We start from the raw sequence: 113,224 nt of genomic DNA, 5'->3' as shown, positions 1-113,224 counted from the left end.
CGTTGCCTGGTCCGGTGCAGGCGGGCTGGCCTGCGGCTCGTTCTTGGACGGCTCCCGCGGTGGAGGCGTCTGTCCCTGCTCGCTCATGTCCTCAACGATGCGCCGTTCGGCTGAGCTGGGGCTGACAGCCACCTGTTCGTTTCCTGAAGTCCTCCAGGATCGCGCAGCGAGTTCATGACAGGCCTGGAACCAGCGAAAACGTGCCGCTGGTCGGCGTAGGTCGCGCCGAAGAGCTCGTCGTCCAGGACGCCGGTCCACAGGAAGTGCAACGTCGTGCGGGTGCCGTTGCGGGCGTCGCGTCGGGCGTAGTGGTCGCGCAGATCGGCGTAGAGCAGGCGCAGTTCGTCCCGGTTGGACTCGGTGAGGCGGACCGGGCATTCGACGACCAGGTCGGACATGATCGATGCTCCATTCGGCGGGCCGGGAGACAACAGCGTGCTCGCCCCGGGTGCTCGGCCGCATCCGAAAAACCACTCAGAAGCGCGTACGTAGGTAACGCGGCCGGAATCCTGTTGCGCGCACCCGCTTCAATCGGTGCATGGAACTCGTACCCCTGCGCAAGGAGTTCGCCGCCGAGATGGCCGCGACCCGGCCGAACGACGACGAGGTCAACCGCCTGACCGGTACTCACGCGACGTTCACGCTGGAGGATTACGAGGCGTACATCGAGCGGACGTTGAACGATCCGGACCGCTACACCCGCGCGATCACCGAGGACGGGAAGTTCCTCGGCGAGGTCGTTCTCACCATCAATCCGCACAACCGCTCGGCGGGCATGCGGATCGCGTTGTGGGACGGCTTCGGCAAGGGGTACGGCTCGATCGCGATCAAGCACGTCCTCGACCACGCGTTTCACGAGCGCGGGCTGCACCGGGTCGATCTGGAGGTGTACGACTTCAACGAGCGGGCCATCCACGTCTACGAGAAGCTCGGCTTCCGCGAGGAGGGCCGGTTGAGGGACGCCCTGCTCTGGGACGGCGTCTTCCACGACGCGATCGTCATGTCCGTCTTGAGCACCGATAACATCTGATCCGTTCACCCCATTGCATCGATCGTAGGAGTCACCGTGTCCGAGTCGCGCCCAGCAGTCGCCCAGAACCCGCCGCGCGTGGTGGTTCCGGCTGGGACGACGGCGGGCACGGCCGTGCGCGAAGCCGGTCTGCCGGGCAAGGGCTCCGACGCGATCGTCGTCGTGAAGGACGCCGAGGGCCACCTGCGCGACCTGTCGTGGACCCCGCAGGTCGACGTCGAGGTCGAGGCCGTCGCCGCGGACACCGAGGACGGCCGCAGCGTCATCCGCCACTCCGCCGCGCACGTGCTGGCACAGGCCGTGCAGCAGCAGTTCCCCGAGGCCAAGCTCGGCATCGGCCCGCCCGTGAAGGACGGCTTCTACTACGACTTCCAGGTCGAGAAGCCCTTCACGCCCGAGGACCTGCAGGCGCTCGAGAAGCGCATGAAGCAGATCATCAAGTCCTCGCAGCGGTTCTCCCGCCGCGTCGTCGAGTCGATCGACTCCGCGAAGGCCGAGCTGGCGAAAGAGCCGTTCAAGCTGGAGCTCGTCGACATCAAGAGCGACGTCGACACCAGCGAGATCATGGAGGTCGGCGGCGGCGAGCTGACGATCTACGACAACCTCGACCCGCGCTCCGGTGAGCAGGTCTGGGGCGACCTGTGCCGCGGCCCGCACGTGCCGACCACCAAGCACATCCCGGCGTTCAAGCTGACCCGCGTGGCCGCCGCGTACTGGCGCGGCAACGAGAACAACCCGCAGCTGCAGCGCATCTACGGCACCGCGTGGGAGTCGCAGGAGGCTCAGGACCTCTACCTGGAGCGCCTGGCCGAGGCCGAGCGCCGCGACCACCGCAAGCTCGGTGTCGAGCTCGACCTGTTCTCGTTCCCGGACGAGATCGGCTCCGGCCTCGTGGTGTTCCACCCCAAGGGCGGCATCATCCGCAAGGCGATGGAGGACTACTCCCGCCAGCGCCACACCGAGGCGGGCTACGAGTTCGTCTACTCGCCGCACATCACCAAGGGCAAGCTGTTCGAGGTCTCCGGTCACCTGGACTGGTACAAGGACGGCATGTACCCGGCGATGCACCTCGACGCCGAGTACAACGAGGACGGCACGGTCCGCAAGCCCGGCCAGGACTACTACCTCAAGCCGATGAACTGCCCGTTCCACGACCTGATCTTCAAGGCGCGCGGCCGGTCCTACCGCGAGCTGCCGCTGCGCATGTTCGAGTTCGGCTCGGTCTACCGCTACGAGAAGTCCGGCGTGGTGCACGGCCTGACTCGCGTGCGCGGCATGACGCAGGACGACGCGCACATCTTCTGCTCGCGCGACCAGGTCCGCGACGAGCTGAAGTCGCTGCTGAACTTCGTGCTGGACCTGCTGCGCGACTACGGTCTGGACGACTTCTACCTGGAGCTCTCGACCAAGAACCCGGAGAAGTTCGTCGGCCCGGACGACATCTGGGAGGAGGCGACCGCGACGCTCGCCTCGGTCGCCGAGGAGTCCGGTCTCGAGCTCGTGCCCGACCCCGGTGGCGCCGCGTTCTACGGCCCCAAGATCTCCGTGCAGGCGCGGGACGCGCTCGGCCGCACCTGGCAGATGTCGACCATCCAGCTCGACTTCATGCTGCCCGAGAAGTTCGAACTGGAGTACACCGGCCCGGACGGCTCCCGCCAGCGCCCGGTCATGATCCACCGCGCGCTGTTCGGCTCGGTGGAGCGCTTCTTCGGCGTGCTGACGGAGCACTACGCGGGCGCGTTCCCGGCGTGGCTCGCGCCGGTGCAGGTCATGGGCATCCCGGTGACGTCCGAGAACGCCGACCACCTGTTCGCGGTGCGCGACGTGCTGCGCAAGGCCGGCATCCGGGTCGACGTGGACGCCTCGGACGACCGCATGCAGAAGAAGATCCGCAACCACACCATGCAGAAGGTGCCGTTCATGCTCCTGGCCGGTGCCAAGGACGTGGAGGCGAACGCGGTGTCGTTCCGGTTCCGCGACGGCACGCAGATCAACGGCGTGCCGGTGGAGCGGGCGGTCGAGCAGATCGTCGAGTGGGTCGGCCGTCGCGAGAACGCCTCGCCCACGGCGGAACTGCTCTCGTGACGCCTGAGTACTCCGAGCAGGCCGGTGTGGGGGTCCACGACGCGTTGCAGCGTCTGTGGACCCCGCACCGCCTGTCGTACGTGCAGGGCGCGGGCAAGGCCGAAGGCGACGAGCCCGCGGGCTGCCCGTTCTGCCGCGTGGTGGAACTGTCCGACTCCGACGGTCTGATCATCGCGCGCGGGGCCGAGGTCTTCGCGTTGCTGAACCTGTACCCGTACAACCCCGGTCACCTGATGGTGTTGCCGTACCGGCACGTGGCGGACTACCCGGAGCTGACGGTCACGGAGACCGCCGAGCTCGCCGCGTTCACCCAGAAGGCCATGACGGTCGCGCGGCACGTGGCGGCACCGCACGGGTTCAACATCGGCATGAACCAGGGCGTCGTCGCCGGCGCCGGGATCGCCGCCCACCTGCACCAGCACGTGGTGCCGCGGTGGGGCGGCGACGCGAACTTCATGCCGGTCATCGGGCACACCAAGGTGCTCCCGCAGCTGCTGGGGGAGACCCGTCAGCTGCTGGCGGACGGCTGGAAGACGGTCGACTGATCGTTTCGCGGTGTCTATCTGTTGACTTTCGATAGATCGCGCGCGATAGTCGATCTATGCCTCGACTGTTGCTGCCCCTGGTGGGCTGCGTCCTGCTCGTCGCGCTCGGTGTCAGCGCGCTCCTGTACGCCCAGCACGACGATGCTCCGGGCCTCGGGCTCATCGCGTTCGTGCTGATTTTCGGCGGCATCGGCCTTGGTGTTCGCGCGGTATTGCGGACTAAACGAGGCGTTTAGTCGGCGTGACCGTGATTGAAAGCCGTACTAATTGTTGGACAAAAGAGTGACAAAAACCACTCATGTTGTCCGCACTGGACAATCGAGGCTGTTTCCACGCGGAACGGAATAGGTTTCGATTACAACTTTCGGGTGCTTTTCTCCAGTCGATCGAGACGTAACGCCAGCACAAAGCGATTCCAGGTAGGTGAGATCACCCACCTGGAGGTGTCAACTGCGAGTCAAGTCCCCGCCTATGGCCGATCGTCTCACCGTGTGCGAATGGTTACGGTGCGAACATGACCGCACCTGAGCGTTCGCGATTAGCGAGAGAGCGGCTTTCGCGTGAACTACGCCGGTTGCGCACCGAGGCGAAGATGACCGGCACGGCCACCGCCCGTGCCACCGGGATGAGCCAGTCCAAGCTGTCGAAGATCGAGAACGGCATGCTGCTCCCGTCCGTGACGGATGTGGAGCGTCTTGTGGCGGAATTGGCTGCCGCGAGAGAGACGCGCATCGAACTGGTCGAACTCGCCAGGTCGCTGCACGCGGAGGCGGAAACCCGCCGCGTCGTGCTGCACCGTGGAGCGCACCGCCACCAGCAGACGATCAGCCGCGTGGAGGCGCGGGCGGCGACATCGAGGTTCTTCCAGGTCAACCTGGTGCCCGCGTTGTTGCAGTCCGAGTCCTACCTGCGGATCGTGCTGGGGACGATGCCGCATTCGGAGCAGGAGGCCGCGGTGGCCGCCCTGCGCACCCGCCGTTCCCGGATGGACGACCTGGCGAAGCAGTTCGTGTTCGTCCTCTCCGAAAGCGCGCTGCGCTGGCGGATGGGTTCGGCGGAGCTGATGGCGGAACAGGTGGAGCACCTGGCCGCGATCCAGCGCCGCCCGAACGTCCGGCTCGGCGTCGTGCCGTGGTCCGCGGACGCGAACGTGGTCGCTTTGCACGGTTTCCACATCTACGACGAGCGTGTCGTCACGGTCAGCGTGCTGACCGGCAACGCCACCATCACCGACCCGCTGGACGTGCGCGAGTACCTCGCGTTGTTCGGGCGGCTGGAGCGGCTGGCGGTGCGAGGGGAGGAGTTGCAGGCGTTGCTCAAACGCATCGCCGAGGACCACCGCCGCCTCGGGTAGCCCGCCTCGGATAGCCCGGCTCGGGCAGACGCTGATCGCACGCGGGGACCTTTCGTACTCTCCATGCGCACGAAAGGTCCCCGCGTGCGATCAGGCAAGGGGCGCGAGGGGTGTGTTTCACCAGTCCAGCTAGGCTGCGACCTGCCATGCTGAACATCTTCGCTCGCGCGTCCGTCTCGCGCGTCACCGATCCGATCGGGGCGTGGCTGCTGGCGCGTGGCCTCACGCCCAACGCCGTGACCGTCGCAGGCACGATCGGCGCCGTCGCGAGCGCGCTGTGGTTCATCCCCCGCGGTCAGCTGTTCCTGGGCTGCGCGCTGGTGGCGTTCTTCGTGCTGCTCGACCTGATCGACGGTGCCATGGCCCGCGCGCAGGGGCCCACGAAGTTCGGTGCCGTGCTCGACGCCACCTGCGACCGCATCGCGGACGGGGCGTTGTTCGCGGCGCTCACCTGGTACGCGTTCGACACCGGCGACCGGTGGACGGCCGCGGCCGGGTTCATCTGCCTGGTGGCCTCGCAGGTCATCTCGTACGTCAAGGCGCGCGCCGACGCGACCGGCCTCTCCGCCGACGGCGGGCTGGCCGAGCGGGCCGAGCGGTTCATCATCGCGCTGATCGGTGCCGGGGTGCAGGGGCTGGGCGTGCCGCACCTGATGGCCATCTCGCTGTGGCTGCTCGCGGCGATGACGGTCGCGACGGTGCTGCAGCGGATCTTCGCGGTCGCGAAGTCGGCGCGGGAGGCCGCGTGAACCTCGCGACCCTCGGGTACACCGCCGGGTGGCGGCTGGTCCGCCTGCTGCCGGAGTCGTGGGCGCGCGGGTTGTTCCGCGCGGGCGCCGACTACGCGGCTCGTCGCGGTGGCGGCAGCGTCGAGCAGCTGCGCCGGAACCTGAGCCGGGTCGTGCCGCAGGCGGGCGAGGACGAGCTCGACGACCTGGTGCGCGACTCGCTGCGCTCGTACGCGCGCTACTGGTGCGAGGCGTTCCGGCTGCCGTCGATGGACCTGCGCGCCGCCCACGAGCAGCACCGGTTCCAGGTGTCCGGCCAGGAGAACCTCGACGCGGCGCTGGCGAACGGCACCGGTGCGATCGCCGCCCTGCCGCACAGCGGCAACTGGGACATGGCGGGCGTCTGGCTCGTCGGCCACTCCGGCACGTTCACGACGGTGGCCGAACGGCTGAAGCCCGAGTCGCTGTACCGCAAGTTCGTGGAGTTCCGCGAGACGCTGGGCTTCGAGGTGCTGCCGCTGCACGGCGGCGACCGTCCACCCGCGACGGTGCTGGCCGAACGCCTGCGCGCCAACAAGGTCGTCTGCCTGCTGGCGGACCGCGACCTGACGTCGACCGGCGTGCCCGTGACGTTCTTCGGCGAGCAGACCCTGATGCCCGCGGGACCCGCGCACCTGGCCTCGACGACGGGCGCCGCGCTGCTGCCGGTCGGGTGCTGGTTCACCGCGGACGGCTGGCACTTCCGCATCCACCCGCCGATCAAGGTCAGCACCGTCCAGGCCGCCACGCAGGCCGTCGCGGACGTGTTCGCCGCCGACATCGCCGCGCACCCGGCCGACTGGCACATGCTGCAGCAGCTCTGGCTCGCCGACCTGCCCGAGAAGCGCCGCGCCGCCCTTGCTCGGAGGCTTTCGCGGTGAAGGTCGGCATCGTCTGCCCGTACTCCTTGGACGTGCCCGGAGGAGTGCAGGCGCACGTCGTCGATCTCGCGCGCGCCCTGATCGGCCTCGGGCACGAGGTGAACGTCCTCGCGCCCGCCGACGACGACCAGGCGCTGCCGCCCTTCGTCACGTCCGCCGGTCGCGCGGTCGGCATCCCGTACAACGGTTCGGTGGCACGTCTGAGCTTCGGTCCCGTGTCGTACGCGCGGGTCCGCCGCTGGATCGACGAGCACGAGTTCGACGTCCTGCACCTGCACGAGCCCACCGCGCCGTCGCTGTCGTTCCTGGCGCTGGTGGTCGCGGACGGCCCGATCGTCGCCACCTTCCACACCTCGACGCCGCGTTCCAAGATGCTGTCGGCGTTCCAGGGCGTGCTGCAGCCGTTCCTGGAGAAGGTCACCGCCCGCATCGCCGTCTCGGCGCTGGCCCGCCGCGTGCAGGTCGAGCACCTCGGCGGTGACGCGGTGGAGATCCCGAACGGCGTCGACGTCGACTTCTTCGCCTCCGCGTCCACTCTGGACGGCTACCCGCGCGCCGGTGGCACGCTCGGCTTCGTCGGCCGCTACGACGAACCGCGCAAGGGCATGCCGATCCTGTGGGAGGCGTTCGGCCTGATCGCCGACGAGTTCCCCGACCTGCGCCTGCTCGTCGTGGGCCGCGGCGAGAACCCGTTCGACGGCCCGTTCTCCGACCGGGTCGACCTGCTGGGCCAGGTCAGCGACGAGGACAAGGCCCGGATGCTGCGTTCCGTGGACGTCTACGTCGCCCCGAACACGGGCGGCGAGTCGTTCGGCATCATCCTGACCGAGGCCATGTCGGCCGGCACCGCGGTCGTGGCCTCAGACCTCGACGCGTTCCGGCGCGTGCTGGACGACGGCAAGGCCGGCGTGCTGTTCCCGGTGGGCGACGCGCACGCGCTGGCCGACGCGCTGCGCCCGGTGCTGCGGGACTCGGCACTGCGCGCGGAGTACATCGACCTCGCCTCCCAGCGGGTGCAGGCCTTCGACTGGTCCGTCGTCGCCTCGCAGGTGCTGCGCGTCTACGAGACGGCCATCGCCGCCGACCCGCGCCGGGTGAGCGAGGCATGATCACCGCACTCGTCATCGTCCTGGTGACCCTGCTGCTGGCCACCTGGATCCTGCGCATCGCGAACCGCCTCGACCGCCTGCACGTCCGCACCGACGCCGCCTGGGCCGCCGTCGACGCCGCCCTGGCCCGGCGGGCGGTCGTGGTCCGCGCGCTGCTGGACCCCGAACTCTCCGCCGCCGCGTCCAGGGCCGAGGCCGCCTCCCGCGCCGACCGCGAACTCCTCGAGAACGAACTTTCCGCCCTGCTGGGCGCTCTCGACCGGTCCGTTCTTCCCACCGCGCTCGCCGCCGAGCTGTCCGACGCCGAGGAACGCGTCATGCTCGCCCGCCGCGTGCACAACGACGCCGTGCGCGACACGTTGTTGCTACGCCGCCGCCGCGTCGTGCGCTGGCTGCGCCTGGCCGGCACGGCGCCGCAGCCGTCGTACTTCGAGATCGCCGAACCGCCTGCCCCGTCGGACGCCGTGCTGCTCACGCCCCGGCCGTCCGCGCGCGTGGTCCTCACGGACGCCCAAGGCCGTGTGCTGCTCTTCCACGGCTTTGATCCCGCCCGCCCCCAGGAGCTCTTCTGGTTCACCGTCGGCGGCGGCGTCGAGAAGGGCGAGGAACTGCGGGACGCGGCCGTGCGGGAAACCTTCGAGGAGACGGGCCTCAAGCTCGCGCCGGAGCAGCTGACCGGCCCGATCTGGCGCCGTCGCGCGGTGTTCAGCTTCGACGGCGAGACGTTCGACGCCGAGGAGTGGTTCTTCCACGCCACCGTCGACGGCGACCTGAGCGTCGACACCTCGGGCTTCAACGACGTCGAGGAGACCAGCATCTCCGGCTACCGCTGGTGGAGCGCGCAGGAGCTGGAGTCCACAGAGGACACCGTGTACCCGGTGCAGCTGGCCGAACTGCTGCCCGGGCTCACCCGGGGCTGGGACGGCCGGACTCGCCCGGTTCGCTGACCCCGCGCCAGTGCTCCAGCTTCTCGCGGGTCGCGCGGAGGTCGGGGTGGTGCTCGCCGAGCACCCTGATCTGGTGCTCCAGCAGCTCTTCGAACTCCTCCACCGCACCGGCCGGATCACCGGTCAGCCCCCGCCACTGGGCGAGGCTCCACCGGGTCGACATCGTGCGCGGGTGGTCCGCGCCCAGTACCCGGAGCTGGTCCTCCAGGAGGTCTTCCAGTTCGTCGGCCGCGTCGTCCAGGTCTCCGGCCTCGGCCAGGACGGCGGCGAGACCGGAGCGTGCTTCCAGCGCACCGGGATCGTCCGGGCCCGCGATGCGCTCCAGATCCCGCACCAGCGTCTCGAACGACTTCACCGCGCGGCCGGGGTTCCCCGACTTCGCCTGCGCGAAAGCGAGGTTGTGGCGGGTGGTCAGCGTCATCGGGTGATCGGGGCCGAGCACCCGCATCTGGTCGAAAAAGAGGTCGCGGAACGCGGTGACCGCCCCAACCCTGTCACCCGAGGCACCGAGCCAGTGGGCGTGGTTGTTGCGGACTCTCAGCGTCTCGACGTGGTCCGGCCCGAACAGCCGTGTCACGTCGGTGAGCAGGTCCCGCAACCCCTCGACCGCTCCGGCCGCGTCGCCTCCGCTGCCACGCCAGCCGGCGGCGTTGAAGCGGCAGAGCAGGGTGTCGAGGTGATCAGGGCCCAGGTACCTGGTGGCGGCGGCCTGGAGATCGTCGAAGTGGCGGACGGCGTCCGCGTGGTACCCGGCCTCGCCGAGGCTCCTGCCCGCGAGGAACAGCAGGACATGACCTTCCGGGCGCCACAGGTGAGCGCCACCGGCATCGGCGAGCGCCTGGGCGTTGGCCCGCAACACCTGACCCAGCAGCGGATCCGTCACGACGCCCGGCCACACCTGCGCCAGCGCGTCCGCGGCGGCCCTGACCACCACCCCGGCCCGCTCGTCGGACCACGCCGCGCGGGTGGCGCGCTGCACGAGCGAGTGCACCCGCACCTCGCGGGACACCGCCCCCTCGCTGAAGGTGAAGAGACTCAGCCGGTGCAGGCATCCGAGCCCGTCCCGCGCATCGGCCTCGTCCACACCGAGGAAGTCGAGCATCGCCCGCGTCGTGAAGACGGCCAGGGGAATCCCGTTGGCGTCCAGCACACTCGCGACGTCGAGCAGCGGCAGCACCACCCCGGTGCGCGCGAGCCGGCCGGCCTGCTCGACCGCCAGCGACCAGGTGGCCGCACTGGGATCGAGCCGCTCCGGCAGGAGAGCGCGGTACTCCGCGCACGACAGGTGGTTGTCCAGCATGTTCGCCGCGGCCTGGGCCAGCGCCACCGGCAACCCGCCGAGCTCGCGCACCAGCCCGTCGTCGTCGAGCAGCGCGGGCTGATCGGCCAGCGCCGTTCGCAGGTAGGCGATTCCCTCGTCCTCGGTGAACGCCTCGACGGCGACCAGGCGCCGTTGGTGCCCGCGCAGCACGGCGTCCCGGCGCAGCGTGGTCACCACCACCTGGCCACCGGCCGGCGGCCACAGCCCGTCGAGGTCGGCAGGAGCCCGCAGGTCGTCCAGCACCACGAGCCACGGCTCGTGCGTGCCCGCCAGCCACTCCAGGAACGTGCGCGCGCCCCGCTCCGGATCGGGATCGTCGACGCCGAGCAGTTTCGCGGCCACGTCGGCGTAACTGGAGACGATCGACTCGCGCGAGGTCGCCGTGACCCACACCAGCAGGTCGACCTCACCGGCGGCCCACAGCCGTTCGGCGTGACCGGCGGCCAGCTGGCTCTTGCCCACCCCCGGCAGTCCGGACAGCACCGTCACCGGAGCGTCGAGGTCGACCGGCCGTTCCTGGAACGCGGCCGCGCGGGGTGGCACCAGGCCGCACCGCAGCGGGAGGGTGGCCCGAGCGGGACCGGGGTGCTGGTGGTGGTGGAAGTCGCCGGTGACCGCGCCGACCTGCAGGACCATCCCGTGCACGTCTCCGTGCACGGTGTTCTCCACGGACTGGGTGGGCGGCTCGTCAGGCATCAAGACCATTATCACCGTGCGACGCGCACCGGACGTGCCCTCCGCGGATTCGAGCACGTCCGGCACGCCGCTACACCGCCGGGATGACCGCCGATCCGTACGCGTCGCGCGTCTTGTCCTTCTCGTCGTGCATCAGGTACAGCGCGAAGTTGTCGACACCGATCTCCTTGAGCTCCTGCAACCGCTCGACGTGCGCCGACTCCGGCCCGACGAGGCAGAAGCGGTCCACGATCGCGTCCGGCACGAAGTCGGTGGAACGGTTGCCCGCCTTGCCGTGGTGGGAGTAGTCGTAGCCCTCGCGGTCCTTGATGTAGTCGGTCAGGGCCTTGGGCACGACGCCCGAGTCCCCGTACCGCGACACGAGGTCCGCGACGTGGTTGCCCACCATGCCGCCGAACCACCGCAGCTGGTCGCGCTGGTGGCCGAGGTCTGTGCCCACGTAGGCCGGTGCCGCCACGCACATCGTGATCGCCGACGGGTCACGCCCGGCGGCCGCCGCGGCCTCGCGGACCGACCCGATCGTCCAGCGGGCGATGTCCGGGTCGGCGGTCTGCAGGATGAAGCCGTCGGCCTGCTCGCCGACCATCTTCAACGCGCGCGGACCGTACGCGGCCATCCAGATCTCGAGCTTTCCGTTGCGCACCCACGGGATCTGCACCGGCGTGCCGTGGTGCTCGACCTCCCGTCCCTCCGCCAGCTCCTTGATCACGTGCATCGCGTCGCCCAGGGTCGCGAGCGTCGCGGGCTTCTGGCCGATCACGCGGCGGGCCGAGTCGCCGCGGCCGATGCCGCAGACCGTGCGGTTGCCGAACATGTCGTTCAGCGTCGCGAACAGCGAGGCGGTCACCGACCAGTCGCGGGTCGACGGGTTGGTGACCATCGGCCCGACGACGAGGTCGCGGGTGGCCGCCAGCACCTGCGAGTAGATGACGAACGGTTCCTGCCACAGCACGCAGGAGTCGAACGTCCAGCCGTAGCGGAAGCCGCAGTCCTCGGCCGCGCGGAGGCCTTCCACCACGTCCCGCGCCGGCGGGTCGGTCTGCAGCACTACACCGAAGTCCACGGGTGACCGCCTTTCTCAGACGAGGTACTGGTTGAGGTCGCGGGTGACGAAGCGGCCGTGGCCCGTCGAGCCGTGGTACGCGCCGTCCGCGATCACCTTGCGACCGCGGGAGAACACGGTGTCGACCTTGCCGGTGACCTCGAAGCCCTCGTAGGCCGAGTAGTCCACGGCCATGTGGTGGGTGTCGGCGGAGATCGTCTGGGAGGCCTTGGGGTCGTAGACCACCACGTCCGCGTCGGCTCCCGGTGCGATCACGCCCTTGCGCGGGTACATGCCGAACATGCGCGCGGGCGTGGTGGAGACGATCTCGACCCAGCGTTCGCGGGTGATCTCGCCCTTCACGACGCCCTGGTGCAGCAGGTCGACGCGGTGCTCGACGCCGGGCATGCCGTTGGGGATCTTGGAGAAGTCGCCGACGCCCAGCTGCTTCTGGTCCTTGAAGCAGAACGGGCAGTGGTCGGTGCTCACCACCGAGAGGTCGTTGGTGCGCAGCCCGCGCCACAGCGACGACTGGTGCTCCTTGGGCCGCAACGGAGGTGACGCCACGTACTTCGCGCCCTCGAAGCCCGGCCGGGCCAGGTCCTCCAGCGACAGGTACAGGTACTGCGGGCACGTCTCGGCGAACACGTTCTGGCCCGTGTCCCGCGCCGCCGTCACGGCGTCGAGTGCCTGCGAGGCCGACAGGTGCACGATGTACAGCGGGGAACCGGTCACCTTCGCGAGCTGGATCGCGCGTGAGGTGGCCTCACCCTCCAGCTCCGGCGGCCGGGTCAGGCCGTGCTGCACCGGGTCGCCGAGCCCCGAGGCCAGTGCCTGCGCGACGAGCTGGTCGATCGCGATGCCGTTCTCCGCGTGCATCATGATCGTGGCGCCGGTCTCGCGCGCCTTCTGCATGGCGCGCAGGATCTCGCCGTCCGTCGCGTAGAAGACGCCGGGGTAGGCCATGAACATCTTGAAGCTGTTCACGCCCGCCGCGATGCACGACTCCATCTCCTTGAGCGACTCGTCGGTCACGTCGGAGATGATCATGTGGAAGCCGTAGTCGACCGCGCAGTTGCCGTCCGCCTTGCTGTGCCACTTGTCCAACGTGGACAGCAGGCTGCTTCCCTTGGGCTGCACGGCGAAGTCGACGATCGTGGTGGTGCCGCCCCACGCCGCCGCGGTCGTGCCGGTCTCGAAGGTGTCCGCGGACTGGGTGCCGCCGAACGGCATCTCCATGTGCGTGTGCGCGTCGATGCCACCGGGGATGACGTACTTCCCGGCCGCGTCGACGACTTCGTCTGCCTGAACGGAGAATCCGGGGGTGACGAGCGCGGCGATGTGCTCACCGTCGATCAGCACGTCGGCGGCGTGCGAGCCTGTCGCGTTGATGACCAGGCCGTTGCGGATCAGAGTGCTCACGGGGTCACCAGGCCCTCGTAGGTGTCGGGGCGGCGGTCGCGGTAGAACGCCCACGTGTCCCTGACCTCGGTCAGCAGGTCCAGGTCGAGGTCGCGCACGACGAGCTCTTCCTCGGTGTCGGACGCCGCGTCGCCGATGAGCTGGCCTCGTGGCGAGACGAAGTACGTCTGGCCGTAGAACTCGTTGTCACCCAGCGGTTCCACGCCCACCCGGTTGATCGCGCCGACGAAGTACTCGTTCGCGACGGCCGCGGCGGGCTGCTCCAGCCTCCACAGGTACTCGCTCAGCGAGCGCGAGGTCGCGGACGGGTTGAACACGATCTTCGCGCCCGCGAGTCCCAGAGCGCGCCAGCCCTCGGGGAAGTGGCGTTCGTAGCAGATGTAGACGCCGATCCGCCCGACCGCCGTGTCGAACACGGGGTAACCGAGGTTGCCGGGCTTGAAGTAGAACTTCTCCCAGAAGCCCTTCACCTGCGGGATGTGGTTCTTGCGGTACTTGCCGAGGTACGTGCCGTCCGCGTCGATCACGGCGGCGGTGTTGTAGTAGACGCCCGGCTGTTCCACCTCGTACATCGGCACGATCAGCACGATGTTGTTCTGCGCGGCGACTTCCTGCATCAGCGCCGTCGTCGGGCCGTCCGGGATCGTCTCGGTGTAGGAGTAGTAGTCCGCGTCCTGGATCTGGCAGAAGTACGGGCCGTAGAAGAGCTCCTGCAGGCACAGCACCTGCGCGCCCTGGGAGGCGGCGGCGCGGATGTGCTCGACCGCGTTCGCGATCATCGACTCCTTGTCGCCCGTCCACTTCTGCTGGACGAGCGCCGCCCGGATGATGTTGCTCACCTGGTCGTCTCCTTTGCCGTGTTGTCCTTCAGAGCGAGGAAGACCAGGAAGCCGGCCGCGAAGCCGACGACCCAGTTGTAGTCGTAGAGCGGCTTGAGGAGCGGGATCAGCCCGTCCGCCGGGAACGGCCCGCCGTGGGCGCCGCCGACCGCGAGCACCGAGCCCACGAGCGTCGCCAGCACGGCACGCCAGTTCCAGCCGCCGTTGAACCAGTAAGCGCCCCTGCCGTCGAGGTAGAGGTCGGTGAGTTCCAGGTGCGTCTTCTTGATCACCCAGTACCCGGCGACGAACACACCGGCCACCGAGGCCAGCAGGCCGCCGTAGAACCCGAGCCACGCGAAGATGTAGATGTTCGGGTCGGAGATGAGCCGCCACGGTTGGATCACGATGCCGATGACACCGGTGATCAGGCCGCCGATCGCGAACGTGATCTTGCGCGGGAAGGCGTTGGAGAAGTCGTACGACGGGCTGACCACGTTCGCCGCGAGGTTCGCCGAGATCGTGGCCAGCACCAGCGACACCAGCGCGATGATCACCAGGAACGTGTTGTCGAAGCGGGACGCGAGGTCCGCCGGGTCCCAGATCGCCTCGCCGTAGAGGGCCTGCGCGCCCGACGTCGTCAGGATCGCGACGATGGCGATGAACGACATGGTGGTCGGCAGGCCGAGGATCTGCCCGATCGCCTGCTTGCGCTGGGAACCACCGAACCGCGTGAAGTCCGGCATGTTCAGCGACAGCGTCGACCAGAACGCGATCATGCCCATCAGCGCGGGGAAGAAGACCTTCCAGAAGTCCGGGCCCCAGCCGAGCTTGCTGGGCGCCTCGAGGATCGGCCCGAAGCCGCCGGCCTTCACCAGCACGTAGCCCAGCAGGATCAGGAACCCGATGCTGACCAGCGGCGCCGTCCAGTTCTCGAACCGCCGGATCGCCTCCATGCCGCGCCAGATCACCAGCATCTGCACGACCCAGAAACCGAAGAAGCACAACCACAACGTCCACGGCTGCCCGCCGATCTGCGACGCCTTGGTCCAGCCCTCGCCGGTCAGCCGCCCGATGATCACGTGCAGCGCCTTGCCGCCGACCCACGTCTGGATGCCGAACCAGGCGCAGGCGATGAACGCGCGCAGCAACGCCACCAGGTTCGCGCCGCGGATGCCGTAGAAGGCGCGGGCGAACACGGGGAACGGGATGCCGTACTTCGTGCCCGCGTGGCTGTTGAGCAGCATGGGGACCAGCACGATCAGGTTGCCGAGGGTGATCGTGACGAAGGCCTGCACCCAGTCCATGCCGATCGCGATCAACGACGCCGCGAGCGTGTAACTGGGGATGTTGTGCGCCATGCCCATCCACAGCGCGAAGAAGTTGTACGTCGTCCACGTCCGCTGCTCGACGGGCACGGGCGCGAGTTCGGGGTTGAAGAACCTGCTGTCCTTGATGGGACCTGCGTCGCTCAGTTCGACTCGGCCATCAGGTGTGACCTGGGGCGGTGAGGACTCGACTGCCATCGTTCAACCCCCTGTTACGCTGCTGAAACAACGCCGATCCGGTCGGATTCCATCCCGGAATCCTGGGTCCGGCGCCGCAGGTGTGGCAGTGTCAGAGTGTCCACGCTTGTCATGATCGGCGCACATTGTGTTTCACTGGCGGGAATGGGGATCTCTCGGCGAGCCGTCCTGCTCGGTGGCGCGGGCCTGCTGGGAGCAGCCGGGGCGTACGGCGCGCTGACCCCGCGCGGCCGCCGGCTGCTCGGCTGGACGGGCCCCGACGGCGTGGTGCCCTCCGCGGCACCTGTACCCGTTCAGCCCACGCCGTGGGGTGCGTGGATGGGTGCGGCCGGACCGGCGGTGCTCGTGCTGCACGGCCGCGGCGGCAGCGTCGCGTGGTGGGAGGAACTCGGGCTGCCCCGGTTCCTGCACGGGTGCGGGTTCCGGTGCGCGGTGGTCGACGGCGGCGAGGACTACTGGGTGGACTTCGACCCGCCGGTGCCGTTCGAGGCCGCTCTCGGTGTGTCGATGGGCGGGTTCGGGGTGCTCGACATCGCCTCCCGGCGGTCTGTGAAGGCCGTGGCGGCGATCAGCCCCGCGCTGTTTCGGAGCTGGGAGGACGCCCAGCGGATCGGCGGGTTCGCGTCGCGTGAGGTGTGGGAGGCGCACGAACCGTTGCGGCACAAGGTGAGGATCACGTCACCGGTCGGCGTGTGGTGCGGGCGGGAGGATCCGTTCCACGACCCCGCGCGGGAGCTGGCGGACGCTGTGGGCGCCGTGGGGTCGTTCGAGCACGGTGAGCACGACGTCGGTTATTGGCGCCGCGTGCTGCCGGACGCGTTCGAGTTCATCGGGCAGCGACTTTGAGCCGCACTACGGCCGTGCCCGCCTTGCGGTCGTGCCAGGTCCGCGTGCCGCGGAGGTCGAGCGCCTCCACGACCGACAGCACCAGCAGCACGAACCCGCTCACCAGCAGCAACGACGAGAGCCAGCCCGCCGACCCCGAGCCGACGTGCTCGCCGACGACGACCCACGGCTGCTGCCAGCCGACGTTCGCCATCAACGCCGGCTCCCGCCACCCCAACCCGGTCAGCACGAGCACCACGCCCGCACCCGGCAGCGCGGTCGTGACGAGCGTGCGGGCCAGCACCCGTCTGAGGCTCAGACCGGACGCCGGGCCCACCACCCGCAGCCCCGTGAGGGCCTTGCCGAGGGTGTTCAGCCGGAGCAGCAGGGCGTCGTACACCGCCGCGCAGAGCACCACCAGCACGGGTTCGTGGACCAACGGCCAGGCCACGACCAGCACGAGGAGCCAGTCGAGCAGGCGGGCGATCAGCCGACGAACGAGCATGATTCACGCTAAGCGGCGGACGTCCGTCATAAGTGGTCAGTTCATGGCCAGTTGCCGCACGAACTCCGCGACCCACCTGCCGTTGTCACGCCGGGTGGAACGCGCCGTCAGACCGTCGGCCGCGAACGCCTCGATCTCCGCGGCGGTGAGCGGCCACGGCGGACCGTCCGGCTCGGGACCCTCGTCGCGCGCCACGGCGAGGACCAGCAGGGTCGAGCCGGTCAGCGACGAGACCCGCGCGGCCGCCTCGGCGTGCAGGGCGACGGGCAGTGCCTGCACCGTCATGTTCTCCACGACGAGGTCGAACGCGCGGTGCCACTCGGCGGGCGGGTCCAGCAGGTCGGCGACCACGTAGGAGACGGAGGACTCCGGGTAGCGCTTCCGGACCGCGGCCACGGCGGTGGGGGAGATGTCGAACGCGGTCACCTCGAAGCCCAGCGATGCCAGGAACTCCGAGTCGCGGCCGTAACCGCAGCCCACGACCAGCGCGCGGCGGCCGGTGCCGTCCACGCCGCCGGCCCACTCGACGAGGTGTGGTTGCGGGTTCGGGATGTCCCACGGGACGGAGGCCGTGCCGGCTTCGGCCTCCGCGTAGAGGTCCTCGAACCATCCGGTCGGGTTGGCGGCTTGCAGGCGTCGGTCGTCGGGAAGCATGACCAACTTCTACCGAACTACCTCGCCGCGCGCGCCCGAGTTGCGAAATCCGCCAGGCGGTCACCCGCCGGCCACGTGCTCCCGCGGCGGCCGCCAGTCCGAATGGGACGGTGCCGATCGGAGCTCCTCCAGCGACAGACGGACGTGACACAGTGGTCTCACCTGATAGAGGTGTCGGATTCCGTCCGATGTGTACCGACCGTGACCGGATGGCGTGTGGTCGGAGGCGACGACCAATCAGATCTCGTCGTGCTGGTGCAGCGTGCGGACGGTCAGCCCGCTCGCTTTGGCCAGGTCACCGATGCTCCCACGGGTCGCATCGAGACCGCAGGACCTCCCGTGGGCGTGAGGTTCAAACCGTGAACACCCGATCGAGCGGGTTAATTCGCGAACCTGACGCGCCGATGAAATCGTAGATCGGTCCCCAATCCAGATTGAGGAAAACTGTGTCTCGTACCGGACTGTTCCGCGCCGCCGCCCTGCTCGCCGCCAGCGCCGCCCCGCTCCTCGCGGGCTCGGCCAGCGCCGCCGAGCTGCCGCAGCTGAACACCGGCGTTCCCGAGGTGGGCGCGGACAAGCTGGTCAGCGGCCTCACCCAGCTCGCCAACCCGCTCGACGCCGCCAGCGCGGTCCAGCTGCCGCACGTCGGCGCGCCCGTGGCCTCCGACCTGCCGGTTCCCGCTTTCCCGGCCGTCGGGCAGGAGCGTTCGGTTCCCCACCCCGTCGCGGCCGAGGTCGGCCAGATCGCCGGGCTGCCGGACCCGCAGGACCTGCCGGGCACCGCGAGCTTCGGCAACCTGCCGTCGCCGTCGCTGTCCGACCTGCCGACGAACAACGTCGTGCCGAACCCGGCCGTTCTCTCGGGCACCCTCCCGACCATCAACGGCTGAGTTCACACGTCGAAAATGGGCCCGTGCGCGCTCACGGGCCCATTTCGTGCACCAGCAGGGCGACGTACAGGGACAGCACGGACTCCGGGTCCTCCAGCGAGACGCCGAGAACCTGCTCGATCCGTGCCAGCTGCTGGTAGTACGCCGTCCGGGACAGGTGGGCCGCCGCCGCGGCCGCCGACTTGTTGCCGCCGTTCTCGCACAGGCACCGCAGCAGCTCCACGAGCCGGGAGCCCTGCGCGGAGTCCCGTGCCAGCAACGGCCCCAGCTCGCGGTCCGCGAACGCCCGGACGCGTTCGTCCTCGCGCAGCAGGTGCAGGAGTCCGCGCAGCCGCACGTCGTCGAGCCGGTGGTAGAGCTGGGATCCCGGCGCTCGCAGCGCGGCCCCGGCCACGTGCGCGGCCTCGCCGAGGGAGCGGCGAACGTCCGTTGTGGACGTCACGGTCGTGCCGACGGCGATGACCACGGAGGACGCCGCCGTCCGGTGGATCTCGCGCGCGACCTTGCGCAGCACCCCTTCCACGCCGATGGTCAGCGGCACCGACAGCAGCGCGCGCACCGAGGTGTCGTCCACGACGCCGACCAGCGTGGCGACCGTGACCCGCCGTGCCGCCAGCGCCGTCGCCTCCGCGAGATCGCGCAGGACCTCCTGGGTGGCCAGCGTCTGCCCCTGCAGCACGGACACCGGCCGGACCGCGACGCCGATCAGCTGCCGCCGTTCCAGCGGCACGCCCAGCGCCGCCGCCCGCGCGCCCAGGTCCGGTGACTGCGGTGCCTGGCCGAGCAGCTGGGCCAGCAACGTCCGGTGCGTCTGCCGTTCCAGCGACTCCCGGTCGCGTGCCACGAGCCGATGCACCGCCAACGCCGACGCGGCGCGTTCGGCGACCACGACGTGCCGGTGCGGTGGTGGCTCGGGCGAGACCATCACGAGCCTGCCCCAGTCCGCGCCGCGCGCCCCGACGATCGTGATCAGCCAGCCCGACTCGGTGTCGTAGGCGGTCCGCTCGGTGACCGTGACGGCCCGCGAGCGCGCCGCCCAGTCGTCCAGCAGGGTCACGGGGTCGTGCCCGGCGGCGTCGTAGGCGAGCACGTCGTGGCCGAGCGTCTCCAGCACGACCGCCAGCCCGGACGTCCGCGCCACCTCGCGCAGCACCTCGGAGGGTTCGGCGCCCGCGACCGTCAGCGCCGTGAACGTCTCGTGCACCTGCTCCGCGGCCCGCAGCTCGGCCAGCTGGGCGTCCACGATCAACCCCACGACGGCCTCGGTCACGGCCACGTACTTGGTCTCCTCGGTCAGCGTGACCAGCGGTAACCCGTGCCGTTCCGCCGCCGTGACGAGCGCGCCCGGCACGTCGTCGCGCCACCGACGCCCCAGCTCTACGACGAGGCCCGCGCACCCGACGGCGGCCAGTTCCTCGACGTAGCGGGCGAGGCCGGACTCGGGCAGCATCACGCCGGTGGTGAGCACCAGCTCACCGCCGCGCAGCAGCGGCGCGATGTCTGCGATCTCCGCCACGTGCACCCACCGCACGCGACGGCTGAGACCGGCCGATCCGGCCACCAGACGCGGCTTTCCCTGCCGGATCACCGGCAGAGCGACGACTTCGGCGACCGTCGGGTACATGGACACAACGTAATGCCAACCAGCCGATCCGGGTACAGGTTGTGCATGGCGGCGCACCCGGCGCGCCAGCAGACTCCGAGGCAGGCGTCAGACCCCTGGAGGACGAGATGGCCCACAAGGAGCTGCTGGCACGACACCGCGCGGTCATGCCGAAGTGGCTGGCCCTCTACTACGACGAGCCCATCGAGATCGCGAGCGCCAGCGGGCGTCGCGTGACCGACCGCGAGGGCACGACCTACCTGGACTTCTTCGCCGGCATCCTGACCAACGCCATCGGCTACGACGTCGCGGAGATCAGCGACGCGATCCGGTCGCAGCTCGACACCGGCGTCCTGCACAGCTCCACGCTCTACCTGATCAGGTCCCAGGTCGAGCTGGCCGAGAAGATCGCGGAACTGAGCGGCATCCCGGACGCCAAGGTGTTCTTCACCAACTCCGGCACCGAGGCCAACGAGACGGCGCTGATGCTCGCCACCCAGGCGCGCCGCAGCGAACAGGTCCTGGCGCTGCGCAACAGCTACCACGGCCGTGCGTTCGCCACGGTCGCCATCACGGGCAACCGCGGCTGGTCGGCGTCCGCGCTGTCGCCGATCAAGGTCAGCTGGGTGCACGGCGGCTACCGCTACCGCTCGCCGTTCAAGGCGATGGACGACAAGGACTACGTCAAGGCCTGCGTCGACGACCTGCGCGAGATCATCGAGACCACCACCTCCGGCGACGTCGCGTGCATGATCGCCGAGCCGATCCAGGGCGTCGGCGGCTTCACGTCCCCGCCCGACGGCCTGTTCCGCGCGTTCAAGGACGTGCTGGACGAGTACGGGATCCTGTTCGTCTCCGACGAGGTGCAGACGGGCTGGGGCCGCACCGGCGAGCACTTCTGGGGCATCCAGGCGCACGACGTGGTGCCGGACGCGATGACGTTCGCCAAGGGCCTCGGCAACGGCCTGGCGATCGGTGGCGTCGTCGCGCGGGGCGACCTGATGGACACGATCACCGCCAACTCGATCTCCACGTTCGGCGGCAACCCGGTCTCCACGGCCGGCGCGCTCGCCACCCTCGACTACCTGCTGAGCCACGACCTGCAGGCCAACGCGGCCAAGCTCGGCTCGCGGCTGCTCGGCGGCCTGCGCGAACTGGCCGAGAAGCACCCGGTGATCGGTGACGTGCGCGGCAAGGGCCTGATGGTCGGCGTCGAGTTCGTCGGGCCCGAGGGCGAACCGAACGCCGCTGCCGCCGGTGTCGTCCTCGCCGAGGCGAAGGCGCGCGGGCTGCTCGTCGGCAAGGGCGGCCTGTACGGCAACGTGATCCGCCTGGCCCCGCCGATGACCCTGACCGAGGACGAACTCGAAGAGGCTCTCGGCATCCTGGCTCAGGCGGTGGAGCTCGCGTGATCAACGCCCAGAAGTGGATCAAACACCGCATCAACGGCAAGCCCTGGGACGACGCCCCGGAACGGCTCGGCGACGTCTACGACCCGACGACCGGCAAGGTGGCCCAGCAGGTCGCCTACGCCTCGGTGTCCGAAGTGGACGCCGCGGTCGACGCCGCCGCGGAAGCGTTTGCGTCCTGGCGCAACGCGTCCCTGGCGCAGCGCTCGACGGTGATGTTCAAGTTCCGCGAGCTGCTGAACGACCGCAAGGGCGACCTCGCGCGGATCGTCTCGGCGGAGCACGGCAAGGTCGTGTCCGACGCGGCCGGCGAGGTCCAGCGGGCGCTGGAGTCCGTCGAGTACGCGTGCGGCATCCCGACGTTGCTGAAGGGCGGGTTCAGCGAGAACGCGTCGACCCGCGTCGACGTCTACTCGATCCAGCAGCCCGTCGGCGTGGTCGGCGTGATCTCGCCGTTCAACTTCCCCGCGATGGTCCCGCTCTGGTTCGTGCCGACCGCAATCGCTTGCGGCAACACCGTGGTGCTGAAACCGTCCGAAAAGGACCCGTCTGCGGCGAACTTCATCGCCGAGATGTTCGCCGAGGCAGGGCTCCCGGACGGCGTCCTGAACGTCGTGCACGGCGACAAGGTGGCGGTCGACCGCCTGCTCGAGCATCCGGCGGTGAAGGCGATCTCGTTCGTCGGCTCCACCCCGATCGCCCGCTACGTCTACGAGACCGGCACCGCGCACGGCAAGCGCGTGCAGGCGCTCGGCGGCGCCAAGAACCACATGGTCGTCCTGCCCGACGCCGACCTCGACCTGGCCGCGGACGCCGCCGTCTCCGCGGGCTTCGGCTCGGCAGGCGAGCGGTGCATGGCGATTTCGGTCGTGGTGGCCGTCGGCGAGGTGGGTGACGCGCTGGTCGACAGGATCAGGTCGCGGATCGCCGACGTGAAGGTCGGTTCCGGTGCCTCGTGCGAGATGGGGCCGCTCGTCACCGGCGTGCACCGGGACAAGGTCACGTCCTATCTGGACGCCGGTGTCTCCCAGGGCGCGGTGCTCGCGGTCGACGGCCGCGACCACCCGATCGACGGCGACGAGGCCGGGTTCTGGCTCGGCCCGACGCTGTTCGACCACGTCGGCACGGACATGACGATCTACACCGACGAGATCTTCGGCCCGGTCCTCTCGGTCGTCCGCTGCGACACCTACGAGGAAGCCGTCGAGATGGTGAACTCCAACCGGTACGGCAACGGCACCGCGATCTTCACCAACGACGGTGGCGCGGCCCGCCGGTTCCAGAACGAGATCGAGGTCGGCATGGTCGGCGTGAACGTGCCGATCCCCGTGCCGGTGGCCTACTACTCGTTCGGCGGCTGGAAGGAGTCGCTGTTCGGTGACGCACACGCGTACGGCCCGCACGGCGTGCACTTCTTCACACGCTCGAAGGTCGTCACGTCGCGCTGGCTCGACCCGTCGCACGGTGGCGTGAACCTGGGCTTCCCGCAGAACACGTAGCGCGCCCAGCCGGGTGCCCACGTTCGTTCCGCGGACGTGGGCACCCGAGCCTGTTTGCCGGGAGGCCCGATCCCTGGTTCCTTCTCCTCGCACACGAGAAGAACTCGGGAAGAGGGATGAAGTTGACTTTCGTGGAGAGGGTCCAGCGGGCGATCCGGCTGACCGAGGAGCTCAACGCGCTGCGGTACGCCGACCAGGAGGCGATCCGCGCAGCCTGGAGCGACCTCACCGGACAAGCCGTCGACGAGACGTTCCACCTCATCCCGCCCGTCTACTCCGACCACGGCGTCAACATCCGGATCGGGCGGAACGTCTTCGTCAACCAGGGGTGTCGCTTCAACGACATCGGCGGGATCGAGATCGGTGACGACGTGATGATCGGTCCCGCTGTCAGCCTGATCAGCTCCGGCCACCCGGTGGATCCGGACGAGCGCCGCAGGGGCGTCACCGCGGCGCCGATCCGGATCGGGCGCAACGTCTGGATCGGCGCTTCCGCTTTGGTCCTGCAGGGCGTGACGATCGGCGAGGACGCCGTCGTCGCGGCCGGGGCCGTGGTCACCCGCGACGTGCCCGCCCGGACCCTCGTGGCCGGCGTACCGGCTGTGGTCATCCGTGAGATCTAGTCTGGTGCGGTGAGCACTCGCCGCTCGTACGACCGCGTGGCCGCGCGCTACGCGGTCGAACTGAGCGGCGAGCTCGCGGGGAAGCCGCTGGACCGCGCTCTGCTCGACGCCGTCGCGGAGTCGGCGGACGGCCTGGTGCTGGACGTCGGCTGCGGACCGGGTCACGTCGCGGCCTACCTGGCCGGACGAGTGCCCGTCGTCGGCGTCGACCTGTCACCGCAGATGTGCGCGCACGCCGACGTGCCCGCCTGCGCCGGCGACATGACAGCGCTGCCCATCCGGACCCGTTCGGTCTCCGCACTCGTCTGCCTGTACGCGGTCATCCACCTCGATGCGGGGCAACGCGCCCAGGCCTACGCCGAGTTCGCACGGGTGCTACGCCCTGGCGGGCAGGCGCTGGTCGCGTTCCACGTGCGGGACGCGGAAACGCGGACGGGCCAGGAGAAGACCCTGACGCGGTGGTGGGACAGCGAGGTCGACCTGACTTTCCACTTCCTCGACCCCGACGAGGAGACGCGTGCGCTGGCGGAGGCGGGCCTCACGGTGACGGCCCGCCTCGATCGCACTCCCGATCCGCGTGTCGAGCACGCGAGCGACCGGGCCTACCTGCTGGCGCGCGCCGCCAGCGCCTCCGGCAGCGGGTCGTAGCGGGAGAAGCGGCGGGTGAACGTGCCGGTCCCGGACGTCAGCGACCGCAGCTCGATCGCGTACCTCAGCAACTCCGACGACGGCACCTCGGCGCGGATCACCGTGCGCCCGCCCTCGTCCGACTCTGTGCCGAGCACCCGCCCGCGCCGTCCGGACAGGTCGCCGAGCACGGTGCCCAGGTGCTCGTCGGGCAGCCGGATCGTCACCTCGTCCATGGGCTCCAGCAACTGGGTGCGCGCGGCGGACGCGGCCTCCTTCAGCGCGAGCGCGCCCGCCGTCTGGAAGGCGGCGTCCGACGAGTCGACGGAATGCGCCTTGCCGTCCACGAGCGTCACCCGGACGTCGACGACAGGGGTGCCGTCGTGCAGGCCTCGCTCCAGCTGTGCGCGCACACCCTTCTCGACGGACGGGATGAACTGGTGGGGGACCGAACCGCCGACGATCTTGTCGACGAACTCGAAGCCGGCGCCGCGGGGGAGCGGTTCGACCACGATGTCGCACACCGCGTACTGGCCGTGGCCCCCGGACTGCTTCACGTGCCGGCCGTGGCCTTTCGCGGGCCCGGCGAAGGTTTCGCGGAACGCGACGCGCACCGGTTCGGTGTCGATCTCCGCGCCGCCGGCCCGCAGCCGGGCCAGCACGACGTCGGCGTGCGCCTCGCCCATGCACCACAGGACCATCTGGTGCGTCTCGGGGTTGCGGTCCAGGCGCAGTGTCGGGTCGCTCGCGACCAGGCGGTTCATGTTCCGGGCCAGGTTGTCCTCGTCGCTGCGGGTGCGCGGCACGACAGCGATGGGCAGCAACGGTTCCGGCATGTCCCACGGCGCCATGAGCAGCGGCTGTTCGGGCGCGGACACGGTGTCACCGGTCTCGGCGGTCGTCAGCTTCGTCAACGCGCACAGGTCGCCGGCGACGCAGTAGGGGACCTCGCGCAGCGACGAGCCGAGCGGCGAGTAGATGTGGGCCACGCGTTCGTCGGCGTCGTGGTCCTCGTGACCGCGGTCGGCCATGCCGTGACCGGAGACGTGCACGGGGCGTTCGGGGCGCAGGGTGCCGGAGAAGACGCGGACCAGCGACACGCGGCCGACGTAGGAGTCCACCGCGGTGCGGACCACCTCGGCGACGAGTGGCCCGTCCGGGTCGGCGGCCATGCGGGGCTGCGGAATGCCGTCCACCGACGTCACGGACGGAAGCTCGTGCTCCAGCGGTGACGGGAACGCGCGCGCGATGCCGTCCATCAGCTCCACCAGGCCCATGCCGGTTGCGGCGCACACGGGCATCACGGGGTGGAACGAGCCGCGCGAGACGGCGGTCTCCAGATCGGCGATCAGCGTGTCCTGGTCGATCTCCTCGCCCGCCAGGTAGCGGTCCATGAGGGTCTCGTCCTCGCTCTCCGCGATGATCCCCTCGATCAACGCCGCGCGTTCCTCCGGGTAGTTCTCACCGGACGTCAGCAGCCCGACGAGCGAGTCCCCCTCCTGCATGTACAACGGCACGACGCCCGCGCCGAAGGCGGCCTGGCACTCGATGACCGCGTTGCCGAAGTTCGCACGGTGGTGGTCGGTGCGTGTGATGACGACGGCGCGAGGCATGCCGACGAGAGCGCACTCCTCCCACAGCGAGATGGTGGCCGCGTCGACGCCTTCGAAAGCGTTGACAACAAAAAGGGCCGCGTCCGCGGCCCGAAGTCCTGCCCTGAGCTCACCCACGAAGTCGACGTATCCGGGGGTGTCGATCAGGTTGATCTTGATGTCCCCGTGCTGGATCGGAGCCACGGCGAGGCCTACCGATCGTTGTTGTCGCACGGCCGCCGGGTCGTGGTCGCAGACCGTGGTGCCCTCGGTGACCGATCCCGCGCGGGTCAGGACGCCGGTGGCGGCGAGCAGGGCTTCGGTGAGCGTCGTCTTGCCCGCCCCGGAGGGCCCCACGAGCACGACGTTGCGGACCTTGGCCGGGTCGGCCACAGCGACCGCGCCTGCCGATGTGCCGTTGTCGGAGTGCTTGCTTCCCATGGCGACCTCCGTCAAGTCGTAGTGTTCGATCTCACACCCGTTCCCGGTCGGGGACAACCCCGCAGGCCCGATCGGATGCCCGCCAGCTCGCGAACACGTTTCACAGACTTGCCCGAGTGATGGGGCTCACGACCTGCGGTTGATCGGAAAGTGGCCTTCTGGATCGGGGCTCCAGTGGCTTGGGCGAGGGGGCCACAGCGGACGTACCGTGAGTTCACCAAGACTTCCCCTCGTGAAAGGTTGCCCCGGTGAGCACTGATCAGGTCACGGGCACCGCCCGCGTCAAGCGCGGCATGGCCGAGATGCTCAAGGGCGGCGTCATCATGGACGTGGTCGACGCCACCCAGGCGAAGATCGCGGAGGACGCGGGCGCCGTCGCCGTCATGGCCCTCGAGCGCGTGCCCGCCGACATCCGCGCCCAGGGCGGCGTCGCGCGCATGAGCGACCCCGACCTGATCGACGGGATCATCAACGCCGTCTCGATCCCGGTCATGGCGAAGGCCCGCATCGGCCACTTCGTCGAGGCCCAGGTCCTCGCGTCGCTCGGTGTCGACTACATCGACGAGTCCGAGGTGCTGACCCCGGCCGACTACGCCAACCACATCGACAAGTGGGCGTTCACCGTCCCCTTCGTCTGCGGTGCGACGAACCTGGGTGAGGCCCTGCGCCGCATCACCGAGGGCGCGGCCATGATCCGCTCCAAGGGCGAGGCCGGCACCGGTGACGTCTCGAACGCCACCACGCACATGCGCAAGATCCGCCAGGAGATCCGCCGCCTGCAGAACCTCCCCGAGGACGAGCTCTACGTCGCCGCCAAGGAGCTCCAGGCGCCGTACGAGCTGGTCAAGGAGATCGCGCAGAACGGCAAGCTCCCCGTCGTGCTGTTCACCGCGGGCGGCATCGCGACCCCGGCCGACGCCGCGATGATGATGCAGCTCGGTGCCGAGGGCGTGTTCGTCGGTTCCGGCATCTTCAAGTCCGGCAACCCGGCCCAGCGCGCCGAGGCCATCGTGAAGGCCACCACCTTCCACGACGACCCCGATGTCATCGCCAAGGTCTCGCGCGGCCTGGGCGAGGCCATGGTCGGCATCAACGTCGAGGACGTCCCGGAGCCGCACCGCCTCGCCGAGCGCGGCTGGTAGGTCCCAGGACGAACGGAGAAGGGCGCGTCCCACGCGGGACGCGCCCTTCTCCGGTCCTACGACGGCAGGTCGAAGCAGTACGTGGTCTTGATCTCCCGGTAGGCCAGCGCCTTCACCGGATCCGCGCCGCACGCCGCCTCGTCCGCGGTGTTCGCGAGCACCCGCACCTTGATCGCCAAGGTCGCGCCGCAGTCCACCACCGGGTTCTCGGCGGTGTGCGACGAGAGCATGAAGTCGTAGCACTCACCGTCGGAGAACACCGGGATCAGGCACAGCTGCTCGCCGTTGAAGCCCTTGTCGTTGTTGTAGGTCGCGTACGCGTCCGGGTCGTCGCCGCACTCGTCCAGAAGGCCGAGCACCTTGCTCACGGTGTAGTTGTGCAGCCTGCCGTCGCAGGACACCTTCTCGTACTTCAGGTCGATCTCGACGCCCGTCAGCTTCACGCAGTCGCCGACCGCCGTGTCGGGGGTGCTGTCCCCCGGGAGCAGGAAGAAGACCGCGGACAGCATCGTGAGCAGCAGGCCGCCGAGGACGCTCGCGACGACCAGGCCGACGCGGGAGGTCCTGTGTGGAGGGACAGCGCCCGGCGCTGCGGCGGGCGGGATGGGCGGAGTCGTCATGGAATGCCCCCGGTGCGGCTCGGACGCGGATGTGATCGTCTGGCCGACGCGAGCAGTCCCCCCAGACTTCCGCCCATCCTAGGGCGGCCCAGGTCTGGCCCGGACCGCCTTTCGGGTCATGTGCGCACGGTCTCCGTCAGACCGGACAACGCGGCCGGCAGCGGGTCGTGGTGCAGCACACCGAGCCGTTGCGTGGCACGGGTCAGCGCCACGTAGAGCTCCGCCGCACCGCGCGGCCCGTCGGCCAGGATCCTTTCCGGCGCGACGACGAGCACCGAGTCGTACTCCAGGCCCTTGGTCTCCGCGGCGGGCACCGTGCCGGGCACGCCGGGCGGCCCGATCACCACGCTCGTCCCCTCGAACTCCGCCTCCTGCTTGGCGAACTCCTCGATGGCGGCCAGCAGTTCCTCGGCGGTCACCTGCCGCGACCACGGCTGGACACCGTTGGCGCGCACCGAGTCCGGCGCCTTCACGTCCGGCGCGAACTCGGCCAGCACCCGCGCCGCGACGGCCATGATCTCCGCCGGCGTGCGGTAGTTGACCGTCAGCGACCGGTACTCCCAGCGTCCCGGCACGTACGGGTCGAGCATCTGGCCCCACGACGTGGCACCCGCCGCCGCACGACGCTGCGCCAGGTCGCCCACCACCGTGAAGGAACGGCCGGGGCAGCGGCGCATCAGCACGCGCCAGTCCATTTCAGACAGTTCCTGCGCCTCGTCCACGACCACGTGCCGGTAGGTCCAGGCGCGGTCCGCCAGCGCGCGTTCCGCGAGCGTGCGCTGGTCGTGGTCCTCGAAGCGCTCGGCCAGGTCCTCGGCGAACAACATGTCCGACGCGAAGAGGTGGTCCTCGTCGTCCATGTGGTCGAAGCGGCCGACCATGCTGTCGAGCACCTCGGCCGCGTATCGGGCCTCGGCCCGGCGTTCCGCCGTCGCGGCCTGGTCGACGGCCTGCTCGGTGCCGTCCTTGCCCAGCAGGTCGTGCAGCTCGTCGAGCAGCGGCACGTCCGAGACCGTCCACGGCTCGCCCTCGGCGCGCAGCAGCGACGGGTCCGCGCCCGCCGCCGCGAGTTCCTCCGCCGACGAGTACAGCGAGCCCAGCAGTTCGAACGGCGTCATGATCGGCCACAGGAAGTCCAGCGCCGCGATGAAGCTCTCGTCGTCGGCGAGGTCCTTGACCAGCCCGGACCGCATGTCCTCCCAGGCCTGCTTGTCCGACCGGGACATCCAGCCCTTCCCGATCCGGCCGATCGCCCGCTCGGTGAGGACGTACGTGACGATCTCGCGGAACACCGCGCGCGCCTCGTTGTGCGGCAGGCCGCTGTCGCGCGCCTCCTGCCGGGCCCACTCGGCGACGTCCGCGCCTATCTGGACGACGACGTCCTTCACACCGATCGGGATCGGCTCCTCGGGAACGCGCTGCCGGCCCGCGACGGCCGCCTTCAGCACGTCGACCATCGCCCGCGACCCCTTGATGCGCGCGACGTCCGGGGCGTCCTCCGCGGTCGCCAGCAGACCGGGCAGCAGGCTGCCGACGGTCGAGAACACGACGTCCGACTCGCCCAGCGACGGCAGCACGCGGCCGATGTGGTCGAGGAATGCCGGGTTCGGGCCGACGACGAGCACGCCGGACCGTTCCATGCGCTCCCGTTGTGTGTACATCAGGTACGCGACGCGATGCAGTGCCACGACCGTCTTGCCGGTGCCGGGACCGCCCTCGATCACCAGCACGCCGGGGTGGTCGAGCCGGATGATCGCGTCCTGTTCGGACTGGATGGTCGCGACGATGTCGCGCATGCCCTCGCCGCGCGGCGCGTTCAACGCCTCCAGCAGGGCCACGTCGCCCTGCTCCTCGCCGAGCTTGCCGAACACCTCATCGGTGAAGCCGGCCACGGTGCGGCGGCGCGTGAGGAACTGGCGGCGCCGGAGCATGCCCTCAGGCGTCGCCCCGGTGGCCGTGTAGAACGGCCGCGCCGCCGGTGCCCGCCAGTCGAGCAGCGCCGGTTCGAACTCGTTCTCCTCGTCGAACAGCCCGATGCGGCCGATGTAGGAGCGGTCGCCGTCGACGCTGTCCAGCCGGCCGAAGCACAGGCCGTAGTCCGCCACGTTCAGACGCTTCATCTCGCGGTGCCGGGCGCGCACTTCGTTGTCACGTTCCATCGCGGTCCCGCCGGTGCCACCCAGCGCCGACTGGTACGCGGCCTTCACGCGCGCGCGTTCCCCGTCGAGCCGTGCGTAGAGGTCGGCCACGTATTCACGCTCGGACTGCAGTTCTTCTTCGTAACCCACGTGCTCCCCAGTGCGCCTGTGTTCTGGCTGAGGCGATGAGTGTGAACGATGCACGGGGCCTTGTGGCAAGGCCCCCTGTCTGCTATACGGTTAAGTGGGAAGAATCGCACCCACGAGGAACTCGTTGGCGTGGAAATCACCCGCTCGTCATGATGGCCGGATGACCGTGCCGTTTCGCTGGGACCTCGTGACGCCCGACCGGCTCGGGTCGCTGCTCGACGACGTCACGGTCCCCGAGATGGGCTACCTCTCCGAACTGTGCCGGTGCGCGGGCAAGGTGCTCGCCCGCGGCGGCAACGGCGACCTGGTCTTCGTCGGTCGCTCGCTCGACTCGATGTTCGACCTGCTCGGCGGCGCGCTGGAGGGCACGGACCACCGGCTCGCCCGGCTGCCGTTGTCGTTCCAGCGCCCCGAGGACCACACCCGGCCGCGGGTCCTGCGGGCCCGGGAGATCCTCGCGGACCTCGGCATCACACCCGCGTCACTGGCCCGCCGCACCCGGCCGGTGACGTTCGTCGACGTGGTGTCCTCCGGCCGGACGTTCCGGAGCCTCTTCACGCTGCTGGACGACTGGATCGCGGAGGAACGCGAGCCGTGGCCCGTGATCCGTCTCAAGATCCGGTTCGTCGGCGTGACGCGCCGGACGGCGACCAGCCCGAACGCCGTGCGGTGGAAGGACTACGCCGACTGGCCGCGCAGGTTGCCCGCCGCGTCCGTCGTGAACGTCTCGCTCGACGCGATGACGTGGTCGCACTTCGGCAACTGGCAGCAGAAGCTGACGAGGTGGTTTCCGCCTCACAGGTGGGTGAGCGGTGCCGCGGAGACGCAGCGCGACGACAAGACCCGCAAGGCGCTGGCCGAAGCCGTGCGGCTCGTGGAGCTGGGACGCACCAAGGAGGTCCGGCAGATGATCGCCCGCGCCATCGACGGTGAACCCGGGCTCGCCGAACCCTGGCTGCGCACACTGCGCAGCCGGCTCGCCTAGACGGTGTGCTCCATGACCATCATCGCGGTCGTGCCCGGCTCCAGCGCCTTGCAGATGTGCGGCAGGTCGCCGGGATAGACGATGTAGTCGCCCGGCCCCAGCTCGACCGGATCGTCGGCGAGGCCCGCCAGGCAACGGCCGGTCGCCACGATCATGTGCTCGATGCTGCCCGGCACGTGGGGGAGCGACTCGCGGGCGCCGCCGGGTTCGAGGGCCAGCCAGTAGATGTCGTGCTTGGTGCCCGGACGGCAGGCGGCCAGCAGCGTCGCGGAGTAGTGCGCGCGTTCGGAGTGGATGACCGGGCCCTCGCCCGCGCGGATCACCTGCACGCGCGGCACGGCCGGTTCGACCAGTTGGCTGAACGGGACACCCAGCGCCACGCCGAGGGCCCACAGGGTCTCCACGCTGGGGTTCCCGGCGCCGGACTCCAGCTGCGAGAGCGTCGACTTCGCCACGCCCGCCTTCTTGGCGACCTCGGAGAGCGACATGCCGGTGCGATCGCGCTCCCGCCGGAGGTTGGCCGCGATGAGGTCGAGTGGTGCGTTCGGCACAGAAGTCCATCCGTTCGTCTTGACGAACACCCGTTGCAGTGTTCATTGTAATGGGTGATGCGTTCGATATGGCGAACCCTTGATGCTGTGCTTCTGCGTGACGTGGCCGCAGTCGCACTCGGTGCCGCAGTGACCGGTGCCTCCTTCGGCGCCATCTCGGTCGGCTCCGGCCTGCCGTGGTGGCTCCCGGTGCTGATGTCGCTGGCGGTCTTCGCGGGCGGCTCGCAGTTCATGGCTGTGGGCATTGTCGCCGCTGGTGGCAGCCCTGCCGCCGCGGTGCTGGCCGGGCTCGTGCTCAACGCGCGGCACCTGCCGTTCGGGCTGGCGATCGGGGACGTGCTGGGCAAGAGCCCTCTCGCCCGGATCGTCGGCAGCCACCTGATGAGCGACGAGTCGACGGCCTTCGCGATGGCGCAGAAGGATCCCGCGAGAGCGCGTGCGGCCTACTGGGCGTGCGGCGTGTCGCTGTTCTTCAGCTGGAACACGGGCGTGCTCATCGGTGCGCTCGTGGGGCAGGCGATCGGCGACCCGATGATGTTCGGGCTGGACGCGGCGTTCCCCGCGGCCCTGCTGGCGCTCACGCTGCCGGCGCTCAAGGACGCGGCGACCCGCAACGCGGCGCTCGTGGGTGCGGCGATCGCGCTCGCGACGACGCCGTTCCTGCCTGCCGGTGTCCCCGTGCTGCTCGCGTTGGTCGGACTCTTCGCGTTTCGCACCACTAAGAAGAAGGAGGAGCCGTGCCCGTCACCGCGATCCTGATCCTGGCTGCCGGCACGTTCGCCATGCGGTTCGCCGGACCCCTGCTGCGCGACCGCGTGACGCTTCCGGAACGGGTGCGCGAACTGATGTCGGCCTCCGCGACGGTGTTGCTCCTGGCACTGGTGGCGGTCTCGGCGTTGACGAGCGGCAAGCAGTTCGGCGGCTGGGCGCTCGCCATCGGAGTCGCGGTCGGCGGTCTGGCGGCGTGGCGGAAACTGCCATTCGTCGCCGTCATCGTGCTGGCCGCGGTGACGACGGCGGGACTAAGGCTCGCCGGCGTGGCGTAAGGAATCGATCAATGCTTCCTGACGTGCGAAAAAAGCAGGTTCGTATGAACCTCTGTCACCTCTCGGCGGCTCGTGAACTTGTCGAGCACGAGTCGTTGGAGATGACCAACGTCCGATACCGCGACGTGCACCAGAAAATCTTCTGGACCTGTCACGTGTGAGAGCGCGAGCGTTTCGGGGAGCGACAGCACGTAAGCCATGAACGGGTCGACGATCTCCTTGGTGTGCGGCCGGATCTTCACCGCGAGCATCGCCTGCACGTGCTGCCCGATCGCGTTCGGATCGATCTCGGCGTGGTAGCCGGTGATCACGCCGCGCTCCCGCAGGGCCCGGTGCCGGACCACCGCCGTGGACTGCGCCACGTTGACCCGTTCGGCCAGGTCCTTGTTCTGCAGCCGCGCGTCCTTCCGCAGCTCCCGCACGATGGCCTCGTCGATCGAATCCAGCACGGCTCTTCTCCGTTCCGCCGAATTGCCTGCGGTGTTGTGTCCGCTCCGCCGAGGAAGTCTCCACCATTCGGGCCATGACGCGCATCGAGACCATCGCAGTGCACGGCGGCCGCGACGACCTCGCGGAGCTCGGCGTGCACGCTCCCCCCATCGACCTGTCCACCACCTACCCCGTGCCTGACCAGGCGCTCGGCGGGGAAGCCCTGGGCGAGTGGGCCACCGGTGCCGCACGGGCCGCCTCGCCGGTCTACGCGCGGCTGCACAACCCGACCGTGGCCCGGTTCGAGCAGGCGCTCGCGGCTCTCGAACGCACCGAGACGTCCGTGGCGTTCGGAAGTGGCATGGCCGCGGTGACCGCCGTGATCCAGGCCGCCTGCGTGATGGCGGGAAAGCCGCACGTCGTAGCCGTGCGGCCGTTGTACGGCGGCACGGACCACCTGTTGTCGTCCGGTCTCCTGGGCGTCACGACGACGTACGTCGAAGCGGGCCTGGTGTCCTCCGCGATCCGGCCGGACACCGGGCTCGTGGTCGTCGAGACCCCGGCCAACCCCAACCTGGACCTCGTCGACATCGAGCACGTCGTGCGCCAGGCAGGCTCCGTGCCGGTGATGGTCGACAACACCTTCGCGACGCCGATCCTGCAGAACCCCGCGCTGCACGGCGCCTCCTACGTGCTGCACTCCGGCACCAAGTACCTCGGCGGGCACGGTGACGTGCTCGGCGGCGTCGTGGCCTGTTCGGAGTCGCTCGCGGCGGCGTTGCGGCAGGTCAGGATCATCACGGGCGCCGTCCTGCACCCCCTGGGCGGCTACCTGCTGCACCGCGGGCTGGCCACCCTGCCGTTGCGCGTCGAGGCGGCCTCCCGTTCGGCTGCTCTCCTGGCCTCGCGGCTGTCCGAGCATGACGCCGTGGAGTTCGTGCGCTACCCGTCCACGTCACGGCAGATGCGCGGAACGGGCGCGATGATCGCGTTCGGTGTGCACGGCGATCCGGTCGAGGTCGTGCGCAGGCTGAAGCTCATCACGCCGGCCGTCTCATTGGGTTCGGTGGACACCCTGATCGAGCACCCCTCGGCTTTGACCCACCGCCTGGTGCCAGGAGAAGAACTGCGTGCATCTGGCGTTCCGGACAATTTGCTGCGCATTTCCGTGGGTCTCGAGCATGTCGAAGACATTTGGGATGACCTAAACGCAGCGCTCTGTGACGTCGCTTACGTTAAGTCTTCCCCAACTGATTTCTTGGTGATGACCGCCACTCGCTAGGGTTCCCCGAATCAGCGCGTCGGGGCGCGGGAGGTTCCGACGCGAGCATTTTTCCGTTTCGGAAGGAACCTCCTCGTGAGTTCTGTGGAAACTGATGCGGACGGCTACACCAAGGCGTTGAGCAAGCGCCAGGTGCAGATGATCGCAATCGGTGGCGCGATCGGCGTCGGCCTTTTCCTGGGTGCGGGCGGGCGCCTCGCCACAGCGGGGCCGTCGCTGATCCTGTCTTACGCGGTGTGCGGCCTCGCGGCGTTCTTCGTCATGCGCGCGCTGGGCGAACTCGTGCTCCACCGGCCCGTGTCCGGCAGCTTCGTCGAGTACGCCCGCGAGTTCATCGGCCCGTGGGCCGGCTTCACCTCGGGCTGGCTGTACTGGCTGAACTGGGCCATGACGGGCATCGCCGAGATCACCGCCGTCGCGATCTACATGCACAAGTGGTTCCCGGACCTGCCGCAGTGGATCACCGCGCTGGTGGCCCTGTTCGTGCTCGTCGCGATCAACATGCTGTCCGTCAAGCTCTTCGGTGAGCTGGAGTTCTGGTTCAGCGTCATCAAGGTGACCGCGATCGTCGTCTTCCTCGTCGTGGGCACCGGCCTGGTCATCGGAAACGCGGACGTCGGCGGCACCACGGCGTCGGTCTCGAACACCCTGGGCCACGGCGGCCTGTTCCCGGCGGGCTTCGGCATCGCGTTGATGACGTTGCAGGCCGTGGTGTTCGCCTACTCGGCCATCGAGCTCGTCGGCATCGCCGCGGGCGAGACCAAGGACCCCGAGAAGATCATGCCGCGCGCCATCAACGGCGTGGTCTACCGCATCGCGATCTTCTACGTCGGTTCGGTGCTGCTGCTCACGATGTTGTTGCCGTGGGACCACTTCACCGGCACCGAGTCGCCGTTCGTGACCGTGTTCTCGGCGCTGGGCGTCCCGGTGGTCGGCGACATCATGAACGCCGTGGTGCTGACCGCCGCGTTGTCCTCGTGCAACTCGGGCCTGTACTCCACCGGCCGCATCCTGCGCTCGCTGGCGCAGAAGGGTGAGGCCCCGGCCGTCACCGCCAAGATGAACTCCCGGCACGTGCCGTACGGCGGCATCCTGTTCACCGGTGTCGCGTACCTGTTCGGCGTGGTGCTCAACTACACCGTGCCGAAGGAGGCCTTCGACATCGCGATCGCCGTCGCGTCGCTGGGTGTCGTGTCGACCTGGGCCACGTTGATCATCTGCCAGCTCCGCCTGCGCAAAAAGGCGTTGGCGGGGGAGATCACGCGGCCGTCCTACCGGATGCCCGGCGCGCCCTACACCTCGTACGGGACGTTGGCGTTCCTCGCGCTGGTGATCGGGCAGATGGCCTTCGCCGGCACCGCCGAGAAGATCGCGTTCTGGTCGATCCCGGTGGTCGCGCTGGTCCTGTTCCTCGGGTGGCGCTTCGTGAAGTCGCGCGAGGCGCAGCAGGAGGAACTCGTCACCGTCGACTGACCTGGCGTCGCCCGGAGGGCAGCGCAGCGAGGTCGTGGACCTCGAATATGCTGGTGAGCATGGTTGCAGCCCCACCCGTCATCGGCGTGCTAGCCCTCCAGGGCGACGTCCAGGAACACCTCGTGTCGCTCGCGAAGTGCGATGTCACCGCACGCCCCGTCCGCCGCGCCGAGGAGTTGGACGAGCTCGACGGCATCGTCATCCCCGGCGGCGAGTCGACGACCATGAGCAAGCTCCTGGTGAACTTCGAGCTGCTGGAGCCGCTGCGCGCCAAGATCAAGGCCGGGTTCCCCGCCTACGGGTCGTGCGCGGGCATGATCCTGCTGGCCGAGCAGGTCCTGGACGGCCGGGAGGACCAGGAGCAGCTCGGCGGCCTGGCCGTCACGGTCCGGCGCAACGCGTTCGGCAGGCAGATCGACTCGTTCGAGACCGACCTCGACCTGGCCGGAGAGACGGTTCACGCCGTGTTCATCCGGGCACCTTGGGTGGAGGCGGTGAGCGGGGAGGTCGAGGTTCTCGCTACGGTGCCTGTTACGGCTGAGGCGGGAGACGCCGCCGGTAGGATCGTCGCGGTCAGGCAGGGCAACGTGCTGGCGACGGCGTTCCACCCGGAGCTCACGGGTGACGAGCGTGTTCACCGACTGTTCGTTGACATGGTTCGCGGTTCGACGGAGGAGAAATGAGCGGCCACTCCAAGTGGGCGACCACCAAGCACAAGAAGGCCGCTATTGACGCCAAGCGCGGCAAGCTCTTCGCGCGGCTGATCAAGAACATCGAGGTCGCGGCTCGCACAGGTGGCGGCGACCCCGACGGCAACCCGACGCTGTACGACGCGATCCAGAAGGCCCGCAAGAACTCGGTGCCGCTGGACAACATCGAGCGCGCCCGCAAGCGCGGCGGCGGCGAGGAAGCCGGCGGCGCCGACTGGCAGACGATCATGTACGAGGGCTACGGCCCCAACGGCGTCGCGGTGCTCATCGAGTGCCTCACGGACAACCGCAACCGCGCCGCCACCGAGGTCCGCACGGCCATGACCCGCAACGGCGGTTCGATGGCCGACCCCGGCTCGGTGTCGTACATGTTCAGCCGCAAGGGCGTCGTGATCGTGCCGAAGGCGGGCACGAACGAGGACGACGTCATGCTGGCCGTTCTGGAAGCCGGTGCCGAGGAGGTCAACGACCTGGGCGAGGCCTTCGAGGTCGTGTCCGAGGCCGGCGACCTGATCCCGGTCCGCAAGGCGCTGCAGGACGCGGGCATCGACTACGAGTCGGCGGAGTCGAGCTTCATGCCGTCGGTGTCGGTGCAGCTCGAGGCCGAGGGCGCCAAGAAGATCTTCAAGCTGATCGACGCGCTGGAGGACTGCGACGACGTGCAGAACGTCTTCGCGAACTTCGACGTGTCGGACGAGGTCATGGCCGAGGTCGGCTGACCCTCAGCGACAGCACGAACGCCGGTCACGCAGCAGCGTGGCCGGCGTTTCTGCATCACCGCGACCGAACGACCTTCAAGAACGCCGCCCAGGCTTCGGAGGAGACCGGGAGATGGGTCGAGGGCGCCTTGCTGTCCCGGATGCCCACGCCGTGGCCCACCTCGACGCAGTTGTCGCCGCTGCCGCTGTAGCTGCTCTTGCGCCAGTTGGTCATTGGAGGTCCTCCAAGATGCTGTTGATCACCGCCCTCGATTGTTCCTCATCCATTGCGATGGCTGCGAGGTCCTTCAGGATGTTCTCGTAGGTCTCGACGGTCTCCTTGTCATCGAAGAACAGGCAGCACTTGACGCTCTCGACGTAGACGACCGGTGGGAACTTCGGGAACTTCATCACCCGGAAGTCGCCTGAGGTGCCCGCGTGCATGCCGACCGAGCGAGGGATGACTCGCAGACTGATGTACTTCCGCACCGACATCCGCAGGAGGTGTGCGAGCTGCTCCCGCCACACCTCCTCACCACCGACCGGCAGCCGCAACGCCTGTTCGTGGATGTAGAAGGTGAAAGTGCGATCAGGTTCGAGGATCTCCGCTCGCGCCACTCTTGCAGCGGTGACACGGGGGACGTCCTCGGATTTGACCACTGGTGAATGGTCGGTGACCACATAGGCGTACTCGGGAATCTGGAGAAGGCCCGGCACGAGGATCATCGACCAACAGTCGATCTGGTTGGCGTTCTTCTCCTGCTCGATCAGCGTGCGGACCTGGTCCGGCACGCCGTCCTCGGGCATCTGCAGCCAGACGTTCCCCGACTCGCGGAACAGCTCGATCAGCCGTTCGCGTTCCTCCAGCGGTGTGCGGCAGTAAGCGAGAAGTTCGCGCACTTCGGACTCGTTCACTCCGCCCTTGCCGGCGAGCATGTCGGACAACTTCGCCTCTTGCCAGCCGAGCGCCTCGGCGAGCTGGCGCTGGGTCAGGCCGGTGCTCTCGACGGCGGCCCGGACGCCGTTGCCGAACTCGCGGCCCACCACGCTGGACGATCTCTTGGGCATGGACGGACGGTAGGGGCAGGGACCGTGAAAGCTCTATCGTTTCGCGCCAAATCTGCCTGAAGGTGGGAGCGTTGGAACAGCTCCAAGCAGGCATAAGGCGCCGGGGAGGTGCCGTAGGCTGGGTGTCGTGCTTTCCGACGAAGACATCGAGCTGCGCGCCCGCCTGCTCTCCGCGGCCGACCGGTTCGGCCACACCAACATCGTCGTGAACCCGGACGCCGAGGGGCCCGGGTACGTGTTCTCGGTGGGGGCCTGGCGCCGGTTCGGCGTGGCCGAGGCGGTGGTGATCGGACTGCCGCAGGGCATGGGCGAGATGCTGATCAACCTGTACGTCAAGCGGGCCAGCGAGGGCGAGCGGTTCCTGCCCGGCAAGCTCTACGACGACTTCTTCGAAGGGGTGCCCGTCGCGTTCGAACGCGTCTACAAGGGCTTCTACCCCGAGTTCTTCGGGAGCGCGTACCTGCTCTACGACGGGTCGGACTTCGCGGCCTTGCAGATCATCGTGCCGACGCCGCAGGGGCAGTGGCCGTGGCAGCCGGACGCGCCGGAGGGGTTCCACGACCACCAGATCATCCTCACCGAGAGCGGGCTGCCGGAGAGCTGGACGCCGGGGGTCACCGGGCCGTGAACGTCCACATCGGACCGTTGACCCGCGAGCACGCCGGTGAGGTCATGACGATCCAGCGGGCCGCGTACCTCGCGGAAGCCAGGCGGTACGGGGCGTGGGACCTGCCGCCGCTCGTCGAGACGCTCGACGAGATCCGGCGCCACCTCGGGGACGGCACGCCGGCGTTCGGCGCGTTCGTCGGGGCGCGGCTCGTCGGGTCGGTGCGCAGCCGGGTCGACGGCGAGCGGATGGAGGTCGCCCGGCTGGCCGTCGCACCGGACGTGCAGGGCGGCGGAGTGGGGCGCAGGCTCCTCGAAGCGATCAGCGCAGCGCCCGCGGACGTGAAGGTCGTCTGGTTGTTCACCGGCGCCGAGAGCGACGAGAACATCAGGTTCTACGAGAGCGCCGGGTTCGTCCGGGTCAGCGAGCACCTCGACGCCGTCGGGATCAGGTGCGTCACTCTGGAGCAGAAGGTCATCTGACGTTCAGGGGCCGGTCATGAGCGGCTGGCATGGTCTGGAAGCGGTCCACCCATGACCCACCACCGGTGCGGACGTCGATCACACGTCGGCTGATCCGTCCGGCACCCACCGCCCTCGGCGCATCCGGCGCCGGGGGCGGTGTCGTGTTCCAGGGGGAGACCAAACCGTTGTCCGGAGGTCGTTGTCCGCTTTCCCGGCGCCGACACCGGACAACGATCTACCTGTAGAAATGCGGTGCGATCGACGGTCCGGGGGGATCCGGCGATCGCTGCCGGGGGAGGAGCGCCCCGCACCGCGGGAGGCACAGGGGGATGCGGTGCGGGGCGCTTCGGAAACCTAGGGCTTGCGTCCCAGCAGCCCGATCAGTCGTGTCTGGTCGTCCGCGTCCGGCGCCACCGGAACGGGCGAGTCGAACATCGGCGACGCGCTCCACTCGTCGATGTTGCGCTCGACGTACTTCAGCACGGTCGAGGCGAGATCGGGATCGATGCGTTCGTCGGCACCGATCGACCGCGCCAGGTCCCACGCGTGAACGGCGAGGTCCGTGGTCATCTGCCAGCAGTACTCCTCGGCGTCCAGCTTCCCCGACGACACGGTCACGGGTTTCGCCAGCGCGAACGGCCCCAGCCACGCCTCGCGCGCCGCCGCGGCCGCCACGACCCAGGACACGAGCGGGTCGTCGCCCAGGTTGTCGTGGTCGAACCGGTCGCCGACCTGCGCGGCCGTGCAGCCGGCCAGCAGTTCGGGCGCCCAGAGCTGCTCGTAGACGAGATGGCCGACGAGGTCTCTGACCGACCACTCCCGGCAGGGGGTGCCGAGCGACCACTGGTCCGGTGCGATCTGCCGGACCCTGCGGTCGAACTCCGTCATCGCCACGCCGTGCGCCTGGATCAAGTCCATCCCAGCAGTGCATCAAATCTCGGCCAACTGCGCACCCTGGCGTGAGAGTTCGGCCACTTGGACGCAACCTCGATTTCAAACAGTACGAGCGTTCGGCGTAATCTCGACCGGATCCGCCGTGACAAAGTTGACACGAGAGGGCGATGACTGTGAGCGCTCCTAGCGCCAGCATCTCCGCGCAGGACAAGGGATTCTTCGGGCACCCCCGAGGCCTGTCCACGCTGTTCTTCACCGAACTCTGGGAACGGTTCTCGTTCTACGGGATGAAGGCCATCCTCGGCCTCTACCTGTGGACAGCCGTGGCCGAGGGAGGTCTCGGCGTCGACAAGGCGCTCGCCCTGTCCGTCGTGGCCATCTACGGCACCGCCGTCTACATGTCCGGTGTCGCGGGCGGCTGGCTGGCCGACCGCGTCTGGGGCGGTCAGCGCTCGGTGTTCTACGGCGGCATCCTGATCATGCTCGGCCACATCTCGCTGGCCCTGCCGATCGGCCTCGCGGGCGTCTACACCGGCCTGGTGTTCATCGTGCTCGGCACGGGCCTGCTCAAGCCGAACATCTCGACCGTCGTCGGCGGCCTCTACGAGCAGCACGACACCCGCCGCGACGCGGGGTTCACGATCTTCTACATGGCCATCAACATCGGTGGCTTCATCTCGCCGCTGATCACCGGCGCGCTCGCGGACGGCCTCGGCTTCCACTGGGGCTTCAGCGTGGCCGCGGTCGGCATGGCGCTCGGCCTGATCCAGTACCGGTACGGCCGCAAGAACCTGCGCGGCTCGGCCGCCGTGGCGCCGAACCCGTTGCCCTCGCAGGAGAAGGGCCGCATCTACGGCCTGATCGGCCTCATCGCCGCGGCGATCGTCGGCCTGGGCGTGCTGGCGTTCTTCCTCGGCGGTGTCGAGGGCGTCATCCTGATGATCAGCATCATGTCCGTCGTGCTGCCGATCGGCTACTTCACCGTCATGCTGCGCAGCAAGAAGACGCTGCCGCACGAGCGTCCGCGGGTCGTCGCCTACATCCCGCTGTTCATCGCGGCGGCGATGTTCTGGCTGATCTTCGAGCAGAGCGCGTCGGTCATCGCGGAGTTCGCCGACTCGAACGTCGACAACCACGTGTTCGGCTGGGAGTTCCCGGTCGCCTGGTTCCAGTCGATCAACCCGATCATGATCATCGTGCTGGCGCCGGTGTTCGCGCTGCTGTGGGTGAAGCTCGCGAACCGCGCGCCGTCCACGCCGCGCAAGTTCGCGGGCGCGCTGGTGCTCGTCGGCCTGTCGTTCGTGCTCATGTACTTCGCGAGCAACTCGGCCGCCGACGGCAAGGTGACGCCGCTCTGGCTCGTAGTGATGTTCCTGATCATGACCGCCGGTGAGCTCATGCTCTCGCCGGTCGGCCTGTCGGTCACGACGAAGCTGGCGCCCAGGGCGTTCGCCTCGCAGACGATGGGCCTGTGGTTCCTGGCGAGCTCGGCCGGGTCCGGTGTGGCCGCGCAGCTCGTGAAGTTCTACACGACGAGCCCGTCGGCGTACTTCCTCACGCTGGGCGGCGCTGCCGTCGTCCTCGGCGCCGGCCTGGCCGTGGCGGCCCCGGCGATCAAGAAGCTGATGTCGGGCGTCGAGTAAGTCCTGGACGAGGGAGAGGGAGGCCCGTCGCGGCGGCGGTGCGGCGGGTCTCCCTCTCACTTCTAAGAATGCACTACGCAGATGTGTCATTGGGGCACGAACATTGCTCCAGCCGGGTGAAGTCGAGCACTCGCCGCAACGAAATTAGCCCCAGGTCAGCATTAGTTCACCGTCAGTGATCGGCTGCTTTCGTTGGCCCGCACCGGAAGTCGCAACGCGCCGCGGATGAGCTTCGAGCGCCTGCGCGTCACCGGGCCGTCCGCCGCGAGCCTCGGGAAGCGCTTGAAGAGCTCGTGCAACGCCAGCGTGCCCTCGATGCGGCTCAGACCAGCGCCGATGCAGTAGTGGATGCCCGCGCTGAACGCGAGGTGCTCGCGCGCGTTGGACCGCGTGGGGTCGAACTTCAGCGGGTCGGAGAACACCCGCGGGTCGCGGTTCGCGGCCGCCAGCATCAGCATCACCGGCATGCCTTTCGGCAGCGACACCCCGGCCAGTTCGAGACGTTCTCCCGGCCAGCGGATCGTGTACTGCACGGGCGGGTCGAGCCGCAGCACCTCCTCGACGAACCCCTCGGCGTACTCGGGGCTCTGGGCCAGCGGCGCCACGGTGTGCGGGTTCTCGAACGCCTTCAGCACGCCGTTGCTGATCAGGTTGACCGTCGTCTCGAACCCCGCGAAGAGCAACAACCCCGTCGTGGCGACGAGATCCTCGCGGCTGAGGTCCTCGTGCCGCGTCACCAGGTGGCTGACGATGTCGTCCTGGGGGTTGCGGCGGCGTTCCTCGATCAGGACGTCGATGAAGTCGTTGTACTCGATGATCGTGGCGTGCAGGTTCTTCAGCTGCTGGTGCGACCACACGCCGTCGAGCGTCTCCGCCAGGGCGCTGCCCCAGCGGGCGAAGAGGTCCTTGTGGTCGTCGGGCACGCCCAGCAGGTCGGCGATGACCTGGATCGGCACCTGCGAGGCGAACTCGGTGACGACGTCGAAGTGGTCGCCCAGCCGGTCGAGGTGGTCGGTCACGATCTTCTGGATGGACGCCGTGCGGTCCTTCAGCGCCCGTGGCGTGAAGAACGGCTGCACGAGCTTGCGCAGGCGGGTGTGGTCCGGCGGGTTCTTCATCAGGAACGAGTCCTGCACCGGGTTGACGATCTTCTCGCCGTCCTTGAACAACGTGATCGGCACCATCGACGCCTCGTCGAAGGTCGCGGTGACGAACCTGTTGTCCCGCAGCACCGAATCGCAGATCTCGCGGCTCGGCGTGACGTAGGCGCCCATGCGGCTGCGCACCATGTCGCCCTTGGCGCGCACCTTCTCGTACATCGCGTACGGGTCGCGGTCCGGCGGGGAGGCCATGACGCCCGCGTACGGGTCACCGATCAGGGCGTAGCCGCGGACGAGCGTGCGCAGCGCGAAGAACTGGGCGGCGGTCTTCAGCGTGGACATGTGTCCACAGTGAGGTTTACGCGAAGAACCTTCAAGAGTTGCGGCGGTGTCGCCGCACGGTTTCTTCCACGAGATCGAGAACGGGTTCCATGTCGTCGGCCGGGAGCCCCATCGCGAGGTGCGAGACAAGGCCTTCCAGCACGAGTTCCAGGAAGCTCGTCAGCACCGTGACGTCGACGTCGTCGCGCAGGTTGCCGGCCTCGCGCTGCCGGATGAGGCGCTGGCGGGTGGCGGCGGTGAGCTGCTCGCTGCGTTCGGCCCAGCGCGCCCGGAAGTCCGGGTCGGTGCGGAGCCGGCGGGAGACCTCGAGGCGCGTGCCCAGCCAGTCGGCGGCGTGCTCCTCGGTCCGCTTCTCCGGCTCGTCGAGGAGGTCGCGCATGACCTGGACGAGACCTTGTTCGGCGACGACGTCCGCCATCCGGAGCGCGTCGTCCTCGGCCAGTGCGAGGAAGAGCGACTCCTTGTCGCGGAAGTGGTGGAAGATCGCGCCGCGAGAGAGGCTCGTCGCTTCTTCCAGACGGCGTACCGTGGCACCCTCGTAGCCGTGTCGCGCGAAACAGGCACGCGCACCGTCGAGGATCTGACGGCGGCGGGCGTCGAGGTGGTCCTGGCTCACCCTGGGCACCGGTAGATGGTCGCAGGGTGGGGGTGGGAAATCCAATCCGTACGTACGGATTGAACAGGTCCATCGGTGTGATCTTCTCCCGTGATCCCTTTCGTGTGGATCATCGGCCAGGCCTGCGCGAACGGGCGAGGTCCTGCCCATATCCTCTGCCGCCATGGACACCCAGGACATCACCAAGCTGTCGACGCTCGCCGAGCGCCTGGGCTGGCAGCGGCGTGAGTCCACAGGCGTCCACCTGATCGACCTGCTGCTCAGCCGGCCCGCCTCGGATCTGATCGCCGCCCTCGCGGAGAACCGGGACAGATGACGAGTTCTGGTAAGCGCTTTCCAGCACGTCCGGGACGGGGTTGACGCAGCGGCCGCGCGGTGGTGTGATCTGCGCGATAGTCAAGAAAGTTTCCTGTCTAAAACTGAATCCGCCGCCGCTCCGTCGTGATCCCCCGACCCGTCTTGTGGGAGGCACAACAGTGGCACCGAGTAGAAGCCGGGCGTTTCGCGCGTTCGGCGCGATGGGTGTTGCCTGTACAACAGCCGTCGCGGTGATGTCGGTACCGGAGCAGGCCCTCGCGGCGCCGGTGCGGTACGAAGCGGAGAACGCGACGATCTCGCAGGGCGTGGTGGAGTCGAACCACGCCGGGTTCTCCGGGGCCGGGTTCGTGAACGTCGACAACGTCGCGGGGAGCTCGGTCGAGTTCACCGTCACCGCGTCGAAGGCGGGCCAGGCCAAGCTGGTCTTCCGCTACGCCAACGGAACCGCGGACAACCGGCCCGCCGACGTGAGCGTCAACGGCGGCGTCGCCGTCGACGACCGCGCGTTCGCCGGCACCGGCGCGTGGACGACGTGGGTGTCGGCCGAGAACACGGTGAACCTGAACGCGGGCTCGAACAAGATCAAGCTCACGTCCACCGGTGCCACGGGTGGTCCCAACCTCGACTACGTGGAGGTCGAGGAGATCGCGTCCGTTCCCGCGCTGGAGCAGGAGGCGGAGGACGCGACGATCAGCCAGGGCGTCGTCGAGTCGAACTGGGCGGGCTTCTCCGGCCGCGGGTTCGTCAACTACGACAACGCCATCGGCTCGTCGGTCGAGTACGTGATCAACGCCGAGTCCGGCGGCGAGCACGACCTGACGTTCCGCTACGCCAACGGAACCACGACCGACCGCCCGGTCTCGGTGACGGTGGACGGCGCCGCCGCGCAGACCGTCTCGTTCCCCGGCACGGGCGCGTGGACGACGTGGCAGACGCGGACCCTGAAGGTCGCGCTGCACGCCGGTGCGAACAGGATCAAGGCGACCGCCACGACCGCGAACGGCGGCCCGAACGCGGACAAGCTGACCGCGGTGCTGGTCGGCCCGCCCGACGACGAGGCTCCGACGCCGCCGCGCACCCTGCAGTTCGTCAGCTCCACCCACGACTCCGTGTCGCTGAAGTGGGAGGCGGCCACCGACAACGTGGGCGTCACCGGTTACGACGTCTACCAGCACGGCCAGCTCGTCACGAGCGTCGGCAACGTCCTGGAGGCGACCGCGTCCGGCCTGCGCGCCGACACGGAGTACGACTGGACCGTGTTCGCGAAGGACCGCGCGGGCAACGTCTCGCAGGCCTCGAACAACGTGCCGGGCCGCACCAAGCCCGCGCCCGTGGACAACCAGGCGCCCACCACTCCGGGCACCCTGCGGTCCACCGGCGCCACCTCCACCAGCGTCGCCATCGCGTGGGGCGCCTCGAGCGACAACGTGGGCGTCACCGGCTACGAGATCCACTTCGACGGCGCCCTGAAGCAGACCGCGGACGGTTCCGCCACGTCGGCGACCGTCGCCGGCCTGGTGACCGGCCGGACGTACGCGGTGAAGGTGCGGGCCAAGGACGCGGCGGGCAACTTATCGGCGTTCTCGAACGAAATTTCGGTCAAGCCCGCGGCGGGCGGCGGCACCGGTGTGCCGAACCCCGGCACGGTGAAGCAGATCACCGGCGGGGTCGACGTGGCCTGGGGACTCGCGTTCCTGCCCGACGGCTCGGCGCTGGTGACCGAGCGCGAGACGTTCAACGTCCTGCGCGTGACCGAGGCCGGCGCCAAGACCGTCATCGGCAAGGTGCCCGGCGCCATGGGCACCAACGGCGAGGGCGGCGCGCTCGGCATCGAGGTCTCGCCGAACTTCGCCTCCGACCGGTTCGTGTACGTCTACCACACCTACAGCGGCGGGAACCGCCTGGTCAGGGTGCAGTTCGACGGTGCTGCGCTGACCGGCTGGACCACGTTGCTCGACGGTGTGCCGAAGAACCGCTACCACAACGGCGGGCGCCTGCGGTTCAGCCCGGACGGCCGCCACCTGTTCATCTCGACCGGTGACGCGCAGAACGGCAACAACGCGCAGAACCTCAACACCAACGCCGGCAAGATCCTGCGCGTCCACCCGGACGGCTCCATCCCGTCCGACAACCCGTTCCCCGGCAAGGCGATCTGGAGCTACGGCCACCGCAACGTGCAGGGCCTCGACTTCGACTCGCAGGGCCGTCTGTGGGCCTCGGAGTTCGGCAACTCGCAGCAGGACGAGGTCAACCTGATCACCAAGGGCGGCAACTACGGCTGGGAGCCCTGCGAGGGCACGATCGGCAGCTGCGCCGGCACCGTCGGGCCGAAGAAGACCTGGCCGACCTCGCAGGCCTCACCCTCGGGCCTGACGATCATCAACGACCACGTCTTCGTCGCCACCACCGTCGGCCAGCGCATCTACCGGATGCGCATCGACGCGAGCGGCAACCTCGTCGACCAGCAGATCTACTTCCAGGGCACCTACAGCCGCCTGCGCACGGTCGAGGTGGACCAGGAGGGCGACATCTGGCTGACGACGACGACCGACAAGGACGGGTCGGCCGGCAACGACCGGATCCTGCACGTCGACATCGTCTACGAAGGTGGGGGCGGTGCGTTCAAGCTGACGTCCCCGGCGTTCGCGGACGACGCGATGATTCCGGCCAAGCACACGTGCGCCGGTGACGGTGTCGCGGGCCAGGACCCGTCGCCGGCGTTCGCGTGGGGTGAGTCCGCCGGGGCGCAGGCCTACGCCATCGTGTTCGCGGACCGCGTGAACAACGGCAACAAGCTCCACTGGGCGATCTGGGACGTTCCGGGTGCCACCCGTTCGCTGCCGGAGAACCTGGGGGCCGGGTTCGCCGTGCCGGGCCAGGGCTCGGCGAAGCAGAAGGCGATGGGATCCGGTGCCAACGCCCTGAAGTACTTCGGGCCCTGCCCCGGCGGCTCGACCAACCCGTACACGTTCACGTTGTACGCGTTGAACACCACGACGGTGCCCGGCATCACCTCCGGTTCGTCGATGGCGCAGATCGAGACGGCCATCAAGAACGCGTCCACCGCCGGCACCGTGCTGCGCGGCCGTTCGAATGCCAGGACGTAGATCCAGCCTGTGGGACAAGCGCCCGTGTGCACGCGTGCACACGGGCGCTTCACTTGGTTCGCAAGGATTTGAGGGCTGCGAGTGTCAGACCCCGCGTGTAGCGTCGAACGGGCCAGACGATCACGGGGAGTGTGGCAGCGTGACCGCGTTGCGTAACCAACCGGCGCCGGCGAGGTTCGCCGACCGCGCCGAGGCCGAGGCTTATGTGGCCTCGGTCTGTTTCAAACACGGGCCTCCGAGGCTTTTCGGCGTGGAGCTCGAATGGACCGTCCACCACGCCGAAGACCCTGCTCAGGTCCTCGATCGGCACCGGCTCGCCGCCGCTCTCGGCGAACACGCACCACCCACTCTCGTTCCGGACAGCCCGCAGAGGCCGCTTCCCAGCGGCACCCCGCTGACCGTCGAACCGGGCGGGCAGGTCGAGATCTCCACTCCTCCCTGCACCAGCCTCCCGGACCTCTTCTCCACAGTCGCCCAGGACATCTCGCACCTCACCGCCATGCTCGCCGACCACGGTCTCGTGCTCGGCGACAAGGGCGCTGACCTGCACAGATCTCCCACGCGCCTGCTGCAGGTGCCTCGGTACGCCGCGATGGAGCACGCGTTCGGCGAGCTCGGTGCCGACGGCATCTCGATGATGTGCAACACCGCGGGCCTGCAGGTGTGCCTCGACTTCGGCGAGCAGAAGCACCTGCAGGACAGGTGGGCCGCCGTGCACCAGCTCGGGCCGGTGATGATCGCGTTGTTCGCGAACTCGCCGAGCATCGGTGGCATGCACCAGAACTGGGCGTCCGCGCGCATGCGGGCGCTCTACGGCTGTGATCCCGTGCGCACCAGGCCCAGCGCTGTGTGCGCCGATCCGGCCCAGGCCTATGCGCGCAGAGTCGTCGACACCCCCGTCATCGTCGTGCGCGGGCCGGGTCCCGACTGGATCCCGGCGCGCAGGTTCACGTTCGCGGAGTGGGTGGACGGGGCGAACGACCGTGTCCCCACGAGCGACGACCTGGACTACCACATGTCGTTGATGTTCCCGCCGGTCCGGCCGCGCGGGTACATCGAGATCAGATACCTCGACACACCCGCGCCGGGCGGGTGGATCGCGCCGAGTGCGCTGCTCGTGGCGCTGTTCAGCGATCCGTCCGTTGTGGACGGTGTGCTGGCGGCGACCGAACGGGCGGCCGGGCGGTGGCTCGCCGCCGCCCGGCACGGACTGGCGGACGAACGCATCGCGCGTGCCGCGAAAGACGTTGTGGCGCTGGGCATCGAGGCGTTGCCCCGCACCGGACTGTCCCACGACCAGATCGGCGCCATCAGCCGGGAGCTTGAGGGGAAGCTGTGACTCGCCAAATCGATGGAGACGACCTCCGCGAGCGGGTGGCGGGGGAACTGCTGCGCTCGCGCGCGCGTTCCACCGCCCTGACCGACGCCGTCGACGAGCACGACCTCGTGCGGCAGCATTCGAAGCTGATGTCGCCGCTGGTCTGGGACCTGGCGCACATCGGCAACCAGGAAGAGCTGTGGCTCGTTCGCGACGTCGGCGGACGAGAGCCGGTGCGCAGCGACATCGACGAGTACTACGACGCGTTCAAGTTCTCCCGCAGCGTGCGGCCGGAGCTGCCGCTGCTGAACCCTCGTGAAGCCCGCCAGTACGTCGGTGACGTGCGCGGCAAGGTGTTCGACGTGCTGGAGAAGGTGCCGCTGCAGGGGCGTCGGCTCGTCGAGAACGCCTTCGCGTTCGGCATGATCGTGCAGCACGAGCAGCAGCACGACGAGACGATGCTCGCGACGCACCAGTTGCGCACGGGTGAACCGGTGCTGCACGCACCGTTGCCGCCCGGTGGACACCTGGTTCCCACAACGGAAGCGTTCATCCCGGGCGGCCCGTTCGAGATGGGCACGTCGGACGAACCGTGGGCACTCGACAACGAACGTCCGGCGCACGCCGTCCACGTCGACTCGTTCTTCATCGACACGACGCCGGTGACGAACGGCGAGTACGCCGAGTTCGTCCTGGCGGGCGGCTACGACGACCGTCGCCTGTGGACGGACGAGGGCTGGGAGCACCGGACGAACGCCAAGCTCGTGGCGCCGAGGTTCTGGCAACGCGAGGAGAACTCGTTCGTGCGCACGGCGTTCGGCGTGACGGAGCCGATCGTGCCGGACGAACCTGTGGTGCACGTGTGCTACCACGAGGCCCAGGCGTACGCGACGTGGGTGAAGAAGCGCCTGCCCACGGAGGCCGAGTGGGAGAAGGCGGCCCGCTTCGACACCGCCACCGGCAAGACGCGCCGCTACCCGTGGGGTGACGAGGAACCGGCGGAGCAGCACGCGAACCTCAACCAGCGCCACCTGCGCCCGGCCCCGGTCGGCGCCTATCCGGCGGGGGCGTCCCCCGCGGGCGTGCACCAGCTGATCGGCGACGTGTGGGAGTGGACGTCGAGCGACTTCGGGCCCTATCCGGGCTTCGAGGTGTTCCCGTACCGCGAGTACTCCGAGGTCTTCTTCGGCCCGGACTACAAGGTGCTGCGCGGAGGCTCGTTCGGCACCGACAAGTCGGCGATCCGCGCGACGTTCCGCAACTGGGACTACCCGATCCGACGGCAGATCTTCGCGGGCTTCCGCTGCGCCAGGGACGCCTAGGCGGATGTGCCGCCACCTGGCTTACCTGGGCACCGCCGTGCCCATCGGCGGTCCGCTCTACGAGGCACCGCACTCGCTGGAGCACCAGTCCTACGCACCCGGCGACATGCGGGCAGGGGGAACGGTCAACGTCGACGGGTACGGCGTCGGCTGGTTCCCCGGCCCGGTGCGCTACCGGCGGGCCGGCACGCTGTGGAGCGACCCGAACCTGCGCCAGCTCGCGGGCATCGAATCGACGGCCTTCCTGGCCGCGGTCCGGTCCGCGACCACCGGGATGCCGGTGGCGGACGCGGCGTGCGCGCCGTTCACCGACGGCACGTGGCTGTTCAGCCACAACGGGCGCGTCGACGGCTGGCCGCACACCGTCGCCGGGCTGGCGAAGACCCTCGACGTGACCGACCTGCTCACGATGGACGCGCCGACCGACTCCGCGCTGTTGTGGACGGTCCTCAGACGTCGTCTGGAGACCGGGAAGAACCCGGCCCAGGCGCTGGTTGAACTCGTGCGGGAGGTGGCGGACGCGGCGCCGAGGTCGCGCCTGAACTTCCTGCTGACCAACGGAGAAGTGCTCGTGGGGACGACGTGGACACACGCCCTGTGGGTGCTGCAGAAAGGCGAGGGCGTGACACTCGCGTCCGAGCCGCTCGACGACGACCCGGACTGGCGGGAGATCCCCGACCGGCACGTGGTCACCGCCGTTCCATCCACTGTGGAGGTTCGACCTGTATGACCGAGCCGGTGCTGGACGTTCATCTCAAACCGGAGGACGCCGCACACGCGTTACGTGCCGACGTGCGGGCCGGACTGACCGCGGACCCGAAGTGGGTCTCGCCGAAGTGGTTCTACGACGCCGTGGGCAGTGCGCTGTTCGAGGACATCACGCGGTTGCCCGAGTACTACCCGACCCGCGCCGAACGGGAGGTGCTCGCGGAGCGCGCGGGCGAGATCGCGGCGACGACGGGCGCGCATTCGCTGGTGGAGCTGGGTTCCGGCTCGTCGGAGAAGACGCGGCTGCTGCTCAGCGCGTTGCGCGAGCACGGGACGCTGAAGGAGTTCGTGCCGCAGGACGTGTCGGTGTCGGCGCTCACCGAGGCCGCGCACGCGATCATGGCGGACTACCCGGGCCTGCGGGTGCACGGCGTGGTCGGCGACTTCACGCAGCACCTGTCGCTCCTGCCCGGTGAGTCACCGCGCCTGGTCGCGTTCCTGGGCGGCACGATCGGCAACCTCATCCCGGAGGAGCGCGAGAAGTTCCTCCGCACGGTCCGCGACGTGCTGGATCCGGGGGAGTGGCTGCTGCTCGGCACGGACCTCGTCAAGGATCCGGGCACGCTGGTGCGCGCGTACGACGACGCTCAAGGCGTGACGGCGGAGTTCAACCGCAACGTGCTCAACGTGCTGAACCGCGAGGTCGGCGGGGACTTCGACGTCGAGGCGTTCGAGCACGTGGCGTTGTGGAACGCCGAGCAGGAGTGGATCGAGATGCGCCTGCGCGCCAGGCGGGCGATGAGCGTGACGCTCGCCGAACTCGACCTGGTCGTGGAGTTCCAGGAGGGGGAGGAACTGCGCACCGAGGTGTCGGCCAAGTTCCGCGAGGAGGGCGTGCGGCAGGAGCTGGAGGACGCCGGATTCTCGCTGCACCGCTGGTGGACCGACGCCGAAGGCAGGTTCGCGGTCTCGCTAGCCCAAGCGGTGTAACCCAGGTCACAACCCGACGATAGGCGGGTTCACGCGCTGCGTGCTCAGTGGTGGGCTGCATCGATGACTCCTGCAACAACGCGTGCCGTGCGCGTGGCGCTCGTCAGTGCGCTCGCGCTCGGTACCGTCATCACCGGCCTGGGCAGCGCGTCAGCCCAGCCCGAAGCCGCCTCCGCCGTCAGACCCGCCGCGTGGGGGCCGTGCGCGGCGGACGTGCTCGCCGAGATCCCCGCCGCCGAACGCACGAAGGTCAGCTGTGCGGTCCAGACGGTGCCGGTCGACCACTCGCGTCCGCGCGGTGACTCGACCGGCGTCGTCATGATGAAGCGCCCCGCCGGCGACCCCGCGAAGAAGATCGGCTCGCTGTTCATCAACCCCGGCGGCCCCGGCGGCGCCGGCCTGATCTACAGCGCCTACGGCTCCAGCTTCTTCACGCCGGAGATCCTCGAGAAGTTCGACCTCATCGGCTTCGACCCGCGCGGTGTCGGCCGCAGCGCGCCGCTGCGCTGCTTCCGCACCCAGGAGGAGGCCGAGGCGGTGAACGAGGGCTGGTACGCCCTGCCGATCACCAAGGACGAGATCGCCAGCTCGATCCGGCAGTCCAAGGCCTACACGGACTACTGCAAGATCAACGCCGGTCCGCTGCTCAACCACATGTCGACGGAAGCGGTCGCCCGCGACCTCGACGTGATGCGCGAAGCCGTGGGGGACAGGCAGCTCACGTACGTCGGCTTCTCGTACGGCACGCTGCTCGGCGCGACCTACGCGAACATCTTCCCGCACCGGTCTCGTGCCCTGGTGCTGGACGGCAACGTCGACCCGCAGCTGCGCCTGACCAACGGCGCGCAGTACGACCGTGAGCGCGCCCGCGGCTTCGAGATCGCGTTGGACGCGATGCTGAAGCGGTGCGACTCCGTCGGTGTCGAGAGGTGCGCGTTCGCCGGTGACGCGCGCAAGAAGTTCGACAACATCCGGGAAACTCTGCGCAAGGGCCCCACGACGTTGCCCGGCGGCACCCAGGTGACGCTGACCGGCCTCGTCGGCCGCACGGCGAGCAACCTGTACAGCCCGACCACGTTCAAGGCGCTGACGGCGTGGCTGCAGTCGATCCACGCGGCCCAGAACCCCTCCGCCGCGCTGTCCGCCCAGTCCGTTGTGGACGTTCCGGTGCTCAACAACCTCGGCGGCAGGGCCGACGTCCGGGCGCTGCCGGAGACGCCGTACACGAGCGACGACTCGTACTACGCCGTCAACTGCACCGACAAGCCGTTCTCCCGCTCGAACCGCAACTGGGCCCGGACCGCGGACAGGTGGGAGCGCGAGTCGAGGACGTTCGGCCGCTACCAGGCCGCGTCCGACCTGCTGACCTGCCCGACGTGGCCCGCCCGCCACCCGGACCGCTGGATCGGCCCGTGGAACCGCCACACCAAGAACCCGATCGTCGTGGTGGGCAACTACTACGACCCGGCGACGCAGTACCTGTTCTCGGAGCGCATGGCCAAGCAGCTCGGCAACGCGCGACTGATCAGCGTCGACGCGTTCGGTCACTGCATCCTCGGTGACTCGGCCGGCGCCGACGCGGCGGTGACGAGGTACCTCGTCGACCTCACCGCCCCCGCGGACGGCCAAGTGTTCCAGCCGAACGCACAACCTTTCTAGTTCGTTGACACCCGCCTGTCGCCGGACAACCCGACGATAGGCGGGTACAAACGGTGCACGGTCGGTGATGGGGTGCATCCGTGAAGTCATCCTCCGCATCAGCGCGTGTCGTGCTCGCGAGTGCGCTCGTGCTCGGCACCGTCGCTTCCGGCCTGGGCGTGGCGAGCGCCCAGCCCGAGGTCTCGTCGACCGTCAGACCCGCCGCCTGGGGGCAGTGCGCGGCCGACGTCCTCGCCGGCCTTCCCGCCTCCGTGACGCCCGAAGAGCGCGCGAAGCTCACCTGCGCCGTCCAGGAAGTGCCCGTCGACCACTCGCGCCCGCGCGGGGAGAAGACCGGCATCGCCATGATGAAGCGCCCCGCGAACGACCAGTCGCGCAAGATCGGCTCGATCTTCCTCAACCCCGGCGGCCCCGGCGGTTCCGGCCTGCTGCGCGGCGCCGTCGCGAAGAACTACTTCCAGCCGTCCGTGCTGGACCGGTTCGACGTCGTCGGCTTCGACCCGCGCGGCGTGGCCCGCAGCGCGCCGATGCGCTGCTTCCGCACCCAGGAGGAGGCCGACGCGGTCAACGAGGGCTGGTACGCCCTGCCCATCACCAAGGCCGAGATCTCCAGCACGATCAAGCAGTCCAAGGCCTACACGGACTACTGCAAGATCAACGCGGGCCCGCTGCTGAACCACATGTCGACGGAAGCGGTCGCACGCGACCTCGACGTCATGCGCGAAGCCGTGGGCGACCAGCAGCTCAACTTCGTCGGCTTCTCGTACGGCACGCTGATCGGCTCGACGTACGCGAACATCTTCCCGCAGCGCACGCGGGCGATGGTCATCGACGGCAACGTCGACCCGCGCCTGCGCCTGACCAACGGCGCGGAGTACGACCGCCAGCGCGCCGACGGCTTCGAGATCGCCCTCGACGCCATGCTGAAGCGCTGCGACTCCGTCGGCGCCACCAAGTGCGCGTTCGCCGGTGACGCCCGCGGCAAGTTCGAGGCGATGAAGACCGCGCTGGGCAAGGCCCCCGCGACGTTGCCGGACGGCACGAAGGTCACCCTGACCGACGTGGTGAGCCGCGTCGCCGGCGACCTGTACTCGATCGCCCGGATCACGACCCTGGCCGCCTGGCTGCAGAACGTCCACGTGGCGCTGAACCCGTCCGCCGCCACCTTCGGCGTCCAGTCCACCGTGGAGCTGGCCGCGCCGCTGAACAACGCCGGCGGACGCATGGACGTCGACCCGCTGCCCGACACCCCGTACACGTCGGACGACTCCTACTACGGCGTCAACTGCACCGACAAGCCGTTCTCCCGCACGAACCGCAACTGGGAGAGGACCGCGGCGAAGTGGGAGGCGGAGTCGCCCACGTTCGGCCGCTACCAGGCCGCGTCGGACCTGCTGACCTGCGCCACGTGGCCGACGCGCAACCCGGACCGCTGGATCGGCCCGTGGAACCGCAAGACGAAGAACCCGATCGTCGTCGTGGGCAACTACTACGACCCGGCCACGCAGTACCTGTTCTCGCAGCGCATGGCCAAGCAGCTCGGCAACGCGCGCCTGATCAGCGTCGACGCGTTCGGCCACTGCATCCTGGGCCGCTCGGCCGACACGGACGCGGCCGTCGCGAAGTACCTGGTGGATCTCGTCGCGCCGGCCGACGGCCAGGTGTTCCAGCCGAACCTTCAGCCGTTCGCCTGACCCCTTCGCTGGAAGCGGTGGCGGTGCTCGTGCAGCACCGCCACCGCGGCGGCGACGATCAGCACGACCGCGGAGTAGGCGGGCAACAGCCACACCGCGAGGCCGAAGAGCGCGGCCGTGGCGAACGCGGCCGGGGTGCGTCGTACGACGGCCCACACCAGCACCACCAAGGCCACCGCCCAGAGCAGGCGGTAGTCGTAGACCACCTCGACTTCCGGAAACCGGGCGCTCATCTCCGCCCCGCGCAGCGTTTCGTAGCTTTCCTGGCCCGTGTACCAGTCAGGCTGGGTGCCGCAGCGCGCACCGGGTTGCTCGCACAGGCTGTCCAAGCCTTTCAGTTCGAGGACCGGCGCGTACACGACCACCGTCAGCGCGGCCAGCGCGCCGATCCCGAGCACGGCCCACGACGGAATCTTCACAGCAGTGCGCTCCTCACGATCAGCACGACAGCGCTCGCCCCCGCGACGATCAGCGTGGGGGTCCGGATGCCCTTGGCGTCGAACTTCTTGCGCAACGGCCCCGAAAGCAGGAATCCGGCGACCAGGAACGGGATCAGCAGCACGCCGCTCCACAACTGGTCCGCGGCGACGTTACCGGTGACGGTGAGGCCGACGATCGACACGGCCGAGCCCAGCGTGAAGAACGCCGCCAGCGTCGCCCGCACCTCCGGCCCGGCCTGGTTCTGGTAGAGCAACGCGACCATCGGGCCGCCGATCGACGTGGCCGTGCCGAACGAGCCGCTCGCCACGCCCGCGGTGACCAGTGACGGCGGCGTGGGCTGCGGGCGCCAGGACGTGATCGACAGCAGCACGCACGCCAGCACCGCGGCGCCGACGACCACGCCGAAGCTCTTCGGGTCCAGCGAGTCGACGATCCAGATGCCGACGACCGTGCCCGGCAGGCGGCCGAGCATCGCCCAGCCGACACCGCGCCAGTCCACGTGACCGAACTCCCTGGCCAGCGACATGACCGCGTGCGCGCAGGCGATGACCAGGACCGGCACCGGGACGAGCGCCGGGTCCAGCAACGCGAGCAGCGGCACGGCGACCAGGGCCAGCCCGAAACCGATCAGGCCCTGCAGCAACCCTCCGAAAGCGACGACCACGCCGGCGACCGCCAGCAACCCCCAAGACATAGTTCGCGATGCTATCGACCATTGTTCGCCTGCCGTTGGCCCAGCACACCTACGCTCCGCGCCATGACCGCGTCCCGCCGTTCCTTCCTGCTCGGCACCGGTGCGACCGCCGCCGCTGCCGCCCTGGTCACGCCTGGTTCCGCCACCGCTGACAACGTTGTCGGAGGCCGTCCCGACCCCGAGGCCCGGCGGTTCACGCTCGCCGTGATCCCGGACACGCAGTACATGTTCGACCTCGACCGCGGTGACTCGGCGCCGTTGAAGGCCACGCTGCAGTACCTGGTCGACCGCCGGAAGTCCGAGAACATCGTCTTCATCAGCCACCTCGGCGACCTGGTCGAGAACGCGCAGAAGAGCGAGATCGACGACATCAGCGAGCGGTTCGAGGTGCTCGACCGCCGCCGGATCGGGTACAGCGTGCTCGCGGGCAACCACGACGTGCCGAACTCGCGGCTGGACGACCAGCGCGGGCCCACGCCGTACCTCGACAGGTTCGGGCCGCGGCGGTTCCGCACCTCGCCGACGTTCCGCGGGGCGAGCGCCGACGGTTACAACACGTTCCACGTGTTCCGCGCGGCCGGTAAGGAGTGGCTGGTGCTCGCGCTGGACTGGCGCATGTCCGCCCAGGGTTTCGAGTGGGCGCGCTCTGTGCTCAAGCAGCACGCCAAGCTGCCCGTCATCCTCACCACGCACGAACTGGCCTACGACGGTGGCGACGGCACCGCCGCGATGTCCGACTACGGCCGCAGGCTGTGGAACGAGCTGATCAAGGACAACGACCAGATCTTCCTGACGCTGAACGGGCACTTCTGGCCGCCCGCCCGCACGACGATGCGCAACACCGCCGGCAACGACGTGCACGTGCACATCACGAACTACCAGGACCGCTACTACGGCGGCGGCGCGATGATCCGGTTCTACCACTTCGACCTGGACCGCGGAGTGATCGACGTCCGCACCCTGTCGCCGTGGCTGCTCGGCAAGAAGTCGCTCAACCCGCTGGAGCGCAAGGAGACCGAGCTGACCGGCCCGGCCGACCGGTTCAGCGTGCCGATCGACTTCGAGCAGCGGTTCGCCCGCTTCGACCCGCCGGTGCTGCCCGCGCCGCAGCCCGCCCGTGACGTGCTGGTGCGCGGCACGGTCGCGTACTGGCGCCTCGGCGAGGGCCTGAAGGACCTGTCGGGCAACGGGAACGACCTGCGGCAGACCGGCTCGCTGACCGCCTCGGACGACCACAGCCGGTTCGCGCCGTCGCACCGTTCGCTGTACTTCGGCAAGGACGGCCACCTGTCCACCGTGGACTCGGCGCCGGTGAACAGGGAGACGTTCGAGCGCGGCTACACCATCGAGGTGTTCCTCAAGCTGCCCAAGGACTTCAACCACCCTTGGTGCGGCCTGTTCACGAAGCTCGCGCCCGGTTCCGCGGCCGGCAAGACCGGGGACGACCCGAGCGAGCCGATCGCGACCCTGAACGTCGCCGGTGGCGGTCAGCTGCAGTGGGCGGTGTTCCCGCGCAACCTGCCGGGCATCTCCACGAACTGGGGCCACGAGATGGACTACGAGACGTGGTGGCACATCGCCGTGGTCAACGACGGCGTGCACACCACGCTGTACGTCGACGGCTCTCCGTTGCTGCGCAACCCGTCCACGCCCGCACGCGGCATCTCGACCGCCGGCGACCCGTGGCTCGTCGGCGCCTACGCGTACAACAAGGTCGTCGAGAAGTCGTTGCACGGCTGGATCGGCGACATGCGGATCGTGAACCGGCCGCTGGACCGTGCCGAGTTCATGCGGTCGAAGGCAGCCCGAACCGCGGGAACAGACTGAGGTCGAAGAACGACGAGACGCGCGTGATCCGGCCGCCACGAACCTCCAGCGCCTGGAGGTTGAACGGCCGGAACACGCCGTCCTCGCCGCGCAGGTAGAGCCCGAACGCGGGCTGCCCGTTCGCCTCGGTGGCGATCATCCTGGCGCCGTGCGGGACTGCCGGGCACTGGTTCGCGAGGTGCCACGCGACCATGTCCGGGCCCCGGTAGAACTGCGGGTACGGCGGCATCTCCCACACGACGTCCTGCGCGAACATGCCGATGATCGCCGGGATGTCCTTGGCCTCGAAGGCCTTCACCCACCGGTCGAGCAACGGCTTCGCCTCCGCGGGCTCCACCACCTCGTCCTCGCTGAGGTCCTTGAGCTGCGCGTGCGCCCGTTGCAGAGCGCTGTTGACGGCCGCGACCGTCATCTCCAGCTCGTCCGCCGTCTCGGCGGCGCTGAGCTTCAGCACGTCCCGCAGGATCAGCACCGCGCGCTGCCTCGGCGGAAGGTGTTGCAGGGCCGCGACGAACGCCAGCCGGGTGGACTCGCGTTCGGTGACGATCGCGGCCGGATCGGTCGGGAACGGCTCCAGCCACGGGATCTCGTGGTCCTCGGTGAGCGGGTCGGTCTCGGTGGCCGCCTGGGTGCCGAGACCGAACGGCAGCGGGCGTCTCGTGCGGCCGTCCAGGGCGGTGAGGCAGGCGTTCGTCGCGATCCGGTACAGCCAGGTGCGGACCGACGAGCGGCCCTCGAACTGGCCGTACGCCTTCCACGCGCGCAGGTACGTCTCCTGCACCAGGTCCTCGGCGTCGTGCAGCGAGCCGAGCATCCGGTAGCAGTGCGCGAGAAGCTCCCGTCTGAACGGGTCGGCGGCCGTCGCGAAGTCCACTGTCACTCCCGCACTGTAATCGCGTTCTGGAGTCTGCCGACGAGCGTTTCGACGTAGTCCCTGAGTTCGGCCGGTTCGTGCACGTCGAACTCGAAGCCCAGGAACAGCAGGTGCCACACGATCCGTTCGAGCGCGTCGGCGCCCGTGCGCATGAGGCACGAGTTCTCGTCGATCGGTTCCAGCGCCGCGGACATCGGCGTGGTGCGTTCCGCGACTGCCTGCATGGGTGCGTGGATCGTGAGCACTGCCTGGTAGGTGTAGACGCTGGAGGCGACCTGCCTCGACACGAACTCGCCCAGCGACGGCGCGGGCGGTTCGCGGGGCGTGAACCTCGCCGCGAGCGAGGGCTGCTCGGTGATGCGGTCCACCCGGAACGTTCGCCAGTCCTGTTTGGACACGTCCCACGCGACCAGGTACCACCGGCGGCCGGTGTGCACGAGACCTTGCGGTTCCGCGAGCCGTTTCGCCGGCTCGCCCTGCGTCGGGGCGTAGGTGAAGCGCAGCTGCTGGTGGTCGCGGCAGGCGGCGGCGATGATCGTGAGCGTCTCCGGGTCGACCGTCGGACCCGCGGCCGGCAGGGCCGTGGTGTGCGCCTGCAGTGCTTGCACTCGCCGCCGCAACCTCGTGGGCAGCACCTGTTCGAGCTTGGTGAGGGCGCGGACCGACGTCTCCTCGATGCCCGCGACGGAACCGTTCGCCGCCGTCCTCAGTCCGACCGCGACGGCGACCGCCTCGTCGTCGTCGAGCAGCAGCGGCGGGAGTTCCGCGCCCGCCCCGAGCTGGTAGCCGCCGGCCGCGCCGGGCAGGGACGTGACGGGGTAACCGAGGCTGCGCAACTTGTCCACGTCGCGGCGGATCGTGCGCACGTCGACGCTGAGCCGGTCGGCGAGCTCCGGGCCCGTCCAGTCACGCCGCACCTGCAACAGGGACAGGAGCTTCAGCAGCCGTGCGGACGTCTCCAGCATGTGACGATCCTAGATTCCGTTGCGGACAACGGCCTGCGGTGGCTAGGGTTGTCGGCATGACTGCCGGGTCGGCCTTGTGCCGTGAGCGGAACGGTTGCCCGGCCCTGACTTGATCAGGGCCCCTCCAGCCCCCGCGTACATCCGTTCCTCTGGATGCGCGCACGGGAGAGGAGGTGATGCGCAATGCTTCCCAACGTTGGTGATGTCTTTTCGGGGAAGGTCGTCTCGACCGTTCCCTTCGGTTCGTTCATCGAGCACCCCGCCGGTGCACACGGGCTCCTGCACGGCCGCCAGGCCGAGGTCGGTGCCTCGGTGCGGGTGAAGGTGCTCGCGGTGGACGCCGTGCAGCAGCGGTTCAGCCTGGAGCTGGCGTGAGTTGAGTGCCCGGGCAGAGGCGCCCTGCCCGGGCTTTCTCACGGTCTCCGGTAGTCCGCGCACTCGCCGGTCAGGCGGTCGTGCAGGGTCTTGCGGTGCCCTTCTTCCTCGGGCGCCGGACCGAGCGCGTCCGCTGGGCTGGTGATGCCGTGCAGCAGCCGGTACAACACGACATCCGTTGCGGTGTAAAGCCAGTCGTCCGCCTTGCCGGGCGGCGCGGCGGGTCCGAGCACGTTCTCGAACCACGCCGGGAACAGCAGATCCCGTGCCACCGCGTCCTCGATGCGCGCGCGGATCAGCTGGCGCACGTGCGCGATGGCCTCGTTGCCGGCCGACTTGGCAACGGTGTCCTTGGTGTGCGTGTCGTCATCCGGGGCCTCGGGGCGTTCCCGGTCCGTGATGGACCGCCACTGCTGGTAGTTCTTGCGCCACAACACTTCCGCCGTGGGCGGGAGGTGCGTCAGAGCCTCGGCGGCCTCGATCGCCTCCAGGGCCACCCGGTCGTACTCGGCGATGGCCTTGCGCGTGTCCTTGGCTTCCTGCGGGGTGAAAGCCCTGCGGGCGTAGGCTTCCTGGCCTTTGAGGATCTTGGCGAGCTGTGCCTCGCCGATCTCGGGCCAGTGGTCGAAGTCCGCCTTCTGGGTCTCGCCCGCCCGCACCTTCCGGTTCAGCGCCACCAGGAGCCGTTCCAGGCGGTGCACGCTCTCCGCGAGCTCGGTGACGCGGTCGTTGGTCTTGGTGAGCTTGCGGGTGGTGTCCTTGAGCTGGTTCGCCTGGCTGAGCTGCTGGTGCGCCGCGTCGGTCTGGGCGTGGTCGATGCGGGTCTCCAGCGACTTCAGTTCCTTCTTGAGCCGCTCGACCTTGCCGTCCAGTGCCTTGACCGGATCGATGTTCACTTCAGCGTCCTCCAGGCCCACCAGGCGATGCCCGCCGCGGTGATCAGTGTCGCCCAGCCACTGGCCAGCGGGGTCAGGAGGGTGGCCACGAGGGCCGCGCTGATCGCGGTGGTCCTGGCCCGCGGTTCGAAGATCCGCCGGCCCGCCGGGTCCACCAGGACCGACGCGGCCGTGGCCACCGCCACCAGCAGCGAGAGCAGCGACCAGGCGTCGAACCAGCCCACGGCGACGACCAGGGCCGCGGCGGTGGTGGCGATGGCGATCACGCGGTTCGGGGTGGTCAGCCTGGCCGCTTCGACGTCCCTGCGGGCCTGCATGACCGCTTCCACCTCGGCGTTCGTGGTGGCGAGGAGGGGCTGGAAGTCCGGGCTGCCGGGGCCCGCGGCCTGGAGGGCCCGCAAGGCTGTTCGCAGGGACTGCTGGCGGTCGGCCAGGCGGGCGAACGGATCGGCTGCCATGCCCCGAAATCGTGATCAAGCCCGGTGGGCGGGGCTAGGCCTGTGAGGGGAGTTGGTCCGGTTGCCGACGAACTTCCCTCACTCGGCCTAGTGGTGTGGCTTGGAAGGGCGGCTGGGTGATTCACGCTCAGCAGGGCGCCTCGTCTGACCGCGAATTCGCCTGGCAACCTTCCAAGCCACACCACCAGCTCACTCAGGATTTCCTGCGCGCCTCGTCCGGCCAGACGACCTCGATCGGCACACCGGACGCGCGCGCCTGCTCCACCACGTCCGCCGTACCGCCCTTGCCCTGGGCCGGGACGCCGTCCCACACCGCCACCAGGACCTCGACGGAGGCGAGCATGCGTTCGTTGGCCGCCACGTACGCCAGCCGCCCGCTCGACATGTGCGGGAGGACGCTGACGACCGTGGCGGCCGCGCGCAGCTCGTCGTAGTCGGCCACCTGGTGCGGCTTCAGGCGGTCGCGGTAGTCCAGCGCGGGCAGGACCACCTCCACCTCACCGCCCAGGGCCAGCACCGCCCTGGCGAAGACCTGGTCGGCCCCCGGAGCCAGGCAGGTCACGCCCACCAGGTTGGTGCCCAGCCGTTCCAGCACCTCCGTGATGGCGGCCTGGACGGCGGGCACGCACTCCGGCACCAGGTTGCTGTGGCCGGTGATGCCGACGCGCATCAAGCGGTCCGGATCGCTCTGATCGCGTCTCGGGTGTCCTGCACGGCGGGGATGTGGCGGTGCCGTGCCGCCTCCTTCGCGAAGTCCTCCAGCTTGCGCAGGACCCGGCCCGAGGAGAGCTTCGCCGCTGTCGGCAGGACCTCGTTGATCAACCCGCACGCTGCCTCCGGGTCTCCCGCGACCATTTTGGTGCGCGCCAGTCCGATCACGTCGAAGGCGCGGTTGCGCACCTTCGACGGGTCCCGCAACGCCAGAGCCCGCCGGATGTGTTGTTCGGCGAACACGGCTTGGGACGGGTCGTGCATCGCGAGGTCGCGGCAGCGGGCGCCGATGACGCCCTCGAGCTCGGCCTCGTCGAAGCTGTGCAGGTAGCGCGGTTCGTTGTCCGCGTCCCGCTGGGCGAAGCTCTCCTGCGCCATGCCCACGGCCTGGTGGAACTCGCGGGTCTTGCCCATGCTCGCGTAGGCCCAGGCCTCGCGGGTGAGCAGGAGCGCCTTGAGCGTCGGCGTGCCGGTGCGGCGGGTGCCGTACTGGCCCAGCTGGACGAGCTCCAGGCCGTCCTCGGGACGGCCCAGGTCGAACATCTGCCTCGCCATGGCCGCCAGGCACAGCGCCGCGAAGCCGTCGTTGTGGCCGGCCTTGGCCATGCGGACGGCCAGCACGTAGTAGCGCTGGGCCGCGTTGTGCAGGCCGGCGTCGAACGACATGCTCGCCGCCACCTTCGACAGTTCCGCGCCGATGAAGAACGCGCGTTCCGTCGTCGGGCCGGACGGTGCCCGGCCCAGGCGTTCGGCCAGCTCGTCGAGCTGACCCAGGACGGCCTTGCGGGCCAGTCCGTAGCCGCCCCGGCCGCCCCAGCCGCGCAGCCCGTCGGCCACGCGCTGCAACGCGAACAGTTCCTCCTCGCTGATCGCCGAGTGCGACGACCACTTCGACAGGTTCTGCAGGGGGTGCAACCACCGCTGCAGCGGCTCGACCAGTGCGGACCCCACCGTCACCGCGGCGGCTCCGGTGAGCGCCGCTCGTCTGCTGATCGCCAAGTCGCTCCTCGCCGTCTCCTCGACCGAACGGGCAATGCTCGTCGCCTCCCAGGGGGCGGCGAGCACGTCTGGCGGGCCGGTGTCAGGGGAGCCCACCTGAGCTGGGATGACGACGCGGTCGAACCACAGTCGTTCGCCCGGTACACCGAGCACCAGCGCGAAGTGGCGCAGCCGGTCGAGGCGGTCGATCTGGTTCTCGCCCGACTCGTAACGCGAGAGCTGCGCCTGGCTGATGCCGAGCCACGCCGCCATGCGGTCCTGCGTGACCCGGCTGAGGTGCCGGGGGTGGTGCCGATACGCGGAGATCAGCGCACCCATGTCGCGGTCGGTGCATGCGGCGACGATCGCGGGATGGTCCCAGAAGTCGTTCGGGACCTCGGGTGGTCCGTGCACGTCCGCACGAGCGTTGCGACGGCACCGGTGACACAGCCGATCGGAGTTGTCGGCGGCGATGAACGCCCCGCACGGGCAAGCGCGTCTGGATCTGGGTCTCGCTGCATCCATCGGCCTCGCCCCCGTCACTGAGCGTTTCCCAAGTGTACGGACGTGTGATCGTCAGTCCATCCATCTCATGCATAAGACGTAATGGGTTCGCGTGTCGCAGTCCTGGTACCCCCGCCCGGCGGATGAGCTTCATACGCCTGCTGCATGAGGCCCATGCAGCAGGCGAGTGGTGTTGGCGGGAAGTGAGAAGGACCCTGCACAACGTCAGGCTGCGGGTGGATCCCCGTGGCCGCGACCAGTGCCTGACCCACCAACGGGGAGGACAACCGCCGATGAGCCTCACGACCGCGGAGACCGGCACGGCCGGGATCCCACAGAACAGGGGACACGCACGGGCGATCGGGGAGGCCGTGGCCGGCTACCGGTTGCTCGGCTGGCAGGTCACCGTCACCGAGCAGGGCGTGTTCCTGCCCCTGGGCCCCGCCACGACAGCCTTGGCGATGCCGGCGCGGATCGGGTCGCGAGTCCTGGCCGACCTGAAGTCGCGGATGCTCGCCGGACCGGTCACGGTGATCCCCGGCCCCCGCGAACACTGGATCTTCCTGGCCGAACTGGTGGCGTTGCTGCCGACGCACCTGAAGGCGCCGCCGGAGGTCCAGTTCGTGCGGTCGCCGCACCGGATCGCGCTCCCGCCGACGATGACCAGGTACGGATCGCTGCGCTGGGCGAACCCGCCGTCGCACTCGCGGCACTGGTTCCCGCCGTTCACCGCCGTGCTCGCACTGGCCCGGCAGGCCACCGCCGAGGACCAGCGCCGATAATCGGTGCTCGTGGATCGTCGATCAGTGTTGTTGTGTGGGCTCGCCGCCGCCTTGAGCGCCTGTGGCGAGCCCGCTCCTCGCAAGACGGGCGGTGCCGGCACCGCCCGGCCCGGAGACCGCGTCGTCGCCGTCTCCGCGGTGCCCGACGGCTCCGGTGTGCTGGTGGACATGCCCGGCAACGCCCAGCTGTTGGTCGTGCAACCTCGATCGGGTGAATTCCGCGCGTTCAACCCGGCGTGCCCGCACGTGGGTTCGATGGTCAACCCGCCTGCCCGTGGCGTGATCACCTGCCCGTTGCACGGGAGCACTTTCGACGCCTCGACCGGGGCAGTCCGCAAAGGACCTGCGGAATCGGGTCTCGCCGAGGTCGCGGTCGTCCGTTCCGGAGACGATCTGGTGCTCGGCTGAGACCTGTGCGTTTGCTGTGCATCGGGCTTCTCGCTGAACTCTCGCCGACCCGTTCGCGTAATGCTGTGGTGTGACCCCGAACACCCACCACCACGGAGGACCGGTCTTGAACACCGAAAGCCTGGTCAGCAGGCGCGCGGCGCTGTGCGGAATCGCGGTTGCCCTCGCCGTGCCCAGCGGACTCGTGACGGCGTGCAGTTCGACTCCGACCGGTTCTGGCGGCAGCACTCCCACCCAGGGCGGTTCGACTCCGACGGGATCCGCCGGGACCAGCGGCACCGCGCTCGTCGCGCTGGCCGACGTACCCGAGGGCGGCGGCGCCGTCGTCGACGCCCCCGGCGGCAAGAAGATCGTCGTCGCGCGCATCTCCGCCACCGAGGTGAAGGCCTTCGACGCGACGTGCCCGCATCAGGGTTCGATGGTCGCCGAGCCTTCCGGCGGCACCATCACCTGCCCCTCGCACGGCAGCCAGTTCGATGCTTCCGACGGCGCGGTGAAGAAGGGGCCGGCGACGACCGGCCTGCGCGCGGTCGCGGTCAAGGTCAACGGCGACCAAGTGGTCCTGACCTGACCCTTTCTGTTTTTGTCGGACCGCGTCGATAGTCTGAAGGGCGTGGCAGATCCCTCGACGTACCGCCCCGCGGTGGGCACGATTCCTGAGGCTCCCGGCGTCTACAAGTTCCGCGACGCCGGTGGCCGGGTCGTGTACGTCGGCAAGGCGAAGAGCTTGCGCAGCAGGCTGAACTCGTACTTCGCGGATCTGGCCGGGCTGCACCCGCGCACGCGCCAGATGGTGACGACGGCGGCCTCCGTCGAGTGGACGGTCGTCTCCACCGAGGTCGAGGCGCTGCAGCTCGAATACAACTGGATCAAGGAGTTCGACCCGCGCTTCAACGTCCGGTACCGCGACGACAAGTCGTACCCGGTGCTGGCCGTCACACTGCACGAGGACTACCCGCGCCTGCACGTGTACCGCGGCCCCCGGAAGAAGGGCGTGCGCTACTTCGGCCCCTTCGCCCACGCCTGGGCCATCCGCGAGACGCTCGACCTGCTGCTGCGCGTGTTCCCCGCGCGCACGTGCTCGGCGGGCGTTTTCAAGCGGCACAACCAGATCGGCCGCCCCTGCCTGCTCGGGTACATCGACAAGTGCTCGGCGCCGTGCGTGGGCAAGGTGTCGGCCGACGAGCACCGCGACATCGTGCTCGACTTCTGCGACTTCCTGGCGGGCAAGACGGACAACATGGTCCGCCGCCTCGAACGCGAGATGCTGCAGGCCTCGGAAGAGCTGGAGTTCGAACGCGCCGCCCGCCTGCGCGACGACCTCGGCGCGTTGCGCCGCGCGATGGAGAAGCAGGCCGTCGTGCTGGGCGACGGCACGGACGCCGACGTGATGGCGTTCGCACAGGACGAGCTGGAGGTCTCGGTCCAGGTCTTCCACGTCCGGGGCGGCCGTGTCCGCGGCCAGCGCGGCTGGGTGCTCGACAAGGTCGAGGCCCTCGACGACGGCGGCCTCGTCGACCAGTTCATCATGCAGTTCTACGGCGACAACACCGAGAGCACCCCGCGCGAGGTGCTGGTCCCGGTGCTCCCGGACGACGCCCCGGCCCTGGAGGACCTGCTGTCCGAGCAACGGGGCTCGCGAGTCGTCCTGCGCGTCCCGCAACGCGGCGACAAGCGGGCCCTGATGGAAACGGTGGCGCGCAACGCCTCCGAAGCCTTCGCCCAGCACAAACTCCGCCGCGCCGGCGACCTCACCGCCCGCTCCGCCGCACTGCAGGAAATCCAGGACGCCCTGGCGCTCGACACCGCCCCGCTGCGCATCGAGTGCATCGACATCAGCCACGTCCAAGGCACCGACGTGGTGGCATCCCTGGTGGTGTTCGAGGACGGCCTGGCCCGCAAGTCCGATTACCGCCGCTTCGCCCTCCGCGAGGCAGCCACCGAGGGCGACGTGGCCTCGATAGCCGAGGTGGTCCGCCGCCGCTTCCAGGCCATGCTCCGCGAAACCGCCTCCGGCGGCCCCAACCCGGGCATTGACCCGGACACGGGCAAACCCCGCAAGTTCGCCTACCCGCCCAACCTCCTGGTGGTGGACGGCGCGGGCCCCCAAGCCGCAGCGGCCTCCGACGTCCTGGCCGAACTGGGCATCACCGACGTGGCAGTGGTCGGCCTGGCCAAACGCCTGGAGGAGGTCTGGGTCCCGGGCGAACAGGACCCGGTGATCCTCCCGCGCACCAGCGACGCCCTGTACCTGCTCCAACGGGTCCGCGACGAGGCCCACCGCTTCGCTATCGCCTACCACCGCCAGAAGCGCTCGAAGCGCATGACCACCTCGGCCCTCGACGAGGTGCCAGGCCTCGGCGAGACCCGCAAAGCCGCACTGCTCAAGCACTTCGGCTCGGTGCGGAAGCTGCGACAGGCCACAGTGGACGAGATCAGCGACGTGCCGGGAGTGGGCCGCCGCACCGCGGAGGCCGTGGTGGCGACCTTGGCTTCGTCGGGCGGGAACTCCTGATGGGTCAGGAGCCGGCGGGTGCCGGGTCTTCGTTGCCTGGCAACGGTGTGACGGGGGAAGGTTCGTCGCCGTCACCGCGGTCGCCGTCGCCTTTACCGCGGGCGTTGCTACCGACGTTGCCGTCACCGCCGTTGCTACCGACGTTGCCGTCACGGCCGTTGCCGTCGTCTGACGACGGTTCGTCGTCGGTTCGGCCTGCTGCGGTGAGCGAGAGCCCGTCGCGGTTCGGTCGTGCTGCGGTTCGCGAGGACCAGTCGCCGGCGCGCCGAGCCATGACGGAGTCCGTGCCGCTGCGGTCGTTACCCGCGCCCGTCGAGGAGTTGCTGATCGAGCTGCGGGCTTCGCCGCGCTTGGTCGCGCACCTGCGGGCCGTGCACGACGTCGCCTGCGAACTCGTCGACTGGGTCGAGCGGCACCACCCGTCGGTCACCGTCGACCGCGAGGCGGTGCTGTACGGCGCGGCCACGCACGACATCGGGAAGGTGTTGCACCCCAACGAGTTGTCCGGTGCGGGCTCGGCGCACGAGCCGGCGGGCCACGCGCTGCTGCGAGAGCGCGGGGTCGAGGAGCGGCTGGCGCGGTTCGCGCGGACGCACGCCTCGTGGACCGCGCCGGGCATCAGCCTGGAGGAGTTGCTGGTCAGCCTGGCGGACAAGGTGTGGAAGGCCAAGCGCGTCCCGGACCTGGAACAGCTGGTGACCGAAAGGCTGGCGAAGGCCGTGGGCCAGGAGGCGTGGGAGGTGTTCATGGCGCTGGACGACGAGCTTGACCGGATCGCGTCGGGCTCCGACGCGCGGCTGGCGTTCCAGTCGAGCTATCCGGTCGCGGTGTGAGTGCGGTGCCTCTTGCTTGTCCCACCCGCCGCACCGGTCATGCTTTCGGTGCGGTGCGGTGCGGTGCGGTGCGGTGCGGTGCGGCGCGGCGCGGCGCGGCGCGGCGCGGCGCGGTGCGGTGCGCGCGTCCGCGGATCGGGCCGGGATCGCGGTCGGCGTTGTGACGTCCGCGTTTGATGTGCGAAGTCTGCGGTGGGCGTGTGGGGTCCGCGGTTGGCGCTGACGTGAGGTCGGCGTCGTGAGTGACCTGGCTGGAATTGTGAGATGTGGGGCTGGTGTTGAGAAAGGTGTGGACGGCGTGTGAGACGAGGTGCTCGACCCGCGTGCTCCCTCCTTCTGTCGCGGCGAAGATGACCATGGTTTCGTGACATCCACTAGACGGTGTCAGGCGTGGATCAGGACGAGGTTCACTCGTCCGGGTGGCGAAACCGGCCGCGCCACGTAGCGTCTCAACTGTCGAACCTGCCGCACGTGAGGGCCGTTCCAGTGGAGACTCTCCAAGGGCGCGTCCGGTCGCGGCCTGGCTCGACGTCGAGCTTGCCCGACGAGAGCTCGCGCAAAACCGGAACTCGCCCGAACCAGAGCTCACCGACACCGAGAGCTCGCCCAGAATGAGAACTCGCAAGAACGACAGTTCGCGGAGAACGTGAGCTCGCCAAGAACGAGAGCTCACCCACACCGAGAACTCGCCAGCAACGAGCGCTCGCCCCAAAACGAGAGCATGCCCAAACGAGAGCGGCAGAGCCGCGCTCATGAACAGGTAACGGAGTCGTAGTCGTGAACGCGGAGAAGTCCGGCATCGAAGTCGCCGTGGTGACCGGGCTGTCCGGTGCGGGCCGCAGCACCGCGGCCAAGTGCCTGGAGGACCTCGGCTGGTTCGTCGTGGACAACCTGCCCCCGGAACTCATCGCCACCATGGTCGAGCTCGGCGCTCAGGCGCGCGGGGCGATCACCAGGGTCGCGGTCGTCATGGACGTGCGCAGCCGCGCGTTCACCGAGGACCTGGCCGCCATCATCAAGGACCTCGACGCGCGGGGGTACAAGCCGCGCGTGCTGTTCCTCGAGGCCACCGACGCCGTGCTGATCCGGCGGTTCGAGGCGGTGCGGCGCGGTCACCCCATGCAGGGGGACGGGCGGTTGCAGGACGGCATCGAGGCCGAGCGGATCCTGCTGACGCCGCTCAAGCAGGAAGCCGACCTCGTGGTCGACACGTCGGCGTTGAGCATTCACCAGTTGCGGGCCAAGATCGAGGACTCGTTCGGCAGCGAAACGGCCAGCCGGACCAGGGTCACGGTGCTGAGCTTCGGGTACAAGTACGGGCTGCCGATGGACGCGGATCTCGTCATGGACGTGCGGTTCCTGCCGAACCCGTTCTGGATCCCGGAGCTCAGGGAGCAGACGGGGCTCGATGGTGAGGTGCGCAACTACGTGCTGTCCCAGGAGGGCGCGGACGAGTTCCTTGATCGGTACCACGAGTTGCTCAGGCTCATCGGTGCCGGCTACCGGCGTGAGGGCAAGCGCTACCTGACGCTCGCTATCGGGTGCACCGGTGGCAAGCACCGCAGTGTCGCCCTGAGCGAAGAGCTGGCCGGGCGGCTGGCCAGCGAGGACGGCACGGCCGTGAAGGTCGTGCACAGGGATCTGGGACGTGAGTGACGAAGTTGAAAGCTGTTGCTTTGGGTGGCGGCCACGGGCTGCACGCGACGCTGAGTGCGTTGAGGCAGGTCACCGACGACGTGACGGCCGTGGTGACGGTCGCGGACGACGGTGGGTCTTCCGGGCGGCTTCGGCGCGAGCTCTCCGACCTGCTGCCACCTGGTGATCTGCGCAAGGCCATGGCGGCGCTGGCGGGGGACGACGAGGCCAGCCGGCGGTGGACGTCGCTGTTCAAGCACCGCTTCGGCGGCACCGGGGCGCTCGCGGGGCACGCGGTCGGCAACCTGGTGATCGCCGGGCTGCTCGAGCAGCTCGGCGACCCCGTCGCGGTGCTCGACCTCACCAGCAGGCTGCTCGGCGTCAAGGGCCGGGTGCTGCCCATGTCGAACGAGCCGCTCGACATCGAGGCGGACGTCGTGGGGCTGGACGAGGACGAGACGGACGTGCGGCGGATCCGGGGGCAGGTCGCCATCGCGACCACGCCCGGACTGGTGCAGCGCATCCGGTTGACCGCCCCGAACGGGCGACCTGCCGGCTGTCCGGAAGCAGTACAGGCTGTACTTGAGGCCGATGTCGTGGTACTCGGGCCCGGATCGTGGTTCACCAGCGTCTTGCCGCATCTGCTGGTGCCCGATCTGCACGACGCGCTCGTGCACACGCGGGCCAAGAAGGTCCTCGTGCTCAATCTCGTCCCCCAACCGGGTGAAACCGCTGGTTTCTCTCCGGAGCGGCATTTGGACGTAGTCTGCGAACACGCACCCGAGCTGAAGGTGGACGCGGTGATCGCCGACGTCGACTCGGTCCCCACCCCGGACCGGTTGACGCGAGCCGCCTCGGCACTGGGTGCGCGTACGCATCTGGCCAAGATCGCCGCACCGGACGCCGCAGAGCGGCATGATCCGGAGGCACTTGCCGGTTGCCTGAGGCAAGTGGTCGTGGAGACCGGAGTGGGAGGGACTGGCCAGTGGCGATGACGTCGGCGGTCAAGGACGAGCTGAGCAGGCTCGCGGTATCCAAGACCTGTTGCCGCCGCGCGGAGGTGTCCTCCCTGCTCAGGTTCGCCGGCGGCCTGCACATCGTGTCCGGCCGGGTCGTCGTCGAGGCCGAGCTCGACCTGGGTTCCGCGGCCCGCAGGCTGCTCAAGGAGATCCAGGCGCTCTACGGCCACCACGCCGAGGTCTTCACGATCCAGTCGAACGGCCTGCGCAAGGGCACCCGCTACGTGGTCCGCGTGGTCAAGGACGGCGAGGGTCTCGCCCGGCAGACCGGTCTGCTCGACCCGCGCGGCCGCCCGGTGCGCGGCCTGCCCGCGCCGGTCGTGTCCGGTGGTGTGTGCGACGCCGAAGCCGCGTGGCGCGGTGCCTTCCTGGCGCACGGCTCGCTGACCGAACCCGGTCGCAGCTCGTCGCTGGAGATCACCTGCCCCGGTCCCGAGGCGGCGCTCGCGCTGGTCGGCGCGGCGCGCAGGATGGGCATCTCGTCCAAGTCGCGCGAGGTCCGCGGGGCCGAGCGCGTCGTGATAAGGGACGGCGACGCCATCGGGGCGATGCTGACCAAGCTCGGCGCGCACGACAGCGTGATGGCGTGGGAAGAGCGCCGGATGCGGCGTGAGGTCCGCGCGACCGCGAACAGGCTGGCGAACTTCGACGACGCGAACCTGCGCCGCTCGGCCCGCGCGGCCGTCGCGGCGGCCGCACGGGTGGCGCGGGCGTTGGAGATCCTCGGGCCGGAGGCGCCGGACCACCTGGCCGCCGCCGGGCAGCTGCGCCTCGCGCACCGCCAGGCGTCGCTCGAGGAGCTGGGCCAGCTGTCGGACCCGCAGATGACCAAGGACGCGGTGGCAGGCCGTATAAGGCGTCTGCTGGCCATGGCGGACAAGCGGGCCAAGGACCTGGGGCTGCCGGACACCGAGTCCGCGGTCACGGCCGAGATGCTCGAAGCAGAGGTCTAGGCCCCGGGACGAGCCGGCCTCGGCTGACGCGTACACCCGCACACCGCTGCCCGCACCCGGACCTGGGTGCGGGCAGCGGTCTTGGTCGATCAGGTGGCCTGACGGCCCGCCCACACGGCGAGCTGGGCCCGCGACCGCAGCCCCAGCTTGGAACGCGCCTGCGTGACGTGCCGGGCGACGGTGTGCGGGGAGATGCCGAGCCGCTGGCCGATCTGCCGGTTCGTCAGCCCTTCCGCCACCAGCGTCGCCACGTGCAGTTCGCGGGCGGAGACCAGTCCGTCGTCCTCGGCGTGGGGTTGCGCGGTCAGGGCGTAGGAAATGGCCTGCGCCAACGACATCCGCTCGCCCGTCGACTCGGCGGCGCGCAGCCGGCCGGCCGTGATCCGCTCGCGGCAGACCGCCCGCGCCTCGTCCAGCAGGGCCTGCCAGTACGGCTCGGCGCGGAAGTCGTAGCGGGTGCGGACGGCGGAGGCCGACACGAGCAGGGAAAGGGCGCGTTCGTCGTCGGAACCCGCGCCGACCAGGCCCAGCGCGAGCCCTTCCAGGTCGTAGTACTGGTCCATCGGGTGTTCGGAACCCACTTCGAGGCTCTCGCGGAACAGGTCTATGGCCTCGGTGTAGTTCTTGTGCGCCAACGCGATCGCGCCCGCGGTGTGCAGGACCGGGTTCAGCATGTGCGGCAGGCCGATGAGGCGGGTCAGCGTCACCGCCTCGCGGACCAGCGGAGCCGCCCGGTCCGCGAAACCGTGCTGCACCAACGTCCAGCCGTAGGAGTTCAGCAGGATGGCGCGCGCCAGCTTGTCGTCCGGTTCGCGCAGGAGCGCGGCGGCCTCGTCGAAGAGTCGCCAGGCCAGCTCCGGGTGGCCGGTGTGGGCCTCGGCGGACGCGAGGACCTCCAGCGCGCGGGCCGTCGTGCCGGGACGGCGGGCGTCGGCGCGTTCGATCGCCAGCGACTCCTCGGCGAACCGGCGGGTCACGTGCCAGCCACCGCGCACCCGGTGGTGCATCGCCGCGAGCACCGCGAGAACGCTGCGGTACGCCCGCGGCATCGGCCGGGACAGCGCCTGGTGCAGCAGTTCGGTGGGGGCGCCGCGAGGGCCGCGCGGGGTCGACGTCCAGGCCGTCGCGACGATCGCGAGCGCGTGCCGCGACCAGTCGCCGGTCTGCGCGGTGCGGGTCACGGCCAGGTCGAGCAGGCCGACGTTGCGGTCCAGGCGCAGCACGACGGGCGGCGACGGGAAGAACGACGAGATCTCCGGCTCCACCACCGAACACACCCACTCGACGACACGGTCGGCCACGAGAGAGAATTCTGCGTACGCGACAGCGCGCTCGTAGCAGTAGAGCCGGACCGATTCGAGCTGGCGGAACGTCGTGTGACCACCGGCCCGGTCGACCACCAGCAGCGACTTCTGTTCGAGACCGGTCAGCAGTTCCAGGGCGTCGGGGACACCGCAGACCGCGCTCGCCACCCCGAGGTCGAACGGCACGCCCAGCACGGCGAGCCGGCGCGACGCCGCCTGCTCCTCCTCGGACAGCAGGTCGTAGCTCCAGCCGATCGCGGTCCGCAGCGTGCGGTGCCGGTCCTCGGCGGCGCGCGGACCCGCGGTCAGCAGCGCGAGGCGGTCGCCCAGCCGGGCGAGGACGTCGGCGGGGGAGAGCACGGTGATGCGCCGCGCGGCCAGTTCGATCGCCAGCGGCATGCCGTCGAGGGCACGGCACACGGCGACGACGTCGGCGACGTTCGTGGCGTCCACCTCGAACGAGCGGTCCACCGAGATCGCACGGTCGCGGAAGAGGACCACCGCGTCGTAACGGAGGGCCTCGGTCACGTCCGCCTCGCCTGGGGGCAGCTCCAGCTCCCCGACCGCGAAGACCTGTTCCCCGGCCAGGCGAAGGGGCTCCCGAGACGTCACCAGGACACGCAGCCGCGGGCAGCACGCCAGCAGCTCCGACACCACGTCGGCGACGTCCGCCAGCAGGTGCTCGCAGTTGTCCAGCACGAGCAACGGGCGCCGGTGCCGCTCGATCTCGGCGATCACCGCGTCGCGCACCGAGCGGTTCGGCAACGGGTGCGCGCCGACCGCGGTGTAGATGGCCTGGACGGCGTCGGACACCGGTGCCAGCGGCGCCCACCACGTCTGGTCGGCACGTCTGCTCACGTGCTGCACGGCCAGCCTGGTCTTGCCCGCGCCCGCAGGGCCGACCAGCGAGACGAGACGGTCCGCGCCCAGCCGCGCCAGGGAGGCGAGTTCCTCACGGCGGCCCACGAACGTGTCGAGCGGCGCCGGGAGAGCCGAGTCCTGCGGGGAGTCCTCGCGAGCCGAGCTGCGTTCGCGGTACGCGCGCTGACGGCAGGCGTTGGAGCAGTAGCGTCGGCCCGCGACCGCCTCGGGAAGCGGGTTCCCACATGTCACGCAGGCGGCGGTGGCCGTCATGACCATTGACCGTACCGGCGCGTAACGGTCCGTAACACCCGCTGTTTCGGGGTATTGAACGGTCCTTCCGGGCGTCGCCAGGATCGGTCCATGACAGCGCAGAGCAGACCGGCGGACCCGGCGGCGTCGCTCGTGCCGCCCCAGGACCGGCCCGTCGTGGACGAGTGGCTCGCCAGGATCACGGCCGTGGTCGGCACGCACGCGCAGGAGACCGGTCCGGAGGCCTGCCGCACCGCCGCGGAGGCTGCGGAGGAGCTGAGCGCGTACCTCTGGATGCTCCGCGCGGTGCACCGCCGAACGGCCTAGTCGGAGCAGGTTTTTCTGGTTCGATCCAGAGATACTCACTATCCCTGTGACCAGGGACGCAGTTCGGCAGATAGGGTGGGCTTGTTCCTACCAAGCTGAACGCAAGGAGTCAGTCGTGACGGTTCGTGTAGGTGTCAACGGTTTCGGTCGCATCGGGCGCAACTTCTTCCGCGCCGTGAGGGCCGGCGGCCACGACATCGAGATCGTCGCGTTCAACGACCTCGGTGACGTCGCCACGATGGCGCACCTGCTGAAGTACGACAGCATCCTCGGTCGTCTGGACGCCGACGTGCAGGTCACCGACGAGGGAATCTCCGTCGACGGCAAGGTCATCAAGGCTCTCGCCGAGCGCAACCCGGGCGCTCTGCCCTGGAAGGACCTCGGCGTCGACGTCGTGGTCGAGTCGACCGGTTTCTTCACCGACGCCACCAAGGCCCGTGCGCACGTGGACGAGGGCGGCGCCAAGAAGGTCATCATCTCCGCGCCGGCCAAGAACGAGGACCTCACGGTCGTCATCGGCGCCAACGAGGAGAAGTTCGACGGTTCGCAGACGATCATCTCGAACGCGTCCTGCACCACGAACTGCCTCGCGCCGCTGGCCAAGGTGCTGAACGACAGCTTCGGCATCGAGCAGGGCCTCATGACCACGATCCACGCGTACACGCAGGACCAGAACCTGCAGGACGCGCCGCACAGCGACCTCCGCCGTGCCCGCGCCGCCGCGCTGAACATCGTCCCGACCTCCACGGGTGCCGCGAAGGCCATCGGCCTGGTGCTGCCGGAGCTCAAGGGCAAGCTCGACGGCTACGCGCTGCGCGTGCCGATCCCCACGGGCTCGGCCACCGACCTGACCGTCACGCTCAAGCGCGAGGTCACCGTCGACGAGATCAACGCCGCGTACAAGGCCGCCGCCGAGGGCCCCCTGGCCGGCATCCTCAAGTACTCGACGGACCCGATCGTGTCGGCCGACATCGTCACCGACCCGCACTCGTGCATCTACGACGCGCCGCTGACCAAGGTCATCGGCAACCAGGTCAAGGTCGTCGGCTGGTACGACAACGAGTGGGGCTACTCCAACCGCCTCGCGGACCTGGTCAAGCTCGTCGCCTCCAAGATCTGAGCAGGGACGGGAAGTCAGTGAAGACTCTCAGCGACCTGCTCGCCGAGGGTGTCGCGGGTCGGCGCGTCCTGGTGCGCGCCGACCTGAACGTCCCCCTCGACGGAGACAAGATCACCGACGACGGCCGCGTGCGCGCGTCGGTGCCGACGATCAAGGCACTCGCCGACGCGGGTGCCCGCGTGATCGTCACCGCTCACCTCGGCCGCCCCAAGGGCGAGCCGGACCCCGAGTTCTCCCTGGCCCCGGCCGCCGCTCGCCTCGGTGAGCTGCTCGGCACCGAGGTCGCGCTCGCGAGCGACCTCGTCGGCCCGTCCGCCACGACCGTGGTCGGCGCGCTCACCGACGGTGGCGTCGTGATGCTGGAGAACGTCCGCTTCGACGCCCGCGAGACCTCGAAGGACGACGCGGAGCGCGCGGCACTGGCCGACGAGCTGGCGTCGTTCGCGGACGCGTTCGTGTCCGACGGCTTCGGTGTCGTGCACCGCAAGCAGGCCTCGGTCTACGACGTGGCGCAGAAGCTGCCCGCGTACGTCGGCGGTCTCGTCGAGGCCGAGCTCAAGGTCCTCAAGAAGCTCACCGACGACCTGGAGCGCCCGTACGTCGTGGTGCTCGGCGGCGCGAAGGTGTCCGACAAGCTCGGCGTCATCGCGAACCTGCTGGCCAAGGTCGACCGGCTGCTCATCGGCGGCGGCATGGCGTACACGTTCCTCAAGGCCCAGGGCCATGAGGTCGGCACGTCGCTGCTGCAGTCCGACCAGCTCGACCAGGTGAAGGGCTTCCTCGCCGAGGCCGAGAAGCGCGGCGTCGAGCTCGTGCTGCCGGTCGACGTGCTGGTCACGGCCGAGTTCGGCAACGTCGAGCACGACGTCGTCGGCACCGGCTCGATCCCCGCCGACAAGATGGGCCTCGACATCGGCCCGAAGTCGCGCGAGCTGTTCGCGTCGAAGCTCGCCGACGCCAAGACGGTGTTCTGGAACGGCCCGATGGGCGTCTTCGAGATCGAGACCTACGCCGGCGGCACCCGTGCCGTCGCCGAGGCGCTCGTGAAGTCCGACGCGTTCACCGTCGTCGGCGGCGGCGACTCGGCTGCCGCGGTGCGTGCGCTGGGCCTGCCCGAGGACGGCTTCTCGCACATCTCCACCGGTGGTGGCGCGTCTCTGGAGTTCCTTGAAGGCAAGGAACTCCCCGGCATCAGCGTTTTGGAGTCCTGATGGCAGCCCGTCTCCCGCTCATCGCGGGCAACTGGAAGATGAACCTCAACCACCTCGAGGCCATCGGCCTCGTGCAGAAGATCGCTTTCTCCCTCCCGGAGAAGTACTTCGCCAAGGTCGAGGTCGCCGTTCTTCCCCCGTTCGTCGACATCCGCAGCATCCAGACGCTGGTCGACGGCGACAAGCTGCTGCTCAAGTACGGCGCGCAGGACATCTCGCAGCACGACTCGGGCGCCTACACCGGTGAGGTGTCGGGCCCGATGCTCGCGAAGCTCGGCTGCCACTACGTCGTCGTCGGTCACTCCGAGCGGCGCGAGTACCACGGCGAGACGGACGCCATCGTCAACGCCAAGGTCAAGGCGGCGCTGAAGGTCGAGGTCACCCCGATCTTCTGCTTCGGCGAGAAGCTCGACGTCCGCGAGGCCAAGGGTCACCTGGAGCTGGTGCGCCAGCAGCTGGAGGACGGCCTGAAGGGCTTCACGGCCGAGCAGGTCGCCAAGATCGTGTTCGCCTACGAGCCCGTGTGGGCCATCGGCACCGGCCGCACCGCGTCGTCCGCGGACGCTCAGGAGGTGTGCTCGCTGGTCCGCTCGTTCGTGGCGGAGAAGTACGGCGAGGAGACCGCGGCGGTCGTCCGGGTGCTCTACGGCGGTTCGGTCAAGTCGTCCAACATCGGTGAGCTGATCGGGCAGAAGGACATCGACGGTGCCCTTGTGGGCGGTGCCAGCCTTCAGGCGGACGAATTCACCAAGCTGTGCGCATTGGCTGCCGGCGGGCCTCTGCCCTAAGTTGATCTGGATAAACCACTAACCCCACTGGTTGCACACGTTCGGCAGTCGAACAGGTACTCTATGGCGTCGGCTGCCTGACAGCGAGGAAGAAATGATCCTGTTCCTGCAGATCCTGTTGATCGTCTCCAGCGTGCTCCTGGTGCTGCTCGTGCTCTTGCACCGCGGCCGTGGTGGCGGCCTTTCTTCGCTGTTCGGCGGCGGTATGCAGTCGAGTCTGTCCGGTTCCTCCGTGGTCGAGAAGAACCTCGACCGCCTGACTCTCTTCGTCGGCGCGGTCTGGGTCATCGCCATCGTGGGCATCGGGCTGCTGATCAAGCTCCCCGGAGCCTGATCAACCGTTCAGCGGCAGAAGCCTTCAGGGGCTTGGGGTAACCACTTGGTGGGGGTGTAACGGTCGATGTCCGGTGGTAACGCGATTCGCGGTACCCGCGTCGGCGCAGGCCCGATGGGCGAATCGGAGCGCGGCGAGTCCGCGCCTCGTCGTCGGGTGTCGTACTGGTGCGCGAACGGTCACGAGTCCCGGCCTTCCTTCGCGGTCGACGCGGAGGTTCCGGAGAACTGGGACTGCCCGCGCTGCGGCCTGCCGGCAGGTCGTGACGAGCAGACGCCACCCGCGCCTCCGCGCAACGAGCCGTACAAGACGCACCTTGCGTACGTGAAGGAGCGGCGCTCCGACGCGGACGGTGAGGCGATCCTCGAAGAGGCTCTCGCCAAGCTGCGCCGCCAGCGCGAAGAGCCGTAGGGCTCAGATCTTCGGTGAACACGCGAAAGGGCCCCCTCTACTGCGGAGAGGGGGCCCTTTCGCGTTTCCGCCTTATCGCCTCAGGCCGGAGAACTGACGGCGCAGCATCGCGGCACCCACGAGCAGGAAGAACAACAGCACCACGAGCGTGCTGGTCGTGCCCTGGGACGAGCTCGACAGCGTCACGTCCACGTTGCCCACGAGCACGATGCCGCACTCCGCGCGAACCTTGTGGCGGCCGGGCTCGATGTTCGCGAACCTCACCGGCGAGCGGAACTCGCCGTTCTCGTCGGCCGTGGTCCGGCCGACGTCCTGGCCCAGCGACCTCAGCGTCACGCTCGCGCCCTTGGGGCAGCCGGTGCCCGTCGCGGTCAGGTCGTCACCGGGCTGGATGTTGTCCTTGTCCAGGACCAGGACGCCGTCACCGGGGTTGGTCAGCGCGTCGGTCGTGGAGGAGGACGGCGGGGCCGACGAGTCCGTGGTGGTGGTCGTCGTGGTCGTCACCGGGGGAGTCGTGGTGGTCGTGACGACCGGGGGACGGGTCGTCACGGGCGGGTTGGTCACCGGAGGCTTGGTGACGGGTGGCTGCGTGGTCACCGGAGGCCGAGTCGTGGTGACCGGAGGCGGCGGGGTCACGGTGAACTGGTTGCGCGCGAGGTGCTGGCACTCGTCGCTCGCGGTGAAGGTGTAGGTGCCCACCTTGCTTCCGGCCGGGATGGTCGCGGTGACCGAACCGTTAGCCGACCACGGCGCGGTGGCAAGTACGCTTCCGGCCCAGCCGATGCGGACAGTGCCCTTGCATCTGTAGAAGCCTGACCAGGTGAAGGTCGCGGTGGAGCCCGCGGGGGCGCTGGCCGGGTTCGCGGTCACCGACGTCTGCTGCTGCGCGGCCGCAGGTGTGGCGACCAGCACCGTAACACCGGCTGCTACAGCCACGAGTAGACCTAAAGACCGCATTCCAACTCCCCGGATCGAACCTAAGGTGCGCTAGTGAGACGTCGCATGGCCGGTGCAGGTTTACTGCTGTGGTGCGGAATTATGCTGCTTCCCTCCGCGGCCTTCGCACAGGACGGGTCTGTGATCCTCGAGGCCGATGTGGACGGTAGGCCGGTCGGAGTAGGGAACCTGGTGCTGGACCCGTCGCAGACCGCCAAGGTCTCCGTCACGGTCCGCAACAACACGGACACCCTCCAGCGCGTGAAGACCGTCCGGATCAGCGGCACCGCGCTGGCGTTGACCTTCTTCGCTTACGACACAACGGTTCCGTTCGACGTGCCGGCGAGGTCCTCGGAGACCCGGTCGTTCCCGCTGGAGCCGACCGACCTCGGCTCGCAGGCGATCGGTCTCCTTCCGGTCACGGTCGAGGTCATCGACGTCCAGCGGGAGAGCATCGCGTCCGTCGAGACGACCGGGGACGTCAGGGGCTCGCTGTGGTCGGTCTACGGGGCGTTCGGCCTGGGCGTGCTCGTGCTGACGGCGTTGTCGTGGGCGGGCGCGCTGATCGCGCTGGCGCGCAGGCGGCTGCCCGCGAACCGGTGGCAGCGGGCCATGCGGTTCCTGCCCGCCGGCATCGGGACCGGGCTGATCGCGGTGATCTCGCTGTCGGTGCTGCGGCTCGTGGCGCCGTCGCCCACCGCCGAGATCCCGTTCATCATCGGCGCCGCGGCGGCCGCGTTCGTTCTTGGCTACGTGACACCGCATCCGGGCGAGAAGCCACCGTCCTCAGTGGATGCGGACACCGTGAGGATCCAGCGGTGACTCTGTCCAGTGTGGTCGCCGCCCTGCCGCAGTACGCCGTCGGCGACCAGATCGGCGAGGGCGGCATGGGTGTCGTCTACGGCGGTGTGCACCGTCAGCTGGGGCGTCCGGTGGCGATCAAACGGCTGCCGCACGCCGTGGCCGAGGACCCGCGGATGAGCGAGCGCTTCGAGCACGAGGCGCGGTTGCTGGCCCGTCTCGACCACCCGCACATCGTCCCGGTCTACGACTACGTCCGGCAGCAGGGCGAGCACCTGCTGGTGATGGAACGCCTCGACGGCGGCACGGTCTGGTCGCGGTTCTCCGGTGACGGCCTGACCGCGCAGCAGTCGTGCGGCATCGTGCTGGCGGCGCTGTCCGGGCTGCACGCGGCGCACGAGGCCGGCGTGCTGCACCTCGACGTGAAGCCGAAGAACCTGCTCTTCACCTCGAACGGCGTGGTGAAGGTGGCGGACTTCGGCATCTCCCAGGTCGTGTCGGAGGGCGCGACGCTCGTGACGCACGGTGGCGCGGTGCTCGGCACGCCCGCCTACATCGCGCCGGAACAGGCGATGGGCAACGCACTGTCGCCCGCGGCCGACGTCTACGCGACCGGCACGATGCTGTACGAACTGCTCTGCGGCGACCTGCCGTTCGAACGCGGTGGCGGCCCGATCGCGATGATCCAGAAGCGGGTCTTCCAGGAGCCGCGGCCGCTGCCGAACGTGCCGGAACCCCTGGCCGGCGTGGTGATGCGCAGCATCGCGCGGGAGCCCGACGCGCGCTACCGCAACGCCGAGACGTTCGCGATCGACCTCGCCGGCGCGGCGGGCCACCTGTTCGGTCCCGACTGGCTCGTGCGCCTGGGCATCCCCGTGCACCTCGCACCGCAGGTGTCGGCGTCGTCCACCCGTCCGTCGCTGCGGCCCGTGCCGGAACGTGAGACGGTCACGCTCACGGGACAGCGGATCCGGGCCACGCTGGTCGACCCGATCCCCGCCGCGCGCCTGAGCGGCAGCAGCACGCTGGTGCCGGCCTCGCAGGTGATCAAGCCGCCGTCGACGCCGTGGGCGTTGTGGCTGGTGGCCGCCCTCGCGTTGATCGCGATGGCCGTGGTGCCGTTCGTGGCGACCGGCACCCCGACCGCGACGGTCATCGAGATGGACCTCGCGGACCCCGTGAAGGTCGAGGGCACGCGTCTCGTCGTGACGGCGGCCGGGATTCCGCTCGCGGACGTGCCGGAGCGCAAGCCGGAGGGCTTCGTGCTGCCGGGTGCGGCGCGGTGGATCATCGGCGGCGTCGTGACGGCCCAGGTCGACGAGCAGCCGCCGTTCCTGCTGAAGTCCAGCCAGACGCCGTGGCTGAGCCTCATGGGCACCGGCTCGTTATTGCTGCTGCTGTTCACGTTCGCGTACCTGGAGTCGAACCTGCGGGCGTTGCGGCGGCGGCAGACCGGCATGGCGGCGGTGATCGCGTCGGTGCCGCTCGGTCTCGGGCTCGGGCTGTCCGTGTGGCTGCTGGTGTCGGTGTTGCTCGAGCACGAGCCGACGATGTCCATCGCACTCACCTGCGGTGTGCTCGGCGCGGCGGCGGCGTTGAGCGCGTCACTGGCCTCCAGGCGAGCCTGACCGCGTTCGAACGCGACAAACCGGCCCCTGGCGGGCGTTCTCGAAGAAGCAGTGCTTCTGGTCGAGCAACCGGTCAGGGGGAACGATGATCAGTCGGAAGGTGTTGCTGAAGGCCGCCGCCGGTGCCGCCGCGCTGGCGAGCATCGGGGGCGTCACGGCGGCAGCGGCGCCGCGCAAGCGTGGTGGCGTCTGCTACGACACCGGCGTGCTGCACGCGGCGGGGGAACCGCTGAGCCGGGTGCGCTGGAGCCGTCCGCGGCTGGAACGGGAGATCCGGCTGATCGCGGACGACCTGCGCTGCCCGTCGATCACGGCGTTCGGCAGCGACCTCGGCCGCCTCGCCGAGACGACGGACGCGGCGGTGCGCCGCGGCATGAGGGTCTTCGTGCAGCCGAGGCTCTACGACCACCCGCAGGAGCAGATCCTGGAGCACCTGGCGGAGGCCGCGCGCACGGCGGAGCGGAAGCGGCACGGCGACGACATCACGTTCGTCACCGGCTGCGAGCACTTCCTCTTCACGCCGGGCATCATTCCCGGCGACACGTTCCTCGACCGGATCGCGCACATGCCGTCGATCACCGACTGGCCCGCGGTCGTCCGGCGCTTCCGCGAGTTCCTGGCGAAGGCCGTCGAGGTGGCGCGCCGGGAGTTCCGGGGCCGGGTCACCTACGGCGCGGCGGCGGGCGCGGACGCGCGGTGGACCGACTGGTCGTTGTTCGACCTCGTCGGGCTCGACTACTACACCTACTTCGACACCGATGCCGAGTACACCGCCGACCTGGACGGATATCGGCGCTGGGGCAAGCCGCTGATGATCCTGGAGCACGGCTGCTGCACGTTCACGGGTGCGGCGAAGGCCGGCGGGATGGGCTGGGACGTCGTCGACCACGAGGCCGACTCACCCGTGATCAAGCCCGGCTTCGAGCGCACCTGTACTCGGTCATCTCGCCGGACTCGCCGCACCACCCGACGTGCCGTGATCGTGACTACGACACGGCCTCGTACAGCTTGTTGCGCACGATCCGTGAGCGGTTCGACGACGAGGACTCGCCCTACCGCCTGGAGCCCAAGGAGTCCTTCCACGCCTTCCAGCGCTTCAATCGGTGATGACGCGTTCCCTCGGGAACGTCGCCGAGACCAGGAAGCCGCCGTCCTCGGTCGGTCCCGCCGAGAACTCGCCACCGAGCAACGTGGCGCGTTCGCGCAGGCCGACCAGGCCGTGACCTCCGCTGGGCAGCGTCGACGACGGGCTGGACGCGGCGGTGTTGCGCACCTCGACCAGCACGTTGTCGTCGTACTGGGCGTCGATGAACACCGTCGCGCTCGCGCCCACGGCGTGCTTGCGGATGTTCGTCAGGGCCTCCTGCACCGTCCGGTAGACGGCGCCGGACACCGGTGCGGAGAGGTCCTCGACGGGGCCCTTGAGCTGGATGGTGACCTCGAAGCCCGCGTCGGCGGCCAGCTCCGGCAACGCGTCGAGGCTCGGCTGGGTGTCGTCCGTGGTGCGCAGGACGGACACGAGCTGACGCAGTTCGTCGAGCGTGCGCGTCGACAACATGCGGATGGTGCTGGCGACCTGCTTGTGCTCGACGTCGGCCACGGCCATGCGGAGCGCGCCTGCCTGCATCGCGATGAGACTGACCTGGTGCGACACGACGTCATGCATCTCGCGGGCGAGCTTTGCCCGTTCGTCGGCACGGATGGCGTGCGCGTGGAGCACGCGCTCTCTCTCACGTGACTCGGCCAGTTCGGAGATGCGGTCGGAGAGTTCCTGGCGCGCGTGCACCAGCAGGCCGATCGCGATCGGCAGGCCCGCCACCAGGAAGCCGTAGATCGCCGAGTGGAAGTGCCCTGACGCCGGCCGCTCGATCAGCTCCTCGAACGGCCAGGCGACGAACCGGCAGAGCCACACCAGCGCGGCCGCGAGGCCCGTCTGCCAGCCGCCGATGTAGCGGCGGGCGACCGTGTAGAGGGCGATCATCGCGGCGAGCTGCGACCAGCCGACGAAGAAGCCGGGGATCGTCAGGACCAGAGTGAGGAACGGGAACCGGCGGCGCAGGACCAGCGCGCCGACCGCGAGCCAGTTCAGCCACAGCTGGTAGTCCTCGATCGGCGGCAGGTCCGTGATCGGGTCGGCTTCGAGCCACAACCCGTACAGCCAGACGTCGAGCGCGGCGAAGAAGATCAGCGCGAGGTCGGCGAGGACCTGGCGGTAGTCACCGCTGAGCGGCCAGCGCGAACCGGCCGCGGTCGTCGCCGGCCGGCTGGCCGGGAGCAGCGTCGTGGTCAGTATCCGACCTCCCCTGTGAGCCTTGCGATCCTCACCGTACTGCGCGTATGCGGCGGATGGCATTGGCTGCCCCTTTACCCCGACCTGCCCCGTCATGGGGGTAAGACGTCGTTGCACGCGAATCTGTACGGCTGTCAGCTCACATATGTGCTACCGCACACGCTCGTGCGAGCGCGTGCGGTAGTCATCGCACTACTACGGGCATGTCCTCCAGCTGAACCGGTAGGTCGTGTCGATGGCACCGTCCGTGGAGTCCATCGACGCGAAGCTGGTCGTCGTGGCCGTATTGGACGAGCCGGGGTAGACGCGGAGCTCGGTGTTGATGTTGAAGTTCCGCTTCTCGCCGCACGGGGAGTAGACGATCGCGGCGAGCTCGGTCTGGTCGGTGGCCTGCCAGTCGTCGCTGTGCGGGCCGTTGTACCGGTGTGAGGCCGAGTCGTTCTGCGACATGCCCTGGAAGTAGTAGTTGGCCTTCTGAATGGCGTACGCCCCCCGTTCCAGGTGGGCGAAACCTCTGTAGTCGGCCTGGGCGATGCCGTAGGTGAAGCCCTGCGGGACGTTGACGCGCAGGTTGAGCTGGCAGTTCTTGCGGAAGTCGGTCGGCCGTGCGCCGACGCCGACCTGGGCCAGGTAGTCGCTGTAGGTGACGGTGAACGCCTTGTTGTCCTCGGACACCGCGACGGCCGCCGTGCCCGCCGGGCAACCCGAGCCGTTGACGGTGACGATGTCGATGGTGATGTGGTCGGGCGGCGGCGTCTCGTTGGGCGCGCCGGGCGGGATGATGATGGCCGAGGTCAGCAGGGCAGCGGCAACCGCGTTGAGCATGAGGCACCTTTCCGAACGCATCTCGCGGGGAGGGTGGCGGCGGTCGGACTCCTGGGGCGGCGGCCTTTCTCCGAAAATCAGCAGCGCTTCCACGAGAAGTGGTGCAGGGTGCGCACTTCTCCGCGCTGGTAGTCCATCGTCATCAAACTGTTCCCATTGGTGTCCGAGGTACCTTTGTCGACCCGCAGGGCGCTGTTGACGTTGAGATTCTTCTTCTCCCCGCACGGCGCCCAGACGATCTCGGAGAACTCGGTTCGATGGGTGATCGACCAGTTGTCGTCGAACGGCCCGTTGAACGTGTGCTTCCACGTGGTGGTGGCCGATTGACCCTGGAAGTAGTAATTCACCGACTGGTACCCGATGGCGCCGGGCTTGATGTGCCCGTAGCCCCCGTAGGTCGCTTCCGCGATGCCGTACGAGAAGCCCTGCGGGACGTTGACCTGCAGCGTCAGTTGGCAGTTCTTCCGGAAGTCGGTCGCACCGGCACCCTTGCCCGCCTGGGCGAGGTAGTCGCTGTAGATCACCCAGAACGAGGTGTTGTCCGGGGAGACGATCACTTCGGCGGTGCCGTGCTTGCACCCGGAACCGTTCACCGTCACGACGTCGATCGTCACGCGCTCCGAAGGAACCGTCGAGGCGTGTGCGGGTGCTGACGACAATGTGAACAGCACGGCCAGAGCGGCTGCTGCCGTCGCTTTACGCATGAAGTTGGCCTTTCCTGGTGCCTCTTTCTCAGCGTGGCGCGGCAGCGGTGCCGCGAAGGTTAGCGCAGAGCCTCAACCAATGGTGTGATCCAAATGGCCCAGGTCACACTGATGGAGCAGTTCGTGAAGGATTACCAAAAAGAGACGGCGACCTGGTGCTGAGGACACGAATAGTTTCCGGCATACTTGCCCGCATGTCGCTGGCTGGGCTGGTGCTCGTCGTCGAGGACGAGGACGCCGTGCGTAGGTACACCGTGAGCCTGCTCGAGGAGCTGGGCTTCACCGTTCTGCAGGCCATCGACGGCATCGAGGCGATCGCGGCCCTGCGCGAGCGGTCCACCGAGATCGACGTGATGCTGCTCGACCACAGCATGCCGGGCCTGTCCGGCGAAGAGGTGCTCGCGGAGCTCAAGCGCGAGGGCGTGACCGTGCCGGTGGTGCTGACCAGCGGCTACGACCGCACGTCGCTGGAGCGGCGGTTCGCCGGGCACGAGATCGCCGGCTACCTGCAGAAGCCGTTCCGGCTGGAGACGCTGGACGAGACGATCCGCGCCGTGCTCGCCGACCGCGCTCAGGCGTCCTGAAGCACCTCGCGGACGCGTTCGAGCAGCACGGACTCCACGTACGGCTTGGTGATCAGCACCTCGTCGTCGAGGACCTCGTCGGTCGTGTAGCCCGACATGTAGATCACGGCGGGCGCGGCACCGGTCGAGCGCAGCAGCCGGACGAGCTCGGGGCCGCCCATCTTCGGCATCACGACGTCGGTGAGCACGAGGTCGATGGTGCTGCGGTGCGCGGTGGCGAGCTGCAACGCCTCCTGGCCGTCGCCCGCCTCGATCACCGCGTAGCCCGCGATCTCCAGCGAGCGCCGGGTCATGACCCGCACCTGCGCGTCGTCCTCCACGAGCAGCACGGTGCCGGCGCCCTGGTGCGTGGTGGGGCGGCGCGCGCACGGCGCTTCGGGTCTGCCGTCGCGTTCGTGCGGCACGGGCAGATAGACCTCCACGGTCGTGCCCTCGCCCACTGCGCTCTTCAGTTCGATCTGCCCGCCGGACTGCTGCACGATGCCGAACACCGTGGACAGGCCGAGACCGGTGCCCTTGCCGACCGGCTTGGTGGTGAAGTACGGCTCGAACACCTGCGCCTGCACGTCCGGGGCCATGCCGGCGCCGGTGTCCTGGACGCGCATGACGACGTACTCGCCGGGCCGCACGCCGACGATCCGGCCGGTGTCACCGCTGCCGAGCGTCCTGCTCGCGATCGAGATCCTCAGCGTGCCGCCGTCGGGCATGGCGTCGCGGGAGTTGACCGCGAGGTTGAACAGGATCTGCTCCACCTGGCCCGCGTCCGCCCACACCCTGGCGACGCCGTCGGGCAGGTGCATCTCCAGTTCGATGTGGTCGCCGACGAGGGTGCGCAGCATCGAGTGGACCTGGGTGAGGTTGTGCTTGAGGTCCAAAGACTCCGGATGCAGGACCTGCTGGCGGGTGAACGCGAGCAGCTGCCTCGTCAGGTTCGCGGCCCGTTCGCCGGCGTGCCTGATGTCCTCGATCGCCGTGCGCCTCGGATCGTCCTGAAGGGTGCGCCGCAGCAGCATCTCGCTGTTGCCGTTCACGACCGTGAGGATGTTGTTGAAGTCGTGCGCGATGCCACCGGTCAACCGGCCGATGGCCTCCATCTTCTGTGCGTGCCGCAACTGCGCCTCGGTCTCGCCGACGCGTTCTTCGAGCCGTGCGCGCGCGTCCTTCAGCTCCTGCATCAGCCTGATGCTGCGCAACGCGCTGCTGAGCTGCTGCTGCACGGCCTCGTAGATCCAGCCGGGCTCCGGGCCCTCCTCGAAGAGCACGTACCCGAGGTGGTCCTCGTCGGTGTGGAGCGGGGCGATCAGCGCGTTGAACGGGGTGTTCCGCCGGAACTGGTACGGCGTCAGGTTGATGGTGGGGAACGGGGTGTCCGGCGGGGTCCTGAGTTCGCCGTGCTCGTACCGGACGAGCGCGCGCGCCGTGCCTGGAGTGTCGTACGCCATGATGTGACAGCCGGGGATGCCGAGGCGGGGGAGTTCTTCGGCCAGTGCGGTCGTCAGCTCGTCCACGTCCCGTGACGCGATGAGCCGTTGCCCTGCTTCACGCACTGTCTGGTCGTGACGCTCGTGAGACAGGTACTTGAACCGTGCGTCCGCGGCGAACGCATCGCCCAGAAGCAACTGCACGCGCAGCCACAGGTCGTTGATGATTGTCGCGTCGCTGATGCGGGCCGTCACGAACCGATGCAGGTCGAACAGCGGTGGCCACCACTGCGCCGGTTCGCACCCGGCGCGCGCACTCCCGCGGATGTACTCGGCCAGCAGCTTCAGGAACTCCGCGCCCTCGACCTCGCCGCGGCCTGCCGCCATGAGCTCGACGACCAGCTGCTCGGCCCACCCGTCCGGGAGCGTCGCGGCGGACTGCCCGAGCGAGTCGCGCAGGTGGTCGGCCACGGTGGCCGCGGTCGCGGACTCGTTGATGCTCAGCCGGTCGTGCGCGGGCGCGTGATCACCGAGCCCGGACGGCAGGCAGCCGCACGACCGGCGCACGATCAGTTCGGTCGGCATGGTCTGCCGCTGGCGCGTGGGCTCGCCCCGCACCAGCGCCACCGCGAGTTCGGCCGCCCGGAACCCCATCTCGTGGAACGGCGCCCTGACGGTCGTGAACGCGGGCGTCGCCGCGTCGGCGTGCAGCTCGCGCCGCACTCTCGCGGCCAGACTTCCCGCGCTGTGGCCGAGGTCGTGCGTGCGGACGTTCGTGTGGTTGCCGTACCCGACGACGGCGATGTCCTCCGGTGTGCGGAAACCCAGCTCCTCCAGCGCGGACACGACCCCGATCGCGTAGTCGTCGTTCGCGGCGGCGATGGCGTCCGGTGGTTCCTCGATCCGCGCGAGCAGCTTGCGCACGGCCTCGGAGGCGCGGTTGGGTTCCCAGATGAACGAACCCGGCATCGTGACGAGTGCGGGATCGAACGGGATTCCGTGGTTGCGCAACGAATCCGCGTAGCCCAGGAACCGCTCTCGGGCGCCCACATGCGTTTGCGGTCCTCGGACGAACGCGATCCTGCGCTTGCCGTGCACCTCGATGAGGTGGTCGACGGCCTGCTTCATGCCGTCACGGTTGTCCATCAGAATCGTTGGCCACTGGGCAAGGCTTGTCTCGACACTCACGATGGGCATGGGCGCGTACCGCTTCACGTACTCCTGCATGCCCTCGGAGCCGATGAGCTGGCCCACGCGCGTAGTCCACACCACGAGCGCATCGATGCGGTTCGGCGAAATGAGGTCGTAAACCGTGTTCGCACGACGCTTGAGCGGATCCGGATGATCCAGTTCACTGCCCACGAAGCACACGAGGTCGCACCCGAGCCGCTGGGCCCCGTCGCTGACACCCCGCCACTGCTCGCCCGCGAGCTCGATGAGCGGGCCAGCGGTGATCATCCCGATGGTGGGACGTCGCTTCGCACTGCCGTTTGCCACAAAACCCCCGCTACTCAACGCGATTGGGGATGATACGCGTTGTCGGGGGGAATGCCTGCCGTGTTACCAGGGAGATCGGTGAACGCTGTACTGGAGGGCCTGGCGTCGAACCCCGCGCTGCCCCGGCACCTGCTCGACCGCCTGGTCAGCCGCTCCGGCCTGGCCGCCGAACTGGCCGATCGCGCAGATCTGACCGCGGAGCACGTGCGCGCGTTGCTCGCGCACGGCGACTCCACAGCCGTGTACCGGCTGCTGGAGAACGGGATGGTCGCTCCGGCGGACGTACCGGTGGTGGACGAATCGGTGGCCCTGGTGCTGACCGGACGTGCCGACGCCGATCCCGCGCTGGCCCGCGCACTCGCGTTCCACCCGGACCCCTCCGTCCGCGCGAGCCTGCCCGAGTGGGCCTGTTCCCTGCCCGCCGACGTGGTCGCCCTGCTGGCCCGCGACCCCGAACCGGAGGTGGTCGCGGAACTGGTGCTGTTCCACGCGCTGCCGCCTGCCCTGGCCACGTCGCTGAGCCGCCACCCGAGCCCCGACGTGCTGCGCGCACTGGCTTCCAGCCCGCACACACCCGCGTCGGTGCTGGTGCGGCTCCAGCCGGACGGCCTGGTCCGCGAACTGGCGGCCAACCCCGCGACCCCGCCCGGTGTGGCGGCGAACCTGTTGCCGCACCACGCGTCCCGCTACTTCCTGGCCGGTCGCCCCGACCTGCCGCCCGGCGTCTACGAACAGCTCGCCTCGGAACTCGAACCCGGCATCCTCTCGCAACTGGCCGCGAACCCCGCCGTCCCCGTCCCGGTCCTGCGCCAGCTCACCGGAACCCGCGCCCTGCGCCGCGTGCTCCTGCGCAACCCGGCGATCCCGCTGGACCTCCTGGAGGAACTGGCCCCGGTCGCGCGCATCGGCCCCGATCCGGTGCCCCGCATCGCTTCCGCCTCGCCCGGAGAACTCCGGGCCTTGGCCGCGTCGCCCGTCATGCAGGTGCGGATGATGGTGGCGGCGCGTGCCGACCTGCCGCCGGACCTCTTCGCCGACCTGGTGCGGAACGACGATCCGGGCGTCGCCGCCGCCGTGGTCGTCCATCCGCTGGTGACGGTGCCGCAGCTGCGGGAGCTGGCTTCGCGGCACGGACCCCGGCTGTACCCGCGGATCGCGCTCAATCCGTTGTGCCCCACCGATTTGTTGCACCACATGGCTTTGCGGGCCGCTTCGGTGGAGAAGACCTGGCGGGCCGTCGCCCGGCACCCGCACGCTTCGGGGGAGACCTTGTTGCTGTGCCTGGAGGACGCCCAGGCCCGCCACTTCGCGGCCGCTCATCCGCACCTGCCGGTGCCGATGATCGTGGAGTTGCTGGGGAGTGAGTTCACGGCCGGGGCTGCGGCGGCGAACCCGTCGTTGCCGGTGCGCGTGATGGAGGAACTGGTGGACGGGAGCGAGGTGTGAGCGACGAGATGCTCTCGACCGATTGCGAGCGCGAGGACGAGTTCATCCACCCCGGCGTCTTCGTCGCGGAGAGCCCGGCCACCTCTCCCGTGGCCTTGTTCCGTCTCACCACACACGCCGAACGCGATGTGCGCCTTGCGCTGGCATCCCGTCGAGACCTGCCGGCGAAGGCGTACGAGCGTTTGGTGAACGACGCCGATTCCGAGGTCGCCGCGACCGCTGCCGCGAACAGAACGCGGAAGAAGCCGGTCAGGCCCACCACTTGATCAGGTTGGTCTGCTCCTTGCGCACCGCGTACCCGTTGGCCGCGTAGAACTCCCGCGCGTGCAGCCGTGTGCCAGGGTCGTCAGCAGTGAATGCAGGCGGACGCAGGGCAGGGCCCCGCCCTCCTCGGGGGCTGACCACCATGACAGCGAAAACCAAATCTATCGGCGGAGCCGCGCTGTCAAGGGCCCGCTGGGCGATCTGTGGACAACAGCGGTGCCGCAGGCTGGTTGTCCACAGATCGCCGAACGGCGGGTTGACAGCGCGGCTCCGCAAGTAGGGTCGGGGGTGCTGGCCGGTCTGCCCCCTTGGGAGGGCGGGGCCCTGCCCTCCGCGCCAAGATCAGAACCCAAGGTCTCGAGGTCGACCTGCCGGGGTGCCGGTGAGTCCTCCGTTGCCACCTCACGGATGTACGGCTCGGCCCCTCGCCGTCAATCACCCAGCCAACCACACTGGGCAGGACGGGCGAATCGGCTGGACACAAACGGGAGCGCGCTGCGAGCCTGGGGCGGCGAGGTGATGCCGGTGCACCGGGCTCGACGACGCTTCGACCTCTCCGCCGTGGCCGAGCTGCTGCTCGGGGTCCCCACGGTGTTGAGCAGCCTGCTGATCGTCGGCCTCGCCGGCAAGGCCGTGACACCGGGGACGCTGTGGCTGGTGCCGGTGGTGTGGCTGGTGTCCGGGGTGATCGTGTTCGTGCCGGCCACCGACAAGGTTCTGGCGGTCGTGGCTCATCGGCTGCGCAGGCCGACGCCGACCGAGAGCGAGCTGCTGAACCCGTTGCTGGACGAGGTGTGCGGTGCGGCCGGGGTGGATCCGCGGAGGTTCTGGCTGCGGATCCAGAACTCCCGGGAGATCAACGCGATGGCGGTCGGCGGGCACGTCGTCGGGGTCTCGACGGCGGCGCTGCGGTTGCCCGGGCCGCAGCTCGAAGCGGTGCTGGCGCACGAGGTCGGGCACCACCTGGCCGGGCACACGAAGATCTCGTTGCTGCGGTGGTGGTACGAGCTGCCGGCGCGGTGGACCGTGTGGCTGGTCGTCATGGCCGGCGTGGTCATCCACGCGGTGGGGAGTGCGATCGGCACTTCGGGGGCCAGGGCCATCAGCATCGCGCTCGTCGTCGTCCTCGCGGCGGCGGCGCTCGTGGTGAGCCCGTGGCTGGTGCTGGTGCCGGTGATCGCGCCGTTGCTGGCGCTGTCGAGCCGGCGCGCGGAGCTGCACGCGGACCGGGTCGCGGCCGAGCTCGGGTACGGGCCGTTGCTGCTGGAGGTGTTGCAGCGGTGGGTGAAGGAAGGGCACGACGAGCAACGGGCCAGGGCCGGGCTCCGGGCGCGGATGCTGGCGTCGCACCCGTCGTGCGCGCACCGCATCAGCAGGCTGCACAACAAGAAATAGCCCCCAGGCCGGAGCCTGGGGGCCGTCACCACTAAGCCAGCGGTGGCTTGAACAGAGCCGGCACCGCGGAGGCGGCCGCCGAGTCCAGCAGCCACAACGTCCGGCGGCGACCGGTGGCACCGGCGGCGGGCAGGCGCACCTCGCCGGCACCGCTCAGCGCCATGGCCACCGCGGCGGCCTTGGCCTCACCGGTGGTCATCAGCCAGACCTCCTGCGCGGACCGCACCGACGCGAGCGTCAGCGACACGCGCGTGGGCGGCGGCTTCGGGCAGTTGCGCACCGCGACGACCGAACGCTCCTTCTCGTGCACAGCGGGAGAGTCCGGGAACACCGACGCCACGTGCCCCTCCTCGCCGACGCCCAGCATGCAGACGTCGAACGCGGGCACGTCGCCGTGGTCCTCCGGCCGGGCCACCGACGCCAGCAGAGCGGCGTAGGCCTCGGCGGCCGCCTCGGGGTCGTCGCCGAACTTGCCGTCCGACGGCTCCATCACGTGCACCCGCGACGGGTCCACCGGGACGTGGTCCAGCAGCGCGGCACGTGCCTGGGTCTCGTTGCGGTCCGGGTGCCCCGAAGGCAGGAAGCGCTCGTCGCCCCAGTACAGGTCGACGCGAGACCAGTCCACCGCGTCCCGCGCGGCGTTGCGGTTCAGGTGTTCCAGAACGGCGGTGCCGGTGCGGCCGCCGGTCAGCACGACGGACGCGTAGCCGCGCGCGGCCTGGGCGTCGACCATGCGGGTGACCAGGCGGGCCGCCGCGGCGGCGGCCAGGAGGTCGCCGTCGCGGTGCACCACGACTTGCGGGTTGCTCACGAACCGGCCTTCGCCTTCGACTTCTTGGGAGCGGCACCGTTGGTGGCCTCCGCCGGGGCCGGGGCGGGAGCCTCGTCCTTCGGCGACGGCGTGCGGCCCTTCACGACCTTCGCGAGCGACCTGAGCGCCGCCGCGTAGACCTCGTCCGGGTCGAGCCGGCGCAGTTCCTCGGCGAGGCAGTCGCGCACCGAACGACGCTGCAGCGCCACCCGGCGGGAAGGCTGGCCCGGCTGGGTCAGCGTGCCGACCTTGCCGTCCGGGCGCAGCAGGTCGACGGCGCCGGAGGGACGGCCGAGCCGCACCTCCACGATGCCTTCGCCCGACGTCGCCTTGTACCGCTTGGCCGGAACCTTCAGCCGGTCCGTCAGCCACGCGGCGAGCAGGTCCGTGGACGGCGAGTCGGCCTCACCGGTCACCTCGGCGTCCACGACCTTCTCGTACGGCGGCAGGTCCAGCGACGAGGCGAGCATGGCGCGCCACAACGTCAGCCGCGTCCACGCCAGGTCCGTGTCGCCCGGCGCGTAGTGCGCCCGCCGGGACTCCAGGGCCTTGATCGGGTTCTTCTCGGCCGCGGCGTCGGTGATGCGACGCTGCGCGAGCTGGCCGATCGGGTCCTTCGACGGCGAGACCGGCGCGTCGAACGGCCACCACGCCACGACCGGGGTGTCCGGCAGCAGCAGCGGCATGACGCACGAGGCGCCTTCCTTGGCCAGTTCCCCATAAAGCCTCAAAACAACAACTTCCGAGGCTCCGGCGTCGCCACCGACGCGGATCTGCGCGTCCAGGCGAGGTGCCGCCTGGCGCGCGCCGCGGGCCACGACGATCACGCGGCACGGGTGCTCACGCGAAGCGTCGTTGGCCGCGTCGATCGCGGCGTCGGTGCGCTGGCCGTCCTCGGTCACGATGACGAGGGTCAGCACGCGCCCGAGGGTCGTCGCACCGCCTTCGTCCCGCAGCCGGACCAGCCGCGAGTTGATCTGGGAGGTGGTGGTCGAGGGCAGGTCGATGATCACGGACGCCTCCACTGCCTTCCGGTCCTGGCGGTCATCGTCTCCGCCGACGGCGGGCCCCAGGTTCCGGCCTTGTACTTCTCGAGAGCGGGTTCGTCCTTGCGCGCCCAGAAGTCGAGGATCGGGTCCAGGATCTCCCAGGAGAGCTCGACCTCGTCGTTCTTCGGGAACAGCGACGGCTCGCCGAGCAGGACGTCCAGCAGCAGCCGCTCGTAGGCCTCCGGCGACGACTCGGTGAACGAGTGGCCGTAACCGAAGTCCATCGTGACGTCGCGGACCTCCATCGTGTTGCCCGGCACCTTCGACCCGAAGCGGATCGTCACGCCCTCGTCCGGCTGAACCCGGACGACCAGGGCGTTCTGGCCCAGTTCCTCGGTCGCCGTGTCGTCGAACGGCAGGTGCGGCGCCCGCTTGAACACGACGGCCACCTCGGTGACGCGGCGGCCCAGGCGCTTGCCGGTGCGCAGGTAGAACGGCACCCCGGCCCAGCGGCGGGTGTTGACCTCGCAGGTGATCGCGCCGAACGTCTCGGTCTTCGACTCGGGTGAGAAACCGCCCTCCTCGAGCAGCCCCGGGACCTTCTGGCCGCCCTGCCAGCCACCGGTGTACTGACCGCGCGCGGTGGTCTCCTCGAACGGCTCCGCGGGACGCGTCGCCGAAAGGATCTTCACCTTCTCCGCCCGCAGGTCGGCGGGCTTGAAGGAGACCGGCTCCTCCATCGCGATCAGCGCGAGCAGCTGCAGCAGGTGGTTCTGGATGACGTCGCGCGTCGCGCCGATGCCGTCGTAGTAGCCGGCGCGGCCACCGAGACCGATGTCCTCGGCCATGGTGATCTGCACGTGGTCGACGTAGTTCGAGTTCCAGATGGGTTCGTACAGCTGGTTCGCGAACCGCAGCGCCAGGATGTTCTGCACGGTCTCCTTGCCGAGGTAGTGGTCGATGCGGAACACCGACTCCTCGGGGAAGACCTCGTTGACCGTGCGGTTCAGTTCCTTGGCGGAGCGGAGGTCGTGGCCGAACGGCTTCTCGATGACGACGCGGCGCCACTGGTCCGGTGCCGTCTGGGCGAGACCCGCGCGCTTGAGCTGGTTGACCACCGTCGGGAACGCGCCCGGCGGGATCGACAGGTAGAACGCGTGGTTGCCGCCCGTGCCGCGCTCGGCGTCCAGAGCCGCGAGGCACGACGCGAGGTTGTCGAACGCCGCGTCGTCGTCGAACGTGCCCTGCACGAACCGGATGCCCTCGGCGAGCTGTGCCCAGACCGCCTCGTTGAACGGCGTCCGCGCGTGCTCCTTCACCGCGTCGTGCACGACCTTCATGAAGTCCTGGTCGGCCCAGTCGCGGCGGGCGAAGCCGACGAGACCGAAGCCCGGCGGCAGCAGACCCCGGTTCGCGAGGTCGTAGATCGCGGGCATCAGCTTCTTGCGCGACAGGTCACCGGTGACACCGAAGATGACCAGCGCGCTCGGGCCCGCGATGCGGGGCATGCGCTTGTCGCGCGGGTCCCGCAGCGGGTTGTGCCACTTGGCGGATGTGGTCACGAGCCGTCCTCCTGGACTGCCTCGACGAGCTGGGCCAAGCCGGCGATGCGGTCCTCGAGGTGAAGACGCAGCACCGGGCGACCGTGTTCGGCCAGGACCTGACCGTCGCCGAGCGCCTGCGCGAGCTGCAGCTGCGCCAGCGTGTAGGGACGGCCGGGCACCTCCAGGTCGTCACCGGACTCGCCGGTGATCTGGATGAACACGCCGTTCTGATGACCGCCCTTGTGGTACTGGCCGGTCGAGTGCAGGAAGCGCGGACCCCAGCCGAACGTGGTCTGCAGGTGCGTCCTCTTCGCGATCTCCGCACGGAGCAGCTCGAACGACGCGTCGTCGATCCTGTCCAAGTACGCCTGAACCGAGATGTAGCCGTGCTCGGGCGCCACTTCAACGATCGCCGCAAGCGCTTCCGCGACGGTGTGGACCTCGCGCGGCGCCCAGTCGGTGCCGTGACCCTGCACCGGACCGTCCACGAAGGACGGGACGGTGGCGGCGACGGCCGGCGCGTCGAGCAGCGCGCGGGAGGCCTTCTTCGCGGCCTCGACGTCGGGCTGGTCGAACGGGTTGATGCCGAGCACCCGGCCGACGAGCGCGGTCGCGTACTCCCACAGCAGGAACTGCGCGCCCAGCTTGCCCTCGACCGCGATGTTCGCCGACCCGGTGGCCGGTCCGATCGCGACGGTGGTGGCGTCCGTGCGCGCGTCCACGAAACCGGGAGCGCCGGGGCCCTCGACGACGACCGGCAGCAGGCCGGTGCCGTTCTTGCCGGTCGACTCGGCGATGAGCTGCTCGGCCCAGTCGCCGAAGCCGGCGATGCCGGACCCGGTGTCGGCGAAGATGATCTTCTCCGCGCCGTGCGCGTGCGCGGCTCCGAAGACGGCGGCCAGCACGACCGCCGGGTTGTCCGCGGAGTCCTGCGACACGACCTTCGCGACCTCGGCCGCGTCGTCGAGCAGCGCCTCGACGTCGGCGCCGGCCAGGTAGGACGGCACCAGGCCGAACGCCGTCAGCGCCGAGTAACGGCCACCGACGTTCGGATCGGCCAGGAACACCTTGCGGTAGCCCGCTTCCTCGGACGCCTTCTGCAGCGGCGAGCCGGGGTCGGTGACGACCACGATGCGCGACGCGGCGTCGATGCCGGCGTCGGTGAAGGCCTTCTCGAAGATCCGGCGGTGGCTGTCGGTCTCGACCGTTCCACCGGACTTGGACGACACCACGATCACCGTGCGCTCGAGATCACCGGCGAGAGCGTCGGCGACCTGGGCGGGATCGGTGGTGTCCAGCACGACCAGCGGCACGCCCGCGGTCCGCGTGATCACCTCGGGGGCCAGCGACGAGCCGCCCATGCCGGCGAGGACGACGCGGTCGACCCCCTCGGCGTGCAGTGCGGCGCGCAGCGCCACGAGTTCGGGGAGCAGTGCACGGGACGACTCGTGCAACGTCGTCCAGGAGAGGCGGATGCTCGCCTCGGACTCGGCTTCCGGCCCCCACAGGGTCGGGTCCTGCGCGGTCAGCTTGCTCGGCACCGAATCCGCGACCAGGTCAGCAGCGATGGTGCTGACCTGGTCGGCGTTCGGTGACCTCACGATTTCGACGGAGGTCACTTGGGTATCAGCCCTTCAGTTGAGCCAGTTGGTTCTTCACCGTCTCGAGCAACTCTTCCCAGGACTTCTCGAACTTCTCGACACCCTCGGTCTCCAGCGCGACGAACACGTCCTGGAGGTCGATTCCCACGGCGGCGAGCTTGTCGAACACTTCCTGGCCCTCAGCGGCGCGTCCGGTGACCGTGTCACCGGTGATCTTGCCCGCGTCGGCGACTGCCTGCAGCGTCTTCTCCGGCATCGTGTTGACGACGTCGGAGACGACGAGCTGGTCGACGTAGAGCGTGGGGGAGTAGCTCGGGTCCTTCACGCCGGTCGACGCCCACAGTGGACGCTGCGCGTTCGCGCCGTCCGCCTTGAGGGCCTCCCAGCGCTCGCCCTGGAACGTCTTCTCGAACGCTCCGTAGGCGATCCACGCGTTGGCGAGAGCGGCCTTGCCCTTCAGCGCGGTCGCCTCGTCCGTGCCGATCTTGTCGAGCCGCTTGTCGATCTCGGTGTCCACACGGGACACGAAGAACGACGCGACCGAGTGGATCGAGCGCAGGTCGTGGCCGTTCGCCTTGGCCTGCTCGAGGCCCGCGACGTAGGCCTCCATGACCTTCTCGTACCGCTCGACGGAGAAGATCAGCGTCACGTTGACGGAGATGCCCTCGGCGATCACCTTGGTGATGGCCGGGATGCCCGCCTCGGTGGCGGGGATCTTCACCAGCAGGTTCGGCCGGTCGACTGTCTTCCACAGGTCCTGCGCCTCGGCCACGGTCTTGTCCGTGTCGAACGCCAGGCGCGGGTCGACCTCGATGGAGACGCGGCCGTCCACACCACCGGTCGAGTTGTAGATGTCGCGGAACTTGTCGCACGCGTTGCGCACGTCGGTCGTGGTGACCTCGCGGATGGTCGCCTCGACGTCGGCGCCGCGCGACGACAGCTCCCGCACCTGCTCGTCGTAGGACTCGCCCTTCGACAGGGCGCCCGCGAAGATCGTCGGGTTCGTCGTCACGCCGACGACGTTCCACTCGCGGATCAGCTCGTCCAGGTTGCCGCTGGTGAGCCGTTCACGGGACAGGTCGTCGAGCCAGATGGAGACACCGGCGCCGGACAGGGCGGCCAGATTCGGCTTGCTCACTTGTTACCCCTCACGTTGTCAAGGGAACGGCGTGCGGCGGCGACGACGTTCTCCGTCGTGAAGCCGAACTCCTTGAACAGGACCTGGTAGTCGGCCGAGGCACCGAAGTGCTCGATCGAGACGATCTCGCCGTTGTCGCCGACGTAGCGGTACCACGGCTGCGCGATGCCGGCCTCGACCGCGACGCGCGCCTTGACCGACGAGGGGATGACCGACTCGCGGTACTCGGCGTCCTGCTTCTCGAACCAGTCGATGGACGGCATGGAGACCACACGCACTGCAACGCCCTCGCCCTGCAGGACCTTCCCGGCCTCGGCGGCGACCTGCAGCTCAGAGCCTGTGCCGATGATCACGATCTCCGGGTTCTCGTCACCGAAGAGCACGTAACCGCCGCGCTTCACACCCTCCGCGGAGGTGCCCTCCAGGATCGGCAGGTTCTGCCGGCTCAGCGCCAACCCGACGGGGCCGAGCTGCTCGATGACGGCCTTCCAGGCGAACGCGGTCTCGTTGGCGTCACCGGGACGGACCACGGCGAAGTCCGGGATCGCGCGCAGGGCGGCGAGGTGCTCGATCGGCTGGTGCGTCGGGCCGTCCTCGCCCAGGCCGATGGAGTCGTGCGTCCACACGTACGTGACGGCGGCCTGCATGATCGCCGCGAGGCGCACCGCGGGACGCATGTAGTCGGAGAACACGAGGAACGTGCCACCGAACGGACGGGTCGGGCCGTGCAGCGCGATGCCGTTGAGGATCATGCCCATGGCGTTCTCGCGAACACCGAAGTGCAGCACGCGGCCGTACGGGTCGGCGCTCCACATGCCCGTGGAGATCTCCGCGGGACCGAAGGACTTCGCGCCCTTGATCGTGGTCAGGTTCGACTCGGCCAGGTCGGCCGAACCGCCCCAGAGTTCGGGCAGGTGCTTGGCCAGCGCGTTGATGACCTCACCGGAGGCCTTGCGGGTCGGGATCTCCTTGCCGCCCACCTCGTACACGGGGAGGTCGGCGTCCCAGCCCTCGGGCAGCTCGCGCGCGACCAGGCGGTCCAGCAGCTGCTTGGCCTCGGGGTTGGCCGACGCCCACGCGTCGAACGACTTCTGCCACTCGGCCTTGGCGTGCTCGCCGCGCTTCACGACCTCGCGGGCGTGCGCCAGGACCTCGTCGGCGACCTCGAAGGTCTGCTCGGGGTCGAAGCCGAGGATCTCCTTGGTGGCCTTGACCTCGTCGACTCCCAGCGCGGCACCGTGCGCGGCACCGGTGTTCTGCTTGTTCGGCGCCGGGTAGCCGATGATCGTGCGCAGCAGGATGAACGACGGCTTGTCGGTGACGGCCTTGGCCTTCTCGACCGCCTCGAGGATGCCCTTGACGTTCTCGCCGGACTCCACGACCTGGACGTGCCAGCCGTAGGCCTCGTAGCGCTTCGCGGTGTCCTCGGACAGCGCGATCGTCGTGTCGTCCTCGATGGAGATCTTGTTGTCGTCGTAGAAGACGACCAGGTTGCCCAGCTGCTGCGTGCCCGCGAGGGACGAGGCCTCGGAGGTGACGCCCTCCTCGATGTCGCCGTCGGAGGCGATCACGTAGACGTGGTGGTCGAACGGGCTCTGGCCCGGCGCGGCCGACGGGTCGAACAGGCCGCGCTCGCGGCGGGCGGCCATGGCCATGCCCACGGCGGCGGCGAGGCCCGAGCCAAGCGGGCCGGTGGTGATCTCGACACCCCTGGTGTGGCCGTGCTCCGGGTGACCCGGCGTCTTCGAGCCCCACTTGCGCAGGTGCTTGAGGTCGTCGAGCTCCAGGCCATAGCCGGACAGGAACAGCTGGACGTACAGCGTCAGGCTGGAGTGCCCGGCGGAGAGCACGAACCGGTCGCGGCCGATCCAGTCCGCGTCCGCGGGGTCGTGCCGCATGACGCGCTGGAACAACGTGTACGCGAGCGGTGCGAGACTCATCGCCGTGCCGGGATGGCCGTTGCCGACGTTCTGCACGGCGTCCGCCGCGAGCACGCGCGCGGTGTCCACGGCGCGCTTGTCGAGGTCGGTCCAGTCGTCAGGCAGATCGGCCTTGGTGAGCCGGGCGATGTCGTCGGTGACGGTCACGGACTTACAGCTCCAAACTTGTCGCTAGGGCGGGTGCCCAGCTCGTTCGGAATCGATCCCGAAGAGCCTCACCCGCGTCTCTCCCACGTCCTCCGGCCAGCCTAGTCCTGAGAGATTCAGAAGTTGCTCTGAAAGGTCTCAGGCACGTGTGTGCCGGGGCACACCAGCACCCGAACGGGCTGTGAATTCTTTACGCGGTTACCATCAGTCGCTGGATTTCACACCTGTCTCAACACGAGGAGCGTTCCCGCGATGAGTGCCGTCCTCGAGGCCCCCAGGTCGCCTCGCCAGGTTGTTGGCGCTTACGTGGCGCTCACCAAACCGCGGGTCATCGAGCTCCTGCTGATCACCACGATCCCCGCGATGCTCCTGGCCCAGCACGGCCTGCCGCCCCTGTGGCTCATCGCCTGCACCCTCACCGGCGGCACCCTCGCCGCGGGGTCGGCAAATGCCCTCAACTGCTTCGTCGACGCCGACATCGACTCGGTCATGAAGCGGACGGCGAGCCGCCCGCTCGCGCACAACGCCATTCCACCGCGCAACGCCCTGATCTTCGGCGTGGTGCTCGGAATCGTCTCGTTCGCGTTCCTCTGGATCTTCGTCAACCTGATGTCGGCCGCGTTCGCGGTGGCGACCATCCTCTTCTACATCTTCGTCTACACGCTGGTGCTCAAGCGCCGCACCTCCCAGAACATCATCTGGGGCGGCATGGCGGGCTGCATGCCGGTGATCATCGGCTGGTCGGCGGTGACGGGCACCGTCGAGTGGCCGGCCCTGGTCATGTTCGGCGTCATCTTCTTCTGGACCCCGCCGCACACCTGGGCCCTCGCGATGAAGTTCAAGGAGGACTACGCCCGAGCAGGCGTGCCCATGCTGCCCGTGGTGGCGACAGCTCAGCAGGTGACGCGGCAGATCGTGATCTACAGCTGGATCACCGTCGTCTGCACGCTCGCCCTCGCGCCCGTCACCTCCTGGATCTACGTGGCGATCGCGGCGCTGTCCGGCGTGTGGTTCGCCGTCTTCGCGCACAAGCTGCACAACGTCGTCCGCCGCGGCGGGTCCACGAACACCATGAAGTTCTTCCACATGTCGAACCTCTACCTGATGCTGGTGTTCTGCGGTCTCGCCGTGGACGCCGTCGTCGGGTTGCCGGTGCTGGGCTGGCCGTTCTAGCTGCACCTCCAGTCGTACGGCTGTGGCGCCCGTTGAGTTCACCGTCACCGGTGGTGAAGGTTCACCACTGGACTTCGTCGCGGCGCTGACGCCCGCCACCTCGCTCGTCGTGCTCACCGATCCGGGCGGGTGGGCGCAGGTCAGCCGGGGGCTGGCCGTCGGATCGGCCACGTCCACCGCGGTCGCGACCCAGGTGCGGGTCCTGAGGTTCGCGGTGCTCGACCTCCGGCACTTCTCGTCGGCCTCGTCGCTGCCGTCGCTCTCGGACGTGCCCGGCGACGTGGTGGCGCTGCACGACACGCGCTCGTGGGACTCGGCTCCCGTGGTCGCGTCGTTGCGCGCGCTCGGCCGGCCGGTCGTCCTCTTCACCGCCGTGCACACCTGGGTGTCCGGCGTGGACACCGCGTCGGTGGTCATGGGGTGGAGCGCGCCGCACGTCGTCCTCGCCGCGCCGCTCGGTGGTGGTGAGGCACGGGTCGAGGACGTCCTCTGGCAGTTCCGCGAGCTGGAACGGCGCGGGCGGATGACGTACACGACCCTGCCCGCGCCGCCCGTGGTCGCGGACCGCGCGGTGACGGTCATGGTCGCGTTGCCCGGAGCCACCGAGGGCATCGCCGGGGCGTTGCGGCCGGGCGCGGACTACGAGGTGTGGGCGCGCGTCGGGGCTCATCCCGTCGTCCTGCCGGCCGACCTGGAGCTGCGCGCCGTGCTCAGCATGTCCGGCCGCCCGGGGCAGTCGGAGTCGTTCGTGCTGCCGGCCGAGGGGCCCAGTTCGTGGGTGAGCTTCGAGGTCACCACGCCGTACGCCGCCGTGCCCTGGACCGGTGAGCTGGTCGTCTACCACGGTGTGGTGCCGGTGCACGTCCAGCAGGTCGTGCTGCCCGTCGGCGCGGGTGAGCCGCGTTCGGTGCCGCGCCTGAAGCTCTCCCGCACGTTCGCGGATCTCCCGGCCCCGCGCGCGGTGTCGGTCCTGGAGCTCGGCGACCGGGCGCTGGTCGCGGCGGGAGGGGTGCCGTCGTGGATCAGCCTGGCCGGCCCCGTGCTGTCGCTGCCCGAGTCGTCGGGGCTGGATCCCTGGTACGGCAAGGACTTCCCGGCCTACTGCGCGGATCTCGCCTTCCTGGCCCGGCAGGGCGCGGCGGCGTACTCACGGCTGTTCGGCGAGAACGGACCGGCCGACGCCGTCCGGCACGCGGCGCGGGTGACGGGCCGCCCGGCCGGGGTGATGGTGGCGTCCGCGGCGTCCGGTCCGGTGCGGTGGCCGATGATCTACGACCTGCCGTTCGCCGACGGGCCGCACCGGTTGTGCCCCTCGGTCGGGCAGTTCGGGCCGTTCGGCGCCGGGGGAGAGGTGCCCGCGCACTGCCCGGTGCCCGATCACAGCGGGAACGTGTTGTGCCCCTTCGGGTTCTGGGGTCTGTCCAGTGTGCTGGAACACCCCGTCGGACCGCTCGTGCAGCGGATCCTGCCGCGCCCGTGGCCGTTCGAGGTGGCGATGGCCGTCGACGCCGGGATGGACCGGTCGCTGACCGAGCGGCACGTGACGGAGCTGATGTCGCAGGTTCCGCCGGAGTCCGTGACGTCGGCGTACGTCAGCCCGGCCGAGCTGGGACGGGCGCTGGCGGACGAAGTCATGGACGTCGTGCACCTGCACTTCCGCGAGGGTTTCCTCGACGCCGAGGAGATCGCACGGTGGGACAACGAGGGCGTGTGGCCACAGCCGCATTGGCCCGTGCGCAAGCCGTTGGTGGTGGGCACGACACCGATGAACGGCCTGGTGCGCTCGTTCGTCGAGCACGGCGCTTCGGGCGTCATCAGCCCCGAGGTCGCCGTACCGCAGGACATGGCCGGCTGGGTGACGGGCATGCTGCTCTCCCGGCTGGCCGCCGGGATCAGCGCCGGCGAGGCGTTGCGGCAGGTCCGGTGGGAGATGCTCAGCCGCGGCAACGTCCTGGGGCTCGCGTACGCGCTGCACGGAAGTGCCGATCTCCGGGCTCGCTGAACCGCGGGCGGCGACTGGGCGTTTACCAGGGCATGCTGAACTCGGAAGCCCAGCTGCGGCAAGCGGTCGGCGAACTGGTCCGCCGCTTCGGTGATCGCGTGCCGGGTGACCTGATCGTCGACGTCGCCGTGGAGGCGTATGTCGACCTGCGGCGCGCTTCGACCGTGCACTCCTATCTCGGCGTGCTCACCGTCCGGCGTGCGGCTCGCGAACTCGCGTTCACCGCTGTCGGCGTGACGATGCCGCTGCAGCAGACCGTGGGCCTCACGCCTGCTCGCTGAGTTTCAGAACGTGCTCAGGAAGCCATCTTGGTCAGCAGGTCCTCGACGCACGGGTCGTCGAGGGACTCGACGATGCACTTCCACAGCAGGAGGTTCGTCTCGGCCCACTTCGTGTAGGTCGCGGCGGCCTCCGAGTCGTAGAAGTAGTAGCCCTCGTCGGCCTTGCCCACCTGCTCGCCCACGATCTTGTACGCGAGTTCGCGCAGGGTGATGCCGTTCTCCTGCAGGTACTTGTGCGCCAGCACGACCGGCGTGACCGGCAGCGCCTTGAACAGCGTGTCCGCGTCGGACAGCGCCTGCGCCTCCAGCGAGATGTCGCGGGAGCGGGTGCGCATCTCGGCCTCGACGACGATCCGCTCGATCCACTCGATGTCGCCCTGCGAGACACCGGCGACGAAGAGGACCTTCCGGCGCAACGCCGCCCCGTCCGTGGGCAGCGAGTTGCGGCGGACCATGTAGTTCAGGTCGTGCACCAGTGCGGCGACCTCCACGACGTCCCGTGCGGCGCCGTTGCGTTCGGCGAAGTGCACGGACTTGTCGCGGACGAAGCTCACGTGGTGCCACCCGTGGAACTGCAGCTTCGCGGCCAGGTCCTCGCACAGCCGCCTCACGCGCTGCTCCACGTCCGCTATGACAGACCTCGGGATCATCGTGCGCGTACGCATCATCAGCCCTCCTGACAAGGTGGGCTGATGGTAGGCGTGTCGCGGTGCCCCCGGCGGGGCTTCAGAGGTGGTTCGTCAGATCCTCCAGCCGGTCCTCCACCGGCACGTGGCGGTGGCTGATTCCGGTGTCAGGGTCGTAGCTGAGGCTCCACGGGTTCACGGCACGTGACTTGACCAGGAACGTCATGGTCCCGTCTGCTGCTCGCGGGATGCGGTGGAACTCGTGCGCGAGCATCGTTCCGGTGGCGCCCTCGGTGCACTGGGTGCGGTTGGTGAGTTCTGTGCCGACGATGGTGCGGCCGCCGATGCCGAGCCGGGCGTCGAAATGTTCGTGCAGGTAGGCGCCGCTCAGGATCGTGGTGCAGAAGTGGTAGCGGTGGTTGTGCACCGAGTCGGCGTACCCGGCGCGCCAGTCGGCCAGCGGCTTGTACTCGTGCAGCCAGAACGTGAACGGTTCATCGGCCTCGTCGCGGAGGCACCATGCGAAATGCGTCGTCGTCTCGCGTGAGTGCGCGATCACCCAGGTCGCCTGCTGGGGTGTGAGCCCGGCGATGTACGCGCGCAGCTCTTTGCGCAGCTCGGGGCGGGCCGCCCAGTCGGTGAACCAGGTGCCGACGTCGGCCCAGTGGTCCTCGACGGGAAATTCGGCGCGCTTCACCCGGGCGGCGAGCTCCTCGAGCGCGGACAACCCGGTGAACTCGGCTAGCAAGATCGATCAGCTCCTCAACTGAGCAGATGCGGAGAATTCGCGACGGAATGCGTGGAACTTGCCTTCGAGTTCCGTGAAGCCGTCTTGGGTGAGAGTCTCGCCGGTGATCTTCTCGAACAACGCCATGAAGTCGGTTCGCGTCGTCCCCGGCGTGATGGCGAAGTGGTAGCCGGCCTTCGAATTGCTGATGCGCAGGAACTCCGCGCGTTCCATCGCGTAGAGGAACGAACTTTCGGTGAACCTGAGCGTGCGCGGATACGGCCTGAGCACTCCCGCGGTGTTGCTGTAGAGCGTGAGCCACGCGGAGTCGTCGAACAACTCGAGCCGGTCGAGCGGCGGATCCGAAACGATCGTGACGTCGATTCTCGTGCACCGGCTGCGAGCCGCGTAGAGCCCGACGAGCCCGATCCCGATCTGCTCCTTGAGCCGTTCCTGGATCTCGTCGTAGTCGCCGTCCGCGCCCTCGTTGCGCAGCAGGTACCGCGCGCGCCCGCTGATCGCGTTGTCGTCGCGCGGGTCGGCCAGCACGGCCCTGAGCTCGCACTCCGTCTGGCTGAGCAGCACCCGGCCCGCCGCGTACCGGCCGGCGAACCCGCGGAAGCAGTACAGCCGCGTCCGTTCCAGGTCCTGCATCATCAGCTGGTTGAACACCGGGTCCGGCTTGGCGGTCGGCTCGAACACGTGACTGGGGAAGAACTCCCGGTCGAGTGCCCGGTACTCCTCGGTGAGCTCTTTGAGCGCCTTGCGGCTCTCCTCGATGACCGGGGCCAGCAGAGCCTTCTGCGCCGCTTTCGACGTGATCAGCGTCTGCGTGAAGCTCACCACCGCCGAAATGAGCGTGCCCGTACCCAGGGCCGTCAGCAGGTTTCTCGGTGCCCCGGAATCCATTTGACTGGAAATGGCGAGCGACGCACCCGACGTCACCACGAGTATGAGGAGGAGCAACCCGGTCCGAGTCCAGAACAACTCCTGGATCAGGTTGCTGCGGATGCCTCCGGCCTCCGCGGACACGTGTGCCACCTCCCGGATCACCAGATTGGCCGCTACCCGAACGGACGAATGCGCTGGGTGTCCGATCAAGTGCGAGGAGTTACTGTACGCGTCGGTCAAAAGATAAGGAAGCTGCTATTCGTGCGACATTCCCGACCGGAATAAGCGCCCGTGAGCGCAGTCGGCGACCTGTACTCGTGCACTTCGGTGACGCCCCGTCGCCGCGGCCCCCGAACGTGTCGGATGAGGGTGACCACCCCACCCACATGCACCCGTGCCGGGTGTCGTGCTCCGAAGGGCCGCGCGGGTTGCTACACGCCGCTCACACCCGTCGGAATACGCTCACCCACCATGCGTAACGTCCTGCTCATCGCTTCTGTGGCGCTCGCGGCCACCGGCCTCGCCGGGTGCGCCGGGTCGGCCCAGCCCTCGGCCGGCGGATCGGCGCCGACCGCCGCCGCGCCCACGAACCCCTGCAAGGCCGACGACTTCAAGGTCACCGGCGACTTCGGCGCGGCGCCCAAGGTCGAGATCCCGAGCTGCAAGCCCACCAGCGAGCTCATCATCAAGGACCTGGTGGTGGGCACCGGCGCCGAGGTGAAGGCGGGCACGACGGCCACGGTCAACTACCAGCTCACGACCTTCTCCGACAAGAAGGTGCTGGACAGCTCCTTCCAGCGCGGCAAGCCGTTCGACGTCGAGAACGTCGGTCAGGCTCAGGTCATCGACGGCTGGAACGAGGGCATCGTCGGTCTCAAGGAGAAGGGCCGCCGCCTGCTGATCGTGCCGCCGGACAAGGGCTACGGCCAGGGCGGTCAGGGCATCAAGGCGAACGAGACGCTCGTGTTCGTCATCGACGGCGTGAAGGTCACCCCCGCCGCCTGATCCGAAAAGCGGAACGGCCCCCGGAGCACCGGGGGCCGTTCCGCGTCGGACTCAGGGCAGGAGCAGGAGCTTGCCGGTCGTCCTGCGCGACTGCAGGTCGATGTGCGCCTGCGCCGCCTCCTCCAGCTCGTACCGGCCACCGATCCGGATGTTCAGCTCGCCGGACGTGATGGCGGAGAACAGGTCGGACGCCCGCCAGTCGAGCTCGGCGCGGTCGAGCAGGTAGGCCCCGGTCGACGGCCGCGTCAGGTACACGGACCCGGCCGCGTTGAGCCGCTGCGGGTCCACCGGCGGCACCGGCCCGGACGAGGCCCCGAACAGGGCCAGCATGCCGCGCGGCTTCAGCGACGCCAGCGACTGGTCGAAGGTGTCGGCGCCGACCCCGTCGTAGACGACGTCGACCTTGGGGATCTGCGAGGCGAAGTCCCCGTACCGCAGCACCTGGTCGGCCCCGGCCTCACGGGCCAGCGCCTCCTTCTCGTCGGTCGACACCGTCGCGATCACGGTGGCCCCCTTCGACTTCGCCCACTGCGTCAGCAGCAGGCCGACGCCGCCGGCCGCCGCGTGCACCAGCACCCGGTCGCCTTCCTTCACCACGTACGTCGAGTGGACCAGGTAGTGCGCGGTGATGCCCTGCAGCAGTGAGGCCGCGGCCAGTTCGACGTCCATCCCGTCCGGCACCCGCACCGCCGACGCGGCCGGCACCACGACCTCGGACGCGTAGCTGCCCAGCACGCCCATCCACGCGACCTTGTCACCGGCGGCGAAGTCCGCGGAGTTGCTCGTCACGACCTCGCCGGCGCCCTCGAGTCCCAGGGCGGTGGGCAACGGCAGCGGGTACTGGCCGCTGCGCTGGTAGGTGTCGATGTAGTTGACGCCCGCGGCGCTCACCTTCACCAGCAGCTCGCCGTCACCGGGCACGGGCGACGGCACGTCCGTGTGCTCCAGCACCTCGGGGCCACCGGCCGAACGCACCACCACTGCCTTGGGCATCTGTCCTCCTTGATCGACTCAACCCGGTCAACTCAGGCCATGAGCCCGATGTTCCCGCTTCCACCGAATGGGAATCCGCCGCGTCCCTCCAGCATGAGGGCATCGGTCTCGCTTCGCCCGGCTGCTTGCGGTGCTACCACGGCGACAGACAGCGCCGGGCGTGGGTATGACCGGTCCATGCGAAAAACATCCCTGCTGCTGATCGCGTTGCTGCTCGTCGTGGGAGCGCTTCCATCCCACGCCGCCTCCGCCAAGAAGGGCGTGAACGCCGCCGACGACCCCGGCCCGGCCGGCGCCGCCATGACCGCGCTCGACGCCCGCTGGTACTACACGTGGGCCTCGGACCGGCGCGGGATCCAGAGCAACGCCGAGTTCGTCCCCATGATCTGGGGCGCGGCCAACGTCACCGACGCCGAGCTCGCCACGGCGAAGGCCAACGGCCGGCAGTTGCTGGGGTTCAACGAACCCGACATGGCGGGCCAGGCGAACATGACCGTCGAACGCGCGCTGGACCTGTGGCCACGCCTGCAGGGCACCGGCCTGAGGCTCGGCGCGCCGGGGGTCGCGTTCGGCGGTGACGTCGCGGGCGGCTGGCTCGACCGGTTCATGGCGGGGGCGAAGGCGCGCAACCTCCGCGTCGACTTCATCCCGATCCACTGGTACGGCCAGGACTTCTCCGACAAGGCCACCGGACACCTGGAGTCGTACCTGCGCAACGTCCACAACCGCTACCAGAAGCCGATCTGGCTCACCGAGTACGCGTTGATCGACTGGCGCTCCGGCCGCGCGGTCTACCCGACCCAGCAACAGCAGACCGCGTTCATCACCGCTTCGACCAGGATGCTCGACGGACTGTCCTTCGTGGAGCGGTACGCGTGGTTCACGCTGTCCACCAAGACCAGCCCTACCGGTCTGTCCACCGGTACGGCGCTGACGGCCGCGGGCCGCGCCTACGCGCCCGCTTAGTCCTCCTCGCCGAGAGCGACCCGGCGCGCGAGCCCCAGCGGCAGCGCGCCGGACCCCGCGATCCGGTCGTGGAAGTCGCGCAACGAGCCGAGACCCGCGGCCAGGTACTCGTCGCGGATCAGGTCGATCTCCAACGCGCCGGTCAGGTACGACGGCGCCTGCGTCGGCCACGCGCAGTACCGCTTCACCTCACCGGCCGCCGTGCCCGGTGTCAGGGCCGTGCGCGCCACCATGAACGACTCGGCTTCGCCGGGGGTCATGTCGCCGCAGTGCAACGCCGTGTCGACGATCATCCGCGCCGCCCGGAACAGCCGCGCCTCGACGTGGCTCATCAGAGCGCCCCGGGAGGTGTAGTACCCGACCGAGCGCAGCAGCTTCTCCGAGTACAGCGCCCAGCCCTCGGAGAAGTACGACGTCCGGAACACCTTGCGCAGCGGGTGCGCCGGGCCCTGCGCCGCCAGCCACGCCGAGTGCCAGTGATGGCCGGGGTAGGCCTCGTGCACCGAGATCGTCGGCAGCTGTGACCGCGAGTTGGTGCGCAGGCGTTGCGTGATCTGCTCGTCCGACGCGCCGTCGGGCGTGAACGGCACGAAGAAGAAGCCGGTCCGCTTCGAGGTCAGCGCCGGCGGCCCGAGGTAGCTCGCGACCGCCATGATCGCCCGCTGGAACGGCGGTGACCCGACGACCTGGCACTCCTCGCCCTCGGGCATCGTCACCAGCGAGTGCTCGACCAGCGCGGCGCGTGCTCGTGAGGTCTCCGCCTCGTACTCGGCGCGCATCGCCTCCAGGGTCGGCGGGTGGTCGTCCTGCAACGAGCTCATCACCGCACGCCAGTCCGGCGACCCCGCCAGCTCGACCAGTTCGGCCTCCAGCGCCGCGTAGGCGTCCTGCCCGCGCTGGTGCAGCTCCGGTGCGCCGTAGCCCAGCAACTCCTTGTCCTGCAACATGGCCGAGTAGAGCTTCTCGCCCATCCGCCAGTCGCCGGACGCCCGCACGGCGAGGTCCTCCAGGAACACCGCGTGCCGGTCGAACGCGTCGGCCGCGGGGCCGGCCGCCTCGGCCAGCGTCGCGCGCAGCTCGGGCGACGACACCTGCTGCGGGAGCTGGTCCAGCAGGAACGCCCGCCCCGTCCGCACCTGCCCGAGCGTGCGCAGCACGACCAGTGACGACGCCAGCGACGCGTCGAGGTTCGCCTCGGCGGCGGCGAGCACGGACGGCACCTCGCGCAGCTTGGCGACGGTCGACGTGACGAGATCGGCCTCGGGCAGCAACCCGTGCAGGAACGGCCCCAGCAGTCCGAAGAAGATCATCCCGGTGTACTCGTGCGGGTCCCGCCGCCAGCCCGGCCACGCGTCCATCGCCGACGCCCCGCGCAGCACCGACACGGCGAGATCGCGGTCCACCGACCTGGGCGACGCCTCCAGCCGCGCCAGCCAGGTCTCCCTCTCCCCGGCCCGCTGCTCGAACGCCGCCGCGGAGAAGTCCCCGAACGTCGAGTAGTGCTCCAGCGAGCCGACTCCCGCGGCGTGCGCGGGGTGGCGGTCGAAGTACCACGAGAGGAACGACGTGAGCGTGTCGGTGGTCACCCGACCGAAGCTACCCGCTGGTTTTACAGTGTGGGGATGTCTGATCACACCACTCAGAAGCGCATCGCCGAGTTCGTGAAGGCCCACGGCAAGCCGGGCACGCCGGTCAGGGCCGTCGTCGAACCGATCGGCCGGGCGGGCGCGCGAATCGTGCTGGTCGGCGCGGACGGCGCCATGGGCGACGTGATGGTGAAGGACGTCGAGTCCGCCACCAAGGCCGTCGAGGCCGCGGACGACGTCGAACAGGCCGAATGGGACCGCGAGACGACCGCCGCCACCAAGATCGGCCCCGCCCACCGCCGCAAGATGGCCACGATGCAGTCATGAGGGTCGTGCTCGCCTCGTGCGACCGGCTGCCTGAGGGAGACGGTGACGAGGAGTCGCTCGTCGCCGCCCTCCGGCGCGACGGCGTCGACGTCGAGTGGCGGCCGTGGGGCGGTGAGGTCGAGGCGGACCTCGTCGTCCTGCGCACGACCTGGGACTACCCGGACCACCTGGACGAGTTCCTGGCGTGGTGCTCCGGCGTGCCCACCCTCGCGAACCCGCTGCCGGTGGTCCGCTGGAACATCGACAAGTCGTACATGGCCGAGCTCGCCGCGCACGGCGTCCCCGTCGTGCCCACCGCGGTCGTGCGGCCGGGGGAGGAGCCGGTCTTCCCGGACGGCGAGTTCGTGGTGAAGCCGGCGGTCGGCGCGGGGTCGCGCGGTGCCGGCCGGTTCACCGACCACGCCGCGGCCCGCGCGCACCTCGACTCCCTCGGCGTCACCGCGCTGGTGCAGCCGTACCAGTCCAGTGTGGATGCCCACGGTGAGACGGCGCTGGTGTTCTTCGCGGGCGAGTACTCCCACTCGTTCCACAAAGGACCGATGCTGGCCCAGGGCCTCGCCGAGGCCGAGTCGGGGCTCTACGTCGAGGAACGGCTGGGGAGCATCGAACCCTCGCCGCGCCAGGTCGCGCTCGCCGAGCAGGTGCTCGACGTCGCCGCGGAGCTGCTCTCGTTGCAGCGCGGCGACTTCCTCTACGCCCGCGTGGACGTGGTCGAGGGTCCCGGCGGGGAGCCGCTGCTGCTCGAACTGGAACTGACCGAGCCGTCGCTGGGCTTCAAGCTCACGACCGACGAGGCCGCCTCCCGGTTCAGCAAGGTGATCCAGGAAGCGGCCTCCCGGCGCTAGGGTCGGATCATGACCACCGCGAGCGTCAACGGCATCACGATCGGCTACGACGACGAAGGCACTGGCGACGACGTGCTGGTGCTGGTGCACGGCCATCCCTTCGACCGCACGATGTGGCGGCCGCAGGTCGAGCACTTCAGCACCGGCGGATGGCGGGTGATCGCAGCGGACCTGCGCGGGTACGGCGAGACCACCGTCGTGCCCGGCATCACGCCGCTGGACGTCTTCGCGGCCGACATCGCCGGACTGCTCGACCACCTCGGCATCGAGAAGGTCGTGCTCGGCGGCCTCTCGATGGGCGGGCAGATCGTCATGGAGTTCGCGCGCACGTTCCCCGAGCGCCTGCGCGGCCTGATCCTCGCCGACACGTTCGCCCAGGGCGAGACCGAGGAAGGCCGCCGCGTCCGCAACGACATGGCCGACAGGCTGTTGCGCGAGGGCATGTCCGGCTACGCCACCGAGGTGAAGTGGAAGATGGTGGCGCCGCACAACCCCGAGGCCGGCGAGTTCGTCGCGGGGCTGATGCACAACGCGCCACCGCAAGGCGCGGCAGCGGCGTTGCGCGGCCGCGCGGAACGGCCGGACTACACGGAGACGCTCACCGCGATCACCGTGCCGACGCTGGTGATCGTCGGCAGCGAGGACGAGTACACCCCGGTCAGCGCGGCGCAGTACATGAGCGAGCGCGTTCCGGGTTCGACACTGGTCGTGGTCGACGGCGCCGCCCACATGCCGAACCTGGAACGTCCCGCGGTCTTCAACAAGGCCGTGGAGGAGCTGCTAGCTTGAGTTTTAACCTGTTCGGCGGGGTCTCGGGTTGGTGGACTTCTTCTTGTTGCCGTGCTGGGGTTTCTGTTTGTTGGTGCTGGTGATGGTGTGGACGTCGTGTCGTGTTGCGGGCTGGTGGTTGGGTTGTCCGGCGGGGCGTCCTGGGCCGGGGCGGGAGGGTTTCGGAACAGCGGCCGGACAGGTGAGTTGTGGGCGCAGGTTCCGAAATCCCCGGCGGACCCGTGCCGGGCTCAGTCGTTGGGCTGAGCGGGGTTTCTCCCAGGGGCGGCGCAGGTCTGCGGTGAGGTCGCG

110 protein-coding genes (1 of these 110 cut by a window edge) are annotated in these 113,224 nt (G+C 69.4%); 64 read left to right on the top strand and 46 right to left on the bottom strand.

Annotated features, from left to right (window positions below):
- Together AB0M48_RS29320 and AB0M48_RS29315 are read right to left on the bottom strand one after the other, a co-directional pair.
- Positions 1-87 carry the 5' portion of a hypothetical protein gene (locus tag AB0M48_RS29320; protein WP_363848108.1) on the bottom strand. It extends 441 nt beyond the left edge of the window, so only the first 87 of its 528 coding nucleotides appear in the window; it begins with the start codon at positions 85-87; the stop codon falls past the left edge of the window.
- Complete coding sequence (locus tag AB0M48_RS29315; RefSeq protein WP_363848105.1) at positions 84-398, bottom strand: hypothetical protein; 315 nt, start codon at positions 396-398, stop codon at positions 84-86. Before AB0M48_RS29315 ends, AB0M48_RS29320 begins: the two co-directional genes overlap by 4 nt.
- 140 nt (positions 399-538) lie before the next feature.
- Between AB0M48_RS29315 and AB0M48_RS29310 the strand changes: the two genes are divergently transcribed.
- The 9 genes from AB0M48_RS29310 (at position 539) to AB0M48_RS29270 (ending at position 8,718) form a co-directional block, all read left to right on the top strand.
- On the top strand, positions 539-1,030 hold the full coding sequence (locus AB0M48_RS29310) for a GNAT family protein (protein WP_319987219.1): 492 nt from the start codon (positions 539-541) through the stop codon (positions 1,028-1,030).
- A 78-nt stretch (positions 1,031-1,108) separates the two neighbouring features.
- Positions 1,109-3,115 carry a threonine--tRNA ligase gene (gene thrS, locus AB0M48_RS29305; protein WP_363848545.1) on the top strand — a complete coding sequence of 669 codons (2,007 nt, stop codon included), beginning with the start codon at positions 1,109-1,111 and terminating at the stop codon, positions 3,113-3,115.
- The gene (locus AB0M48_RS29300) at positions 3,112-3,660 is read left to right on the top strand and encodes an HIT domain-containing protein (protein ID WP_363848102.1); all 549 of its coding nucleotides are present in this window, start codon (positions 3,112-3,114) and stop codon (positions 3,658-3,660) included. The genes thrS and AB0M48_RS29300 overlap by 4 nt, the downstream gene beginning before the upstream one ends.
- Before the next feature lie 56 nt (positions 3,661-3,716).
- Positions 3,717-3,896 (top strand): hypothetical protein, encoded by a 180-nt coding sequence (locus tag AB0M48_RS29295; protein WP_363848099.1) that lies wholly within the window; start codon positions 3,717-3,719, stop codon positions 3,894-3,896.
- Between the two features lie 278 nt (positions 3,897-4,174).
- On the top strand, positions 4,175-5,014 hold the full coding sequence (locus tag AB0M48_RS29290; RefSeq protein WP_363848096.1) for a helix-turn-helix transcriptional regulator: 840 nt from the start codon (positions 4,175-4,177) through the stop codon (positions 5,012-5,014).
- Between the two features lie 146 nt (positions 5,015-5,160).
- Complete coding sequence (gene pgsA / locus AB0M48_RS29285) at positions 5,161-5,763, top strand: phosphatidylinositol phosphate synthase (protein ID WP_363848092.1); 603 nt, start codon at positions 5,161-5,163, stop codon at positions 5,761-5,763.
- A complete protein-coding gene (locus tag AB0M48_RS29280; protein WP_363848090.1) occupies positions 5,760-6,662 on the top strand; it encodes a phosphatidylinositol mannoside acyltransferase in 903 nt (300 codons plus the stop codon). Before pgsA ends, AB0M48_RS29280 begins: the two co-directional genes overlap by 4 nt.
- Positions 6,659-7,771 carry a glycosyltransferase family 4 protein gene (locus tag AB0M48_RS29275; protein ID WP_363848087.1) on the top strand — a complete coding sequence of 371 codons (1,113 nt, stop codon included), beginning with the start codon at positions 6,659-6,661 and terminating at the stop codon, positions 7,769-7,771. Before AB0M48_RS29280 ends, AB0M48_RS29275 begins: the two co-directional genes overlap by 4 nt.
- Positions 7,768-8,718, top strand: coding sequence for an NUDIX domain-containing protein (locus AB0M48_RS29270; RefSeq protein WP_363848084.1), 951 nt, complete (start codon positions 7,768-7,770; stop codon positions 8,716-8,718). The genes AB0M48_RS29275 and AB0M48_RS29270 overlap by 4 nt, the downstream gene beginning before the upstream one ends.
- Here AB0M48_RS29270 and AB0M48_RS29265 read toward each other — a convergent pair.
- The 5 genes from AB0M48_RS29265 to AB0M48_RS29245 all read right to left on the bottom strand — a co-directional run bounded on the left by AB0M48_RS29265 (position 8,678) and on the right by AB0M48_RS29245 (position 15,543).
- Positions 8,678-10,735, bottom strand: coding sequence for a tetratricopeptide repeat protein (locus AB0M48_RS29265; RefSeq protein ID WP_363848082.1), 2,058 nt, complete (start codon positions 10,733-10,735; stop codon positions 8,678-8,680). The genes AB0M48_RS29270 and AB0M48_RS29265 overlap by 41 nt on opposite strands.
- Before the next feature lie 70 nt (positions 10,736-10,805).
- A complete protein-coding gene (locus AB0M48_RS29260; protein ID WP_363848079.1) occupies positions 10,806-11,798 on the bottom strand; it encodes a TIGR03842 family LLM class F420-dependent oxidoreductase in 993 nt (330 codons plus the stop codon).
- A gap of 15 nt (positions 11,799-11,813) precedes the next feature.
- The gene (hydA, locus tag AB0M48_RS29255; RefSeq protein ID WP_363848076.1) at positions 11,814-13,199 is read right to left on the bottom strand and encodes a dihydropyrimidinase; all 1,386 of its coding nucleotides are present in this window, start codon (positions 13,197-13,199) and stop codon (positions 11,814-11,816) included.
- Positions 13,196-14,038 carry a nitrilase-related carbon-nitrogen hydrolase gene (locus tag AB0M48_RS29250; RefSeq protein WP_363848073.1) on the bottom strand — a complete coding sequence of 281 codons (843 nt, stop codon included), beginning with the start codon at positions 14,036-14,038 and terminating at the stop codon, positions 13,196-13,198. Before AB0M48_RS29250 ends, hydA begins: the two co-directional genes overlap by 4 nt.
- Complete coding sequence (locus AB0M48_RS29245) at positions 14,035-15,543, bottom strand: NCS1 family nucleobase:cation symporter-1 (RefSeq protein WP_363848071.1); 1,509 nt, start codon at positions 15,541-15,543, stop codon at positions 14,035-14,037. Before AB0M48_RS29245 ends, AB0M48_RS29250 begins: the two co-directional genes overlap by 4 nt.
- A 144-nt stretch (positions 15,544-15,687) precedes the next feature.
- Between AB0M48_RS29245 and AB0M48_RS29240 the strand changes: the two genes are divergently transcribed.
- Positions 15,688-16,389, top strand: coding sequence for a hypothetical protein (locus AB0M48_RS29240; RefSeq protein WP_363848069.1), 702 nt, complete (start codon positions 15,688-15,690; stop codon positions 16,387-16,389).
- Here AB0M48_RS29240 and AB0M48_RS29235 read toward each other — a convergent pair.
- Together AB0M48_RS29235 and AB0M48_RS29230 are read right to left on the bottom strand one after the other, a co-directional pair.
- Positions 16,370-16,873: an RDD family protein gene (locus tag AB0M48_RS29235; RefSeq protein ID WP_363848066.1), complete on the bottom strand. Its 504-nt coding sequence runs from the start codon at positions 16,871-16,873 to the stop codon at positions 16,370-16,372. The two genes, AB0M48_RS29240 and AB0M48_RS29235, sit on opposite strands and share 20 nt — an antisense overlap.
- A gap of 36 nt (positions 16,874-16,909) precedes the next feature.
- A complete protein-coding gene (locus tag AB0M48_RS29230; protein WP_363848063.1) occupies positions 16,910-17,527 on the bottom strand; it encodes a class I SAM-dependent methyltransferase in 618 nt (205 codons plus the stop codon).
- Between the two features lie 446 nt (positions 17,528-17,973).
- Between AB0M48_RS29230 and AB0M48_RS29225 the strand changes: the two genes are divergently transcribed.
- Positions 17,974-18,417 (top strand): hypothetical protein, encoded by a 444-nt coding sequence (locus tag AB0M48_RS29225; RefSeq protein ID WP_363848060.1) that lies wholly within the window; start codon positions 17,974-17,976, stop codon positions 18,415-18,417.
- 31 nt (positions 18,418-18,448) lie between these two features.
- Here the strand turns inward: AB0M48_RS29225 and AB0M48_RS29220 are convergent, their stop codons facing one another.
- Positions 18,449-20,041, bottom strand: a complete 1,593-nt coding sequence (locus tag AB0M48_RS29220) for a PucR family transcriptional regulator ligand-binding domain-containing protein (RefSeq protein ID WP_363848057.1) — start codon at positions 20,039-20,041, stop codon at positions 18,449-18,451.
- Between the two features lie 107 nt (positions 20,042-20,148).
- Here AB0M48_RS29220 and AB0M48_RS29215 point away from each other — a divergent pair, with 107 nt between their 5' ends.
- The 4 genes from AB0M48_RS29215 (at position 20,149) to AB0M48_RS29200 (ending at position 24,199) form a co-directional block, all read left to right on the top strand.
- Positions 20,149-21,432, top strand: coding sequence for an aspartate aminotransferase family protein (locus AB0M48_RS29215; protein WP_363848054.1), 1,284 nt, complete (start codon positions 20,149-20,151; stop codon positions 21,430-21,432).
- Positions 21,432-22,928, top strand: a complete 1,497-nt coding sequence (locus AB0M48_RS29210) for a CoA-acylating methylmalonate-semialdehyde dehydrogenase (RefSeq protein ID WP_363848543.1) — start codon at positions 21,432-21,434, stop codon at positions 22,926-22,928. The genes AB0M48_RS29215 and AB0M48_RS29210 overlap by 1 nt, the downstream gene beginning before the upstream one ends.
- Positions 22,929-23,044: 116 nt before the next feature.
- Positions 23,045-23,551 carry a DapH/DapD/GlmU-related protein gene (locus AB0M48_RS29205; protein ID WP_363848051.1) on the top strand — a complete coding sequence of 169 codons (507 nt, stop codon included), beginning with the start codon at positions 23,045-23,047 and terminating at the stop codon, positions 23,549-23,551.
- 9 nt (positions 23,552-23,560) lie between these two features.
- The gene (locus AB0M48_RS29200) at positions 23,561-24,199 is read left to right on the top strand and encodes a class I SAM-dependent methyltransferase (protein ID WP_363848047.1); all 639 of its coding nucleotides are present in this window, start codon (positions 23,561-23,563) and stop codon (positions 24,197-24,199) included.
- Here the strand turns inward: AB0M48_RS29200 and AB0M48_RS29195 are convergent.
- Positions 24,154-26,211 carry an elongation factor G-like protein EF-G2 gene (locus AB0M48_RS29195; protein ID WP_363848044.1) on the bottom strand — a complete coding sequence of 686 codons (2,058 nt, stop codon included), beginning with the start codon at positions 26,209-26,211 and terminating at the stop codon, positions 24,154-24,156. The two genes, AB0M48_RS29200 and AB0M48_RS29195, sit on opposite strands and share 46 nt — an antisense overlap.
- 248 nt (positions 26,212-26,459) lie before the next feature.
- Between AB0M48_RS29195 and pdxS the strand changes: the two genes are divergently transcribed.
- Positions 26,460-27,353, top strand: coding sequence for a pyridoxal 5'-phosphate synthase lyase subunit PdxS (pdxS, locus tag AB0M48_RS29190; RefSeq protein WP_266041383.1), 894 nt, complete (start codon positions 26,460-26,462; stop codon positions 27,351-27,353).
- 56 nt (positions 27,354-27,409) lie between these two features.
- Here the strand turns inward: pdxS and AB0M48_RS29185 are convergent, their stop codons facing one another.
- Together AB0M48_RS29185 and helR are read right to left on the bottom strand one after the other, a co-directional pair.
- Entirely contained in the window at positions 27,410-27,973 is a 564-nt protein-coding gene (locus tag AB0M48_RS29185) for a hypothetical protein (RefSeq protein WP_363848041.1), read from the bottom strand.
- 116 nt (positions 27,974-28,089) lie between these two features.
- Positions 28,090-30,261, bottom strand: coding sequence for an RNA polymerase recycling motor ATPase HelR (helR, locus tag AB0M48_RS29180; protein WP_363848037.1), 2,172 nt, complete (start codon positions 30,259-30,261; stop codon positions 28,090-28,092).
- Between the two features lie 160 nt (positions 30,262-30,421).
- Here helR and AB0M48_RS29175 point away from each other — a divergent pair, with 160 nt between their 5' ends.
- Positions 30,422-31,246 (top strand): hypothetical protein, encoded by an 825-nt coding sequence (locus AB0M48_RS29175; RefSeq protein WP_363848034.1) that lies wholly within the window; start codon positions 30,422-30,424, stop codon positions 31,244-31,246.
- Here the strand turns inward: AB0M48_RS29175 and AB0M48_RS29170 are convergent.
- Positions 31,243-31,797, bottom strand: coding sequence for an XRE family transcriptional regulator (locus tag AB0M48_RS29170; RefSeq protein WP_363848031.1), 555 nt, complete (start codon positions 31,795-31,797; stop codon positions 31,243-31,245). The two genes, AB0M48_RS29175 and AB0M48_RS29170, sit on opposite strands and share 4 nt — an antisense overlap.
- A gap of 57 nt (positions 31,798-31,854) precedes the next feature.
- Between AB0M48_RS29170 and AB0M48_RS29165 the strand changes: the two genes are divergently transcribed.
- Together AB0M48_RS29165 and AB0M48_RS29160 are read left to right on the top strand one after the other, a co-directional pair.
- The gene (locus AB0M48_RS29165) at positions 31,855-32,556 is read left to right on the top strand and encodes an AzlC family ABC transporter permease (protein WP_363848028.1); all 702 of its coding nucleotides are present in this window, start codon (positions 31,855-31,857) and stop codon (positions 32,554-32,556) included.
- Between the two features lie 23 nt (positions 32,557-32,579).
- Entirely contained in the window at positions 32,580-32,843 is a 264-nt protein-coding gene (locus tag AB0M48_RS29160; protein WP_363848541.1) for an AzlD domain-containing protein, read from the top strand.
- Between the two features lie 8 nt (positions 32,844-32,851).
- Here the strand turns inward: AB0M48_RS29160 and AB0M48_RS29155 are convergent, their stop codons facing one another.
- Positions 32,852-33,292: an Lrp/AsnC family transcriptional regulator gene (locus AB0M48_RS29155; protein WP_086667810.1), complete on the bottom strand. Its 441-nt coding sequence runs from the start codon at positions 33,290-33,292 to the stop codon at positions 32,852-32,854.
- A 74-nt stretch (positions 33,293-33,366) separates the two neighbouring features.
- Here AB0M48_RS29155 and AB0M48_RS29150 point away from each other — a divergent pair, with 74 nt between their 5' ends.
- The 4 genes from AB0M48_RS29150 to AB0M48_RS29135 all read left to right on the top strand — a co-directional run bounded on the left by AB0M48_RS29150 (position 33,367) and on the right by AB0M48_RS29135 (position 37,456).
- Complete coding sequence (locus tag AB0M48_RS29150) at positions 33,367-34,554, top strand: PLP-dependent transferase (protein ID WP_363848025.1); 1,188 nt, start codon at positions 33,367-33,369, stop codon at positions 34,552-34,554.
- Positions 34,555-34,692: 138 nt separating this feature from the next.
- Positions 34,693-36,027, top strand: a complete 1,335-nt coding sequence (locus tag AB0M48_RS29145; RefSeq protein ID WP_363848539.1) for an amino acid permease — start codon at positions 34,693-34,695, stop codon at positions 36,025-36,027.
- Between the two features lie 59 nt (positions 36,028-36,086).
- On the top strand, positions 36,087-36,710 hold the full coding sequence (gene pdxT, locus AB0M48_RS29140) for a pyridoxal 5'-phosphate synthase glutaminase subunit PdxT (protein ID WP_363848022.1): 624 nt from the start codon (positions 36,087-36,089) through the stop codon (positions 36,708-36,710).
- Positions 36,707-37,456, top strand: a complete 750-nt coding sequence (locus AB0M48_RS29135; protein WP_319987189.1) for a YebC/PmpR family DNA-binding transcriptional regulator — start codon at positions 36,707-36,709, stop codon at positions 37,454-37,456. Before pdxT ends, AB0M48_RS29135 begins: the two co-directional genes overlap by 4 nt.
- Before the next feature lie 55 nt (positions 37,457-37,511).
- Here the strand turns inward: AB0M48_RS29135 and AB0M48_RS29130 are convergent, their stop codons facing one another.
- Positions 37,512-37,670, bottom strand: a complete 159-nt coding sequence (locus AB0M48_RS29130; RefSeq protein ID WP_363848019.1) for a DUF397 domain-containing protein — start codon at positions 37,668-37,670, stop codon at positions 37,512-37,514.
- The gene (locus AB0M48_RS29125; protein ID WP_363848016.1) at positions 37,667-38,503 is read right to left on the bottom strand and encodes a helix-turn-helix transcriptional regulator; all 837 of its coding nucleotides are present in this window, start codon (positions 38,501-38,503) and stop codon (positions 37,667-37,669) included. Before AB0M48_RS29125 ends, AB0M48_RS29130 begins: the two co-directional genes overlap by 4 nt.
- Before the next feature lie 127 nt (positions 38,504-38,630).
- Here AB0M48_RS29125 and AB0M48_RS29120 point away from each other — a divergent pair, with 127 nt between their 5' ends.
- Both AB0M48_RS29120 and AB0M48_RS29115 read left to right on the top strand, forming a co-directional pair.
- Positions 38,631-39,131 (top strand): DUF4262 domain-containing protein, encoded by a 501-nt coding sequence (locus AB0M48_RS29120; protein ID WP_363848013.1) that lies wholly within the window; start codon positions 38,631-38,633, stop codon positions 39,129-39,131.
- Positions 39,128-39,592: a GNAT family N-acetyltransferase gene (locus AB0M48_RS29115; RefSeq protein WP_363848010.1), complete on the top strand. Its 465-nt coding sequence runs from the start codon at positions 39,128-39,130 to the stop codon at positions 39,590-39,592. The genes AB0M48_RS29120 and AB0M48_RS29115 overlap by 4 nt, the downstream gene beginning before the upstream one ends.
- 336 nt (positions 39,593-39,928) lie before the next feature.
- Here AB0M48_RS29115 and AB0M48_RS29110 read toward each other — a convergent pair whose 3' ends face one another.
- Positions 39,929-40,492 carry a TIGR03086 family metal-binding protein gene (locus tag AB0M48_RS29110; RefSeq protein WP_363848007.1) on the bottom strand — a complete coding sequence of 188 codons (564 nt, stop codon included), beginning with the start codon at positions 40,490-40,492 and terminating at the stop codon, positions 39,929-39,931.
- Between the two features lie 149 nt (positions 40,493-40,641).
- Here AB0M48_RS29110 and AB0M48_RS29105 point away from each other — a divergent pair, with 149 nt between their 5' ends.
- A complete protein-coding gene (locus tag AB0M48_RS29105) occupies positions 40,642-42,111 on the top strand; it encodes a peptide MFS transporter (protein ID WP_363848005.1) in 1,470 nt (489 codons plus the stop codon).
- Between the two features lie 161 nt (positions 42,112-42,272).
- On the opposite strand, the gene AB0M48_RS29100 is transcribed toward AB0M48_RS29105, so the two are convergent.
- Both AB0M48_RS29100 and AB0M48_RS29095 read right to left on the bottom strand, forming a co-directional pair.
- Positions 42,273-43,553 (bottom strand): cytochrome P450, encoded by a 1,281-nt coding sequence (locus AB0M48_RS29100; RefSeq protein WP_363848002.1) that lies wholly within the window; start codon positions 43,551-43,553, stop codon positions 42,273-42,275.
- 31 nt (positions 43,554-43,584) lie between these two features.
- Positions 43,585-44,178, bottom strand: a complete 594-nt coding sequence (locus AB0M48_RS29095; RefSeq protein WP_090066997.1) for a TetR/AcrR family transcriptional regulator — start codon at positions 44,176-44,178, stop codon at positions 43,585-43,587.
- A gap of 154 nt (positions 44,179-44,332) precedes the next feature.
- Here AB0M48_RS29095 and AB0M48_RS29090 point away from each other — a divergent pair, with 154 nt between their 5' ends.
- The 8 genes from AB0M48_RS29090 (at position 44,333) to AB0M48_RS29055 (ending at position 55,285) form a co-directional block, all read left to right on the top strand.
- Positions 44,333-44,485 carry a hypothetical protein gene (locus AB0M48_RS29090; RefSeq protein WP_363847997.1) on the top strand — a complete coding sequence of 51 codons (153 nt, stop codon included), beginning with the start codon at positions 44,333-44,335 and terminating at the stop codon, positions 44,483-44,485.
- A gap of 235 nt (positions 44,486-44,720) precedes the next feature.
- On the top strand, positions 44,721-47,594 hold the full coding sequence (locus AB0M48_RS29085) for a PQQ-dependent sugar dehydrogenase (protein ID WP_363847994.1): 2,874 nt from the start codon (positions 44,721-44,723) through the stop codon (positions 47,592-47,594).
- A gap of 250 nt (positions 47,595-47,844) precedes the next feature.
- The gene (locus AB0M48_RS29080) at positions 47,845-48,933 is read left to right on the top strand and encodes a glutamate-cysteine ligase family protein (protein WP_363847992.1); all 1,089 of its coding nucleotides are present in this window, start codon (positions 47,845-47,847) and stop codon (positions 48,931-48,933) included.
- Complete coding sequence (gene egtB, locus AB0M48_RS29075) at positions 48,930-50,234, top strand: ergothioneine biosynthesis protein EgtB (protein ID WP_363847990.1); 1,305 nt, start codon at positions 48,930-48,932, stop codon at positions 50,232-50,234. The genes AB0M48_RS29080 and egtB overlap by 4 nt, the downstream gene beginning before the upstream one ends.
- 4 nt (positions 50,235-50,238) lie before the next feature.
- Positions 50,239-50,964, top strand: a complete 726-nt coding sequence (egtC, locus tag AB0M48_RS29070; RefSeq protein ID WP_363847987.1) for an ergothioneine biosynthesis protein EgtC — start codon at positions 50,239-50,241, stop codon at positions 50,962-50,964.
- Complete coding sequence (gene egtD, locus AB0M48_RS29065) at positions 50,961-51,932, top strand: L-histidine N(alpha)-methyltransferase (protein ID WP_363847984.1); 972 nt, start codon at positions 50,961-50,963, stop codon at positions 51,930-51,932. Before egtC ends, egtD begins: the two co-directional genes overlap by 4 nt.
- Positions 51,933-51,995: 63 nt before the next feature.
- Positions 51,996-53,591, top strand: coding sequence for an alpha/beta hydrolase (locus AB0M48_RS29060; RefSeq protein WP_363847982.1), 1,596 nt, complete (start codon positions 51,996-51,998; stop codon positions 53,589-53,591).
- Positions 53,592-53,671: 80 nt separating this feature from the next.
- Positions 53,672-55,285, top strand: a complete 1,614-nt coding sequence (locus AB0M48_RS29055) for an alpha/beta hydrolase (protein WP_363847979.1) — start codon at positions 53,672-53,674, stop codon at positions 55,283-55,285.
- Here the strand turns inward: AB0M48_RS29055 and AB0M48_RS29050 are convergent.
- Complete coding sequence (locus AB0M48_RS29050) at positions 55,270-55,704, bottom strand: hypothetical protein (RefSeq protein ID WP_363847976.1); 435 nt, start codon at positions 55,702-55,704, stop codon at positions 55,270-55,272. The two genes, AB0M48_RS29055 and AB0M48_RS29050, sit on opposite strands and share 16 nt — an antisense overlap.
- Positions 55,701-56,420: a sulfite exporter TauE/SafE family protein gene (locus AB0M48_RS29045; protein ID WP_363847975.1), complete on the bottom strand. Its 720-nt coding sequence runs from the start codon at positions 56,418-56,420 to the stop codon at positions 55,701-55,703. Before AB0M48_RS29045 ends, AB0M48_RS29050 begins: the two co-directional genes overlap by 4 nt.
- Before the next feature lie 63 nt (positions 56,421-56,483).
- On the opposite strand from AB0M48_RS29045, the gene AB0M48_RS29040 reads away from it, so the two are divergent.
- Entirely contained in the window at positions 56,484-58,247 is a 1,764-nt protein-coding gene (locus AB0M48_RS29040; protein ID WP_363847973.1) for a LamG-like jellyroll fold domain-containing protein, read from the top strand.
- Here the strand turns inward: AB0M48_RS29040 and AB0M48_RS29035 are convergent.
- Complete coding sequence (locus AB0M48_RS29035; RefSeq protein ID WP_363847970.1) at positions 58,207-59,127, bottom strand: sigma-70 family RNA polymerase sigma factor; 921 nt, start codon at positions 59,125-59,127, stop codon at positions 58,207-58,209. The genes AB0M48_RS29040 and AB0M48_RS29035 overlap by 41 nt on opposite strands.
- The gene (locus AB0M48_RS29030; RefSeq protein WP_363847967.1) at positions 59,124-60,086 is read right to left on the bottom strand and encodes a YafY family protein; all 963 of its coding nucleotides are present in this window, start codon (positions 60,084-60,086) and stop codon (positions 59,124-59,126) included. Before AB0M48_RS29030 ends, AB0M48_RS29035 begins: the two co-directional genes overlap by 4 nt.
- A gap of 183 nt (positions 60,087-60,269) precedes the next feature.
- Between AB0M48_RS29030 and AB0M48_RS29025 the strand changes: the two genes are divergently transcribed.
- Positions 60,270-60,461, top strand: a complete 192-nt coding sequence (locus AB0M48_RS29025) for a S1 RNA-binding domain-containing protein (RefSeq protein WP_363847964.1) — start codon at positions 60,270-60,272, stop codon at positions 60,459-60,461.
- Between the two features lie 38 nt (positions 60,462-60,499).
- Here the strand turns inward: AB0M48_RS29025 and AB0M48_RS29020 are convergent, their stop codons facing one another.
- The 4 genes from AB0M48_RS29020 to AB0M48_RS29005 form a co-directional block, all read right to left on the bottom strand.
- On the bottom strand, positions 60,500-61,357 hold the full coding sequence (locus AB0M48_RS29020; protein WP_363847961.1) for a hypothetical protein: 858 nt from the start codon (positions 61,355-61,357) through the stop codon (positions 60,500-60,502).
- Complete coding sequence (locus AB0M48_RS29015) at positions 61,354-61,815, bottom strand: hypothetical protein (protein WP_319987163.1); 462 nt, start codon at positions 61,813-61,815, stop codon at positions 61,354-61,356. Before AB0M48_RS29015 ends, AB0M48_RS29020 begins: the two co-directional genes overlap by 4 nt.
- Before the next feature lie 193 nt (positions 61,816-62,008).
- A complete protein-coding gene (locus AB0M48_RS29010) occupies positions 62,009-62,485 on the bottom strand; it encodes a hypothetical protein (protein ID WP_319987162.1) in 477 nt (158 codons plus the stop codon).
- On the bottom strand, positions 62,485-63,918 hold the full coding sequence (locus AB0M48_RS29005; RefSeq protein WP_363847957.1) for a helix-turn-helix transcriptional regulator: 1,434 nt from the start codon (positions 63,916-63,918) through the stop codon (positions 62,485-62,487). Before AB0M48_RS29005 ends, AB0M48_RS29010 begins: the two co-directional genes overlap by 1 nt.
- A gap of 383 nt (positions 63,919-64,301) precedes the next feature.
- On the opposite strand from AB0M48_RS29005, the gene AB0M48_RS29000 reads away from it, so the two are divergent.
- From AB0M48_RS29000 to whiA, 8 genes are all read left to right on the top strand, one after another.
- On the top strand, positions 64,302-64,790 hold the full coding sequence (locus AB0M48_RS29000; protein ID WP_363847954.1) for a hypothetical protein: 489 nt from the start codon (positions 64,302-64,304) through the stop codon (positions 64,788-64,790).
- Positions 64,791-64,799: 9 nt separating this feature from the next.
- Positions 64,800-65,198 carry a Rieske (2Fe-2S) protein gene (locus tag AB0M48_RS28995; RefSeq protein ID WP_363847951.1) on the top strand — a complete coding sequence of 133 codons (399 nt, stop codon included), beginning with the start codon at positions 64,800-64,802 and terminating at the stop codon, positions 65,196-65,198.
- A 106-nt stretch (positions 65,199-65,304) separates the two neighbouring features.
- Positions 65,305-65,769, top strand: coding sequence for a Rieske (2Fe-2S) protein (locus AB0M48_RS28990; RefSeq protein WP_363847948.1), 465 nt, complete (start codon positions 65,305-65,307; stop codon positions 65,767-65,769).
- 42 nt (positions 65,770-65,811) lie between these two features.
- Positions 65,812-67,713, top strand: a complete 1,902-nt coding sequence (gene uvrC / locus AB0M48_RS28985) for an excinuclease ABC subunit UvrC (RefSeq protein ID WP_363847945.1) — start codon at positions 65,812-65,814, stop codon at positions 67,711-67,713.
- A gap of 272 nt (positions 67,714-67,985) precedes the next feature.
- Positions 67,986-68,546 carry an HD domain-containing protein gene (locus AB0M48_RS28980; protein WP_363847942.1) on the top strand — a complete coding sequence of 187 codons (561 nt, stop codon included), beginning with the start codon at positions 67,986-67,988 and terminating at the stop codon, positions 68,544-68,546.
- 777 nt (positions 68,547-69,323) lie between these two features.
- Complete coding sequence (gene rapZ / locus AB0M48_RS28975) at positions 69,324-70,202, top strand: RNase adapter RapZ (protein WP_363847939.1); 879 nt, start codon at positions 69,324-69,326, stop codon at positions 70,200-70,202.
- A 5-nt stretch (positions 70,203-70,207) separates the two neighbouring features.
- Complete coding sequence (gene yvcK / locus AB0M48_RS28970; protein ID WP_363848538.1) at positions 70,208-71,176, top strand: uridine diphosphate-N-acetylglucosamine-binding protein YvcK; 969 nt, start codon at positions 70,208-70,210, stop codon at positions 71,174-71,176.
- A complete protein-coding gene (whiA, locus tag AB0M48_RS28965) occupies positions 71,167-72,153 on the top strand; it encodes a DNA-binding protein WhiA (RefSeq protein ID WP_030478101.1) in 987 nt (328 codons plus the stop codon). Before yvcK ends, whiA begins: the two co-directional genes overlap by 10 nt.
- Positions 72,154-72,242: 89 nt before the next feature.
- On the opposite strand, the gene AB0M48_RS28960 is transcribed toward whiA, so the two are convergent.
- Positions 72,243-74,591, bottom strand: a complete 2,349-nt coding sequence (locus AB0M48_RS28960; RefSeq protein ID WP_363847934.1) for a LuxR C-terminal-related transcriptional regulator — start codon at positions 74,589-74,591, stop codon at positions 72,243-72,245.
- A 90-nt stretch (positions 74,592-74,681) separates the two neighbouring features.
- Between AB0M48_RS28960 and AB0M48_RS28955 the strand changes: the two genes are divergently transcribed.
- The 6 genes from AB0M48_RS28955 to AB0M48_RS28930 all read left to right on the top strand — a co-directional run bounded on the left by AB0M48_RS28955 (position 74,682) and on the right by AB0M48_RS28930 (position 78,761).
- The gene (locus AB0M48_RS28955; RefSeq protein ID WP_363847931.1) at positions 74,682-74,897 is read left to right on the top strand and encodes a hypothetical protein; all 216 of its coding nucleotides are present in this window, start codon (positions 74,682-74,684) and stop codon (positions 74,895-74,897) included.
- Positions 74,898-75,012: 115 nt separating this feature from the next.
- Positions 75,013-76,017, top strand: a complete 1,005-nt coding sequence (gap, locus tag AB0M48_RS28950) for a type I glyceraldehyde-3-phosphate dehydrogenase (RefSeq protein ID WP_090105218.1) — start codon at positions 75,013-75,015, stop codon at positions 76,015-76,017.
- 17 nt (positions 76,018-76,034) lie between these two features.
- Complete coding sequence (locus AB0M48_RS28945) at positions 76,035-77,228, top strand: phosphoglycerate kinase (RefSeq protein WP_363847927.1); 1,194 nt, start codon at positions 76,035-76,037, stop codon at positions 77,226-77,228.
- Positions 77,228-78,016 carry a triose-phosphate isomerase gene (gene tpiA / locus AB0M48_RS28940; protein ID WP_363847924.1) on the top strand — a complete coding sequence of 263 codons (789 nt, stop codon included), beginning with the start codon at positions 77,228-77,230 and terminating at the stop codon, positions 78,014-78,016. Before AB0M48_RS28945 ends, tpiA begins: the two co-directional genes overlap by 1 nt.
- 94 nt (positions 78,017-78,110) lie before the next feature.
- Positions 78,111-78,350, top strand: a complete 240-nt coding sequence (secG, locus tag AB0M48_RS28935) for a preprotein translocase subunit SecG (protein ID WP_089958273.1) — start codon at positions 78,111-78,113, stop codon at positions 78,348-78,350.
- A gap of 66 nt (positions 78,351-78,416) precedes the next feature.
- Positions 78,417-78,761 (top strand): RNA polymerase-binding protein RbpA, encoded by a 345-nt coding sequence (locus AB0M48_RS28930; protein ID WP_030470277.1) that lies wholly within the window; start codon positions 78,417-78,419, stop codon positions 78,759-78,761.
- Positions 78,762-78,833: 72 nt separating this feature from the next.
- On the opposite strand, the gene AB0M48_RS28925 is transcribed toward AB0M48_RS28930, so the two are convergent.
- Positions 78,834-79,697: a hypothetical protein gene (locus AB0M48_RS28925; protein WP_363847920.1), complete on the bottom strand. Its 864-nt coding sequence runs from the start codon at positions 79,695-79,697 to the stop codon at positions 78,834-78,836.
- A gap of 102 nt (positions 79,698-79,799) precedes the next feature.
- On the opposite strand from AB0M48_RS28925, the gene AB0M48_RS28920 reads away from it, so the two are divergent.
- Complete coding sequence (locus AB0M48_RS28920) at positions 79,800-80,519, top strand: hypothetical protein (RefSeq protein WP_363847917.1); 720 nt, start codon at positions 79,800-79,802, stop codon at positions 80,517-80,519.
- Positions 80,516-82,126 carry a serine/threonine-protein kinase gene (locus tag AB0M48_RS28915; protein ID WP_363847914.1) on the top strand — a complete coding sequence of 537 codons (1,611 nt, stop codon included), beginning with the start codon at positions 80,516-80,518 and terminating at the stop codon, positions 82,124-82,126. Before AB0M48_RS28920 ends, AB0M48_RS28915 begins: the two co-directional genes overlap by 4 nt.
- A 192-nt stretch (positions 82,127-82,318) precedes the next feature.
- Here the strand turns inward: AB0M48_RS28915 and AB0M48_RS28910 are convergent, their stop codons facing one another.
- The 4 genes from AB0M48_RS28910 to AB0M48_RS28895 form a co-directional block, all read right to left on the bottom strand.
- A complete protein-coding gene (locus AB0M48_RS28910; protein WP_363847912.1) occupies positions 82,319-82,501 on the bottom strand; it encodes a hypothetical protein in 183 nt (60 codons plus the stop codon).
- A gap of 721 nt (positions 82,502-83,222) precedes the next feature.
- Positions 83,223-84,479, bottom strand: a complete 1,257-nt coding sequence (locus AB0M48_RS28905) for a histidine kinase (protein ID WP_363847909.1) — start codon at positions 84,477-84,479, stop codon at positions 83,223-83,225.
- Positions 84,480-84,611: 132 nt separating this feature from the next.
- Positions 84,612-85,241, bottom strand: coding sequence for a DUF4360 domain-containing protein (locus AB0M48_RS28900; protein WP_363847907.1), 630 nt, complete (start codon positions 85,239-85,241; stop codon positions 84,612-84,614).
- 77 nt (positions 85,242-85,318) lie between these two features.
- Positions 85,319-85,855: a DUF4360 domain-containing protein gene (locus tag AB0M48_RS28895; RefSeq protein WP_363847904.1), complete on the bottom strand. Its 537-nt coding sequence runs from the start codon at positions 85,853-85,855 to the stop codon at positions 85,319-85,321.
- Positions 85,856-86,139: 284 nt separating this feature from the next.
- On the opposite strand from AB0M48_RS28895, the gene AB0M48_RS28890 reads away from it, so the two are divergent.
- Positions 86,140-86,529 (top strand): response regulator, encoded by a 390-nt coding sequence (locus tag AB0M48_RS28890; RefSeq protein WP_363847902.1) that lies wholly within the window; start codon positions 86,140-86,142, stop codon positions 86,527-86,529.
- On the opposite strand, the gene AB0M48_RS28885 is transcribed toward AB0M48_RS28890, so the two are convergent.
- A complete protein-coding gene (locus AB0M48_RS28885; protein WP_363847899.1) occupies positions 86,517-89,408 on the bottom strand; it encodes a substrate-binding domain-containing protein in 2,892 nt (963 codons plus the stop codon). The two genes, AB0M48_RS28890 and AB0M48_RS28885, sit on opposite strands and share 13 nt — an antisense overlap.
- A 117-nt stretch (positions 89,409-89,525) precedes the next feature.
- Here AB0M48_RS28885 and AB0M48_RS28880 point away from each other — a divergent pair, with 117 nt between their 5' ends.
- From AB0M48_RS28880 to AB0M48_RS28870, 3 genes are all read left to right on the top strand, one after another.
- Positions 89,526-90,893, top strand: coding sequence for a hypothetical protein (locus AB0M48_RS28880; RefSeq protein ID WP_363847896.1), 1,368 nt, complete (start codon positions 89,526-89,528; stop codon positions 90,891-90,893).
- Positions 90,890-91,159, top strand: a complete 270-nt coding sequence (locus AB0M48_RS28875) for a hypothetical protein (RefSeq protein ID WP_363847894.1) — start codon at positions 90,890-90,892, stop codon at positions 91,157-91,159. Before AB0M48_RS28880 ends, AB0M48_RS28875 begins: the two co-directional genes overlap by 4 nt.
- A 523-nt stretch (positions 91,160-91,682) precedes the next feature.
- The gene (locus AB0M48_RS28870; RefSeq protein WP_363847891.1) at positions 91,683-92,552 is read left to right on the top strand and encodes a M48 family metalloprotease; all 870 of its coding nucleotides are present in this window, start codon (positions 91,683-91,685) and stop codon (positions 92,550-92,552) included.
- Positions 92,553-92,583: 31 nt separating this feature from the next.
- On the opposite strand, the gene pgl is transcribed toward AB0M48_RS28870, so the two are convergent.
- Genes pgl through tkt form a run of 6 tightly spaced genes read right to left on the bottom strand, consistent with a single transcriptional unit; the run spans position 92,584 to position 100,722 of the window.
- Complete coding sequence (gene pgl, locus AB0M48_RS28865) at positions 92,584-93,363, bottom strand: 6-phosphogluconolactonase (RefSeq protein WP_363847888.1); 780 nt, start codon at positions 93,361-93,363, stop codon at positions 92,584-92,586.
- Positions 93,360-94,376: a glucose-6-phosphate dehydrogenase assembly protein OpcA gene (gene opcA, locus AB0M48_RS28860; protein WP_363847885.1), complete on the bottom strand. Its 1,017-nt coding sequence runs from the start codon at positions 94,374-94,376 to the stop codon at positions 93,360-93,362. The genes pgl and opcA overlap by 4 nt, the downstream gene beginning before the upstream one ends.
- Positions 94,373-95,860 carry a glucose-6-phosphate dehydrogenase gene (gene zwf / locus AB0M48_RS28855; protein WP_363848536.1) on the bottom strand — a complete coding sequence of 496 codons (1,488 nt, stop codon included), beginning with the start codon at positions 95,858-95,860 and terminating at the stop codon, positions 94,373-94,375. The genes opcA and zwf overlap by 4 nt, the downstream gene beginning before the upstream one ends.
- A gap of 50 nt (positions 95,861-95,910) precedes the next feature.
- Entirely contained in the window at positions 95,911-97,497 is a 1,587-nt protein-coding gene (locus AB0M48_RS28850) for a glucose-6-phosphate isomerase (protein WP_363847882.1), read from the bottom strand.
- A gap of 25 nt (positions 97,498-97,522) precedes the next feature.
- Positions 97,523-98,635 carry a transaldolase gene (gene tal / locus AB0M48_RS28845; protein WP_363847878.1) on the bottom strand — a complete coding sequence of 371 codons (1,113 nt, stop codon included), beginning with the start codon at positions 98,633-98,635 and terminating at the stop codon, positions 97,523-97,525.
- Positions 98,632-100,722 (bottom strand): transketolase, encoded by a 2,091-nt coding sequence (gene tkt / locus AB0M48_RS28840; RefSeq protein WP_363847875.1) that lies wholly within the window; start codon positions 100,720-100,722, stop codon positions 98,632-98,634. The genes tal and tkt overlap by 4 nt, the downstream gene beginning before the upstream one ends.
- Before the next feature lie 252 nt (positions 100,723-100,974).
- Between tkt and AB0M48_RS28835 the strand changes: the two genes are divergently transcribed.
- The 3 genes from AB0M48_RS28835 to AB0M48_RS28825 are packed head-to-tail and all read left to right on the top strand — an operon-like array spanning position 100,975 to position 104,178.
- Positions 100,975-101,895, top strand: coding sequence for a heme o synthase (locus AB0M48_RS28835; protein ID WP_363847872.1), 921 nt, complete (start codon positions 100,975-100,977; stop codon positions 101,893-101,895).
- Between the two features lie 22 nt (positions 101,896-101,917).
- On the top strand, positions 101,918-103,897 hold the full coding sequence (locus AB0M48_RS28830; RefSeq protein WP_363847869.1) for a hypothetical protein: 1,980 nt from the start codon (positions 101,918-101,920) through the stop codon (positions 103,895-103,897).
- Between the two features lie 32 nt (positions 103,898-103,929).
- Entirely contained in the window at positions 103,930-104,178 is a 249-nt protein-coding gene (locus tag AB0M48_RS28825; protein WP_363847866.1) for a three-helix bundle dimerization domain-containing protein, read from the top strand.
- A 14-nt stretch (positions 104,179-104,192) separates the two neighbouring features.
- Here AB0M48_RS28825 and AB0M48_RS28820 read toward each other — a convergent pair whose 3' ends face one another.
- The 3 genes from AB0M48_RS28820 to AB0M48_RS28810 are packed head-to-tail and all read right to left on the bottom strand — an operon-like array spanning position 104,193 to position 106,563.
- The gene (locus AB0M48_RS28820) at positions 104,193-104,846 is read right to left on the bottom strand and encodes an HD family phosphohydrolase (protein ID WP_363847863.1); all 654 of its coding nucleotides are present in this window, start codon (positions 104,844-104,846) and stop codon (positions 104,193-104,195) included.
- Between the two features lie 58 nt (positions 104,847-104,904).
- The gene (locus AB0M48_RS28815) at positions 104,905-105,552 is read right to left on the bottom strand and encodes a hypothetical protein (protein ID WP_363847860.1); all 648 of its coding nucleotides are present in this window, start codon (positions 105,550-105,552) and stop codon (positions 104,905-104,907) included.
- A 6-nt stretch (positions 105,553-105,558) separates the two neighbouring features.
- Positions 105,559-106,563 carry a hypothetical protein gene (locus AB0M48_RS28810; protein WP_363847858.1) on the bottom strand — a complete coding sequence of 335 codons (1,005 nt, stop codon included), beginning with the start codon at positions 106,561-106,563 and terminating at the stop codon, positions 105,559-105,561.
- A gap of 330 nt (positions 106,564-106,893) precedes the next feature.
- Here AB0M48_RS28810 and AB0M48_RS28805 point away from each other — a divergent pair, with 330 nt between their 5' ends.
- Positions 106,894-107,427 carry an FKBP-type peptidyl-prolyl cis-trans isomerase gene (locus tag AB0M48_RS28805; RefSeq protein WP_363847856.1) on the top strand — a complete coding sequence of 178 codons (534 nt, stop codon included), beginning with the start codon at positions 106,894-106,896 and terminating at the stop codon, positions 107,425-107,427.
- Between the two features lie 51 nt (positions 107,428-107,478).
- On the opposite strand, the gene AB0M48_RS28800 is transcribed toward AB0M48_RS28805, so the two are convergent.
- Positions 107,479-108,420, bottom strand: a complete 942-nt coding sequence (locus AB0M48_RS28800; protein WP_363847853.1) for a quinone oxidoreductase — start codon at positions 108,418-108,420, stop codon at positions 107,479-107,481.
- A gap of 177 nt (positions 108,421-108,597) precedes the next feature.
- On the opposite strand from AB0M48_RS28800, the gene AB0M48_RS28795 reads away from it, so the two are divergent.
- Positions 108,598-109,386 (top strand): glycoside hydrolase family protein, encoded by a 789-nt coding sequence (locus tag AB0M48_RS28795; protein WP_363847850.1) that lies wholly within the window; start codon positions 108,598-108,600, stop codon positions 109,384-109,386.
- On the opposite strand, the gene AB0M48_RS28790 is transcribed toward AB0M48_RS28795, so the two are convergent.
- Positions 109,383-110,972: a DUF885 domain-containing protein gene (locus tag AB0M48_RS28790; protein WP_363847847.1), complete on the bottom strand. Its 1,590-nt coding sequence runs from the start codon at positions 110,970-110,972 to the stop codon at positions 109,383-109,385. The two genes, AB0M48_RS28795 and AB0M48_RS28790, sit on opposite strands and share 4 nt — an antisense overlap.
- A gap of 36 nt (positions 110,973-111,008) precedes the next feature.
- On the opposite strand from AB0M48_RS28790, the gene AB0M48_RS28785 reads away from it, so the two are divergent.
- The 3 genes from AB0M48_RS28785 to AB0M48_RS28775 are packed head-to-tail and all read left to right on the top strand — an operon-like array spanning position 111,009 to position 112,933.
- Positions 111,009-111,299 (top strand): hypothetical protein, encoded by a 291-nt coding sequence (locus AB0M48_RS28785; RefSeq protein ID WP_363847844.1) that lies wholly within the window; start codon positions 111,009-111,011, stop codon positions 111,297-111,299.
- Complete coding sequence (locus AB0M48_RS28780; protein ID WP_363847841.1) at positions 111,296-112,144, top strand: hypothetical protein; 849 nt, start codon at positions 111,296-111,298, stop codon at positions 112,142-112,144. The genes AB0M48_RS28785 and AB0M48_RS28780 overlap by 4 nt, the downstream gene beginning before the upstream one ends.
- A gap of 9 nt (positions 112,145-112,153) precedes the next feature.
- Positions 112,154-112,933, top strand: coding sequence for an alpha/beta hydrolase (locus AB0M48_RS28775; RefSeq protein WP_363847839.1), 780 nt, complete (start codon positions 112,154-112,156; stop codon positions 112,931-112,933).
- Positions 112,934-113,224 lie beyond the last annotated feature (291 nt).

Origin of the sequence: Lentzea sp. NPDC051208 (assembly GCF_040682435.1) — a bacterium.
Classification (GTDB): domain Bacteria; phylum Actinomycetota; class Actinomycetes; order Mycobacteriales; family Pseudonocardiaceae; genus Lentzea; species Lentzea kristufekii.
This window is presented reverse-complemented; position numbering and strand designations above follow the sequence as displayed.

Coding starts and splice junctions, on each gene's coding strand:
- AB0M48_RS29315 (WP_363848105.1), bottom strand. CDS start 398: ATGTCCGACCTGGTCGTCGAATGCCCGGTCCGCCTCACCGAGTCCAAC.
- AB0M48_RS29000 (WP_363847954.1), top strand. CDS start 64,302: ATGAGCCTCACGACCGCGGAGACCGGCACGGCCGGGATCCCACAGAAC.
- AB0M48_RS29270 (WP_363848084.1), top strand. CDS start 7,768: ATGATCACCGCACTCGTCATCGTCCTGGTGACCCTGCTGCTGGCCACC.
- AB0M48_RS29045 (WP_363847975.1), bottom strand. CDS start 56,420: ATGTCTTGGGGGTTGCTGGCGGTCGCCGGCGTGGTCGTCGCTTTCGGA.
- zwf (WP_363848536.1), bottom strand. CDS start 95,860: ATGCCCCGCATCGCGGGCCCGAGCGCGCTGGTCATCTTCGGTGTCACC.
- AB0M48_RS29310 (WP_319987219.1), top strand. CDS start 539: ATGGAACTCGTACCCCTGCGCAAGGAGTTCGCCGCCGAGATGGCCGCG.
- AB0M48_RS28780 (WP_363847841.1), top strand. CDS start 111,296: ATGAGGGTCGTGCTCGCCTCGTGCGACCGGCTGCCTGAGGGAGACGGT.
- tpiA (WP_363847924.1), top strand. CDS start 77,228: ATGGCAGCCCGTCTCCCGCTCATCGCGGGCAACTGGAAGATGAACCTC.
- AB0M48_RS29015 (WP_319987163.1), bottom strand. CDS start 61,815: ATGGCAGCCGATCCGTTCGCCCGCCTGGCCGACCGCCAGCAGTCCCTG.
- AB0M48_RS28900 (WP_363847907.1), bottom strand. CDS start 85,241: ATGCTCAACGCGGTTGCCGCTGCCCTGCTGACCTCGGCCATCATCATC.
- AB0M48_RS29230 (WP_363848063.1), bottom strand. CDS start 17,527: ATGCTTCCCGACGACCGACGCCTGCAAGCCGCCAACCCGACCGGATGG.
- AB0M48_RS29025 (WP_363847964.1), top strand. CDS start 60,270: ATGCTTCCCAACGTTGGTGATGTCTTTTCGGGGAAGGTCGTCTCGACC.
- AB0M48_RS29090 (WP_363847997.1), top strand. CDS start 44,333: ATGGACACCCAGGACATCACCAAGCTGTCGACGCTCGCCGAGCGCCTG.
- AB0M48_RS29100 (WP_363848002.1), bottom strand. CDS start 43,553: ATGTCCACGCTGAAGACCGCCGCCCAGTTCTTCGCGCTGCGCACGCTC.
- AB0M48_RS29130 (WP_363848019.1), bottom strand. CDS start 37,670: ATGACCAACTGGCGCAAGAGCAGCTACAGCGGCAGCGGCGACAACTGC.
- AB0M48_RS29060 (WP_363847982.1), top strand. CDS start 51,996: ATGACTCCTGCAACAACGCGTGCCGTGCGCGTGGCGCTCGTCAGTGCG.
- AB0M48_RS28910 (WP_363847912.1), bottom strand. CDS start 82,501: ATGCCGCGGCGCACCGCCGCGTCCGTCGTCTCGGCGAGGCGGCCGAGG.
- AB0M48_RS28920 (WP_363847917.1), top strand. CDS start 79,800: ATGCTGCTTCCCTCCGCGGCCTTCGCACAGGACGGGTCTGTGATCCTC.
- AB0M48_RS28825 (WP_363847866.1), top strand. CDS start 103,930: ATGCTGAACTCGGAAGCCCAGCTGCGGCAAGCGGTCGGCGAACTGGTC.
- AB0M48_RS29165 (WP_363848028.1), top strand. CDS start 31,855: ATGCGTTCGATATGGCGAACCCTTGATGCTGTGCTTCTGCGTGACGTG.
- AB0M48_RS29245 (WP_363848071.1), bottom strand. CDS start 15,543: ATGGCAGTCGAGTCCTCACCGCCCCAGGTCACACCTGATGGCCGAGTC.
- AB0M48_RS29215 (WP_363848054.1), top strand. CDS start 20,149: ATGGCCCACAAGGAGCTGCTGGCACGACACCGCGCGGTCATGCCGAAG.
- AB0M48_RS28960 (WP_363847934.1), bottom strand. CDS start 74,591: ATGACGGCCACCGCCGCCTGCGTGACATGTGGGAACCCGCTTCCCGAG.
- AB0M48_RS28955 (WP_363847931.1), top strand. CDS start 74,682: ATGACAGCGCAGAGCAGACCGGCGGACCCGGCGGCGTCGCTCGTGCCG.
- AB0M48_RS28930 (WP_030470277.1), top strand. CDS start 78,417: ATGTCCGGTGGTAACGCGATTCGCGGTACCCGCGTCGGCGCAGGCCCG.
- AB0M48_RS29240 (WP_363848069.1), top strand. CDS start 15,688: ATGGGGATCTCTCGGCGAGCCGTCCTGCTCGGTGGCGCGGGCCTGCTG.
- AB0M48_RS28800 (WP_363847853.1), bottom strand. CDS start 108,420: ATGCCCAAGGCAGTGGTGGTGCGTTCGGCCGGTGGCCCCGAGGTGCTG.
- AB0M48_RS28775 (WP_363847839.1), top strand. CDS start 112,154: ATGACCACCGCGAGCGTCAACGGCATCACGATCGGCTACGACGACGAA.
- AB0M48_RS29160 (WP_363848541.1), top strand. CDS start 32,580: ATGCGGTTCGCCGGACCCCTGCTGCGCGACCGCGTGACGCTTCCGGAA.
- AB0M48_RS28835 (WP_363847872.1), top strand. CDS start 100,975: ATGAGTGCCGTCCTCGAGGCCCCCAGGTCGCCTCGCCAGGTTGTTGGC.
- AB0M48_RS29220 (WP_363848057.1), bottom strand. CDS start 20,041: ATGTACCCGACGGTCGCCGAAGTCGTCGCTCTGCCGGTGATCCGGCAG.
- AB0M48_RS29145 (WP_363848539.1), top strand. CDS start 34,693: ATGATCGCAATCGGTGGCGCGATCGGCGTCGGCCTTTTCCTGGGTGCG.
- AB0M48_RS29175 (WP_363848034.1), top strand. CDS start 30,422: ATGACCGTGCCGTTTCGCTGGGACCTCGTGACGCCCGACCGGCTCGGG.
- pgsA (WP_363848092.1), top strand. CDS start 5,161: ATGCTGAACATCTTCGCTCGCGCGTCCGTCTCGCGCGTCACCGATCCG.
- AB0M48_RS28905 (WP_363847909.1), bottom strand. CDS start 84,479: ATGCCATCCGCCGCATACGCGCAGTACGGTGAGGATCGCAAGGCTCAC.
- AB0M48_RS29290 (WP_363848096.1), top strand. CDS start 4,175: ATGACCGCACCTGAGCGTTCGCGATTAGCGAGAGAGCGGCTTTCGCGT.
- AB0M48_RS29295 (WP_363848099.1), top strand. CDS start 3,717: ATGCCTCGACTGTTGCTGCCCCTGGTGGGCTGCGTCCTGCTCGTCGCG.
- AB0M48_RS29125 (WP_363848016.1), bottom strand. CDS start 38,503: ATGCCCAAGAGATCGTCCAGCGTGGTGGGCCGCGAGTTCGGCAACGGC.
- AB0M48_RS29150 (WP_363848025.1), top strand. CDS start 33,367: ATGACGCGCATCGAGACCATCGCAGTGCACGGCGGCCGCGACGACCTC.
- AB0M48_RS29085 (WP_363847994.1), top strand. CDS start 44,721: ATGTCGGTACCGGAGCAGGCCCTCGCGGCGCCGGTGCGGTACGAAGCG.
- AB0M48_RS28890 (WP_363847902.1), top strand. CDS start 86,140: ATGTCGCTGGCTGGGCTGGTGCTCGTCGTCGAGGACGAGGACGCCGTG.
- AB0M48_RS28795 (WP_363847850.1), top strand. CDS start 108,598: ATGCGAAAAACATCCCTGCTGCTGATCGCGTTGCTGCTCGTCGTGGGA.
- AB0M48_RS29010 (WP_319987162.1), bottom strand. CDS start 62,485: ATGCGCGTCGGCATCACCGGCCACAGCAACCTGGTGCCGGAGTGCGTG.
- AB0M48_RS29185 (WP_363848041.1), bottom strand. CDS start 27,973: ATGACGACTCCGCCCATCCCGCCCGCCGCAGCGCCGGGCGCTGTCCCT.
- egtD (WP_363847984.1), top strand. CDS start 50,961: ATGACCGAGCCGGTGCTGGACGTTCATCTCAAACCGGAGGACGCCGCA.
- AB0M48_RS28980 (WP_363847942.1), top strand. CDS start 67,986: ATGACGGAGTCCGTGCCGCTGCGGTCGTTACCCGCGCCCGTCGAGGAG.
- AB0M48_RS28820 (WP_363847863.1), bottom strand. CDS start 104,846: ATGATGCGTACGCGCACGATGATCCCGAGGTCTGTCATAGCGGACGTG.
- AB0M48_RS29235 (WP_363848066.1), bottom strand. CDS start 16,873: ATGCTCGTTCGTCGGCTGATCGCCCGCCTGCTCGACTGGCTCCTCGTG.
- AB0M48_RS29195 (WP_363848044.1), bottom strand. CDS start 26,211: ATGGGAAGCAAGCACTCCGACAACGGCACATCGGCAGGCGCGGTCGCT.
- secG (WP_089958273.1), top strand. CDS start 78,111: ATGATCCTGTTCCTGCAGATCCTGTTGATCGTCTCCAGCGTGCTCCTG.
- AB0M48_RS29110 (WP_363848007.1), bottom strand. CDS start 40,492: ATGGACTTGATCCAGGCGCACGGCGTGGCGATGACGGAGTTCGACCGC.
- AB0M48_RS28805 (WP_363847856.1), top strand. CDS start 106,894: ATGCGTAACGTCCTGCTCATCGCTTCTGTGGCGCTCGCGGCCACCGGC.
- AB0M48_RS29135 (WP_319987189.1), top strand. CDS start 36,707: ATGAGCGGCCACTCCAAGTGGGCGACCACCAAGCACAAGAAGGCCGCT.
- AB0M48_RS29265 (WP_363848082.1), bottom strand. CDS start 10,735: ATGCCTGACGAGCCGCCCACCCAGTCCGTGGAGAACACCGTGCACGGA.
- AB0M48_RS28885 (WP_363847899.1), bottom strand. CDS start 89,408: ATGATCACCGCTGGCCCGCTCATCGAGCTCGCGGGCGAGCAGTGGCGG.
- AB0M48_RS29205 (WP_363848051.1), top strand. CDS start 23,045: ATGAAGTTGACTTTCGTGGAGAGGGTCCAGCGGGCGATCCGGCTGACC.
- egtC (WP_363847987.1), top strand. CDS start 50,239: ATGTGCCGCCACCTGGCTTACCTGGGCACCGCCGTGCCCATCGGCGGT.
- pdxT (WP_363848022.1), top strand. CDS start 36,087: ATGGTTGCAGCCCCACCCGTCATCGGCGTGCTAGCCCTCCAGGGCGAC.
- AB0M48_RS29030 (WP_363847967.1), bottom strand. CDS start 60,086: ATGCTGGAGACGTCCGCACGGCTGCTGAAGCTCCTGTCCCTGTTGCAG.
- AB0M48_RS28785 (WP_363847844.1), top strand. CDS start 111,009: ATGTCTGATCACACCACTCAGAAGCGCATCGCCGAGTTCGTGAAGGCC.
- AB0M48_RS29040 (WP_363847973.1), top strand. CDS start 56,484: ATGACCGCGTCCCGCCGTTCCTTCCTGCTCGGCACCGGTGCGACCGCC.